This is a genomic window from Oryzifoliimicrobium ureilyticum, from assembly GCF_037199735.1.
In the GTDB taxonomy this organism is placed as follows: Bacteria; Pseudomonadota; Alphaproteobacteria; order Rhizobiales; family Rhizobiaceae; genus Rhizobium; species Rhizobium ureilyticus.
The window spans coordinates 1-112,766 of the sequence record NZ_JBBBVQ010000001.1; the positions used below are offsets into that span (position 1 = coordinate 1).

The 112,766-nt window shown below is 56.1% G+C and carries 114 protein-coding genes, 2 tRNA genes and 1 pseudogene (1 of these 117 running past the window's edge); 83 read left to right on the forward strand and 34 right to left on the reverse strand.

The window, feature by feature from the left end; genetic code table 11:
* Positions 1–1,942, reverse strand: a pseudogene (locus VQ830_RS00005) (hemagglutinin); the annotation flags it as partial.
* Between the two features lie 460 nt (positions 1,943–2,402).
* Here VQ830_RS00005 and VQ830_RS00010 point away from each other — a divergent pair.
* The 3 genes from VQ830_RS00010 (at position 2,403) to VQ830_RS00020 (ending at position 7,739) form a co-directional block, all read left to right on the forward strand.
* Positions 2,403–4,199, forward strand: coding sequence for an acyl-CoA dehydrogenase C-terminal domain-containing protein (locus VQ830_RS00010; RefSeq protein WP_337266008.1), 1,797 nt, complete (start codon positions 2,403–2,405; stop codon positions 4,197–4,199).
* Positions 4,200–4,300: 101 nt separating this feature from the next.
* A complete protein-coding gene (locus tag VQ830_RS00015; RefSeq protein WP_337266009.1) occupies positions 4,301–5,509 on the forward strand; it encodes an acetyl-CoA C-acetyltransferase in 1,209 nt (402 codons plus the stop codon).
* Between the two features lie 16 nt (positions 5,510–5,525).
* A complete protein-coding gene (locus tag VQ830_RS00020) occupies positions 5,526–7,739 on the forward strand; it encodes a 3-hydroxyacyl-CoA dehydrogenase NAD-binding domain-containing protein (protein ID WP_337266010.1) in 2,214 nt (737 codons plus the stop codon).
* A 93-nt stretch (positions 7,740–7,832) separates the two neighbouring features.
* On the opposite strand, the gene VQ830_RS00025 is transcribed toward VQ830_RS00020, so the two are convergent.
* Positions 7,833–11,333 (reverse strand): PAS domain-containing hybrid sensor histidine kinase/response regulator, encoded by a 3,501-nt coding sequence (locus VQ830_RS00025; RefSeq protein ID WP_337266011.1) that lies wholly within the window; start codon positions 11,331–11,333, stop codon positions 7,833–7,835.
* 226 nt (positions 11,334–11,559) lie between these two features.
* Between VQ830_RS00025 and mscL the strand changes: the two genes are divergently transcribed.
* The 4 genes from mscL (at position 11,560) to VQ830_RS00045 (ending at position 15,726) form a co-directional block, all read left to right on the forward strand.
* Positions 11,560–11,997: a large conductance mechanosensitive channel protein MscL gene (mscL, locus tag VQ830_RS00030; RefSeq protein ID WP_337266596.1), complete on the forward strand. Its 438-nt coding sequence runs from the start codon at positions 11,560–11,562 to the stop codon at positions 11,995–11,997.
* Between the two features lie 91 nt (positions 11,998–12,088).
* The gene (locus tag VQ830_RS00035) at positions 12,089–13,255 is read left to right on the forward strand and encodes a pyridoxal phosphate-dependent aminotransferase (RefSeq protein ID WP_337266012.1); all 1,167 of its coding nucleotides are present in this window, start codon (positions 12,089–12,091) and stop codon (positions 13,253–13,255) included.
* 228 nt (positions 13,256–13,483) lie between these two features.
* On the forward strand, positions 13,484–14,515 hold the full coding sequence (gene galE, locus VQ830_RS00040; RefSeq protein ID WP_337266013.1) for a UDP-glucose 4-epimerase GalE: 1,032 nt from the start codon (positions 13,484–13,486) through the stop codon (positions 14,513–14,515).
* Positions 14,516–14,643: 128 nt separating this feature from the next.
* Positions 14,644–15,726, forward strand: coding sequence for an enoyl-CoA hydratase/isomerase family protein (locus tag VQ830_RS00045; RefSeq protein WP_337266014.1), 1,083 nt, complete (start codon positions 14,644–14,646; stop codon positions 15,724–15,726).
* Between the two features lie 15 nt (positions 15,727–15,741).
* On the opposite strand, the gene VQ830_RS00050 is transcribed toward VQ830_RS00045, so the two are convergent.
* Positions 15,742–17,802, reverse strand: coding sequence for an ATP-dependent helicase (locus VQ830_RS00050; protein ID WP_337266015.1), 2,061 nt, complete (start codon positions 17,800–17,802; stop codon positions 15,742–15,744).
* 124 nt (positions 17,803–17,926) lie between these two features.
* Positions 17,927–18,196 carry a hypothetical protein gene (locus VQ830_RS00055; protein ID WP_337266597.1) on the reverse strand — a complete coding sequence of 90 codons (270 nt, stop codon included), beginning with the start codon at positions 18,194–18,196 and terminating at the stop codon, positions 17,927–17,929.
* A gap of 155 nt (positions 18,197–18,351) precedes the next feature.
* On the opposite strand from VQ830_RS00055, the gene VQ830_RS00060 reads away from it, so the two are divergent.
* The gene (locus tag VQ830_RS00060; protein ID WP_337266016.1) at positions 18,352–18,603 is read left to right on the forward strand and encodes a hypothetical protein; all 252 of its coding nucleotides are present in this window, start codon (positions 18,352–18,354) and stop codon (positions 18,601–18,603) included.
* A 63-nt stretch (positions 18,604–18,666) separates the two neighbouring features.
* Here VQ830_RS00060 and msrA read toward each other — a convergent pair whose 3' ends face one another.
* Complete coding sequence (gene msrA / locus VQ830_RS00065; RefSeq protein ID WP_337266017.1) at positions 18,667–19,176, reverse strand: peptide-methionine (S)-S-oxide reductase MsrA; 510 nt, start codon at positions 19,174–19,176, stop codon at positions 18,667–18,669.
* A gap of 446 nt (positions 19,177–19,622) precedes the next feature.
* On the opposite strand from msrA, the gene VQ830_RS00070 reads away from it, so the two are divergent.
* A complete protein-coding gene (locus tag VQ830_RS00070) occupies positions 19,623–19,805 on the forward strand; it encodes a hypothetical protein (protein ID WP_438617145.1) in 183 nt (60 codons plus the stop codon).
* Between the two features lie 217 nt (positions 19,806–20,022).
* Here VQ830_RS00070 and VQ830_RS00075 read toward each other — a convergent pair whose 3' ends face one another.
* The 3 genes from VQ830_RS00075 to VQ830_RS00085 all read right to left on the reverse strand — a co-directional run bounded on the left by VQ830_RS00075 (position 20,023) and on the right by VQ830_RS00085 (position 21,311).
* Complete coding sequence (locus VQ830_RS00075; RefSeq protein WP_337266019.1) at positions 20,023–20,445, reverse strand: hypothetical protein; 423 nt, start codon at positions 20,443–20,445, stop codon at positions 20,023–20,025.
* Between the two features lie 274 nt (positions 20,446–20,719).
* Positions 20,720–21,031 carry a hypothetical protein gene (locus VQ830_RS00080; RefSeq protein ID WP_337266020.1) on the reverse strand — a complete coding sequence of 104 codons (312 nt, stop codon included), beginning with the start codon at positions 21,029–21,031 and terminating at the stop codon, positions 20,720–20,722.
* Between the two features lie 205 nt (positions 21,032–21,236).
* Positions 21,237–21,311, reverse strand: a tRNA-Thr gene (locus VQ830_RS00085).
* Between the two features lie 131 nt (positions 21,312–21,442).
* Between VQ830_RS00085 and VQ830_RS00090 the strand changes: the two genes are divergently transcribed.
* From VQ830_RS00090 to VQ830_RS00135, 10 genes are all read left to right on the forward strand, one after another.
* Positions 21,443–21,646, forward strand: a complete 204-nt coding sequence (locus VQ830_RS00090) for a hypothetical protein (protein ID WP_337266021.1) — start codon at positions 21,443–21,445, stop codon at positions 21,644–21,646.
* Positions 21,647–21,775: 129 nt separating this feature from the next.
* Entirely contained in the window at positions 21,776–23,068 is a 1,293-nt protein-coding gene (gene murA, locus VQ830_RS00095) for a UDP-N-acetylglucosamine 1-carboxyvinyltransferase (RefSeq protein WP_337266022.1), read from the forward strand.
* A gap of 125 nt (positions 23,069–23,193) precedes the next feature.
* The gene (locus VQ830_RS00100) at positions 23,194–23,631 is read left to right on the forward strand and encodes a DUF2948 family protein (protein ID WP_337266023.1); all 438 of its coding nucleotides are present in this window, start codon (positions 23,194–23,196) and stop codon (positions 23,629–23,631) included.
* 29 nt (positions 23,632–23,660) lie between these two features.
* Positions 23,661–24,959: a histidinol dehydrogenase gene (gene hisD / locus VQ830_RS00105; RefSeq protein ID WP_337266024.1), complete on the forward strand. Its 1,299-nt coding sequence runs from the start codon at positions 23,661–23,663 to the stop codon at positions 24,957–24,959.
* On the forward strand, positions 24,919–25,434 hold the full coding sequence (locus VQ830_RS00110) for a UPF0262 family protein (RefSeq protein ID WP_438617146.1): 516 nt from the start codon (positions 24,919–24,921) through the stop codon (positions 25,432–25,434). The genes hisD and VQ830_RS00110 overlap by 41 nt, the downstream gene beginning before the upstream one ends.
* Positions 25,431–25,913: an arsenate-mycothiol transferase ArsC gene (locus VQ830_RS00115; protein WP_438617133.1), complete on the forward strand. Its 483-nt coding sequence runs from the start codon at positions 25,431–25,433 to the stop codon at positions 25,911–25,913. Before VQ830_RS00110 ends, VQ830_RS00115 begins: the two co-directional genes overlap by 4 nt.
* A 162-nt stretch (positions 25,914–26,075) precedes the next feature.
* Positions 26,076–26,294 carry a translation initiation factor IF-1 gene (gene infA, locus VQ830_RS00120; protein ID WP_337266027.1) on the forward strand — a complete coding sequence of 73 codons (219 nt, stop codon included), beginning with the start codon at positions 26,076–26,078 and terminating at the stop codon, positions 26,292–26,294.
* 48 nt (positions 26,295–26,342) lie between these two features.
* Entirely contained in the window at positions 26,343–26,963 is a 621-nt protein-coding gene (locus tag VQ830_RS00125; RefSeq protein WP_337266028.1) for a Maf-like protein, read from the forward strand.
* A gap of 101 nt (positions 26,964–27,064) precedes the next feature.
* Entirely contained in the window at positions 27,065–27,274 is a 210-nt protein-coding gene (gene yacG, locus VQ830_RS00130) for a DNA gyrase inhibitor YacG (RefSeq protein WP_337266029.1), read from the forward strand.
* 191 nt (positions 27,275–27,465) lie between these two features.
* Positions 27,466–27,541, forward strand: a tRNA-Phe gene (locus tag VQ830_RS00135).
* Between the two features lie 2 nt (positions 27,542–27,543).
* Here VQ830_RS00135 and VQ830_RS00140 read toward each other — a convergent pair.
* On the reverse strand, positions 27,544–27,912 hold the full coding sequence (locus tag VQ830_RS00140; protein ID WP_337266030.1) for a hypothetical protein: 369 nt from the start codon (positions 27,910–27,912) through the stop codon (positions 27,544–27,546).
* A gap of 154 nt (positions 27,913–28,066) precedes the next feature.
* On the opposite strand from VQ830_RS00140, the gene VQ830_RS00145 reads away from it, so the two are divergent.
* The 6 genes from VQ830_RS00145 to VQ830_RS00170 all read left to right on the forward strand — a co-directional run bounded on the left by VQ830_RS00145 (position 28,067) and on the right by VQ830_RS00170 (position 34,571).
* The gene (locus VQ830_RS00145; RefSeq protein ID WP_337266031.1) at positions 28,067–28,978 is read left to right on the forward strand and encodes a LysR substrate-binding domain-containing protein; all 912 of its coding nucleotides are present in this window, start codon (positions 28,067–28,069) and stop codon (positions 28,976–28,978) included.
* 114 nt (positions 28,979–29,092) lie between these two features.
* The gene (locus VQ830_RS00150; RefSeq protein WP_337266032.1) at positions 29,093–30,250 is read left to right on the forward strand and encodes an ABC transporter substrate-binding protein; all 1,158 of its coding nucleotides are present in this window, start codon (positions 29,093–29,095) and stop codon (positions 30,248–30,250) included.
* A gap of 130 nt (positions 30,251–30,380) precedes the next feature.
* The gene (locus VQ830_RS00155) at positions 30,381–31,379 is read left to right on the forward strand and encodes an ABC transporter ATP-binding protein (protein ID WP_337266033.1); all 999 of its coding nucleotides are present in this window, start codon (positions 30,381–30,383) and stop codon (positions 31,377–31,379) included.
* On the forward strand, positions 31,376–32,308 hold the full coding sequence (locus VQ830_RS00160) for an ABC transporter permease (protein ID WP_337266034.1): 933 nt from the start codon (positions 31,376–31,378) through the stop codon (positions 32,306–32,308). Before VQ830_RS00155 ends, VQ830_RS00160 begins: the two co-directional genes overlap by 4 nt.
* Positions 32,298–33,113, forward strand: a complete 816-nt coding sequence (locus tag VQ830_RS00165; RefSeq protein ID WP_337266035.1) for an ABC transporter permease — start codon at positions 32,298–32,300, stop codon at positions 33,111–33,113. Before VQ830_RS00160 ends, VQ830_RS00165 begins: the two co-directional genes overlap by 11 nt.
* A 30-nt stretch (positions 33,114–33,143) precedes the next feature.
* Complete coding sequence (locus VQ830_RS00170) at positions 33,144–34,571, forward strand: gamma-aminobutyraldehyde dehydrogenase (RefSeq protein WP_337266036.1); 1,428 nt, start codon at positions 33,144–33,146, stop codon at positions 34,569–34,571.
* A 53-nt stretch (positions 34,572–34,624) separates the two neighbouring features.
* Here the strand turns inward: VQ830_RS00170 and VQ830_RS00175 are convergent, their stop codons facing one another.
* Both VQ830_RS00175 and VQ830_RS00180 read right to left on the reverse strand, forming a co-directional pair.
* A complete protein-coding gene (locus VQ830_RS00175) occupies positions 34,625–35,980 on the reverse strand; it encodes a sensor histidine kinase (protein ID WP_337266037.1) in 1,356 nt (451 codons plus the stop codon).
* Positions 35,977–36,645, reverse strand: a complete 669-nt coding sequence (locus VQ830_RS00180; RefSeq protein WP_337266038.1) for a response regulator transcription factor — start codon at positions 36,643–36,645, stop codon at positions 35,977–35,979. The genes VQ830_RS00175 and VQ830_RS00180 overlap by 4 nt, the downstream gene beginning before the upstream one ends.
* A gap of 145 nt (positions 36,646–36,790) precedes the next feature.
* Here VQ830_RS00180 and VQ830_RS00185 point away from each other — a divergent pair, with 145 nt between their 5' ends.
* Positions 36,791–37,306: a hypothetical protein gene (locus VQ830_RS00185; protein WP_337266039.1), complete on the forward strand. Its 516-nt coding sequence runs from the start codon at positions 36,791–36,793 to the stop codon at positions 37,304–37,306.
* A gap of 64 nt (positions 37,307–37,370) precedes the next feature.
* Complete coding sequence (locus VQ830_RS00190) at positions 37,371–37,844, forward strand: hypothetical protein (protein WP_337266040.1); 474 nt, start codon at positions 37,371–37,373, stop codon at positions 37,842–37,844.
* A gap of 128 nt (positions 37,845–37,972) precedes the next feature.
* On the opposite strand, the gene VQ830_RS00195 is transcribed toward VQ830_RS00190, so the two are convergent.
* From VQ830_RS00195 to VQ830_RS00215, 5 genes are read right to left on the reverse strand one after another with little or no spacing between them, the layout of a single operon-like run.
* The gene (locus tag VQ830_RS00195; RefSeq protein WP_337266041.1) at positions 37,973–38,698 is read right to left on the reverse strand and encodes a ribonuclease activity regulator RraA; all 726 of its coding nucleotides are present in this window, start codon (positions 38,696–38,698) and stop codon (positions 37,973–37,975) included.
* Between the two features lie 8 nt (positions 38,699–38,706).
* Positions 38,707–40,443 carry an L-arabinonate dehydratase gene (gene araD, locus VQ830_RS00200; RefSeq protein ID WP_337266042.1) on the reverse strand — a complete coding sequence of 579 codons (1,737 nt, stop codon included), beginning with the start codon at positions 40,441–40,443 and terminating at the stop codon, positions 38,707–38,709.
* 36 nt (positions 40,444–40,479) lie between these two features.
* Positions 40,480–41,349: an ABC transporter permease gene (locus tag VQ830_RS00205; RefSeq protein WP_337266043.1), complete on the reverse strand. Its 870-nt coding sequence runs from the start codon at positions 41,347–41,349 to the stop codon at positions 40,480–40,482.
* A gap of 4 nt (positions 41,350–41,353) precedes the next feature.
* Positions 41,354–42,172: an ABC transporter ATP-binding protein gene (locus tag VQ830_RS00210; protein ID WP_337266044.1), complete on the reverse strand. Its 819-nt coding sequence runs from the start codon at positions 42,170–42,172 to the stop codon at positions 41,354–41,356.
* Between the two features lie 60 nt (positions 42,173–42,232).
* Entirely contained in the window at positions 42,233–43,237 is a 1,005-nt protein-coding gene (locus tag VQ830_RS00215; protein ID WP_337266045.1) for an ABC transporter substrate-binding protein, read from the reverse strand.
* 153 nt (positions 43,238–43,390) lie between these two features.
* Between VQ830_RS00215 and VQ830_RS00220 the strand changes: the two genes are divergently transcribed.
* Positions 43,391–44,083, forward strand: coding sequence for a GntR family transcriptional regulator (locus tag VQ830_RS00220; RefSeq protein WP_337266046.1), 693 nt, complete (start codon positions 43,391–43,393; stop codon positions 44,081–44,083).
* 86 nt (positions 44,084–44,169) lie between these two features.
* Here the strand turns inward: VQ830_RS00220 and VQ830_RS00225 are convergent, their stop codons facing one another.
* The 3 genes from VQ830_RS00225 to VQ830_RS00235 all read right to left on the reverse strand — a co-directional run bounded on the left by VQ830_RS00225 (position 44,170) and on the right by VQ830_RS00235 (position 45,889).
* Positions 44,170–44,865 (reverse strand): ChrR family anti-sigma-E factor, encoded by a 696-nt coding sequence (locus tag VQ830_RS00225; protein ID WP_337266047.1) that lies wholly within the window; start codon positions 44,863–44,865, stop codon positions 44,170–44,172.
* Positions 44,847–45,380 (reverse strand): RNA polymerase sigma factor, encoded by a 534-nt coding sequence (locus VQ830_RS00230; protein WP_337266048.1) that lies wholly within the window; start codon positions 45,378–45,380, stop codon positions 44,847–44,849. Before VQ830_RS00230 ends, VQ830_RS00225 begins: the two co-directional genes overlap by 19 nt.
* A gap of 329 nt (positions 45,381–45,709) precedes the next feature.
* Entirely contained in the window at positions 45,710–45,889 is a 180-nt protein-coding gene (locus VQ830_RS00235) for a CsbD family protein (protein ID WP_337266049.1), read from the reverse strand.
* Positions 45,890–46,099: 210 nt separating this feature from the next.
* Here VQ830_RS00235 and VQ830_RS00240 point away from each other — a divergent pair, with 210 nt between their 5' ends.
* From VQ830_RS00240 to VQ830_RS00270, 7 genes are all read left to right on the forward strand, one after another.
* A complete protein-coding gene (locus VQ830_RS00240; protein WP_337266050.1) occupies positions 46,100–46,651 on the forward strand; it encodes a lipocalin family protein in 552 nt (183 codons plus the stop codon).
* A gap of 96 nt (positions 46,652–46,747) precedes the next feature.
* Complete coding sequence (gene folE, locus VQ830_RS00245) at positions 46,748–47,353, forward strand: GTP cyclohydrolase I FolE (protein WP_337266051.1); 606 nt, start codon at positions 46,748–46,750, stop codon at positions 47,351–47,353.
* 210 nt (positions 47,354–47,563) lie between these two features.
* Entirely contained in the window at positions 47,564–48,979 is a 1,416-nt protein-coding gene (locus VQ830_RS00250) for a cytochrome ubiquinol oxidase subunit I (RefSeq protein WP_337266052.1), read from the forward strand.
* On the forward strand, positions 48,969–49,973 hold the full coding sequence (gene cydB / locus VQ830_RS00255; RefSeq protein WP_337266053.1) for a cytochrome d ubiquinol oxidase subunit II: 1,005 nt from the start codon (positions 48,969–48,971) through the stop codon (positions 49,971–49,973). Before VQ830_RS00250 ends, cydB begins: the two co-directional genes overlap by 11 nt.
* A gap of 173 nt (positions 49,974–50,146) precedes the next feature.
* On the forward strand, positions 50,147–50,287 hold the full coding sequence (locus tag VQ830_RS00260) for a DUF2256 domain-containing protein (RefSeq protein WP_337266054.1): 141 nt from the start codon (positions 50,147–50,149) through the stop codon (positions 50,285–50,287).
* Positions 50,288–50,290: 3 nt separating this feature from the next.
* On the forward strand, positions 50,291–51,292 hold the full coding sequence (locus VQ830_RS00265; protein ID WP_337266055.1) for an NAD(P)/FAD-dependent oxidoreductase: 1,002 nt from the start codon (positions 50,291–50,293) through the stop codon (positions 51,290–51,292).
* Positions 51,289–51,732: a DUF3429 domain-containing protein gene (locus tag VQ830_RS00270; protein ID WP_337266056.1), complete on the forward strand. Its 444-nt coding sequence runs from the start codon at positions 51,289–51,291 to the stop codon at positions 51,730–51,732. The genes VQ830_RS00265 and VQ830_RS00270 overlap by 4 nt, the downstream gene beginning before the upstream one ends.
* Positions 51,733–51,747: 15 nt before the next feature.
* Here the strand turns inward: VQ830_RS00270 and VQ830_RS00275 are convergent, their stop codons facing one another.
* Together VQ830_RS00275 and VQ830_RS00280 are read right to left on the reverse strand one after the other, a co-directional pair.
* Entirely contained in the window at positions 51,748–52,038 is a 291-nt protein-coding gene (locus VQ830_RS00275; protein ID WP_337266057.1) for a hypothetical protein, read from the reverse strand.
* 107 nt (positions 52,039–52,145) lie between these two features.
* Positions 52,146–52,418 (reverse strand): usg protein, encoded by a 273-nt coding sequence (locus VQ830_RS00280; RefSeq protein ID WP_337266058.1) that lies wholly within the window; start codon positions 52,416–52,418, stop codon positions 52,146–52,148.
* Between the two features lie 276 nt (positions 52,419–52,694).
* Between VQ830_RS00280 and groES the strand changes: the two genes are divergently transcribed.
* From groES to VQ830_RS00300, 4 genes are all read left to right on the forward strand, one after another.
* Positions 52,695–53,009 carry a co-chaperone GroES gene (groES, locus tag VQ830_RS00285; RefSeq protein WP_337266059.1) on the forward strand — a complete coding sequence of 105 codons (315 nt, stop codon included), beginning with the start codon at positions 52,695–52,697 and terminating at the stop codon, positions 53,007–53,009.
* Between the two features lie 45 nt (positions 53,010–53,054).
* Positions 53,055–54,683: a chaperonin GroEL gene (gene groL / locus VQ830_RS00290; RefSeq protein WP_337266060.1), complete on the forward strand. Its 1,629-nt coding sequence runs from the start codon at positions 53,055–53,057 to the stop codon at positions 54,681–54,683.
* An 82-nt stretch (positions 54,684–54,765) separates the two neighbouring features.
* Positions 54,766–54,996, forward strand: coding sequence for a hypothetical protein (locus VQ830_RS00295; RefSeq protein ID WP_438617134.1), 231 nt, complete (start codon positions 54,766–54,768; stop codon positions 54,994–54,996).
* A 335-nt stretch (positions 54,997–55,331) separates the two neighbouring features.
* Entirely contained in the window at positions 55,332–55,541 is a 210-nt protein-coding gene (locus VQ830_RS00300; protein WP_337266062.1) for a KTSC domain-containing protein, read from the forward strand.
* A gap of 164 nt (positions 55,542–55,705) precedes the next feature.
* On the opposite strand, the gene VQ830_RS00305 is transcribed toward VQ830_RS00300, so the two are convergent.
* From VQ830_RS00305 to VQ830_RS00330, 6 genes are all read right to left on the reverse strand, one after another.
* The gene (locus tag VQ830_RS00305) at positions 55,706–56,728 is read right to left on the reverse strand and encodes a polysaccharide pyruvyl transferase family protein (protein ID WP_337266063.1); all 1,023 of its coding nucleotides are present in this window, start codon (positions 56,726–56,728) and stop codon (positions 55,706–55,708) included.
* 133 nt (positions 56,729–56,861) lie between these two features.
* A complete protein-coding gene (locus VQ830_RS00310; RefSeq protein WP_337266064.1) occupies positions 56,862–58,352 on the reverse strand; it encodes a lipopolysaccharide biosynthesis protein in 1,491 nt (496 codons plus the stop codon).
* Positions 58,353–58,418: 66 nt separating this feature from the next.
* Positions 58,419–59,348 carry a glycosyltransferase family 2 protein gene (locus VQ830_RS00315; RefSeq protein ID WP_337266065.1) on the reverse strand — a complete coding sequence of 310 codons (930 nt, stop codon included), beginning with the start codon at positions 59,346–59,348 and terminating at the stop codon, positions 58,419–58,421.
* A 572-nt stretch (positions 59,349–59,920) separates the two neighbouring features.
* Positions 59,921–61,483: a VOC family protein gene (locus VQ830_RS00320; protein WP_337266598.1), complete on the reverse strand. Its 1,563-nt coding sequence runs from the start codon at positions 61,481–61,483 to the stop codon at positions 59,921–59,923.
* 391 nt (positions 61,484–61,874) lie between these two features.
* Complete coding sequence (secD, locus tag VQ830_RS00325) at positions 61,875–64,433, reverse strand: protein translocase subunit SecD (protein WP_337266066.1); 2,559 nt, start codon at positions 64,431–64,433, stop codon at positions 61,875–61,877.
* 83 nt (positions 64,434–64,516) lie between these two features.
* A complete protein-coding gene (locus VQ830_RS00330; protein WP_337266067.1) occupies positions 64,517–64,927 on the reverse strand; it encodes a hypothetical protein in 411 nt (136 codons plus the stop codon).
* An 829-nt stretch (positions 64,928–65,756) separates the two neighbouring features.
* Here VQ830_RS00330 and VQ830_RS00335 point away from each other — a divergent pair.
* From VQ830_RS00335 to visR, 13 genes are all read left to right on the forward strand, one after another.
* On the forward strand, positions 65,757–67,370 hold the full coding sequence (locus tag VQ830_RS00335; RefSeq protein WP_438617147.1) for a globin-coupled sensor protein: 1,614 nt from the start codon (positions 65,757–65,759) through the stop codon (positions 67,368–67,370).
* A gap of 63 nt (positions 67,371–67,433) precedes the next feature.
* Positions 67,434–67,730 carry an STAS domain-containing protein gene (locus tag VQ830_RS00340; protein ID WP_337266069.1) on the forward strand — a complete coding sequence of 99 codons (297 nt, stop codon included), beginning with the start codon at positions 67,434–67,436 and terminating at the stop codon, positions 67,728–67,730.
* Entirely contained in the window at positions 67,727–68,092 is a 366-nt protein-coding gene (gene cheY1, locus VQ830_RS00345; RefSeq protein WP_337266070.1) for a chemotaxis response regulator CheY1, read from the forward strand. Before VQ830_RS00340 ends, cheY1 begins: the two co-directional genes overlap by 4 nt.
* A 19-nt stretch (positions 68,093–68,111) precedes the next feature.
* Positions 68,112–70,397, forward strand: a complete 2,286-nt coding sequence (locus VQ830_RS00350; protein WP_337266071.1) for a chemotaxis protein CheA — start codon at positions 68,112–68,114, stop codon at positions 70,395–70,397.
* A 4-nt stretch (positions 70,398–70,401) separates the two neighbouring features.
* Complete coding sequence (locus VQ830_RS00355; protein ID WP_337266072.1) at positions 70,402–70,869, forward strand: chemotaxis protein CheW; 468 nt, start codon at positions 70,402–70,404, stop codon at positions 70,867–70,869.
* The gene (cheR, locus tag VQ830_RS00360; protein WP_337266073.1) at positions 70,866–71,777 is read left to right on the forward strand and encodes a protein-glutamate O-methyltransferase CheR; all 912 of its coding nucleotides are present in this window, start codon (positions 70,866–70,868) and stop codon (positions 71,775–71,777) included. The genes VQ830_RS00355 and cheR overlap by 4 nt, the downstream gene beginning before the upstream one ends.
* Positions 71,774–72,820: a protein-glutamate O-methylesterase CheB gene (gene cheB / locus VQ830_RS00365; RefSeq protein WP_337266074.1), complete on the forward strand. Its 1,047-nt coding sequence runs from the start codon at positions 71,774–71,776 to the stop codon at positions 72,818–72,820. The genes cheR and cheB overlap by 4 nt, the downstream gene beginning before the upstream one ends.
* Positions 72,820–73,209, forward strand: coding sequence for a response regulator (locus VQ830_RS00370; protein WP_075641526.1), 390 nt, complete (start codon positions 72,820–72,822; stop codon positions 73,207–73,209). Before cheB ends, VQ830_RS00370 begins: the two co-directional genes overlap by 1 nt.
* Entirely contained in the window at positions 73,206–73,763 is a 558-nt protein-coding gene (gene cheD / locus VQ830_RS00375) for a chemoreceptor glutamine deamidase CheD (protein ID WP_337266075.1), read from the forward strand. The genes VQ830_RS00370 and cheD overlap by 4 nt, the downstream gene beginning before the upstream one ends.
* Before the next feature lie 16 nt (positions 73,764–73,779).
* Entirely contained in the window at positions 73,780–74,169 is a 390-nt protein-coding gene (cheT, locus tag VQ830_RS00380; RefSeq protein ID WP_337266076.1) for a chemotaxis protein CheT, read from the forward strand.
* A gap of 404 nt (positions 74,170–74,573) precedes the next feature.
* Positions 74,574–76,262: a flagellar basal-body MS-ring/collar protein FliF gene (gene fliF, locus VQ830_RS00385; protein WP_337266077.1), complete on the forward strand. Its 1,689-nt coding sequence runs from the start codon at positions 74,574–74,576 to the stop codon at positions 76,260–76,262.
* A gap of 511 nt (positions 76,263–76,773) precedes the next feature.
* Entirely contained in the window at positions 76,774–77,520 is a 747-nt protein-coding gene (visN, locus tag VQ830_RS00390) for a transcriptional regulator VisN (protein WP_337266078.1), read from the forward strand.
* Between the two features lie 10 nt (positions 77,521–77,530).
* Positions 77,531–78,277, forward strand: a complete 747-nt coding sequence (gene visR, locus VQ830_RS00395; protein ID WP_438617135.1) for a transcriptional regulator VisR — start codon at positions 77,531–77,533, stop codon at positions 78,275–78,277.
* A 119-nt stretch (positions 78,278–78,396) separates the two neighbouring features.
* On the opposite strand, the gene VQ830_RS00400 is transcribed toward visR, so the two are convergent.
* The 6 genes from VQ830_RS00400 to motA form a co-directional block, all read right to left on the reverse strand.
* Positions 78,397–78,837, reverse strand: a complete 441-nt coding sequence (locus VQ830_RS00400) for a BspJ family T4SS effector nucleomodulin (protein WP_337266079.1) — start codon at positions 78,835–78,837, stop codon at positions 78,397–78,399.
* 10 nt (positions 78,838–78,847) lie between these two features.
* Positions 78,848–79,924, reverse strand: a complete 1,077-nt coding sequence (gene flhB, locus VQ830_RS00405) for a flagellar biosynthesis protein FlhB (RefSeq protein ID WP_337266080.1) — start codon at positions 79,922–79,924, stop codon at positions 78,848–78,850.
* A gap of 123 nt (positions 79,925–80,047) precedes the next feature.
* Positions 80,048–81,088: a flagellar motor switch protein FliG gene (fliG, locus tag VQ830_RS00410; protein WP_337266081.1), complete on the reverse strand. Its 1,041-nt coding sequence runs from the start codon at positions 81,086–81,088 to the stop codon at positions 80,048–80,050.
* Positions 81,089–81,117: 29 nt separating this feature from the next.
* Positions 81,118–81,681 (reverse strand): flagellar motor switch protein FliN, encoded by a 564-nt coding sequence (gene fliN, locus VQ830_RS00415; protein WP_337266082.1) that lies wholly within the window; start codon positions 81,679–81,681, stop codon positions 81,118–81,120.
* A gap of 52 nt (positions 81,682–81,733) precedes the next feature.
* Positions 81,734–82,672 (reverse strand): FliM/FliN family flagellar motor switch protein, encoded by a 939-nt coding sequence (locus VQ830_RS00420; protein WP_337266083.1) that lies wholly within the window; start codon positions 82,670–82,672, stop codon positions 81,734–81,736.
* Between the two features lie 4 nt (positions 82,673–82,676).
* Complete coding sequence (gene motA, locus VQ830_RS00425; RefSeq protein ID WP_337266084.1) at positions 82,677–83,555, reverse strand: flagellar motor stator protein MotA; 879 nt, start codon at positions 83,553–83,555, stop codon at positions 82,677–82,679.
* Positions 83,556–83,784: 229 nt separating this feature from the next.
* Between motA and flgF the strand changes: the two genes are divergently transcribed.
* The 14 genes from flgF to uppP all read left to right on the forward strand — a co-directional run bounded on the left by flgF (position 83,785) and on the right by uppP (position 93,804).
* A complete protein-coding gene (flgF, locus tag VQ830_RS00430; RefSeq protein ID WP_337266085.1) occupies positions 83,785–84,522 on the forward strand; it encodes a flagellar basal-body rod protein FlgF in 738 nt (245 codons plus the stop codon).
* 11 nt (positions 84,523–84,533) lie between these two features.
* Positions 84,534–85,919, forward strand: coding sequence for a flagellar protein export ATPase FliI (fliI, locus tag VQ830_RS00435; RefSeq protein ID WP_337266086.1), 1,386 nt, complete (start codon positions 84,534–84,536; stop codon positions 85,917–85,919).
* Between the two features lie 12 nt (positions 85,920–85,931).
* Positions 85,932–86,483 carry a flagellar protein gene (locus VQ830_RS00440; RefSeq protein ID WP_337266087.1) on the forward strand — a complete coding sequence of 184 codons (552 nt, stop codon included), beginning with the start codon at positions 85,932–85,934 and terminating at the stop codon, positions 86,481–86,483.
* A 199-nt stretch (positions 86,484–86,682) separates the two neighbouring features.
* Entirely contained in the window at positions 86,683–87,075 is a 393-nt protein-coding gene (gene flgB / locus VQ830_RS00445; RefSeq protein WP_337266088.1) for a flagellar basal body rod protein FlgB, read from the forward strand.
* A gap of 11 nt (positions 87,076–87,086) precedes the next feature.
* On the forward strand, positions 87,087–87,500 hold the full coding sequence (gene flgC, locus VQ830_RS00450) for a flagellar basal body rod protein FlgC (protein WP_337266089.1): 414 nt from the start codon (positions 87,087–87,089) through the stop codon (positions 87,498–87,500).
* Between the two features lie 2 nt (positions 87,501–87,502).
* Complete coding sequence (fliE, locus tag VQ830_RS00455; protein WP_337266600.1) at positions 87,503–87,823, forward strand: flagellar hook-basal body complex protein FliE; 321 nt, start codon at positions 87,503–87,505, stop codon at positions 87,821–87,823.
* Positions 87,824–87,841: 18 nt separating this feature from the next.
* Positions 87,842–88,630 (forward strand): flagellar basal-body rod protein FlgG, encoded by a 789-nt coding sequence (flgG, locus tag VQ830_RS00460; protein ID WP_337266090.1) that lies wholly within the window; start codon positions 87,842–87,844, stop codon positions 88,628–88,630.
* Between the two features lie 16 nt (positions 88,631–88,646).
* Positions 88,647–89,135, forward strand: a complete 489-nt coding sequence (flgA, locus tag VQ830_RS00465; RefSeq protein ID WP_337266091.1) for a flagellar basal body P-ring formation chaperone FlgA — start codon at positions 88,647–88,649, stop codon at positions 89,133–89,135.
* Positions 89,132–90,253 (forward strand): flagellar basal body P-ring protein FlgI, encoded by a 1,122-nt coding sequence (locus VQ830_RS00470; RefSeq protein WP_337266092.1) that lies wholly within the window; start codon positions 89,132–89,134, stop codon positions 90,251–90,253. The genes flgA and VQ830_RS00470 overlap by 4 nt, the downstream gene beginning before the upstream one ends.
* 14 nt (positions 90,254–90,267) lie before the next feature.
* Complete coding sequence (locus VQ830_RS00475; protein ID WP_337266093.1) at positions 90,268–90,795, forward strand: MotE family protein; 528 nt, start codon at positions 90,268–90,270, stop codon at positions 90,793–90,795.
* Positions 90,792–91,508, forward strand: coding sequence for a flagellar basal body L-ring protein FlgH (gene flgH, locus VQ830_RS00480; RefSeq protein ID WP_337266094.1), 717 nt, complete (start codon positions 90,792–90,794; stop codon positions 91,506–91,508). Before VQ830_RS00475 ends, flgH begins: the two co-directional genes overlap by 4 nt.
* A gap of 9 nt (positions 91,509–91,517) precedes the next feature.
* Positions 91,518–92,036 (forward strand): flagellar basal body-associated FliL family protein, encoded by a 519-nt coding sequence (locus tag VQ830_RS00485; protein WP_337266095.1) that lies wholly within the window; start codon positions 91,518–91,520, stop codon positions 92,034–92,036.
* Entirely contained in the window at positions 92,033–92,770 is a 738-nt protein-coding gene (gene fliP / locus VQ830_RS00490; protein WP_337266096.1) for a flagellar type III secretion system pore protein FliP, read from the forward strand. The genes VQ830_RS00485 and fliP overlap by 4 nt, the downstream gene beginning before the upstream one ends.
* 161 nt (positions 92,771–92,931) lie before the next feature.
* Positions 92,932–93,804 (forward strand): undecaprenyl-diphosphatase UppP, encoded by an 873-nt coding sequence (gene uppP / locus VQ830_RS00495; RefSeq protein ID WP_337266097.1) that lies wholly within the window; start codon positions 92,932–92,934, stop codon positions 93,802–93,804.
* Positions 93,805–93,889: 85 nt separating this feature from the next.
* Here uppP and VQ830_RS00500 read toward each other — a convergent pair whose 3' ends face one another.
* Positions 93,890–95,806 carry an O-linked N-acetylglucosamine transferase, SPINDLY family protein gene (locus VQ830_RS00500; RefSeq protein ID WP_337266098.1) on the reverse strand — a complete coding sequence of 639 codons (1,917 nt, stop codon included), beginning with the start codon at positions 95,804–95,806 and terminating at the stop codon, positions 93,890–93,892.
* Between the two features lie 333 nt (positions 95,807–96,139).
* Between VQ830_RS00500 and VQ830_RS00505 the strand changes: the two genes are divergently transcribed.
* The 17 genes from VQ830_RS00505 to fliQ form a co-directional block, all read left to right on the forward strand.
* Positions 96,140–97,030, forward strand: coding sequence for a flagellin N-terminal helical domain-containing protein (locus VQ830_RS00505; RefSeq protein WP_337266099.1), 891 nt, complete (start codon positions 96,140–96,142; stop codon positions 97,028–97,030).
* Positions 97,031–97,320: 290 nt separating this feature from the next.
* Positions 97,321–98,211, forward strand: coding sequence for a flagellin N-terminal helical domain-containing protein (locus VQ830_RS00510; protein ID WP_337266100.1), 891 nt, complete (start codon positions 97,321–97,323; stop codon positions 98,209–98,211).
* A 255-nt stretch (positions 98,212–98,466) separates the two neighbouring features.
* Positions 98,467–99,378, forward strand: a complete 912-nt coding sequence (locus tag VQ830_RS00515) for a flagellin N-terminal helical domain-containing protein (RefSeq protein ID WP_337266101.1) — start codon at positions 98,467–98,469, stop codon at positions 99,376–99,378.
* 508 nt (positions 99,379–99,886) lie between these two features.
* The gene (locus tag VQ830_RS00520; RefSeq protein WP_337266102.1) at positions 99,887–100,852 is read left to right on the forward strand and encodes a flagellin N-terminal helical domain-containing protein; all 966 of its coding nucleotides are present in this window, start codon (positions 99,887–99,889) and stop codon (positions 100,850–100,852) included.
* A 246-nt stretch (positions 100,853–101,098) separates the two neighbouring features.
* On the forward strand, positions 101,099–101,725 hold the full coding sequence (locus tag VQ830_RS00525; RefSeq protein ID WP_337266103.1) for a hypothetical protein: 627 nt from the start codon (positions 101,099–101,101) through the stop codon (positions 101,723–101,725).
* A complete protein-coding gene (locus tag VQ830_RS00530; protein WP_337266104.1) occupies positions 101,722–103,020 on the forward strand; it encodes a MotB family protein in 1,299 nt (432 codons plus the stop codon). Before VQ830_RS00525 ends, VQ830_RS00530 begins: the two co-directional genes overlap by 4 nt.
* Before the next feature lie 2 nt (positions 103,021–103,022).
* Complete coding sequence (motC, locus tag VQ830_RS00535) at positions 103,023–104,312, forward strand: chemotaxis protein MotC (protein WP_337266105.1); 1,290 nt, start codon at positions 103,023–103,025, stop codon at positions 104,310–104,312.
* Position 104,313: 1 nt separating this feature from the next.
* On the forward strand, positions 104,314–105,774 hold the full coding sequence (gene fliK / locus VQ830_RS00540; protein WP_337266106.1) for a flagellar hook-length control protein FliK: 1,461 nt from the start codon (positions 104,314–104,316) through the stop codon (positions 105,772–105,774).
* On the forward strand, positions 105,698–106,285 hold the full coding sequence (locus VQ830_RS00545) for a lytic transglycosylase domain-containing protein (RefSeq protein WP_337266107.1): 588 nt from the start codon (positions 105,698–105,700) through the stop codon (positions 106,283–106,285). Before fliK ends, VQ830_RS00545 begins: the two co-directional genes overlap by 77 nt.
* A 282-nt stretch (positions 106,286–106,567) precedes the next feature.
* Positions 106,568–107,239 (forward strand): transcriptional activator Rem, encoded by a 672-nt coding sequence (rem, locus tag VQ830_RS00550; RefSeq protein ID WP_337266108.1) that lies wholly within the window; start codon positions 106,568–106,570, stop codon positions 107,237–107,239.
* Positions 107,240–107,334: 95 nt separating this feature from the next.
* Positions 107,335–108,645 (forward strand): flagellar hook protein FlgE, encoded by a 1,311-nt coding sequence (locus tag VQ830_RS00555; protein ID WP_337266109.1) that lies wholly within the window; start codon positions 107,335–107,337, stop codon positions 108,643–108,645.
* A 19-nt stretch (positions 108,646–108,664) separates the two neighbouring features.
* Complete coding sequence (gene flgK, locus VQ830_RS00560) at positions 108,665–110,170, forward strand: flagellar hook-associated protein FlgK (RefSeq protein WP_337266110.1); 1,506 nt, start codon at positions 108,665–108,667, stop codon at positions 110,168–110,170.
* 3 nt (positions 110,171–110,173) lie between these two features.
* Positions 110,174–111,223: a flagellar hook-associated family protein gene (locus VQ830_RS00565; protein ID WP_337266111.1), complete on the forward strand. Its 1,050-nt coding sequence runs from the start codon at positions 110,174–110,176 to the stop codon at positions 111,221–111,223.
* A gap of 36 nt (positions 111,224–111,259) precedes the next feature.
* Positions 111,260–111,607 carry a flagellar biosynthesis regulator FlaF gene (gene flaF, locus VQ830_RS00570; RefSeq protein WP_337266112.1) on the forward strand — a complete coding sequence of 116 codons (348 nt, stop codon included), beginning with the start codon at positions 111,260–111,262 and terminating at the stop codon, positions 111,605–111,607.
* Positions 111,604–112,053, forward strand: a complete 450-nt coding sequence (gene flbT / locus VQ830_RS00575) for a flagellar biosynthesis repressor FlbT (protein WP_337266113.1) — start codon at positions 111,604–111,606, stop codon at positions 112,051–112,053. Before flaF ends, flbT begins: the two co-directional genes overlap by 4 nt.
* Complete coding sequence (gene flgD / locus VQ830_RS00580) at positions 112,044–112,469, forward strand: flagellar hook assembly protein FlgD (protein ID WP_337266114.1); 426 nt, start codon at positions 112,044–112,046, stop codon at positions 112,467–112,469. Before flbT ends, flgD begins: the two co-directional genes overlap by 10 nt.
* 60 nt (positions 112,470–112,529) lie before the next feature.
* Positions 112,530–112,766 carry the 5' portion of a flagellar biosynthesis protein FliQ gene (fliQ, locus tag VQ830_RS00585; protein WP_337266115.1) on the forward strand. Its footprint extends 30 nt past the window's final position, so 237 of the gene's 267 nt are visible here — the first part of the coding sequence; it begins with the start codon at positions 112,530–112,532; the stop codon falls past the right edge of the window.

Sequence of the window (112,766 nt, forward strand, 5' to 3'; positions counted from 1 at the left end):
GGCTCGGCTGCCGAGCCGTCTCTGCGACAAGCGCTTGCGAAGCTACGTGCAACTCCTCGTCGGTCCTCGGCATCGCGGCCGCGGTCCTCGTCGATCCTTCGATAGTGTCGAGTCGTCTTGCGATCTGTACCAGGGTGTCGTGCAGCGCCTTGAAAGTCTCGTGCGTACGCTCTTCGCTGCCGCGGCTCAGGGCTTCGAGATGGCGAAGATCGTCTGCAAGCGAAGCGAGCGCCGCGGTATCGGCATGACCGGCCGAGCCATTGTGGGCATAGGCTTCGACGACGGCCTCAGCCGCCTGCCTGGCAGCCTCAACGATATATTCGTCGTTGGTCGCGATATAATCCTCGATGGCACCCATGCGCCGATCGAGCTCGCTCGGAATCTCGGCGGCAGGACGCGGCTCTGCCAGAAGCGTCGACAGATGCGTTATCTGGCTTTCAAGGTTGCGCAGGGCCTGCGGGTTGTGGGCTGCAGCGACGTTTTCTTCAAGCCGCATGGCGATATCGCCGAGGCGGCCTTCGATACGCCGGAAAGCGCTGTCATCGATCGACGGAGCCGATCGTTTCGAATCGAGGTCGTCGATACGGCGGGAAAGGGCATCGAGGCGCTCGGCCAGCACTTCCGTCAAAGACGTGCTGTCCAGTCCATCGATCTTGTGAGATATATCGGCAAGCGCCGCCGAAAAGTCTGATCTCGAGATGGTCCGGTTGTTCTGCTCCAGCATGTAAGCCAGCTGTTCCAGACGCTCGTCCAGTCGCGCCGCAGCCTCGGCAGTGCCGAGTTCTTCGGCCCGGCGCGTCAGCATCTCGATACGGGCATTGAGCTCATCGGCCGGATGGTGCCTGCTTGCGCTCTCGCGCCCGATACGGTCGATCTGTTCGGAAAGGCTCGACAAGCGTTGCTCAAGCCGGCTCATTGCATTCTGATCGACGCTTTCCGGTTTGCGGCCTGCTGCGGCGATCGCGCGGGAAATCTCATCCAGTCGGCTGTCGATCGCAGCAAATTGCTCGACCATGGTCTTGTCGTGCGGCTGCATCAGACTGCCGAAGTGCTCCATAGCGCTGGCAATGGAGATCAGCTTGTTTTCCAGCGCGCGAATGTCGGCGCTGTCGCCCATTGCGCCGAGGTTTCGCTTGATGTCATCCAGTCTGTAAACCAGTGAGACCAGTTCTTCCTGAAGGCCGGCTGTGTCGAGGCTTTTGAGACGATCTTCAACGCCCGACCAGCGATCGTCGATGTGGCGAAGCGATTCTTCGCGCGCCAATCCATCGATCAATGAACGGAGTTCGTGAAATTCACCGCGAAGATCGGCAGCCTTTGGGTGATCGGAACGGCCGGCCAGCCGCTCGATACTATCTGCAAGACGTCCCATGTCGCTGCGCAGATCGTCTGTGACCTGACGATCTGCCGCGGTGACGCGAATATCGTGTAATTCGCCGCGCAGCGCGTCCATTTCGCGCGATACGCCTTCCGAAATATCTCGTTTAAGATCCTGGCGGAGATTGGCGAGAGCTTCCGCAATGTCTGTCAACGCATCGTCTGCGCGCGATGTCGGGCGTGCTGCTGCGTCCTTACCGAGTTCGGAAGTCCGCTGCATCTCGCTGCGAAGAGGCGCAGCCGCGCTTGCGCGCTCATGAGAACGCTCAGGCGTCTGCGAAGCGTAGGTTGCTGTTTCGCGGAGCGCGCGATCGCGGCTTGCCGCAAGCATCCGTTGACGTTGACGAATTTCGGCAAGCGGATCTGATGAGGGCGCTGCGGGCGCAATGCTCCGGCTATCGCGCTCCTGCGATGGCGCAGGCTGCCGCTTTGGTTGCCCATGCGCCGGCGCGCTCGAATGGATCAAACCTTCAATACGCGCTTCCAAACCTTCGATCGTCCGGTTCAGAGCATCGAGCGCGGCTCTGTCGGACTGTCGGTGAGGAAGTGATCGCGATCCGTTCATTTTTATGCTCGCTTTTTGGCCTGAGGGCCGAAACTGGCTGTTCCATCAACTGGCGTTTCCACCAAATTGAATCGACACGTCCTGCGCACATATACCCTAAGACTTTCGCCGGACTTTCCGCATGATCAGAGTGCCCGTAGCTTGGAATCAAGGATGTGCGATGCGCCGATGTGCAGTCATCACGTTTCCCGCAACATGGTAAACAACGCGTTAATGCTCTGGTGAAATTGTCCTGTAGCAACCCATTCGTGCGAAAGACTGACCGCGTAAAGGGACAAGGCAAACGCTGTGGTAGCAGCTTTCAAGAGGCCTACGTCTCAGAACGTGCAGGGTTTGGGGATCGCGTCATTGTGACAAAATGCGCTGAGGCTTCTATTGACGTTTACGCAAACGTCAATATTCTGTGCCCACTCTGGAGAGCCGGGGGAGTCCGGCACGCCAAATTGAAGGGAAGAGGAAGATGCCGGTCTATAAGGCTCCTGTGAGCGACACACTTTTCATCATGAAGGATGTTCTGGGCCTGGAGCGATACAACAACCTGCCAGGCTTCGCCGATGCGACCCCAGACATGCTGGAAGCGATTTTGGGCGAAGCTGCCAAGGTTGCTGAAGAGGTGCTGTTTCCGCTGAACCTGTCCGGTGACCAGGAAGGTTGCGTACGGCTGGAAGACGGCACTGTCAAAGTGCCGGCAGGCTTTAAGGAAGCCTATGACCAATATGCCGAGAGCGGCTGGATCGGCCTTGCCGTTCCCGAGGAATATGGCGGCCAGGGCCTGCCCTATCTTCTTCATTCGGCCGTTGGCGAATACATGTCGTCCGCAAACATGTCCTTGATGATGTATCCCGGCCTGACCCAGGGCGCGATCGCGGCAATCCTCGCCCATGGCTCAGTTGAGCAAAAAGGTGCCTATCTGCCGAAAATGGTGCAGGGCGTCTGGTCGGGAACGATGAACCTGACAGAGCCGCATTGCGGTACGGATCTCGGCCTTCTGCGCACCAAGGCCGTTCCGGCCGGTGACGGAACCTATAAGATTTCCGGACAGAAGATCTTCATCTCCGCAGGCGAGCACAGCATGACGGAGAACATCATCCATCTCGTCCTCGCGCGGATCGAAGGTGCGCCGGAAGGCACCAAGGGCATTTCGCTCTTCATCGTACCGAAGTTTATCTTGAACGAGGACGGAACGCCCGGCGAGCGCAACAAGGTGATCTGCGGCGCGATCGAGCACAAAATGGGTATTCACGGCAACGCGACCTGCGTCATGAACTATGACGGCGCGACCGGCTACCTTATCGGGCAGGAGAACAAGGGCCTGTCGGCGATGTTCGTGATGATGAACGAGGCCCGTCTCGGTGTCGGCCTGCAAGGTCTTTCGATTGCCGAAACTGCCTATCAAAATGCGGTGGCCTATGCGCGTGATCGCTTGCAGGGCCGCTCGCTCTCCGGGGCGAAAAACCCGAATGGCAAAGCTGACCCGATCATTGTCCATCCTGACATTCGCAGAAGCTTGATGACGATCCGCGCCTTCAACGAAGCCGGTCGCGCCTTCCTTCTCTGGACGGCTTTGAAGTCCGACATCGCTCATCGTGCGGCAGATGAAGCGGAAAGACAGACTGCCGATGATATTCTGGGCTTGGTGACGCCGATCCTGAAGGGCGTGATGACCGACAAGGGCTTCGATCATGCCGTGATGGCCCAGCAGGTCTTTGGCGGGCACGGCTATATCGAAGAATATGGCATGAGCCAGTATGTGCGCGATGCGCGCATCGCCATGATCTATGAAGGCGCCAATGGCATCCAGGCGCTCGATCTCGTCGGGCGCAAGCTTGCCGCCAACGGCGGACGCGCCGTCATGGCCTTGTTCAAGGAAATCGGCGACTTCTGCGAAGAAAACCGGGGTGACGAGAATCTCAGCTTCTTTACGAAGCATCTGAAAAAGGGCCTGAATGACGTTCAGGGCGCAACCATGTGGTTCATGCAGAACGCCATGGCAAAGCCCGACAATGCAGGAGCTGGCTCCACCGACTACATGCATCTCTTCGGATTGGTCGTTTTTGGCTATATGTGGGCCAAGATGGCAAAGGCGGCGCAAGAGTCGCTTGCGGCCGGCGATGGCGAGCGGGAGGATTTCCTGAAGAACAAGCTTGTCACAGGACGGTTCTTCATGGAGCGTATCATGCCGGAAACAGCGCTGCGCCGGGCGCGGATCGAGACAGGCGCTGAGAGCATGATGGAGCTTGCGGCCGAGGCTTTCTGAGACGCATTGCATAAGAGGTCGACCGAACGCCAGGTACCGAGGCGCTGGCGACCTTTATGGCCAGAAGGATTGCAGCCTTAGGCTGCCTAGGGAGATAGACAATGACCGAAGCCTATATCTATGACCATGTTCGCACGCCGCGCGGGCGTGGCAAAAAAGATGGGTCGCTTCACGAAGTGCCGTCCGTTCGCCTCGCCGCTAAGACGTTGGAGGCGTTGCGCGATCGCAACGGCCTGGATACGTCCAGTGTCGATGACATCATTATGGGCTGCGTCGATCCCGTCATGGATGCTGGCGCCGTTATTCCAAAGGCTGCCGCGTTCGAGGCTGGCTACGATTTCAAGGCGCCAGGCATGCAGATTTCGCGTTTCTGCGCCTCCGGCCTTGATGCCGTCAATCTCGCTGCGGGCAAGATCACAGCGGGCTCCGACGACATCGTCATCGCGGGCGGCGTGGAGTCCATGTCGCGCGTCGGCATGGGCATGTCGGGCGGCTCCTGGTACATGGACCCATCGGTCAACTTTCCAGCCTATTTTATGCCACAGGGCGTTTCGGCTGATCTCATTGCCACAAAATACGGATTTTCCCGCGATGATGTCGACGCCTATGCCGTCGAGAGCCAGAAGCGGGCGGCCCATGCCTGGGAGCAGGGCTACTTCAAGAATTCGGTGATCCCCGTCAAGGATGTCAATGGACTGACCATTTTGGATCGCGACGAGCACATGCGGCCGGGAACCGATATGCAGGCGCTTGCCTCTCTCAATCCGTCTTTCCAGATGCCTGGAGAGATGGGCGGGTTTGAAGCCGTCGGCATTCAGGCGCACCCCGAGGTCGAGCGCATCAATTACGTGCACCATGCCGGCAATTCTTCCGGCATCGTCGATGGTGCCGCGGCCGTTCTGCTGGGATCAAAGGCGGGCGGACAGGCCATGGGCCTTAAGCCACGCGCGCGCATCCGCACCTTCGCCAACATTGGATCGGACCCGGCACTGATGCTGACAGGACCGGTAGATGTAACGGAAAAGCTTCTGAAGCGCAGCGGCATGAGCTTGGCCGACGTCGATCTGTTCGAGCTGAACGAGGCTTTTGCCGCGGTTGTCCTGCGTTACATGCAGGCCTTCGATATTCCAAGCGACAAACTGAACGTTAATGGCGGCGCGATCGCGATGGGCCATCCGCTCGGGGCGACGGGCGCCATAATCCTTGGCACTGTGCTCGACGAATTGGAACGGCGCGATCTCAACACTGCCTTGGTCACGCTGTGCATCGGAGCCGGCATGGGTACGGCAACCGTTATTGAACGCGTCTGATCTGGGAGGAACGACAGTGAGCTACAAGAATTTCAAGATCGAGACGGATCAGGACGGCATTGCGCTCGTGACATGGGACATGCCCGACAAATCCATGAATGTTTTCACCGAGGAAGTACTCGGCGAACTGAACGCCATCGTCGATGCCGTGGTTGCAGATGCCGCCGTAAAAGGCGTTGTCTTCACGTCGGGCAAATCGACCTTTTCCGGCGGCGCTGACCTATCGATGATCAAGTCGATGTTTTCCTTCTACCAGCAGGAAAAGGCTGCGGACCCTGATGGCGCGGCGGCAAAGCTCTTCGATCTCGTTGGCAAGATGAGCGGGCTCTTTCGTAAGGTCGAGACCTGCGGCAAGCCATGGGTGTCTGCCATCAACGGCACCTGCATGGGCGGAGCCTTTGAGCTTTCTCTGGCATGCCATGGTCGCGTTGCTTCCAACGCAAAGACGGTCAAGCTGGCTCTCCCAGAGGTAAAAGTCGGTATCTTTCCAGGCGCCGGCGGCACTCAACGCGTGCCGCGTCTTGCCAATGCCCAAGATGCGCTGCAGATGATGACCACAGGTCAGACGCTGACGCCGGCCCGCGCCAAAGCGATGAACCTCATTCATCAAACTGTCGCTCCGGAAGAACTGATCAATGCTGCCAAGCAAATGATCAAGGACGGCCTCAAGCCTGTAGCGCCGTGGGACGAGAAAGGTTTCAAAGCTCCCGGTGGCGGCATCTGGACACCTGCTGCCGCACAGCTTTGGCCTGCCGCGCCGGCCATCCTTCGCCGCGAAACGGCAGGAAACTATCCGGCCGCGCTCGCCATCCTCAAGTGTGTTTATGAAGGTCTCCAACTGCCCTTCGACACGGCCTTGAAAGTGGAGCAGCGATATTTCACGCAGATCCTGCGTTCCACTGAAGCCTTCTCGATGATCCGTTCTCTGTTCATTTCGATGCAGGAACTTGGCAAGGGCGCACGACGTCCAGCCAATGTCGAGAAGACGGATCTGAAGAAAATCGGCGTCGTTGGTGCAGGCTTCATGGGTGCGTCCATTGCCTATGTCAGCGCGGCTGCCGGCATTGCGGTATCGTTGATTGATCGCGACGAGGAAGCGGCGGCCAAAGGCAAGGCTGTTTCGGAAAAGCTGGTTGCCGATTCTGTGGCGAAGGGTCGCTTTTCGAAGGAAGAGGGCGAAAAGCTGCTCTCGCTGATCACGCCGACAGCCGATTATGGAAGCCTGTCAGACGTATCCCTCGTCATCGAAGCGGTATTCGAGGACCGCGCCGTCAAGAAGGACGTCATCGAAAAGGTCGAAGCTGTCCTGCAGGAGGGCGCGATCTTTGCCTCCAATACGTCGACGCTGCCGATCACCGGCCTTGCGGAAAATTCTAAGCGGCCGACCCAGTTCATTGGTGTCCACTTCTTCTCCCCGGTCGAAAAGATGATGCTCACCGAGGTTATTCTCGGCAAGCAAACCGGCGACAAGGCATTGGCCGTCGCACTCGATTTCGTAAGTAAAATCAAAAAAACGCCGATCGTCGTCAACGATACGCGCGGGTTCTACGTTAACCGCTGCGTCTTCCGGTACATGAACGAAGCCTACGATATGCTGATCGAGGGCGTGCCGCCCGTCATGATCGAAAACGCCGCGAAGATGGCGGGCATGCCGGTTGGGCCACTTGCGCTGAATGATGAGGTTGCCGTCGATCTGTCCCAGAAGATCATGAAGGCATCCATCGCCGATCTCGGGGCCTCCTCGGTCAAGCCTGAGCATATGGCATTGGTCGATAGGCTGGTGAACGAGCTTGATCGGCGCGGACGCAAGAACAGCAAAGGCTTCTACGATTATCCGGCAAAGCCAGCGAAGAAGCAGCTCTGGCCAGGCCTCAAGGAGCTTTATCCGCAAAAGTCGGCGGACAAGGTCGATATGGCGGAGCTAAAAGAGCGCCTTCTGGTCACCATCGCTCTGGAAGCTGCCCGGACAATGGAGGAAGGGATCGTGACGGATCCGCGTGAGGCGGACGTTGGCTCCATCCTCGGCTTCGGCTTTGCGCCTTATACCGGGGGTACGCTTTCATATATCGACGGGATGGGTGTTGCGAACTTTGTGGCGCTGGCTGAAAAGCTGGCGAAGAAGTACGGCGATCACTTCAGACCGACGCCGCTGTTGCAGGACATGGCCGAAAAGGGCGAGACCTTCTACACGCGGTTTGATCCATACAAGGCTGAACGGCAAGCTGCTTAATCTGCGGTTCACGCCGACGAAACCAAGCAAAGCCGGATTTGGGTGAAGTTATCCAAATCCGGCTTTTCATTGAAGGCCTGCAAAAGAGTTGCGTCATTCTGCGGCTGCACGCCGCTGCAAAGACAATTGGGTGATAAAGGCTCGCAGGGCGGCCGGACGCACCGGCTTGTTCTGCACAGCAATCGCATTTTCCTCGGCCTCGGCACGAACTTCCGGCGACCGGTCGGCCGTAACAAGCAGCGCAGGGATGGACATTCCTGCCTCGCGCCGAAGGCGCCTGATCGCATCGATACCTGTGGCGTGGCTGAGATGATAATCTGCAATAATCAGATCGAAGGGTCCTTCAGCCAGAACCTGGCTTTCTGACACAAGCTCCGTCAGCGTCGTAATCCGACATCCCCATCCTGTCAGAAGAAGCCGCATGCCTTCCAGAATCTCGGGCTCGTTGTCGATGCACAGAATATGAAGACCCTTCAACGGCTCGGCAGGGTCCCGCTGATGGAGCTGTTGCGGGATCTTCGGCCTCTGGCTCGTTCTCACCATTGGTAAGGTGATGCGAAAATCCGTGCCTCTGCCGTGGACCGACTTCAGTTCCACGGGATGGCCGAGCACGCGCGCAATGCGATCGACGATGGAAAGTCCGAGCCCAAGGCCGGATGCCGTGCGGGCACCTTCATCCAATCGCGCAAATTCCTTGAACACCGTTCGGACCTTGCTTGTGGGAATACCAATGCCAGAATCCACCACTTGGATTACGGCGGATTTGCCATTGCGTCGTACGCCGACAAGCACCTTTCCCGTAATCGTATATTTGATTGCGTTGGAAACGAGGTTCTGGACAAGACGGCGAAGAAGGTTCGGGTCGGACCGCACGTGGAGCGATGTCGGCATCACAATCAATTTTAGCTGCTTTTCCCTCGCAATCGGCGCAAAATCCGTCGCAATGCGCTCGAGAATTTCAGAAAGCGAGACAGTCGATACTTTGGCACGCATGGCACCGGTGTCGAGACGCGAGATATCGAGGACCGCCCCCAAGATCGCCTCGACGGATTCCAAGGCGGAATCAATATTGCGCGCGATGGGAGCATGGTCCGAGAGAGCCATTCTTTCTGCCAGCGCAGACGAGTAAAGGCGCGCAGCATTCAAAGGCTGCAGGATATCGTGGCCGGCGGCTGCAAAAAAGCGCGTTTTGCCGATATTTGCCTCATCGGCAGCTGCACGCGCATCGGCGAGCTCTGTATTGACGCGGGTCAGCTCCGCTGTGCGCTTTGCTACGCGCTGTTCCAGCGTTTCGTTCGCCTGCTTCAAGGCGCGATCGGCGCTGACGCGTTGGGTGATATCCGTGAAGGTGGCGACAAGACCTTTGCCCGGCATGGCGTTTGAGCGCACTTCCACGATGCGCTCTCCATCAGCCAGGACGAGTTGGAACGGCTTGTCCGGCAAGGTGAAGTTTTCGACGGAGAGAAGTTGTCCGCTGGTCGTTACGGCGCCGCGCGCAGCAAGATCGTTCAGAATCTCGGCAAGTGGAAACCCGACCTGACCGACCTGCTCCGGTAGGTCAAGCAATTGTCGGAAGCGGCGGTTCCAGATCGACAGCCGTTGGGAACTATCGAAAACCGCAATTCCCTGATCCATCTGGGAAAGCGCGGTCTGCAGCATGTCCTGGTTGTATTGAAGCGCTTCGCTTGCCTGGTCCAGCAGCCAGGCGGTATCCGAAGATGCGTCCTCCGTGCGCTGCAGAATCAGGGAAAGCACCAGTCTGGCGGAAGCAGAGCCGATGGCGCTGCCAAGCAGCTGCTCGCTGAAATGGATGAGCGCCATATCGGCGGGCTGATCGTCTTTGAGCTGCTTGCCAATATGTTCTTCATAGGTGGCGATCGAGCGCTGCATGCGCTCTTCGCCGAGATAGCGCGCGATTGCCGCCTTCAGCTCTCCAATGCTGATCCCGGTTTTCCACGCGCGCGTTGCAAACTGCGAGCGACGGCGGCGTTTGACGAAGATGCCTGCCTGGATGCGTTCCAGCGGCCTTGGATGGCGCGTCAAGGAGCCGCCGACGAAACAGATCGTATTGACGAGAAGACTTAATACGGAAGCATTCACCAAAGGATCGGCTTGAGGACCGGAAAAGACCGAAGCGCCAGCGAAGACGAAACCCAGGATCGCGCTTGCGGCGCCCGAGTAGTTTGGACCACCGAGCGAAGGCATCAGCAAAAGGTAGATCCAGATCACGAAACCCGAGGTCAAGCCAAGAACGGCGCCTCGGGCATTGGCTCGACGCCAGATCAAGCCACCCAGAAGCGCCGGGGCGATCTGAGCGATGGCGGCAAAGGATGTCAGCCCAAGGGAAGCAAGACCCGTCTCGCTGTCCACGGCGCGATAATACGCGTAGCCGAGCAGCAAGATGGCGAAAATGGCGCTCCTACGGATGATGAGGAGCGTGTGGGCGAAATCGCTCCGATGCGTTCCAAACCCGGCCAACTTCCGGCGCAGGAAGATCGGCATGATGATATCATTTGAGACCATGATCGAAAGCGCAACGCTATCGACAATCACCATGGCCGTTGCCGCCGAAAAGCCGCCGATAAAGGTGACGAGAGAGACAAGAGGCACATTGCCCGCGATCGGCAGCGCCAGCATGTAAAGGTCGGGATCCCCATTTCCGCCAAAGGTTAGCAGACCCGCCATCGCAATCGGCAAAACGAAGAGATTAATGACGACGAGGTAGGCTGGGAAGAGCACGCCGGCGAGCTTGAGCTGGCGCTCGTCGCGGTTCTCAACGACCATGACGTGGAATTGCCGTGGCAACATGATGATGGCAAAGGCAGACAGAATGGTAAGCGTAATCCAGCGGCTGATCGGCGTCTGGTAACTCAGTGCGCTGGTAACAAGCTCGCTGCTGAGGCCCTTTTGCCAAAGATCTGTCGGGCCACCGAAGAGAAACCAGACAATGCAGATGCCAGCGGTCAAGAATGCGAAGAGCTTCAAGACCGATTCCATGGCAACGGCAAGAATGAGCCCATCTTGATGCTCCGTTGCATCCGTATGGCGCGTTCCGAACATAATGGAAAAGCAGGCAAGAACTACGGTAACAATTAAGGTGAGATCGAAGTAAGGGGAAATGCTCTTTCCAAGTCCGGGCTCCGAAAGAACCAGCATGGCTGATACCGTGCTGGAAATCGCCTTCAGCTGAAGGGCGATGTAGGGAACCGTACCGACCAGCACGATCAATGCGACGGTCGTGGCAACCGTCGAGTTCTTGCCATAACGCGCGGCGATGAAGTCTGCGACAGACGTGAGCTTTTCCGCCTTTGCAAGGGCGATGATGCGCCGAAGCAGAGGCAGGCCCAAAGTGAAGACCAGAATTGGACCAATATAGATGCCCAGGAATTCAAAGCCGCGATGCGCAGCAAGACCCACGCCGCCAAAGTAGGTCCAAGAGGTGCAATAAATTGCGAGGCTAAGGGCATAGATCCACGGCTGAGCACGGCTCGTTCTGCCGATCTCGCTGCTTTTGCGATCGCCATAGCTCGCCACGGCAAACAGCGTCAGCAGATAGCCGAATGCCCCTGCAAATATGATCCACCCTGGCAGCATCTCATCTCCGCCGGCAAAGATCGGCCGGCCTCTAACCGAAGATTAGGGGAAATTGCCGCCATTGAAAATGCGAAGCATTTAAGCCTTAAGTCGAAGAGCGTCGCTCGATATTCTTCCCGCCGTTGCAATTGATTATCCGAAATCGGAATTTATGTAGACTCATGGAAGGTTTGCCGGACTGGGCCGGCAAATGTTCGGAGAGGGACGAAAGGATACACTCATGAGCATGGTCAATGAATTTAAGGCCTTCATCGCGCGAGGCAATGTCATGGATTTGGCTGTCGGTGTCATCATCGGCGGTGCATTCGGCGGGATCGTGAAATCGCTTGTCGACGATATCATCATGCCAATCGTCGGGGCTATTTTCGGTGGCTTCGATTTTTCGAACTACTTCATTCCGTTGTCATCTGCCGTCAACGCTCCGACATTGGCGGCAGCGCGCCAGCAGGGTGCGGTCTTTGCCTACGGCAACTTCCTAACCGTGCTCATCAACTTCCTGATCCTGGCCTGGATCATCTTTCTTATGGTGAAGGGTGTGAACACGCTGCGCAAGCAGGTCGAACGCAAGGCCAAGGAAGATCCGAAGGAAGCACCGCCACCGCCAGCCGATGTTCAACTGCTGACGGAAATCCGCGACCTTCTTGCCAAGCGCCCTGTCGCCTAAGGATCGATCAGCGGAATAGATCGATCATCACGGAATATCATATGATTTCGCTCCAAGTTTGGTCTATGGGAAGCCAAACTTGGAGTGCACCATGACCGTTCTCGAAAGCTTGAGCCCGCGCGCTCGCCTCGCCCCTGAAAGCGGCATCGTGGAGGTGGTAAACTATGCCCGCGGCCGCGATGGTCTCATTCCGCTATGGGTGGGCGAGGGCGATCTTTCGACGCCAGATTTCATCTCGAAAGCCGCGGCTGCCAGTCTGCAAGCGGGCGAGACCTTCTATACCTATCAGCGCGGCATCCCCGAACTTCGTCAGGCATTGAGCGACTATTACAAGCGTCATTTCCAAAGCACGTTACCCGCCGACCACTTCTTCGTAACCGGCTCTGGAATGCAGGCCATTCAAATTGCCGTCCAGGCTTTGACGTCGCCGGGCGACGAACTGATCTATCTGTCTCCCGCGTGGCCGAACATTTCGGCTGCGCTGGAAATCGCGGGTGGGCGTTCCGTTCCGGTGAAGCTGGACTTTTCCGGTGGGCGCTGGCGCCTTGATATCGAGAAGCTCGAACAGGCGATCACCCCGAAAACGCGCGTCCTCTTCATCAATACCCCGTCCAATCCAACGGGATGGACGGCAAGCCGCGATGATCTTCAACAGCTTCTTGAACTTTCGCGGCGTCACGATCTGTGGATCATGGCCGATGAAATCTACGCGCTTTACTACTTCCTGGGTGGACGCGCGCCGTCATTTCTGGATGTGATGAGGCCGGACGATCGCGTTCTTTTCGTCAATTCCTTTTCTAAAAACTGGTCCATGACAGGATGGCGTATCGGCTGGATCGTCGGTCCGCCCGAGATCGGGCAGGTGATCGAAAATCTGATCCAATATTCCACTTCGGGTGTTGCCCAGTTTATTCAACGCGGTGCGGTTGCCGCCTTGGAAGAGGGCGATCAGTTTGTTGCCGCGAACATCGAACGGGCTGCGAAATCGCGCGACGTCCTGTGTGACGCCTTGATCGCAACCAACCGGGTTGAGACGCTAAAGCCTGAAGGCGCGCTTTACGCCTTTCTCAAAATCGATGGGGTCTCCGATAGCCGGAAGGCCGCGATTGATATCGTCGATAAGACAGGCGTCGGGCTTGCACCGGGCACCGCATTCGGTCCTGGCGGAGAACTGTTTCTCAGAGCCTGTTTTCTGCGCGATCCGGCACAGATGGAAGAAGCAGCAAAACGGCTTTTCGATTATATCGGAAGTCTCTAACGGTTGAACTCTCGTGCCGATCAAGGCTGCGCAAGTTCATTACGCCAGTCTTCGGACGCACCGCGTGCTAAATTGATCGCTCGATAAAATTTTAGCGACTGTGCAAGCCGCTCCTTCACCACGCCGCCAAACTTACCCGTGCTCTGGGGCGCCAGCAGGCCCAAATTAAGGACATCGGCAAGGAAATCCCGCTTGGATGCTCTCGTTCTATTTGGATTGGAGGGAGCAATGGCAATTCTGGTCACCGGTGGTGCTGGCTATATCGGCAGCCACATGGTCTGGGCATTGCTGGATGCCGGTGAGGACGTCGTGGTCGTGGATCGGTTATCGACAGGCTTTCGCTGGGCTGTTGCGCCGGACGCGAGATTTTATCTCGGCGATATCGGCGACGAAAAGATCTTGAAAACGATCTTTATCGAAAACGACATCGAGGCAATTATTCATTTCGCCGGCTCCACGATCGTGCCGGCCTCTGTGACCGATCCGCTTTCCTATTACGATAACAACACCGCGCGCACACGCACGCTGGTCGATATGGCCATCAAGGCCGGTGTGCGCCATCTGGTGTTTTCGTCGACGGCAGCTGTCTATGGCCAGCCGCAATCCCAAAAGCCGGTATCAGAAAGTGATCCTCTGAGGCCGGAAAGCCCTTATGGCCAATCGAAACTGATGAGCGAACTGATGCTGCGCGACGTCGCGTCCGCATATGACTTCACCTATGTCGCCCTGCGTTACTTCAACGTAGCAGGCGCCGATCCTCTTGGCAGAACTGGTCAGTCGACGAGTGCGGCAACCCATCTCATCAAGGTTGCCTGCGAAGCGGCATTGGGAAAACGCCAGTCGATGACGATCTATGGCACGGATTACCCGACCCATGACGGCACCGGTGTGCGAGACTATATCCATGTTGCCGATCTCACCGAAGCTCACCTGAATGCGCTCGCATATTTGCGCGAGGGCAGGGGCCCTATAACGCTGAATTGCGGATATGGCGGCGGCTACTCGGTTCTGGACGTCCTCAACATGGTAACGCGTCTGCATGGCCACTCCTTCCCGATTCATATCGCTGCACGCCGGCCCGGCGATGCGGCAAGCGTCGTGGCCGATGCTTCGCTCGCCCGTCGTGTTCTTCATTGGAAACCGGCATATGACACGCTGGAGACCATCGTCCGCAGTGCGCTGAACTGGGAAATCTTCTTGATGGAGCGCAGTCTTGGCGATCTTCAGCGCATGCATCGGGCTCTGGCGTCCGCCATGTAGCGGGACAAGTGTAGAGAAAATCATCTTCCAGCAGAATTTGGGTACACAGGTCATATTGATGCCCTAGGTTAGCGTGGCGGCTGCGTCGGCTGCCGCCTGCAAGATCGAACTGATGACGCGAGGTGAGGATGCACGAAGATGAAAACGCGCAAACTGTTATTGTCGAGCGTCGAGGCACTGCCGGTCTCATCAGACTGAACAGACCCAAGGCATTGAACAGCCTGACATTGCCTATGATCGAGGCAATCGATACGGCACTGGAAGCTTTCGCCAACGATCCTGCGATCGCCTCTGTCACGATCTCCGGTGAAGGCGAGCGCGGACTGTGCGCCGGAGGCGATATTCGCGCTTTATATCAAAGTGGTCGCAACGGTTCCGGACTCGCAGAAGAGTTCTGGCGGCGCGAATTTCTTCTCAACCACCGCATCGCCTTTTTCCCCAAGCCTTATGTCGCCTTCATGGATGGGATCACCATGGGCGGCGGCGTCGGGCTCTCAGCGCATGGCCGATATCGCATCGTGACCGAGCGCACGCGGCTGGCCATGCCCGAAACGGGGATTGGCTATTTTCCAGACGTGGGCGCGACATGGCTACTGGCGCGTGCGCCGGGTGAACTTGGCATATGGATTGGGCTGACGGGGCTTGAACTGAATGCCGCCGACGCCATTCAGGCCGGCCTGTCCGATTTCGAGATGTCGTCGTTTCAGTACGACGAATTGATCGACACACTTGCCGAGCTGCCAAAGGCGGCGAGCGGGCGTGATGTCGAAGCTGTCATCAAGAACTTTGCCCGCGAAACCTCGCACAGCGATCTGCGGTCGAATATCGACCTGATCAATCGCACCATGCGTTTTGGAAAGATCGAGGAGATCATCGGCGCGTTGGCTGCGGAAGAAGGAGATTTTGCCAGTAGGACGCACGAGGCCATCGCCAAGCGATCTCCGACGAGCGTTAAGCTGACCCTTGAGCTTCTTCGTCGTGGCAAGCAGAGCCGAACGTTGATGGAGTGCCTTGAGCGCGAGTTTTCCGCCTGCTTGGCAATTCTTGGAATACAGGATTTCTACGAAGGCATCAGGGCTGCTGTCATCGACAAGGATCGTATGCCGAAATGGCAGCCATCGTCATTCGACAAGGTTGAGCCAGAGGCACTCGCGGCGTTCTTCAAGCCTGCCGATCAGCCGCTCTTTTCCAAGGAGCCCACGCAGGAATGACCCGCTGACCGTTCGTCATTTCCACATGCCGCGCATCCGCGCTGCCATGTCGATGCGAACCTGTCTGGCAGCTTGGCTGCTTTGCACGTCGGATTTGGACTGGGTTGGCGAGCAGACCTCGAAGAACTGAAGCAAGGTGGCCGGAAGAAAACGGCTGCGCGCGGCATAAACATGGCGGTCGCCCTGGGCGTTCTGACCATGCGTGAAAAAGCGCTGTGGCACAATCAGATCAAGTTGGTCGCGGGCGCGCGTCATCGCAACATAGAGAAGTCTGCGTTCTTCCTCTATTTCGGCCGAAGTGCCGACAGCGAGATCGGATGGGATACACCCATCGACCACGTTCAGCATGAAGACCCGCGTCCATTCCTGTCCCTTTGCCGAATGGATCGTGGACAAGATTAGGTAGTCTTCATCCAAAAGCGGAGCGCCGGCGTGATCGCTCGTTGCATCGGGTGGATCAAGGGTCAGTTCGGTGAGAAAACGTTCTCGGGAAGGATAGCTCGCGGCAATCTGTTCAAGCTGTTCAATGTCTGCAAGGCGGGTCGGGGCATCTTCATGCAGCCGTTCCAGATGCGGTTGGTACCACTCGCGCAGGCGGGCAATCTCCGTAGCCCAATCATAGTTACCGCCTTTCAATTCCTGCAGCACCGACACGAATTCAGTCCATTCGCTGCCTGCGCGCGGAGGAGCTTGCATTTCGCTGAGCGTCAGGATGGGATTGCGATCAGCGGCCATCAGATCCAGAGCCCGTCCGGCGCTGGCCGGGCCCACACCCGGAAGCAGCAGCATCAGGCGAAAGCCGGCGACTTTGTCACGCGGGTTCTGCACGAAACGCAGAGCCGCCAACATGTCTTTGACGTGCGCACTATCGAGAAATTTCAAACCGCCGAACTTGACGAAGGGAATATTGCGGCGTGTCAGCTCTACTTCCAGAGCGCCGCTATGGTGGGAGGCGCGAAACAGGACGGCTTGCTGCTTCAGTTTCAGGCCTTCCTCACGATTGTCGAGAACCAGATCGGCAACATAGCGCGCTTGTTCCGACTCATCGCGAACCGTCACCAATCGCGGGCGTCTCGACGACTCGCGGTCCGTCCAAAGGTTTTTCGTAAACCGCTCGCGTGCCAGATCGATGACGGCATTGGCCGCTTTGAGAATGGGCTGGGTCGAGCGATAATTCTGTTCGAGCGTGATGATCTTGGCGGCAGGTTCGAATGAGCCCGGAAAGTCGAGAATGTTACGCACTTCCGCCGCTCTGAATGAGTAGATCGACTGAGCATCGTCGCCGACGACGGTCAATCCTTGCCCGTCAGGCTTCAAGGCCATCAGGATCGAAGCTTGCAGCCGGTTGGTATCCTGATATTCGTCGACCATGATGTGATCGAAGCGGCTGCCGATCTCTTCGGCAATCAACGGCTCGCTGACCATCTGTGCCCAGTAGAGAAGCAGATCGTCGTAATCCAGCACATTCTGCGCCTGCTTGGCCTCCACATAGGCGATAAACAGCTCCCTTAGCTGCGCCTCCCAGCCGACGCACCACGGAAAGGATTCCTTCAAAACAAGTCCAAGCTCTTTCTGTGAGTTGACGGCGCGGGAATAGATCGCGAGGCAAGCACCTTTACCGGGGAAGCGGCTTTCCGTTTTTGAAAAGCCTAGTTCCTGGCGGATCAGGTTCAGCAGGTCGGCGCTATCTTCCCGATCGTGAATGGTAAAAGCGGGGTCAAGTCCGATCTGCTCGGCATAATCGCGCAAGAACCTTGCGCCAATACCGTGAAAGGTGCCGCTCCAGTTCAGACTATCCGCCATCGCAGAAGCATTCGTCCCGAGCACCTCTGCGCAAATCCGCCCGACACGCCGCGTCATTTCCGAGGCGGCCCTGCGCGAGAACGTCATCAGCAGAATGCGGTAGGGATCAGCGCCTTTCACGATGAGATGAGCAACACGATGCGCTAGTGTATTCGTTTTTCCCGACCCAGCTCCGGCAATCACCAGAAGCGGTCCGGCGACATGTCGTCCTTCGCTGGCGGTCCCATGCTCGACCGCAAGTCGCTGCTGTGAATTGAGCTTTTCTAAATACATTCGCCAACATCCAGGGCGACGGCAGGATGCCGAAGCTTCCGTTCGTTCCTTGAATGTTCGCGAATACGATTCCTGTCAACCTTCGGTATCTGAAGACACCAGAGACGGAAGACCAAGAAAGGCGTTACGTTGGGAAATCGGGAATGATTTCGCGCCGCATGAGGCGCAGGCTTCGGTCCGGCTGGATGATGTAGGTCTCATGAACGCGGTAGCCGGTCGAGTCGCGGAAGTCGTTATAGACATATCCTCCGACCGGAGCCTTGGTCAGCCTCGTCTTTGGCTGTCCGCCATAGGTGATGCTGCCAGGGATCGGCTGCGGATCGCTGTCGCGATTTGTCGTGCAGCCGCCAAGAAGAAGGCCTACAGCCGTCAGGCTTATAACGCACGTTTTCATCATGCCCCGATCCTCGTTACGAAAAAAGTAGGTCGAAAACCTATTATGCCAAGTTGCATTTTGTCTCTTGTATCAAGTTCCTGTGCGCGCCGTTCCACTTGGAACCAAAGATCAATTTAGGTGTTGATCTGACGAATCGAAGATTGGAGACGCGAATGAACTGCGTTTTGAAGGGAAGCATGGCAGCTCTCGTTGTTGCGGCTTGTATAACGCCAGCCTATGCGAGTTTAGAGACCAACATTGACTATTCGGTCCTGCCCCAGGATGAAATAGCGCTGAACGAATACACGGGATCTGTTTCCTGTGCCCCGTCCGATCCTCATTACCTTCCCTCTTTCATTCGTGCGCCTGACGGCACCATCATTGGCGTCGGATACATTGAAGTAAACGACACAAAGAGCTGCTAGTAGAACGTCGGCGGTGACTTCCGCCGACGTTGATATTGGAGCACTCTTGAACGCGCTTTTCAGTCAGGCCGCGGACCTGCGTTCCGGCAGCTTCCAATTTGGCCGAGGAAAGTGGCACGTATAGCCATTAGGATAGCGTTCAAGATAATCTTGGTGCTCCGGCTCGGCTTCCCAGAAATCGCCAACGGGTTCAACTTCCGTCACGACTTTGCCTGGCCAAAGACCCGATGCTTCGACATCGGCAATCGTCTCTTCGGCAACCCGCTTTTGGTCTTCGCTGGTATAATAGATTGCCGAACGATAGCTGGTGCCAACATCGTTGCCTTGGCGGTTCTTGGTGGTCGGATCGTGGATCTGGAAGAAAAAGGCGAGCAAATCTCTATAGCTCAGCTTGGCCGGATCGAAGAAAATCTCGATGGCTTCAGCATGCGTGCCGTGATTGCGATAGGTCGCATTTGGCACATCTCCGCCACTATAGCCAACGCGCGTAGACTGCACCCCATCCATGCGCCGAATAAGATCTTGCATGCCCCAGAAGCATCCGCCTGCCAGTACTGCACGTTCGGTTGTCATAAAGGCCTCCATATGGCTGAACTCAGATCCCGCATCGAAGCGTCTGATCAATTCAACACTGTGTATCGGTTTTTGAATGCCAAAATCGACGTATTCGAGAAAACACAGATGCTATCGATCGATGACGACTTGCGTGTTTGCTCAAATGACTCTCAACAATGTCGGTATGCGGCCAAGCAAGATCAAGACCCGTGACGCAAACGGGAGCAACGTAGCTTCAAGCTTTAGCGCGGGATCTTTTATCAAGCGGGCGCATATCTTTGTAAGCCACGGCTATGATCTGATTGGTGAACAAATGCCCTGATGCAAGACGTTGGAACCCTTCGCCAGCTTGCGTGTTCTAAGCGAGTTCTCATGAAGGAAGAAAAATGCTTTTCCGCTCCCTGACGCTTGTCACACTTGTCTTTGGGATCGCAGCATGTACGACGGTGAGCGAACCTCAGCCCATGAAGGGCAGTCTTACCTATGGCAATAAGGTCGTCCGTTCCCGATATGCACCAGGGACCGTCGTTAAGAATACATTCCTCGACCAATTTGGCTACCGCGTTCATGAACGTTACGTTGTGCAGCCTGACGGGACATTAAAGCTCACATGGCGGTACACTGGACCTGATTATCTCATTGACTGATGCGGCATGGAGAGGCTCGGCGGCATCTTTTGCCCGATGACATAGGCAGGAAGTCCTGTCCCGGGATATCGGCCGATATAGCACGCTGCACGGTAGAATAATGCGCTGCCGCATAGAAAAACGGTGTAGGTTGATACGAAATCAACCTACACCGCCTCATATTGTAGTGGTTCACACCACCAAATGCGCTTGCATAAAACCGATCAATCAAATCGGATCAGTTGTTGATAGAAGCGCACTTCTTGTCCATCGGAGTGGCATCGCTCATGCCGCCCTGCGTCTGCAGAGAGCCCTTGCCCTTGCCAGAGCTGTTGGCAGCCATGTTGCCGCCACCGCACTTGCCCATCTTGGCCTTTGCATACTTCTTCGAGTGCTTCTTCGAAGCATGCTTCTTCTTCATTGTCTTATGAGCCTTCGGCTTCTTCGTTTCCGTCGTCGCGTTGGTGCTCGTGTTCGTTGTGTTCGTCGTGCTGGTATTGGCGTTCGTGTTCGTGTTGGCAGGCGCGTTGTTGTTGTTCATATCGGCGCTCGTGCCGCTCTGATCAGTCGTATTCGCTGCCGGAGCAGCGGAGGTTTGCGCCATTGCAGAAGTAGCAAGACCCAAAGAGAGAAGCGAGGCGGCAATAATTTTCGTGAACATAGAATTCCTCCATTGCGTTCGGCCCACTCTCAACGTTTTCAGGGGGATAATGTTCCAACGCCCTGCTGATAACGCCCCGCAAGCAAACTTCGTTCGACTGGATATAGGGCGCTCGCCGATACGAAGGATCAGCGTGTCGCCATGCATGCCACGTGTTCCGCGCAAAGGAAGTACGGACACACCTGCAATCGGAGGCTCGCTCAGGCTTCAACAAAAACGGCCCGACTTCGGGCCGATGCTGTCGCAGTCTTTGCAGAGGATTAATGAGGTTGGTTTACTCTACCGCCTCGTGGTTTGCCTTTGGTAGGCAATCTTCCGTTTCACAGATATTCTGCCGATCATTAGGATGCAGCAGAGCCGTCTTTTTATGTTTCGCCTGCATCAGACGATGCATGACGACAAACAAGGATTGCTCGATACGATCTTGCCGCACCTCCTCCAGCATTTCCGGAAGCGCCAGGAAAGTTCTGTCTACCAAACGCATTTGGTCGCGTTCATCATGGTAATATGCGCGTGCATATTCCATCAGCATGGCGCGCACGGGAGAATGTTCTGCAAGAATTGCGGGATTAGCTAAAGCTTTCACAGCTTCCTCCTGTCATAGCAGGCGGGAGCACATAGACCCTCAGCTGACAGCGCCCGGTTGAAAATATGCTGCTGTCAGTATCGCCATTATGCAACGAAAGCCCGGGGCAGTCATTAAACTAAACGTGTACGCAACTGTACATAATGCGCTGGTCTGGGCGCCATATTGATCTTCATCGCCAAACTATCAAGGATGAGATGAGGAATGGTGCTGCCGAGTGGGATTGAACCACCGACCTCACCCTTACCAAGGGTGTGCTCTACCACTGAGCTACGGCAGCAGGTTGACCGCTTTGATGCGGACGGGGCGCTATTGCCACAGCTTCATGCCAAGCGCAAGCTTCAAATTCCAACTTCTTGAGGATTTGGGGCAGAGGCTTTAGAGTTTCGTAAAATTAAGCGGGAAAACAGGATGGACGAGAAAGAACTCGAAAAAGAAAGAGCCCGCGCCATACGCAAAAGCCAAGTCGAACGGCAGGCAGAGCAACGGCGCGAGAGGGCCGCAGAGAAATTGCGGGAAAACTTGATGCGCCGCAAGGGGCAGTCTCGCGCACGCCGCGCGGGGGACGAGGATGAAACGGCGGGCCTTCCTGCCGCAAAAATGAACGATTCGTAATATTCCTATGGCTTCGAATTGAAGCTTGTCACGAATTCGTCTAAAGACCCCCATCCTTCACATCGGCCGATCGGCGCGGGCGCTAGGCACCGTTCGCTTCGGCTTAGACCCTTAGCAGAGTAATCATCCATGGATCGTATCAGAATTGTCGGCGGCAATGAGTTGAACGGCGTTATTCCGATTTCCGGAGCTAAGAACGCTGCCTTGCCGCTGATGATCGCATCGCTTTTGACGAGCGATACGCTCACGCTGGAAAATGTTCCGCATCTTGCCGACGTCGAGCAGCTCATCCGTATTCTCGGCAATCACGGCGTTGATATTTCCGTCAACGGCCGTCGTGAACGCCAGGAAGAAGGCTATGCGCGCACGATCCACTTTACCTGCCGCACCATTGTCGACACGCTGGCACCCTACGAGCTCGTCTCCAAGATGCGTGCCTCTTTCTGGGTCATCGGCCCGCTTTTGGCGCGGGAAGGCTATTGCCGCGTTTCGCTTCCTGGCGGTTGCGCGATCGGCACGCGCCCGGTCGATCTGTTTCTGGAAGGCTTGACTGCACTCGGCGCAGAAATGGAAATCGATGGCGGCTACGTCAACGCGCGGGCACCCAAAGGCGGCTTGATCGGCGCGCATTATCGCTTCCCGAAGGTCTCGGTCGGCGCGACCCATGTGATGCTGATGGCTGCAACACTTGCGCGCGGGACCACCGTCATTGACAACGCAGCGCGCGAACCGGAAATCGTTGATCTGGCGCGCTGCCTGACGGCAATGGGCGCGAAGATCACGGGTGCCGGAACCTCCACCATCACGATCGAAGGCGTCTCCTCGCTATCCGGCGCTCGCCATCGCGTGTTGCCAGACCGTATCGAAACCGGCACCTACGCCATGGCCGTTGCAATGGCCGGCGGCGACGTCGTTCTGGAAAATACGGATGTTTCGCTGCTCGATAATGCGCTGCTGACACTGCGTCGCGCCGGCGCAGAGATCACCGCCACCGAAACAGGAATGCGGATTGTCAGAAACGGAAACGGGATACAGCCAGTCGACGTGACGACCGAACCTTTTCCAGGGTTTCCGACCGATCTGCAGGCGCAGTTCATGGCCTTGATGACCCGCTCGACCGGCGTCTCTCACGTGACCGAGACCATCTTCGAAAACCGCTTCATGCACGTGCAGGAACTCGCGCGGCTTGGCGCGAAGATTTCCCTCTCCGGCCAGACTGCGAAGATCGAGGGCGTGCCGCGGCTAAAGGGTGCACCGGTCATGGCGACTGATTTGCGCGCCTCCGTGTCACTGGTGATCGCGGGCCTTGCTGCAGAAGGCGAGACCATGGTTTCGCGCGTCTATCATCTTGATCGCGGTTTCGAGCGGCTCGAAGCAAAGCTGACCGGTTGCGGCGCGGTCGTCGAGCGTGTCAGCGACTAAGCGCACGCGGGGCTGTCGATCGCGAATTACCATCGAACGTCATCGGTTGCGCATTTGCCATGCGCGTCCTATGTCCTGTCTCAGTACGGCCGCGTCCTGCGGCCGTAAGAAGGACCGTTAACTCGATGACTGATTTGAAGCTCGTCGCGCTCGATACGGAGGATCTCTCCATCATATCCGCGCATATGCAGGATAGCGTTTTCAAGCTGCAGGACGTGTCATGGTCGCAGCGCGACATGCAGTTCGCGGTGGCTGCAAATCGCTTCGTCTGGGAAGAAAACCTGCGCAAACGCAAGAGCTTTGAGCGTCGTCGTGCGGCGCTTATTTTCAAGCGCGTGCTGGCAGTCCGTTCAATCGGGTTCGACCGCAACAATAAAACCGCAGTTCTGTCGCTTCTGTCGGTCACATTTCAGCAAAAAGATCAGGGGCCGGAGGGCGAAGTCATCCTGACCCTTGCCGGAGGCGGCGAAATCGTGCTTGAGGTTGAATGCATCGAAGTGCAGCTTGCCGATGTCGGCGGTGCATGGGAAACGGCCTCGCGTCCCCGTCATCCGGGTGTTTGACGAGGCGGCGCAGGAAGAGGACAAGACACGTGGCATTGTGGCTGGATCAGACAACGGATGGTTTTGAAGCGCAATTTGCAGCGTTCCTGACCACCAAGAGAGAAGTTTCCGAAGACGTCAATGCCGTTGTCCGCGATATCATTGCTGACGTGCGCGCGCGCGGCGACGCTGCGCTGGCAGACTATTCGAAGCGGTTTGACGGAGTCGACTTCGCGCTAACCCCCATGAGGGTCAGCGATGCAGAAATTGACGCGGCCATCGATGCCGTGCCTGCCGAAGTACTAGGCGCATTGAAGGTCGCCGCCATGCGCATCGAATCTCACCATCGCCGTCAGCTGCCCAAGGACGATCTTTATGAAGATGAGATGGGCGTCGGTTTGGGGTCGCGTTGGACTGCCATTGAAGCCGTTGGGCTCTATGTGCCAGGCGGTACGGCCAGCTATCCAAGCTCTGTTCTGATGAATGCCGTACCGGCCAAGGTCGCGGGTGTCGAGCGGATCGTCATCGCGGTGCCGGCAACGGGAGGCGAGGTCAACCCCGCCGTGCTTGCTGCTGCCAGACTTGCTGGCGTCAGTGAAATTTATCGCATCGGCGGCGCGCAGGCCATTGCCGCCCTGGCCTATGGAACGCAGACGATCGCGCCCGTCGCCAAGATTACCGGTCCCGGCAATGCCTATGTCGCCGCAGCCAAGCGCCAGGTCTTCGGCATCGTCGGCATTGACATGATTGCCGGTCCTTCGGAAGTGCTTGTCATTGCGGATCGGGAAAACAATCCGGACTGGATCGCAGCGGACCTTTTGGCCCAGGCCGAGCACGACACGGCTGCACAGTCTATCTTGATTACCGACGATGCCGATTTTGCGCGCGCCGTAGAAAGTGCGGTAGAGCGACAATTGACCATGCTGAACCGGGCCGAAACCGCTGCGGCAAGCTGGCGCGATTTTGGCGCTATCATTCTTGTTAAGGCCTTGGAGGATGCATTGCCTCTGTCCAACCGCCTTGCGCCCGAACATCTCGAATTGGCGGTCGCAGATCCGGATGCGCTGCTACCAGGGATCCGCAATGCCGGTGCGGTTTTCATCGGTGCGCATACGCCTGAAGTGATCGGCGATTACGTCGGCGGCTCCAATCACGTCCTGCCGACGGCGCGTTCGGCACGGTTTTCGTCAGGACTTTCGGTCCTGGATTTCGTCAAGCGCACGTCGATTCTGCGTCTCGGGGCCGAGCAGCTGCGCACCTTGGGACCTGCTGCCATAGCGCTTGCCGTCTCAGAAGGGCTTGATGCGCATGCCAAGTCGGTCGCCATCCGCCTTAATCTGGAAGGTTGATGTGAGCGACGACAGTTTTCGGCTTTGCGAGGTGGTTCTAGACGACAGTATCGGTCGTTCCACACCGGATGTCGAACACGAGCGGGCGGTTGCGATCTTCGATCTGATCGAGGAAAATAGTTTTCGCCCTCTCGGCCATGCCGGTGGGCCTTACAGGCTGAACATATCGCTGATGGACTCAAAGCTGGTCTTTTCCATCAAGCATGAAGATGGCAGCGAGGTGGGAGCCCATATCCTTTCGCTCACGCCCTTTCGCCGTATCGTGAAAGACTACTTCATGATCTGCGAGAGCTATTATGAGGCCATCCGGTCGGCGAGCCCCAGCCGCATCGAGGCGATCGATATGGGTCGGCGCGGCATTCATAATGAAGGTTCGCAAGCGCTGAAGGAAAGGCTGGCTGGAAAAATTGACGTCGATTTCGACACGGCCCGCCGCCTTTTCACCCTGGTTTGCGTGCTTTATTGGCGCGGATGACGGCGATGGAGCCAAAGCCGGCGGCGGCCGGCGGCGCTCCCGGCGCCATCCTCTTTATCTGCGGACAAAATGCGATCCGCTCGCCGATGGCCGAAGCCATCGCCCGCAACCTTCTTCCGGCGAATGTCTATGTCCGTTCAGCGGGCGTGCGCGCGGGTGAGCCGGATCCGTTCGTCGAGGCGGCGCTTGCCGAAATCGGCCTTACCCTTGGCCGCCATCAGCCCCACACGCTGGAGGATCTCGAAGATGATTACTTCGATCTCGTCATCAGCCTTTCGCCGCAAGCCCATCACGCCGCATTGGAACTGACGCGCTCGAGCGCCGTAGAGGTCATCTACTGGCCGATGATGGATCCAACCGTCACACAGGGAACGCGCGAGCAAATCCTTGATGGCTACAGAGATTTGCGGGACAGGCTGATCGACCTTATCGAGACGCACTTCGTTCGACGCGAAGGCACCGTCACCAAACCCTTGTAGAGCTTCCCCGACAGGCCTATAGGATGCCGCAGAACAGCTCTTTTGCTTTCTTGCGCGAAAGACAATCAATTTGGTTCACAAACTGGCCTTGATTGTGTAGGTTCCGCGCAAAATTTAAGGGCGCCTTTGCGCTCGTCACCCAGACAGGAAGAAAAACCATATATGCCCAAAGAAGAAGTCCTCGAGTTTCCGGGTATCGTCGTCGAATTGCTGCCGAACGCAACGTTCCGTGTAAAGCTTGAAAACGAGCATGAGATCATTGCCCACACGGCCGGCCGCATGCGCAAAAACCGCATTCGCGTCCTTGCTGGGGACAAGGTATTGGTCGAGATGACGCCTTACGACCTGACCAAGGGCCGCATTACCTACCGCTTCAAGTAATCCTGCATTTGCAGGCACGACGTTCAGCCGTCCGTCGAGGGAAGGGTTATGGCGCTCACCTATAAGCTCATTTTGGCTTCCGGTTCTCCCCGGCGCGTCGACCTTTTGAATCAGGCCGGCATCGAGCCAGCGCGCCTGATGCCGATGGATATCGACGAGACCCCGAAGAAATCCGAACATCCCCGCTCGCTCGCTCGGCGCCTATCGACGGAAAAGGCGCAGGCCGCACTCTCAGCCGTCAAAGGCGATGCAGCATGGAAAGGCAGCTATATTCTCGCTGCTGATACGGTGGTCGCTGTCGGACGCAGGATCCTGGGCAAGGCCGAGTTCGCCGATGAGGCCTCGGCAACGCTCAATCTTTTGTCTGGCCGCAGCCATTGGGTCTATACCGGCATTTGCCTCGTCACGCCCGACCGGAAGTTTCGTCAGAAGATCGTCGAGACCAAAGTGCGCTTCAAGCGTCTTTCAAGTTTGGAAATCGATACCTATCTTGCATCCGGGCAATGGCGCGGCAAGGCTGGGGCTTACGGCATTCAGGGCCTTGCCGGTGCGTTCGTGCAAAAGCTTTCGGGATCCTACACAAATGTAGTGGGCCTGCCGCTGTACGAAACGACGCTATTGCTGTCCGGCGAGGGCTTTGACGTCTATAGCCGCTGGCCGGAAGGTTAAGCGGCAGCTTGATCGTCGTTTCAACGTGCACGCGCCGGCCCATCGCCTATCGCTTTTGAAGAGCGAGGCGCCTACAAACTCGAAACAACTGGAGAAACACTTTGTCTGAAGAGATGAAGACATCTGCCAAGGTCGAGCCTTTGCGCAAAAAGCGGCCTTGCCCGGAATGCGGAAAGCCATCGAGCCGCGATCATTATCCTTTCTGCTCAAACCGCTGCCGCGACCTCGACTTATCCCGCTGGCTGACGGGCTCTTATGCGATTGCCGCAACAGAAGACCAGAGCAGGGCGGGGCACCAGGACGACGAATAGGCGGGATCGCAACGACCGGGGCGAACGAAGCCCTTCTATTTGCTCACAAATTCGGTAAATCTTCGTCCCTGTCAAAAAACTATCATTTGGCGCTTGCCATGTCCGAACAAGATGCTATAACCCCGCTCGCTTCCGGGGAAAACCAATGACCCGGCCGTTTCGAAAGCCGAAATGCGAAGCAAGCATGGTTAGCCCAGGTAGCTCAGTTGGTAGAGCAGCGGATTGAAAATCCGCGTGTCACTGGTTCGATTCCGGTCCTGGGCACCACTTTAAACATCATCCTGCACGTTCTTACTATTAGCAACTTGCGCGCCCGTCTCTTGTTGCCAGAGGGCAAGCTGAGTCTCATTGGCCGTTCCAGTTATGAAGTCAAAAGATCGGTGGAAGGCCAGCAAGGGTTTGTTTTCGATACAGAGTGAACCACTTTCAACCCTGGGTGTTTGACCTTTATTATCATGGCGCTCGGCCATGCCACTGCTGCAGGAATGTGTATGATGCAACACAAAGCTTTTGTTCTCTCCCTCATGGCAACCTGTCTTATCCTTGCAAGCTGCGTCAGCCAGCCGGGGGCTCGCTCCTACTATGAGGAGCATGATCAGATCCTCAACCATACGCATCGGCAGGATTACGATCGTCATAGAGGTGATCGCTTGATCATCCGCAGCCGCTAGTCGAAAGGGTGAGAAAAAAGCCGGCAAGACCTGCCATAGTCTTTTGCTTCGGCTTGCAGATGTGCGTGTGATCTGATCTGCATGGCGCTTTAAAAATGGGCGGCAAAGGTGGGGGCGCAGATTGGCATTCACACTAAGGCAGTTGCAGTATTTCGTTGCGGTTGCCGAGCAAGGCACCGTGTCGGGCGCCGCCCACGCCATGTCGATTTCCCAATCTTCGATCACAGAAGCCATCAAGGATCTGGAACAGGACCTCGGGGTGGGGCTCTTCGAACGCCATCCGCGCGGGCTGGCGATTACCCAGCAAGGTCACCAGTTCCTGCGCCACGCCACAAAAATTCTCGCGGGCGTTTCTGAGGCAAGACGTGTTTTCGATTATCCGGCCGACCAGTCGGCTGGCGGCAATTTGCAACTGGGCGTCACCTCGCTCGTTGCAGGCTACGTCCTGTCGGATTTGCTGGCGCGCTATCGCCGCGCCTTTCCTGCCGTCGAGGTTGGAACGATCGAAGATGACGGCAATTATCTTGAGCATTTGCTGATCGGCGGCGAACTTGACGTTGCCGTCATGCTTCTCAATAACTTACGAGACAGGCAGGCACTGCAATCCGAAACGCTTGAGATTTCCCCTTTTAGTCTTTGGCTGCCGGCCGGTCATGACCTCTCATCGCGCGATTCGATTGCCATGGAAGATATTGTCGGGTTGCCGCTCATCATGTTGACAACGGACGAGATCGAGGAGGCGACACGCCGTCTGCTGGATGCCTTTGGCGCACGTCCACGCGTCGCCTTTCGAACCCGCTCCGTGGAGGCTGTTCGCAGCTTGGTTGCGACCGGGGCAGGCGTGGCAATCCTGCCAGACATGATCTACCGCCCTTGGTCGCTTGAAGGCGACCGCATCGAGGCACGGGATGTCTCAGCTTCGCTCCCTGCAATCCAAGTAGGTCTCGTCTGGCGGCGTGGCTTGAAGCTGTCGGAGCCGCTGCGCAATTTTCTTGCACTGGCCCAGACGCAGAGGACCCCGAGGCTCAGGTAATGAATTCGGTATCGGAAATACCGATACCGGAATTCTGACAAAAGAAATTGCGAAACCGAAGATCCTGCATATCCTCCCCTTTAATAAAAAGCGACGTTGTTAAAGGGGAACATCATGAAGAAAGCGATCAGTATAACCACGGCAGTGGCACTCGTTTGCGGCACGCTTACGTCAGCGTTTTCGGCGGATATGAAGAGCTCGATCGGCAAGGGGGAGGGGGAGGTCGATATCGTCGCCTGGGCCGGCTACATCGAGCGCGGTGAAAGCGACAAGAACTACGACTGGGTTTCCGGGTTCGAGAAGGAGACGGGTTGCAAGGTCAAGGTCAAGACCGCTGCGACATCCGATGAAATGGTCACGCTGATGAATCAGGGTGGTTTCGATCTTGTCACGGCCTCGGGCGACGCTTCCCTTCGCCTTGTCGCAGGCAAAAAAGTTCAGCCGATCAATGTGGGGCTCATCGAGAATTGGTCAGGTATCGACAAGCGATTGCAGGATGCCCCATGGCATACCGTCAATAAGGTGCATTACGGCACGCCCTATCAATGGGGTCCGAATGTCCTGATGTACAACACCAAAGTGTTTGGTGAGAAAGCGCCCGACAGCTGGGATTTCGTTTTCAAGGAGATGACGCTGCCGGACGGCAAGTCGAACAAGGGCCGGGTCCAGGCCTATGACGGTCCCATCTATATTGCCGACGCTGCGCTCTATCTGAAAAGCGCCAAGCCGGAGCTTGGTATCAAAGATCCCTATGCCTTGAATGAAGAACAATACGCAGCGGCGATTGACCTTCTTAAAGGGCAGCGCAAGCTGGTTGGCCGTTACTGGCATGATGCCACGGTGCAGACCGACGACTTCAAAAACGAAGGCGTGGTGGCCTCGAGCTCATGGCCTTATCAGGTCAATCTGCTCCAGGCAGACAAGCAGCCGGTTGCATCCGTCATTCCAAAGGAAGGCGCGACAGGCTGGGCCGATACGACCATGATGCATGCCGAGGCCGCGCATCCAAACTGCGCCTACATGTGGCTCAATCATTCGCTCGACCCTAAAACCCAGGGTGATGTGGCTGCCTGGTTCGGTTCCGTTCCCGCCGTGCCGGCAGCCTGCAAAGACAATGCCCTGCTTGGTGAGAGCGGCTGCACGACGAACGGCTTCGACAAATTCGAAAAGATCTCCTTCTGGAGAACACCTGTTGCCAAGTGCGAGGGCGGGACCTGTGTTCCCTACAACCGTTGGGTCAGCGATTATATCGCCGTGATGGGCGGCCAATAGTTCGCCAGCATAGGCCCGGGCCGGCGCTCGGCCGGCCCCCCTTCAATCCGCTCAGTTTCGCTGATTGCCGCCGCGGTAGTCCTGCATTGGCCACATGTATCCTCCATGCTCTCACCGGAGATTTGCCGCAATGACCTCTGCTGTCGCTTTTCGTTCTGTCTCGCGTCACTTCGGCGCGGTCAAAGCGGTTGATAGCGTCGACCTCGACATCGGGGAGGGCGAGTTCTTCGCCATGCTCGGGCCTTCGGGATCGGGCAAGACGACATGCCTGCGGCTCGTCGCGGGCTTTGAGCAACCAACGTCGGGCGACATTGCAATCTTTGGTGAGAGCACGACAGGTCTTCCGCCCTGGCGGCGAGCGGTGAATACCGTGTTTCAGGATTATGCGCTCTTTCCGCATATGAACATTCTCGAGAACGTGGCCTATGGCCTGATGGTCAAAGGCATAGACAGGGCAACCCGCCACAAGGCCGCTGAGGAAGCTTTGGACCTCGTCAAGCTCGGTGGCTACGGCACACGAAAAACCGCTCAGCTATCGGGCGGACAAAGACAGCGTGTCGCATTGGCGCGTGCTTTGGTCAACAAACCCAAGGTTCTGCTCTTGGACGAGCCGCTTGGCGCACTCGACCTCAAGCTCCGCGAAGCCATGCAGGAAGAATTGAAAAGTCTGCAAAAGGCGCTCGGCATCACATTCATCTTCGTCACCCACGATCAGAGCGAAGCGCTGTCAATGGCCGATAGGGTCGCTGTGTTCAATAATGGTCATATCGTCCAAGCAGGCGCTCCGGAGGAGATTTATCAGCAGCCGAAGACCCGCTTCGTTGCGAACTTCGTCGGCTCCTCCAATGTCCTTGCGCCGACGCTCACCGAAAGACTGACAGGGGAGCGGCGCTGGACCAGCGTCAGGCCGGAACAGATCTCGCTGGCGGCAGGACAAGATCGTCTCGAACTTACCGGCACGCTCACCAATGCAAGCTTCCTGGGGGCGGTTCGTCGCATCGCCGTTCGTGTCGACGATCAAGTCATCCATGCCGATTTGCCAGCTTTTGTCGAGTTGCCGGGCGAGAAAGGTCCAATCACGCTCTCTTTCGAGCGCCGCTCACTCAACTTTCTGGATGATGCGGCATGACCTCGGCTCTGGCGCCTCAGTCCTTTTCCTCCCGCCTGTCTGCCTTGCTTTGGCGCGGGCCGTTGCTGTTCACGCTGGTCTTGCTTGCGCCGCCCTTGCTGTGGCTTGCGGTGGTCTATGTCGGATCGCTGTTTGCACTTCTCCTGCAAAGCTTTTTCTCGATCGACGACTTCAGTGGTCTCGTCAATTATGAGCTGACCTTAGCGACCTATCAGGAACTGCTTCGGCCATCCAACATCGATATCATTGTGCGAACTGTCGTGATGGCAGCGCTCGTCACTGTTGCCTCGGCAATCATTGCGTTTCCCATTGCCTATTTCGCGGCCCGCTACGCGAAAGGACGTTGGAAAGCGCTTTTCTACCTGGGCGTGATGATGCCGCTCTGGTCCAGTTATCTCGTCAAGATCTATGCCTGGAAGATGATCCTCTCCAAGGAAGGCATCATTAGCTGGACCGCGGCAAAATTATCGCTGACCCCCCTCTTAGACTTTTGGCTGGCGCTTCCTGTCGTGGGCGGCAATTCTCTTTCTGTCAGCGCCACGGGTACTTTTATCGTTTTCGTCTATATCTGGCTGCCCTACATGATCTTGCCGATCCAGGCCGCCCTGGAGCGGGTTCCCTCAAGTCTTGTCGAGGCCTCCTACGATTTGGGTGCGGCTCCCTCGCAAACCTTTCGGAAAATTCTATTGCCGCTGGCAATGCCGGGTGTGGCGGCTGGCTCGATCTTCACTTTTTCGCTGACACTGGGCGATTACATTATTCCAGGCATCATCGGCACCTCGCGTCTCTTTATCGGTCAAGCCGTCTATACCCAGCAGGGCACTGCCGGCAACGTGCCACTGGCGGCGGCCTTTTCGGTCGTCCCCATCATCATCATGGGCGTCTATCTGTGGCTTGCAAAGAAGAGAGGGGCATTCGATGCGCTCTGATGGCAGCCCAAAAGCCCCGCTTGCGCTCAAGTTTGCCGCTGTCGGCGGACTTTTGTTTCTGCAATTGCCGATCCTCCTCATTTTCGTTTATGCCTTCACGACGGAAGACAGAAGCTTTCAATGGCCGCCACCCGGCCTGACGACGCGCTGGCTGTTTGAGACATGGGATCGGCAAGATGTTTGGGCAGCGCTTGGGCTTTCGCTAAGGGTTGCGACGATCGCCACTTTACTGGCCATGATCCTCGGCACCTGTTGCGCGGCGGCGCTTTCCCGGGCGAAATTCTTCGGTCGCGACGGCATCACGCTGCTCGTCGTGCTACCGATTGCGCTTCCGGGCATCGTGACCGGCATTGCCCTTCGCTCGGCCTTCGGCCTCTTGGAAATTCCATTCTCGTTCTGGACGATCGTCTTAGGTCACGCGACATTTTGCATCGTCGTTGTCTATAACAACGCCGTGGCGCGCTTTCGCAGAATGTCGCCCTCTCTGGTCGAAGCCTCCTATGATCTAGGCGCAGATGGTTTCCAGACCTTTCGCCATGTTGTCCTGCCAAATTTGGCAACGGCTCTCTTGGCAGGTGGCATGTTGGCCTTCGCGCTTTCATTTGATGAGGTGATCGTCACGACCTTCACGGCCGGACAACAACAGACCTTGCCCATCTGGATGCTGGAAGAACTCATTCGCCCGCGCGAACGGCCTGTCACCAATGTCGTGGCCATGGCTGTCGTGCTGGTCACGTTTCTGCCGATCCTTGCTGCCTATTACTGGACGGCAAGAGGGGAAGATATCGCAGGCACAGGGAAATAATCGACGGTACTCGAAGGAAAGGCTGCATCCATGCAAACAGATATGCTTATCGGCACCTCGCTCGTGAAAGGCGAGGATCAGGAAGAGCGCATCCTCAATCCCCGCACAGGTGAAACGATTTTAAACCTGCCGGAGGCTTCCTCCGCTCAGATCGACGCGGCAGTCTTTGCGGCGCGGCGGGCTTTCGCGGGATGGTCGCAGACAACGCCGGGCGAGCGCGCCGGCTATCTTCTGAAGATTGCCGATGCAATCGAGGCCGATGCTGATGGCTTTGCAACGCTCGAGGCGCTGAATTGCGGCAAGCCCATCAATGCCGTACGGAACGATGAAATACCGGCAATCATCGATTGCTACCGTTTCTTTGCAGGCGCCGTTCGCAACCAGCACGGAACGTTGGCAGGCGAATATCTTCCAGGCTTCACCTCGATGATCCGCCGCGATGCGATTGGCGTTGTCGGATCGATCGCACCCTGGAATTATCCGCTGATGATGATGGCCTGGAAGCTCGCCCCGGCGATTGCGGCTGGCAATACCGTCGTGTTCAAGCCCTCCGAGCAAACGCCTTTGACCGCGCTGAAGCTGGCAAAGCTTCTTGCGGAGATCCTGCCGGAAGGTGTCGTGAATGTGATCCTTGGCCGTGGCGAAAGCGTCGGCAACAGCCTGATCAATCATCCCGGTATCGACATGATCTCTATCACCGGCGATATCGCCACCGGCAAGAAGGTCATCCAGGCCGCCTCGAAAAGCGTCAAGCGCACGCATCTCGAACTTGGCGGCAAGGCTCCGGTCATTGTCTATGACGATGCGGAACTGGAGGCAGCTGTGTCGGGCATCCGCGCCTTCGGCTTTTACAATGCCGGCCAGGATTGCACGGCGGCATGTCGGATTTACGCCCATAAGGGCATCTACGACAAGTTCGTGGCCGATCTTTCGCACGCCGTTTCGAGCATTCGCTTCGGACAGACCGACGACACGCAAAACGAGATCGGCCCGCTGATTTCGCAGCGTCAGCGTGATCGCGTCGCAAGCTTCGTCCAGCGCGCTGCAGAGGCTTCTCACATCGAGCTTGCAACGGGCGGCGTCATCCCCGATGGCAGCGGCTTCTACTATCAGCCAACCGTGGTCGCCGGCGCGCTGCAAACTGACGAGATTGTCCGCCGCGAGGTCTTCGGTCCCGTCGTCTCGGTCACGCCCTTTGGTTCGGATGATGACGTGATCGGATGGGCGAACGAGTCTGATTATGGCCTTGCCTCATCTGTATGGACGAAGGACGTGTCGAAAGCGATGAAAGCAGCCGCCACCCTTCGTTACGGCTGCACCTGGGTCAACACTCACTTCATGCTTGTCAACGAAATGCCGCATGGCGGGTTGAAGCAGTCGGGCTACGGAAAGGATCTGTCGACCTACGCGCTCGAGGATTATTCGGTGGTTCGGCACGTCATGATCGCGCACAGCTGAGAAACGATCACCCATCACCGCATTCTGGACGGCTAAATTAGGCGCCACTTGCATTACATGCTCGACGGGAGTGTAAGTGTCGCCGCCAATCCAGAAGGCATCCGGTTTTCAAGCCGCAGCGATCCGCCGTAAAGTTCGGCAAGCTCGCTGACGATGGTCAGACCGAAACCGTCGCCCGGAACCCTTTCATCTTCCCGTACGCCCGGCAGAAGAACTGCCTTCAGCCGGTCGTCGGGAATCCCTGGCCCATCATCTTCCACGACGATCAACACGGATCGGCCGCTCGTCTGCGCGGTGACCGATACCTGGCGCCGCGCCCATTTGATGGCGTTTTCCATGAGGTTACCCAGCATTTCCTCCAGGTCCTTCTCATCGCAGGCGGTAGCCGGTGCGCCGAGACCTTCCGTTTTGATCTCGATATGACGCTCTTCGTAGATCTTCGCCATAATCTGCTGCAACTCGTTGACAACAGGACCGATCGGTGTGCGAACGCCATTTGACGCACCGCCCATCACGCGCCGCGCAGAGCTGAGGTGATGCTTGATGCGGCGATCGATGCGGTGGGCGAGATCGCGAATGTCTCCGTCAGGATCGTTCTTGTCGTTGAGTGCGAGAAAGAGACTGGCCGTCGGCGTCTTCAGGCCATGCGCCAGATTGGCAAATTGCAGCCGCGTCGCGCTTAACCGCTCCTCGTTGAGCTGCAGGAGATCGTTCGTTTTGTCGGCAAGCGGCGCGAGTTCCACGATGGATTGAGCCGGCAAGCGATTGCGCTCGCCCTTGTTGATTGCTTCGATCTGCGAGGCCATCAAAGATAACGGTTTCAGTCCGTAATAGATCTGCAGGAACGTGCCGCCGACCAGAACAGCGCCAAGCGCCGCCATGCAAGGCAGCAGCCAAAACAGGGCATGCAGGGCCGGGTCAACGAGGGCCCGTCCCGGGGCGGAAGCCGTAATAATGATCGGCAAGCCTTTCCAGTTGCGGATGGCTTGCCTCGTGTAAAGGCCGCGGCCTTCGTCATCGAGTGCCTCTCCGGGGTAAGGTGCGCCGGTTATGAAGCGTCGAAAGTCCGGTCCGCGCGGCGGCGCATCGATCGTCGCTTGTCCAAGAGATCGTGACGTCAAACGCTGCCCTGCGCCTTCTACCTGCCAGTACCAGCCCGATCCAAACCGGTCAAAGGGCGGGCCATCGAGATTGCTGTGAAGAGTCAGCTGGCCATTTTCGTAACTCACTGCACCCGTCAAAGCGGAAATCTGCGTATCAAGGCGCTGATCGATTTGTTCTCGAACGACCGTCCTGATTGCGAACCATAGGATGACGGAGGCAATGATGAGGGCGGCGCTCACAAAGACGACCGAGAAGACCAGCAGTCGTCTGGCAATCGACGGACGTTGTCTATTGAAGCCGATCACGACGACACCTGGGATGTCAGCATATAGCCTCGACCACGAACGGTTTCGATGAATTGCGCGCCGATCTTTTTGCGCAAGCGCGCGACGATCACCTCGATTGAATTGGAATCGACCTCGGCGTTCCGATCATAGACCCTTTCTATAAGTTCTGCGCGGTCGACGACGTTTTCCGCTCTGAGCATGAGGCAGGACAACACACGCCACTCCAAGGCAGTGAGCTTCAGCGGCAGGCCGTCCAATTCAAAACTTCCGAGCTGTACGTCGAATTGCAGACCGCCGCAGACGATGTGAGAGGAGGCGTGCCCAGCCGAGCGCCGCACGAGGGCTCTCAGTCGCAGAACGAGTTCTTCGATCCTGAAGGGTTTGGTAACAAAGTCATCGGCGCCAGCCTTGAAGCTCGCGACCTTGTCGGGCCAACCTTCGCGTGCGGTTAGAACCAGCACCGGTAGGCTCCGACCTTTCTCGCGCCATCCCTTCAAAACGGCAACGCCATCGATCTTTGGCAGGCCAAGATCGAGAACGGCTGCGTCGAAGAGTTCTTCCACCCCCGCGTGAAGTGCGTCTTCCCCATTTTTTGCGATATCGACGACGAAATTTTCCGCGCGAAGCGCGGCTGCGATCCGTGTGCTGAGATCGTCATCGTCTTCGACCAGAAGAACGCGCATGAAAATAACCTTCTGTTTGTGGGGGGGATCGCCTGTCTCCCAGATAACAATCACCAGCTTAACTCAAACTGAACCGCGAGGTTCAGCGAGGCGACGGCGCCTTGGGTTTATCTTCGTCTCATCAAATCAGGCGAAGGAGCCAATGATGTCAGATCGAGTAGACGAAACCACAACGCCAGCTGCCGAGAGCAGCAGCGCAGCACAGGCAGCGCCGCCTTCGGGAAGGCGTCGCCGGCATTATGCCGCAACCCTGGTTGCAGGACTTGCAGTCCTGGCGATCGGTGCAGCAGGCGGAGCCGGAGCAATGAGGCTGATGCGCCCTGCGCCTGAAATGGCTCCTATCAATCCGGTCGCCATTTCCTCCATGCCGCAATGGAGCCTCGTCACCATCAGGGGCAAGGTGGCCGAAATCTACGGCAACAAGTTCATCGTCCAAGACGATACCGGCAGAGCTCTCGTTGAGACGGGACCTGCCGGCGAAGATGGCGATCTCGTCAAGAAAGACGAGGCCGTCACGATCCAGGGCCGCTTCAATGATGGCACCGTGCATGCAAGTTATCTGGTTCACCAGAACGGTGCGACGGTCGCTCTTGGCCCTGCGGGAGGCCCGCCTCCGCCGCCCCATCGAGGGCTGGCGGGCCTGTTCCACAAAATTGATTGAGGCGATGAACCAAACGCCTCAATCTTCCGTTCCCTGCACGCAAGTTCATCAGGAAGGACTTTTTATGCAAAAGCTTTTTATTTCAGGACTGCTTGCCACCGTGCTGGCGTCAAGCACCGCATTTGCTCAACAGCCTCCAGCTCCTCCGCCAGCTGCGCCAGCGGTTCAAGATATGCAGGCGGGCTCGCCTCCGCCACCACCGCCACCGCCGGGTGGCCCGCAGGCAATGGGCGGACCGGCTGGACCAGATGCGCCGCCACCACCTCCACCACCGCCCCGCGGTCCTGCCGATTGGGCAATGGGCCCCGGACCTCGCGGCCCGGAAGGCCCGGGACCAGCTGGACACCGTCCGCCGCCACCACCGCCGCCTTCTAAAGCGGCTCATTTTCGGATCGAAACCGGCGGCGCCGTCATCGACATCAAATGCGCCGATGATGAACCGATGAAGGTCTGCGCTGACCTGCTGACCCAAGTCATGGACAAGGTCAATCTACAGGCAGGTCCGCAGCAGCCTGGAAAGCCCTTGCCGCCACGCTGAGCCAAGGCGGCGCTATCTCTGAGGAGAGGCGCTGCAAAACCTCAGATCGTTACGCCCGCCGCCTTTGTGAGGCGGCTGGTTTTTTAAGGGACATTGATGAATCGAGCGCTGATCACACTCGCGTACCGTCAGCGGCCGTTCTTCTTCCGCCAAGCCTCATATTTTTGCTGATACTCGTCCTTGGTACAAGGATAGAGCCCGATGATGGCGTTGCCGGATTTTACCTGCTCGAGAACAAAATCCTCATAGCTCTCCATGCCCGTGCATTCATCCGCAAGTTCGTCGGCAAGATGGGCCGGGATGACCATAACCCCATCCCGATCACCGACAAGGACATCGCCCGGGAAGACAGCAACGTTTCCACATGCGATCGGAACGTTGATATCAAGGGCCTCATGCAGTGTGAGATTGGTAGGGGCTGACGGTTTGGCATAATAAGCCGGCATGTCGAGCGCACCGATACCTTCCGCATCCCGAAATCCTCCATCCGAAACAACGCCGGCTGCGCCACGAAGCGCCAGTCTGGTGATGAGAATAGATCCGGCGGTCGCGGCCCGCGCATCGCCGCGTGCATCCATGACAAGGACATGGCCGGCAGGACATGTCTCGATTGCCACGCGTTGGGGATGGTCGGCATTACGAAATACCGTAATCGGGTTCCGATCTTCCCGTGCCGGTATATATCTTAAGGTGAAGGCCTGGCCCACCATTGTCTCGGATTTTGGTGCAACGGGCACAACCCCTTGAATGAACTGGTTGCGCAGGCCGCGTTTGTAAAGGGCCGTTGCAATGGAAGCCGTCGAAATCTTCTTGTACTTGGCGCGTGTTTCGTCCGAAAGAACATACTCAGTCATGGAGGGCCTCAAAAAATATCTGGCTCGCCCGGGGAGCGGCCGAAATCGGTTTGAAGGAAATCAAAGTCGCAGCCTTGATCGGCTTGTGTGACATGGCGGGAGAACATCCAGCCATAACCGCGTTGGAATCGCGGTTCGGGAGCAACCCAAGCCGCGCGCCGCTGTTCAAGCTCTTCGTCGCTCACAAGCATGTCGAGCCTGCGGTTCGGCAAGTCCAGGCGCACGATGTCGCCGGTTCGCAGTAACGAAAGCGGACCCCCGACATAACTTTCCGGCGATACGTGCAGAACACAGGCGCCATAGGACGTGCCCGACATGCGCGCATCCGAGATGCGTAGCATATCGCGATACCCTTGCTTGATGAGTGCCTTGGGGATTGGCAGCATTCCCCATTCGGGAAAGCCCGGACCACCCAGGGGGCCGGCATTGCGTAAAACCAGAACGTGGTCAGGCGTGACATCGAGATCTTCGTCATCGATGGCCTTCTTCATGTCCGGATAGGTGTCGAAGACGAGGGCCGGACCTTGATGGACGTGATATTTCGGATCACAGGCCGCCGGCTTGATCACCGCCCCGTCCGGGCAAAGATTGCCGCGTAGAACGGCCAGCGACCCCTCATGATAAACCGGGTTTGATAGAGGGCGGATGACATCGTCATTATAGACCTTTGCGCCTTCAAGGTTCTCGCCGAGACTTTTTCCGGTGACCGTCAGCGCATTGAGATCGAGCCGATCCTCAAGCTGTTTCATCAGCGCGCGCAAGCCCCCTGCATAGAAGAAATCCTCCATCAGGTAGTCTTTGCCGGAGGGGCGAACATTGGCGATCAACGGTGTCGTGCGTCCCAGATGGTCGAGATCGTCCAAAGTAAGATCGACGCCGGCGCGCCGCGCCATAGCGATCAGATGAACGACGGCATTGGTCGAACAGCCTGTCGCCATGGCGACGATTGCGGCATTACGGCAGGCGGCTTCGGTGATGATCTTGCCGGGCGTCAGATCTTCCCAAACCATCTCGACGATACGCCGGCCACAGGAGGCCGACATCCTCTGATGGTTTGCATCGACTGCCGGAATCGAGGAGGCGCCGGGAAGCGTCAGGCCCATGGCATCTGCAATGGCCGTCATCGTGCTGGCCGTGCCCATGGTCATGCAAACGCCAGCCGAGCGGGCAATGCCGCCCTGAATGCCGAGCCATTCCTCATCGGAAATATTGCCGGCTCGGCGCTCGTCCCAGTATTTCCAGGCATCGGAACCGGAGCCGAGAATCTTGCCGGCGTAGTTTCCGCGCAGCATCGGCCCGGCGGGGAGATAGATCATCGGAATGCCGGCGGAAATCGCTCCCATCACGAGCCCCGGCGTGGTCTTGTCGCATCCGCCCATCAGCACGACACCATCCAAAGGATGGGATCGGATCATTTCCTCCGTCTCCATCGCCAGCATGTTGCGATAAAGCATGGATGTCGGCTTCGTGAAGCTTTCGTCGACCGACAGCGACGGCAGTTCGACCGGAAAGCCACCGCCCTGCGACACGCCGCGTTTTACATCCTGGGCTCGCTCACGAAAATGGGCGTGGCAGGTATTGAGTTCCGACCATGTGTTGAGGATGCCGATGACCGGCTTGTCGCGAAAATCTTCTTCGCCGTAGCCGAGCTGCATCAGGCGTGATCGGTGGCCGAAACTCCGCAGATCATCGGGAGAGAACCATCGTGCGGACCGAAGATCCTGTGGTGCTTTTCTATTTGTCATGAGACTGCCTTCTTGGAAGCTGAAGGAACGCAGGCGCTATTCCTTCATACCCCATTTTTGAATGGTGTGGCGTTCGATCGTCTGAAAGACGAGGTTTTCGACGATCAGGCCGATGATGATGACAGTGAGCAAGCCGGCAAAGACGGCGGGAATGTCGAGCAAGTTACGGTTCTCAAAAATAAACCAACCGAGACCGCCCTGTCCCGAAGATACGCCGAAGACAAGTTCGGCGGCGATCAAGGTGCGCCAGGCAAAAGCCCAGCCGATTTTCAATCCTGTCAAGATCGACGGAAAGGCCGCGGGCACCAAGATGCGTAGAACGTAGGAAATGCCCGACAGCCCATAATTTGCGCCGACCATACGGAGTGTGCGCGATACGCCGAGAAAGCCCGAATGGGTGTTAAGCGCTACCGCCCAAAGGACAGAATGAACCAACACGAAGACGAGACTGGATGCACCGAGGCCGAACCAGATCAGCGCCAGCGGCAGCAACGAGATGGCCGGAAGCGGGTTGAACATGGCCGTCATCGTTTCCAGAAAGTCCGTTCCTATGCGGGTATTGATGGCAAGAACCGTTAGCAAAGCGGCCAGCACGGTTCCAGCCGCATAGCCCATGAAGAGGATCTTTAGCGTCGTCCAAATCCGTGCCGGCAGCGTGCCGTCAACAAATCTGTCGGCCAAGGTCGTGAGCGTATCGCTCAACGTCGGGAAGAGCAGCGGGTTGTCGAGATAGGAAGCGTAAACCTGCCAAATGACCGCGAGTATGAGAATGAGGAGCGCTTTTCGCAAAGCGCTAATCCCCCAGAGAGTTTCAAACGCACTTAGTTTCTGTTCGACCGGCTTGATATTGCTGTGAGGCGCAGTGCTCTTTGCAGTGGAGGCGAGAATGATGTTCGGGGACAGCATATCACTATTCCTTGTGTCCAGGCTCGTTGGAAAAAAGCAGATTGTGAATGTCGCGCTCAAGCGCCGCAGCGCTCCCGTCCTCGTGGTTGACCTTATCCACATCCACTACTTCCGCCTTCACACGGCCAGGATGCGGTGACAGCAGTAAGATGCGGTTCGAAATCTTGATTGCTTCAGCAATGGAGTGCGTCACGAAAATTACGGTGAACTTCGTGTCTTCCCAAAGCTGAAGAAGTTCGTCCTGCATCTGGCGACGCGTCAGGGCATCGAGAGCGGCGAAAGGCTCATCCATCAATAAAACATCGGGCTGCATCGCCATGCCTCGGGCAATCGCCACGCGCTGCTTCATGCCGCCGGACAGCGTGTGCGGATAGCTGTCGACAGCGCGCGTCAGTTTCACCTTGTCGATATATTGCCGTGCAATGCCCTCGGCCTCTGCAGCGGGCAGTTTGCGCGCCACGAGAAGAGGGAACATCACGTTTTCCAATACCGTCTTCCATGGCATCAATTGGTCGAACTCTTGGAAGACCATCATACGGTCGGGTCCAGGACGCGTTACCTGCCGTCCATTGATGTGAATGGAGCCGCCGGAGGGTGTCATGTAGCCGCCGATCGCTTTTAATAGCGTAGATTTGCCGCAGCCAGATGGGCCAAGCAGCACAAAACGATCAGATTCTCGCACATGAAAGCTCACGTCTTCGGTGGCTGTAATCAGGAGATTGGGCGTTTTATACCGTAGCGTCACCCGGTCTACCGAAAGAAGTGGCGTGTTCTGCGTCACCTGCGTGAGCGGTTTGTCGGCGACAGTATTTGCCTGCATCATAGGTTCACTCCTTGAAGGAGGCAGCGAGCTCAAGCGCCGCTGCCGTTGTCGCAGGGCCAATCAATTTCCGTTGAGGTAGGCGCTGTCGGGCAGGTAGTAATCGGTCCAAGCCTTCGGCATCGACTTAAGCGTGCCGATCTTATGCAGGTGTTCGGCAAATTTCATGGTGCCTTGGGGATCGGTGCGCCATTCATCCATGCCCGGTTCCTTCATCATCGTAAGAAGGTCGTCGAGGCTCGTCTTGTCACCAGAGACCGTTTTATAGGCCTCGAGCGCAGCCTTCGGGTCGTTCTTGATGAAGGCGACAGCTTCCTCGGTTGCCGTGCGCAACGCCTTAATGAGCTTAGGATTTTTCTCCGCAAAAGCCGTGGTGGTGAAGAAGGTCGCCTGGGTTAGAGCACCCCCCAGGATTTCGCGGGAATCGGTAACCTTATGAACACCGGGCTGCTTCAGCTCGACATATTGGAAGGGCGGAGCTGAAAAGTGGTTCTTCACTTCATGATTGGGGTTGGCAATTGCCGCTACTGCATCTGGATGGCCCAGTTGCACAGTATTAGGGTCGAACTTCTTCACCTGATCGTCGCCATACATCTTCGCCGCAGCCATTTGCAGCAGGATGGCTTGCGTGGAAACGCCGACAGTTGGCACGGCGATTTTGTCAGATGGCTGGATGTCCTTCAGAGACTTTACGCGAGGGTCATTGGAGACCATGATGACCGGCTGAGCCGAACTGGTGATGATGCCTTTGACCTTCCCGCGGGTGCGGTCCCATAAAAGCAGCAGATTGCCGGTTCCGGTATTGACCACATCAACATTGCCTGCCAGCAGGGCATCGGTCTGAGCACCGCCGCCGGAAAATGTGCGCCATTCCACCTTGACGCCGTCGAGGCCTTCTTTGGCAGCCTCCTTCTCGATAAGTTTCTGGGTCTCCATGACGTGGCTGGCGAGATACAGAATGCCGGGCTGGCGTGTGATCGAGATGGTGGTTTTTTCTTGCGCCTGGCTCGGGCACCCAAGACACAGCGAAACGGCGATTGCGGTCAGGCCACTGAGAAGCAGTTTCATAGATTCCTCCCGTTGAAACAAGATACGCCAGTCTCGCTGGCTGGCCGCTCAACTCCCAAAGCGACTTTAGTTGAGTGAAGCACTAAAACATCAGTGCATCAACCCTGATTGTGTGTTTTTATGGTTGGCATAGATTTGAGAGAGCGGAAGTACATGAGCGGAATGACAAGAAGCGGTCAGTTGGACCGGTCCCGACAGGTGGCTTTACAGGTGCATGAAATCCTGCGCGACAGGATACTGAAATTGCAGCTCACCCCCGGCACCGTCTTGTCTCGCGGTTCGCTTCAGCTGGAGTTCGGCGTCAGTCAGACGCCAGTTCGCGACGCGCTAATGCGCCTCCAGGAGGAGGGCATGGTCGATGTTTATCCGCAATATGCGACCGTCGTGTCCAAAATCGATATTAAGCACGCGCGACAGGCTCAATTTCTGAGGATGTCAATTGAGCTCGAAGCGATCCGTCAGCTCACCGCACAGGAGCCAAAAGAGGCCGCTGCAGAGTTGCAGGCTGTACTCTCCCAACAGAAGTTGGCGGCTTCGCAGACAACCTATGATCAGTTTGACCGGCTCGACCAGGATTTTCACAAAAAGCTATATGAAAAGGCAGGCGTTCTGGAATTGTGGACCACGGTAAGACGACAAAGTCTCCATATCGACCGGTTGCGCCGGCTTAATCTACCCATGCCCGGAAAGATCCAGGACGTTCTGTCGAACCACGAGGCAATTGTTGCTGCCATCGCCTCGGGAGATGAAGAACGCGCCGCCGCTGTATTGCGCACCCATCTATCAGGTACGCTCTCGATTATCGATGCGATCAGCGCGAAGTTCCCGGATTATATTAGCCGCTAACCAAAAAACGATCAGGGTCGGGCCGACGTCTTTCTGTCATCCCGTTGCACGTCGGTCAATGAGGGGAAGTCCCTCTTCGCTGGTCCTTAAATCTTCAGGAACCGTTGCAGGAACTTCATAAAACGACTGCTGAACTTCAAAGGAGCGTCTGTCACGGCAAGACAGATGCAGTCCCGCCCAGGGTCAGCTTTGGGGGTATGCATCAGATTGCCGTCAGCTATTTCGATATCGCCGCGTCTGAAGGCCGACACTTCGTCGCTGAAACTTCCGTCGAGCACGAGTGTCAGCTCGGTACCCGTATGCGTATGCTCAGGCACGGGCCGCCCTGCGGGAATTTTCAACAACCGAACCGTCGTTGTCGGATCATCCGTCGGCACGATCATCTGCGCCGCACCGAAGCCGAAATTGCGCCATTTCAGGCCGCCAGCGCGCTCGACGTAGCTGTAAAGCGGCTCCGGCAGCAACGGATCGCGACTCGGCTGCCGTCGAAACGCAACAACATCGTCCACTTCGCCCGCTTCGATACGCTGCATGAGTTCCGCCCAATGAGCGTCTGATCGTACCTCCGGCGTCTTCTGCTCTTCTTCAAGCAGAACGCCGCCAAGCGACTCGAACGTTTCCAATCTCGAACGACAGGCCGGACATAATGATAGATGCGTTGCAACTGCTATACTCCAGCCCTCCTCAAGCGTGCCAGCGGCGTAAGAAAGGAGTATATCGTCATCGAGATGATGCAATATGGTTTCGGAGCTCTCTCTGCCCTTCAAAGAAGCTTTTTGCATGCCACCCTAACCCTTGATCTAACTGTCTCCAGTGACATGTTCAATGTCGCGGCGATGTTGGAGATCGACATATCCTCACAGTAAGACATCCGCAGAATTTCTGCCTCGTCTTCACGGTAGGATTTCACAGCTTTGCGATGATCCGCTGCGCTGCGATCACATTGAACGATCTCGAAATTGCTGCCTGCACGAACGACTTCATCGCCAGAGGCATAATGCGGCCGCTTTCTTCGGCCGGTTGCTTCCAATCTCACATCTCTCGCTATCGTAAAGATCCAAGCCAAACCATCTTTGCCAGACCTGCGGAAGACTGATGCTTCCTTCCAAATCCGCGTCATGGCTTCAGTTGACGCCTCTTTCGCGGACACCTGGTCGTCAAGCGTCCTAAGCATGTACGCCATGAGTTTCGGCATGAAATGATGATGGATCTTTTTCAATGCGCCGAGATCTCGTTCCTGCGCAATGCGCAGGATGAGTTCATCAACCTCTTCGGGAGCCATTTCTTCGGATGCCATAGCAACGTCGCTTGATAGTTGCGCCGACGTCGAAAGCACCCGAGAGACCGCTTTCGCCTCTCTCGGGAGAGGTGAAGTCAGCCGCGGGACCGCCTGGGCCAAAAGAGAAAGAATCACACTCATGCCCTTGATACGCCGGAAATAAGCGCTGGATCACTCCCTTTGAGAGATCGACTCGGATTATCTTTCAACGTCAAGCTTCAAACGAAAACAACTCCACGCAACCCGCGGCTGCGTGGCCACAATTCGTGTCGTTATTCCAGGCGCGCTTTTTCGAAGCGTAAGGCGCAATTGGCGCGCCTGGATAGTCAGTCACCGCGACTTTAGGGTTAGCTCAGCTTATCGCGCACGGTGTCCTTGGCCTTTCCGACATTGCCTTGGACGCGGCCTTCCATTTTCTCGGCCTTGCCTTCCATTTCCACATCGACCTTACCAAGAACTTTGCCGACGGCTTCTTTGATGGAGCCCTTGATTTCCTTTGCGGCGCCTTCGATACGATCTTTATCCATCGTCGTACTCCTTTTTGAAGCGGACCATTCCGCGTGATTGCGAAGAAAGAAATGGAGCGGTCACGACGGAAATTTCAGATAAAAAAATACCAATTCACCTGGTATCTGGTGACCTTTTTTCGCATCGCGAAACGTTACCCATCAAACAAATCGTCTCTCATGATCTTCTGCGCGATCTCGTGCGTAGAGAGCGGCAAAGGAGAGATCGCGATGAGTTTATCCCCTAAATCCTGCTATACCTTGGCCGCTTTATCCGCAGCCATATTGACGGCCGTACCTGCTGCCGCCCAGCAAAAAATCGCGAATGTTGGCCTCGACCATTACAGCGGGACATGGCTCGAGATTGCCCGTCGTCCGATGTGGCTCACCGATGGCTGTGTTGCCGGATATACGACATACAAGATGACGAAATCGGAAGGTCCTGGCGCGGTCTCCGTGGAAGACGGATGCCGGACAGGAACACCTCAGGGATCCTTAAAAACCGTTCACGGAGATGGGAGGATCATTGATTTCGGCGGGTCGAACGCCAGATTGCACGTCAAATACCCGCTCTTCATCACTTTCGATTATAATGTTCTTTATAAATCGCCCGACAAGCAATGGTTTATCAGTGCCGATCCCAAGATGGAAAATCTTTGGATCTATTCCCGCTACGCACCGTCAAAGCGAAAGCTGGACATGATGGTTCGCAAAGCTGCTGCTCTCGGTTACGACGTCAAGAAGCTGGAGTTTCCTGCTCCTGCGACCATGCCCCAGAAATGAATATTGAAAGCCGCGCTGCTTTAGACGAGCGCGCAGGCACATTGATCCAACCTTTAAACTGCCTCGTAACGGGGCGAAAAAATTTGGAGTACGACATTGGATCAGACTGTCAAACCAAGGAAATTGTTAAACCGGAAGCCTTCCAAGGAAGAGGCTGAGGCGGCTGTCAGAACTCTTCTCAAATGGGCCGGAGACGACCCGGATCGCGAAGGGCTTCTCGATACACCCGCGCGCGTCACACGCGCTTTTAAGGAGTTGTTTGCCGGTTATGATGTTGAGCCGGAAGATATTCTGGCGAGACAATTCGAGGAAGTCGCGGGATATGACGATCTGGTTCTTGTCTCCGATATTCCTTTTTTCTCGCATTGCGAGCACCACATGGTTCCTTTCGTGGGAAAGGCGCACATTGCCTATCTTCCCAACAAGGCGGTCGTTGGTCTTTCGAAACTCGCGCGCCTGGTTGATCTCTATGCGCGGCGCCTGCAAACGCAGGAGACGATGACGGCCCAGATCGCTTCAGCGCTGCACAGTTGTCTGCGCCCAAGGGGCGTGGCCGTCATGGTCGAAGCCGAGCATATGTGCATGGCCATGCGTGGCATTCAAAAGCAGGGCGCTGTTACTTCGACGTTCCGTTTTCTCGGCGATTTGGAGAGCTGTCCCGATCTACAGGCTCGCTTCATGATGATGGTAAAATCAAAATAATTTGTCTCTTGAGGCGAACGAAAGCGCCTCAAGTTCTTCTCTGCGACAAAACGCCTGCCAAGTGCGGCGTTTAGCGCACTCAGCCGATACACCGTGGTGGTTATAACCTCCAGCCATGGTGGCGAGGCAGATCCCCGCCGATATCGACCTTTAGACGCGGCCTCAAGCGACGAGCTTGTGCGCTGGCCCTATGCGCGAAAGGATATTGCAATGTTTAGCGGACTTGATGCCGCGGTGCTGGCACGCGCCCAGTTTGGCTTCACGGTTGCCTTTCACATCATCTTCCCAGCCTTTTCCATCGGCCTGGCAAGCTATCTGGCTGTGCTCAATGCTTTGTGGTTGTGGAAGAAAGACAAGGTCTATCTCGAACTCTTTGATTTTTGGAAAACGATCTTTGCGGTCGCTTTCGGAATGGGTGTCGTTTCGGGCATCGTCATGTCCTATCAGTTCGGAACGAATTGGGCTGTATTCGCAGATAAGGCAGGTCCTGTTGTGGGACCGCTGATGGGATACGAGGTTCTAACGGCGTTTTTCCTTGAGGCAGGCTTTATCGGCGTCATGCTATTCGGACGGGCCAAGGTGGGGCCGCGCTTGCACTTGTTTGCAACCTTTATGGTTGCGATCGGAACCTTGATTTCAGCGACCTGGATCCTTGCCGTGAATTCCTGGATGCAGACACCGGCCGGATTTTCGATCAATGCGGAGGGCCAGTTCGTTCCCGAAGACTGGATGGCGATCATCTTCAACCCGTCATTTCCCTATCGCTTTACGCATATGGTGCTGGCTGCCTATCTCACGACGGCTCTTGTCGTCGGCGGTGTTGGCGCTTGGCATCATTTGAAGAAGACCGCACCACGACGCTCGAGAAAAATGTTCTCGATGGCGATGTGGATGATTTCCGTGGTTGCGCCCCTGCAGATCCTGGCCGGGGATGCCCACGGCCTCAATACACTGGAACATCAACCGGCCAAGGTCATGGCTATGGAGGGGCATTACGACAGCCATCCAAACGGCGCACCGCTGATTCTGTTCGGGATTCCCAATCCCACGGCAAAGAGGATCGATTACGCCATCGAGGTCCCGAAGATGTCGAGCCTCATACTCAAGCATGATCCCAATGCGCCGCTCGCAGGACTGGATACGATCGCGCAGGATAAGCAGCCGCCGGTGATCGTGCTCTTCTGGTCGTTCCGTGTCATGGTTGGGCTCGGTTTTGCGATGTTGAGTCTAGCTCTCTGGTCTCTTTACGCCCGTTTCCGTGGAACGCTTCACTCCAATCCATGGCTGCATCGGGTCGCTGTGGCAATGGGACCGGCAGGTTTCATCGCTGTGCTCGCCGGGTGGATTACCACGGAGGTGGGGCGCCAACCCTACACGGTCTATGGCCATTTGTTGACCGCCCAATCCATGTCGCCAATCAGCGCTTCCGCCGTTGCGACCTCGCTGGCTGCCTTCGCGGTGGTATATTTCCTCGTCTTCGGTGCAGGCACCTTCTATCTGCTGCGGTTGATGGCACGCTTGCCTCGTGACCCGCAACCGGATCTCGAAGGTGGGCCACTGCGCACAGTCGGTATTACGCCAGGTCCCGCACTCGATGTCGCGCATGGAGGCCATCATGCACATTGATCTTGCGCTCGTATGGGCCGGCATCATCGCCTTTGCCGTTCTTGCCTATGTGATCATGGATGGCTTTGATCTTGGCGTCGGACTTCTCTTCCCGTTCCTTGGGTCGAAGGAAGACAGGGATCTGGCGATGAATTCCGTTGCTCCTGTCTGGGACGGGAACGAAACATGGCTGGTTCTGGGCGGCGGAGGCCTCTTTGCCGTCTTTCCTCTCGCTTATTCGACCATCATGCCTGCGCTCTATGCACCCATCATCTTGATGCTGTTGGGCCTGATCTTTCGCGGTGTGGCCTTCGAATATCGCTGGAGAACCCGTCGCGCTCAACACATCTGGGACTTGGGTTTCTTCATCGGCTCTCTTACCGCAGCTTTTTGTCAGGGAATTTGCCTTGGCACGCTGGTTCAGGGAATCTCGGTTTCGAACCGCGCTTACTCTGGACAGCCTTTCGATTGGCTCACACCCTTTTCAATTGCAACGGGACTAGCGCTCGTTGGCGGATATGCGCTGTTGGGATCGACCTGGTTGATCGCCAAAACGCACAGTGACATGTCGAACCGGCTTCGCCCCGTCGCAATCATCTTGGCGACCGTGACTGTTATTCTAATGGGCGTCTTCAGCCTGTGGACGCCCTTTATCAAAGACCTTTATCTGGAGCGGTGGTTTGGCTATCCGACCGTCGTATTTTCCGTGATCGTTCCGGTCGTCGTCGCTGTTCTCTTCTACAGCATAGTAAGGGGACTGCGCAGTTCGGCGGAGTGGACGCCGTTCCTATGTGCACTCGGCCTGTTCATGACGGGTTACGCGGGCATCGGCATCAGCTTCTACCCATACATCGTTCCGCAAGCACTGACGATCTGGCAGGCCGCCGCGCCACCATCCAGCCTGAAGTTTTTGCTTGTGGGAGCCGCGGTCCTGGTCCCGATAATCTTGACCTATACCGCTTACGCCTATTGGGTTTTCCGTGGGAAGGTCGACCCTCATGGAGGATATCATTGATGAGGCAGACACTTTTCAAACTCAGCTGGTTCTTTGGTCTTTGGGCTGCCGGCGTCATGAGCGTCGGTTTGGTTGCACTTGCGATAAAGGCAGCCCTTGGCACTTGAGAAAGCCTCAAGATGTGATCTGCGCAACGTCGCTTGCGTACATCAACCTGAAAGCTGCTGAGACACATGCCGAAAAAGATCGAAAAGAGCCAGTTGCCGACAAAGGTATGCGTCCGTTGCGGACGACCATTTGCATGGCGGCGAAAATGGCGGAAAGATTGGGATGACGTCAAATACTGTTCTCAGCGCTGCCGGCAAACGAAGTGATCCATGAGCAAGAAGTTTTCCGTCGCTGTCATTGGGGCTGGTATAGCCGGGTTGAGCTTTGCCAAAGCGCTTCATCCAAATGCGAAAATCACCATATTTGAAAAAAGCCGCGGCGTCGCAGGTCGTATGGCCACACGAACACGCGGCGGCTTCGTATTTGATCATGGCGCACAGTATTTCACGGTTCGGGAGGAGCGTTTTCGCCACGCGCTAGCTTCTGCCATCGAACACGGTCCGGTCGAGCCATGGACCGTCGCGATCGCCTCCATCGGGATCGAAGGCGAGACGACGTTCCGCGAAAACGCCCAACTCCGGTTCGTGGGCACGCCTTCAATGACGGCCCTAGGCAAGTATTGGGCAAAGGACTTTGATGTTCGCCTGAACCACAAGGCAACAAGCCTGCGCCGCGATGGCGGACTGTGGTATCTTGATTTTGAAGCCGCGGCGTCAGAGGGCCCCTTCGATTGGGTTGTTTCGAGTGCCCCGGCGCCTCAGACCGAAGCTCTCCTTCCCTTGCCGCCGGTGCATCGTCAGAAATTGCAGGCTGTATGCATGCAGGCATGCTTTACGCTTATGGTCGCTTTGGCCGATCACAGCGAACTTCCGAGCGCCGGATGCCAGATCGACCATCCTGTATTAGGTTGGATCGCGCGAAACGACGCTAAACCTCGCCGAGACGGACCAGCCTGTCTTGTTGTTCACGCCAATAATGAGTGGTCGTCCCGCAATATTGAAATGCCGTTGGTGCAGGTGCAGGCCGCAATGGTGGGCGCTTTACGGGAGGTCCTTGCTTTAGAGTCGATCAACCCGGACCTTTTTGCGGAGTTGCATCGCTGGCGCTATGCCAATGTCGCAAAAGCACTTGGGGAACCATACCTCCTCGATGAGCAACAGCGCATTGCTGCCTGCGGAGATTGGTGTCTCGGCAACCGTGTGGAAGCCGCGTTTATGAGCGGGGCAATATTGGCAGACAAGATGAACGAAATGGCGCGGCAAAACATATGACACACCCAGCCACGAAAAGCGTTTCCGCGATTTTGACTATCGCCGGTGCTGCTCCTTTCATCCTGTTGCTTTCACCCCATCTGCCTCTCGCGGATGCCGTTTTGCCCGATCATGAAACAGCGTTTCTCACCTACGGCGCGATCATAGCGGCATTCATGGCGGGCGCGCTCTGGGGTCTCAGCCAAACTGCCAGCAATGTTCCGATCGCACAGCTTGTTGTCAGCAATATCCTTGCGCTCGTTGCTTGGGCATCGCTTCTTCTGCCGCGCTCGTATCTTCACGCATCGCTTGCGATTCAGCTGGCAAGTTTCTTGGGTCTCCTTGCGGCGGATCTCAACCTGCGAAAGGCAGGTTTGGAAGCCTCATGGTATATAAAGCTTCGCTTGAGCGTAACGGCGATCGTGGCAGCAGCCTATTGCGCCGCCTTCCTCTACCTTTGAAGCCGTTGGGCATGATCAATGCACTGCCATGCTGACCGGCTTATGGGGTCTGGCTATACGGAACTGATGGAGCAAATATCGGGCGTGCTGGACAATCTTGTCCGCAGCGTCGATGTCGAAGCGTGCCAGCTCATCGGCATTTGCCTTGATGGCTGTCGCCATATTCCGCGAAAGGGTGGCAAAGCCTTTCTGGCCTTCAATAAACGCCTCGTAAGCGCTGCCTTCCAGCGTGTCTGCAAGATGCGCTAAGGCCTCCTCACGCTCGTCAACGCTCATATCACGAATTGATTTTTGGTATCCTTCCATCGTCATGCTCTCGGTACAAATCGGTTGATCTTGTTCCGGTGCCGAGCTGCGTCACGAGCCTCGGCGCAGAGGAAATAGGAAGGATATTTTTTGCGTTCAAGATGCTGTCAATGCAGCCTGATCTCGCCCGTCACTTTTTTCCATTCACTGGGACCAACCAACTGACGATGCGTGTAACGAACTGAGTGAAGGGGTCCCTCCAACTTCGTTTCCCAAAAATTCAGAAACTTACGCATTTCGGGAAAATCGGGCGCCAGATCGTAATCCTGCCAGACGTAGCTTTGCAGAACGGACCCGAAATCGGGCATGCGATATAGAATATGCGCTGTCGTCAGACCGTAGCCGGCCATTTGCATTTCCAATTCAGAAGTAAAACGCATTCTTTGCCTCCGTTTCATGACACGATGATGGTGCCGCCGGACGGCGTCATTCGCAACTGGAAAATCCACTTCTTAAAAATTTTATGTCAATCTAATCAGGGCGTTAGTAGCAAAATGAGGCGAGTGCTAATTTTTTTCCCCTACGGCCTCTTGAAAATAAAAATCGGCGAAACGATCTCATCCCGCGCGATCGCCAGAATGGGATTGCAATCCGTCCGGACTGGTCATCCGGTCCGAGGGGAATCTTGATCATCATCGTTTGTCCAGGAGGAAAACATGACGTTCCGACCGCTTCACGACCGAATTCTCGTCCGCCGCATCGAATCGGAAGAAAAGACAAAAGGCGGCATTATCATTCCCGACACAGCCAAAGAAAAACCGCAGGAAGGCGAAGTCATTGCCGTTGGACCTGGCGCTCGCAACGAAGCCGGCCAGCTCCAGGCGCTCGATGTGACAGTCGGCGACCGTATCCTGTTCGGCAAATGGTCCGGCACCGAGATCAAGATCAATGGCGAAGACCTTCTCATCATGAAGGAGAGCGACGTCATGGGTGTGATCGACGCAAAGCTCGCCGAGAAGAAAGCTGCCTGAGAGCTTCTTCATCTGTGACATCAAAGCTTTGAAAGGATTGAAAGAATGGCTGCTAAAGAAGTCAAGTTTCATAGCGAGGCCCGCGAGAAGATGCTGCGCGGCGTCGACACGCTGGCAAATGCCGTCAAAGTGACCCTCGGTCCGAAGGGCCGTAACGTGGTGATCGATAAGTCGTTCGGCGCTCCTCGCATTACCAAGGACGGTGTGTCCGTTGCCAAGGAAATCGAGCTGGAAGACAAGTTCGAAAACATGGGCGCGCAGATGCTGCGCGAAGTGGCCTCCAAGACCAACGACCTCGCTGGTGACGGCACCACCACCGCAACGGTTCTGGCCCAAGCGATCGTTAAGGAAGGCGCGAAAGCCGTTGCGTCGGGCATGAACCCGATGGACCTGAAGCGCGGTATTGACCTTGCCGTGGATGCCGTTGTTGGAGAGCTGAAGCGCAATGCACGCAAGATCTCCAACAATTCAGAAATTGCTCAGGTCGGCACGATCTCCGCCAATGGCGACGCGGAAATCGGCCGTTATCTTGCCGAAGCGATGGAAAAGGTCGGCAACGAAGGCGTCATCACCGTCGAAGAAGCCAAAACCGCTGAAACCGAACTTGAAGTTGTTGAAGGCATGCAGTTCGACCGCGGTTACCTCTCGCCATACTTCGTCACCAATCAGGACAAGATGCGCGTGGAGCTGGAAGAGCCTTACATCCTCATTTATGAGAAGAAGCTCTCCAACTTGCAAGCAATGTTGCCGGTTCTTGAAGCAGTCGTTCAGTCCGGTAAGCCGCTTCTCGTTATCGCTGAAGATGTTGAAGGCGAAGCGCTGGCGACCCTCGTGGTCAACAAGCTGCGCGGCGGCCTGAAGATTGCTGCCGTCAAGGCTCCCGGCTTCGGCGATCGCCGTAAGGCCATGCTGGAAGACATCGCCATCCTGACGGGCGGTACCGTGATCTCCGAGGACCTCGGCATTAAGCTCGAAAATGTCACGCTCGACATGCTGGGCAGGGCGAAAAAGGTCGTAATCGATAAGGAAAATACCACGGTCGTTGACGGCGCAGGCGCAAAGTCCGACATCGAAGGCCGCACGGCACAGATTCGCGCCCAGATCGAAGAAACCACCTCTGACTATGACCGCGAAAAGCTGCAGGAGCGTCTCGCAAAGCTCGCTGGCGGCGTTGCCGTGATCCGCGTTGGCGGCTCGACGGAAGTCGAAGTCAAGGAAAAGAAGGATCGGGTGGACGATGCGCTGCACGCAACCCGCGCCGCAGTGGAGGAAGGTATTCTGCCTGGTGGCGGCATTGCCTTGCTGCGCGCGATCAAGGCGCTCGATGCCGTGAAGTTCGCCAATGACGATCAACGCGTCGGTGTCGATATTGTCCGCCGTGCCATTGAAGCGCCAGTTCGCCAGATCGCTGAAAATGCCGGTGCAGAAGGTTCGGTCATCGTCGGCAAGCTGCGCGAAAAGAGCGATTTCTCCTATGGCTGGAATGCTCAGACCGGCGAGTTCGGCGATCTCTACAGCCAGGGAGTTATCGATCCTGCGAAAGTCGTGCGTACCGCGCTGCAAGATGCAGCCTCTGTCGCCGGCCTTCTCGTGACGACAGAAGCAATGATTGCAGAAAAGCCGAAGAAGGAAGCCGCTGCTCCAGTGCCGGCGGGCGCAGGCATGGACTTCTAAGATGATGTTTGGCCCGCCTCGATAAGGCGGGCCTTTTCGTACGATCATGGTTCAGGCCGTTTTAAGACGTTTGGAAACAGGCATGGATGCGCGGGACCTCATGATTTGTCAGCGCGTTTTCGATGCCTTCCGCCTCCAGGTGGGGTTCGACAAAGCATCTCCAGAAGCGCAGCGGATTGCTGCAATCACCGTGCAGCTTTATCGCCAAGGCGTTCGCAAGCCAGACCAACTGCGAGCTATGGTTGAAGCAGCATATGAACCTTCCCCGCCAGAGCGCGAAATACCACCGTCTCGCCAGGCTGTATTGACCTGAGGCAAGCTCGCCAACAAATCGGATGACAGAGCGGCAGGGAACTGGCGCTCTGCTTCTTGTCAGCATTCAAGACTTAACGTCGCACGCGGGATTGACCTCAATTTTCGGCATAACCGCGACTGCAAACGCCTCCAAGCGATGGGCTATCCCATAATGATACGAGTTGCGGTGTAATCGCACTCAATACAGCCGCCATGTAACCTTCGATCAACCAAGTCGGTTGACCTAATTTTTGCTCCTTTTTGCTAGCCTCGCCTTCATGAAACAAGACAGGGGGACAAACCATGTCCGTCATGTTGAAGAAGAAGTTTTGCAAAACAGAGGACCCGCGGCACATGAAGGAAGTTTCTGTCAATTCCCGGATCATTAAGTCGATCTATTTTCGGCCGGAAGACGGACGGCTTTATATCCAGTTCAAGAATGGTGAAGAGCGTCTCTTTGAGGGCGTCACGGAAGAGGCCATTCACGCCATGGTCGCCGCGCCTTCGCCCGGGCAGCATTACATCGACCACATCCGCACACGCTTCAAGCGGCTTGCCGCTTAAATCAATCCTTTTTTCTTGATGCGCAGGCTAGAAGCTGATTGCGTTCGCATCCTGAATATGTCGGAACTTAAGGCATAAGCCTTGTTGCGGTCGCATAAATTTCAGACCGCAACAAACGAATTGCACGACCCCAGCATAGGGTCGTGCAGGCATTTCGACCGGCCTTACGCAGCCTGACTCTGACGCACGCGTCTTGCGTCCAGGATTTCAAGCGCCTGGTCCACCGTGGAAACAATAGCAGCTTTTTCACCATTACAGGTCTGCCAGGCTTCAATGAAGCTGCTCGTCTTGCCATAGCTGTTGTCAAGAACGCAGTGATCGGCGCCAATCAGCACGCACATGATATGGCCATGCATACGGTCCGTGATCACTTGCTTAGCAGAGCCGAGAAGTGCAACGCCACGGTCGAACCGCTGTTGAGCACGTTCGCGGTAAGCAAGTTCGGTCATCTTTGCGCGTCCGCCGATCCTGCCGGACATCAGGCCCTTGAGGATTGCCGTGTGTTTTGTTGTACGCTGGAAATCAGCCGGCTCATCCGGCCAGTCGGACTTCACAGTGCCCGGGCGGCTGGTCGCTGCTGTCAGATCTTGTGGCGCGCCAACTTCCTGATCTTCGCGCAGGTTCAAGAGAAGCTCATGCTGCGGTTTTGGCTTTTCGACAGGACCGATGCAGAAAGCCATATCCGGGCAAAGGCGCGTTTCGCACTGAAACCACTTTTGCGCAAATTCGAGGCTGCGCTGGTCGCGCACGAGAAGCGTAAAATTGCCGTGGCGTTCGATAGCGCGTGCCGTACTGTCGATCCCCGACTGCTCGCGGAAATGAATGGTCTGTGGCATTTGCACGATCGGCCGGCCTTTGAAGCGGTCGAGCATATGCTCGCGGAACTGCCTATACCCAGCCCAAATATCCCCGAAATTACCCCCACCGTGCAGGAAGATGCGGCCGTCACCGATCGCTCCGAGCATGCGTGCTTCGTCATATGTGGGGATTTCGGTCACATAAGATGGCCGTGTCTTACGTCCATCGAAGTAGGCAAGTTCGCCCAGCCAAATAGCGCTGTCACCGATGTTGTAGTGGTTGGGGAAGTCTAAAAGCGCAAAGCGCTCATTGGGATCGAAGAGATCGGCAAGCCGATCGGTGATCAGCCGCTGAAGTCTCTGGATCGTTGCAACATTGGTTTCCAGCATTAAAAACTCCTTTTGAGCGTGGGGAGAACGCAAGCACGGATCGATCTATTCCAAGCGATAGATTTTGATCTGCCTATCCTCTCCATGACCTGTCTTGGGAACTGCAGTCTTTCGATAATGGGCTTAGCATCGATCATGCCTGAGCCCGCTTTCTGATCGGCAGCACGGAAGCCACCAATGCGATGTAGGGCCGCATGGCTGATCGTCCAATAACCGGTAGCAGGCCGAGATAAACGATCCCGCCGATGGCGATTGTCGTGAAAAGCGAAAGCCAACGGTTCTCGATGTGACTGCCGATGATTGGATGGCAGAACCACACGACGAGCCCCATGACGGCGGCTGCAATAAAGGGCAGTCCAACGGCCTTCAACGTTCCGTAGGCGTCGATATGGGCAAAGCGGCTCAGAACATACTGCTGATAAGGCATGGTCAGCCAGGCGCGCAATACATAGCCGGCTGCGACAGCAACGACACCGTAGGGAACCAGGATCCAGGTCAAGATCAGCGTGGCCACCAGCTGAAGAGCTGCAACCGACAGAACCGACTCGGCGCGGTTGACCGCCGACAGTGCCGATGAGGCAAAGAAGTTCGTAACGAAAGGTACCGCCATGAGGACCAGGACCGTGGCAATATCGCCCGCGTTGCCCCATTTGTCGCCGAACAGCATTGCAATCATGTCTGTCGACAAGGCGCCGAAGCCGAGCAGCAGAGGGATCGTTCCGAGTGCCGCGATCCCGATAATCTTGTTATAAGCGTTGCGGAACGCTTCAGGATCATTCTGCAGGCGCGACAAGGTCACCAGCGAAACGCTGCTGATGGGCGATAGAACGGCTTGTCCGATCAATTCGATCAGACGCCAAGCGATACGGTAACGGCCGACCTCAACAGGGCCGTACCACCGCGAAATGAAAATGTCCTGCACGCGGGCCAGCAACATCCACATCAGCTGCGTCACGACGAGGCTGACGCTGAAGAGGAAGATCGAGCGGAAAATGGGAATGCTGAAGCGCAGCCTCGGCATCCAGCGATAGGAGTACCAGCCGAGGAGAACGGTGACGACTGCATTAACTGCCGTCTGAGCGACAAGCGACCAGACGCCCCAACCCAGCATGGCGCAGACAACCGCAGTAATGCCCGCCAAAAGGCTTGCAACGATGCTTTGGGCGGCCAGGCTCTTGTGTCCAAACTCGCGTGCAAGTCGCGCATTGTGAATGACCGCCAGCGAGGAAATCGGCAGCAGCGGCGCAAGCCAGCGCAACAGGGGAGACACGCCGGGGTCTCGCACCAGCTCCCCGTAAGCGGGCGCGAAACTGAAAACGAGGACAGCAACCAGGCTGCTGAAGGCAAGCGTTGCCCAAAAGGCGGTATCGGCGAGCTCTTCGTCGAGTTCCAGCTGACGCGTGACCGCATCGCCAAGTCCCGCATAAGCAATGACGCGGCCGATTTCTACGAATAGGCTGGCAAGCGCAAATGTGCCAAAGTCGCTTGGTCCGAGGATACGGGCGAGCACGACAAAGATGATAAAGGTTGCGATCGTCATCCAGGCAACACGGACGACCGACCATAAGACCGAAAGCGCGGTCTTCTTCTTCAGGTCGCCATGCGCAAGTGCGGCGTCAGCCATTCGAACTCCACTCAAAAATGATCACTCGCCGCTGGAAGCGGCGCGAGATGGAAAAGTAATCTGATCTCAAGAGCCAGTGGCCTGATCTTCTTGCAGCTTTCCTGACCGCCAATAAGCAATCATTCCAGCAACGCTGTCCTTCAGCGTGCTGCTGTGCGTGAAGCCGAGATCTGCATTGGGGCGTTTACGTGTGATGAGCTCGCGGACCGCCTGTCGAATATCCCAGCGCAACATGCCACGCATGTTGGAGCGGCGGTCGAAGAGGTATTTGGCATAAAGTGCGCCATTGCCAAAGGCATAGCCACGCTGCAGCTTTTGCACCTCTTCCGTCAGGCGCCGTCCATGAAAGTGTTTGACAGCAAAGTCGGGAAGATATTCGACGCGAATGCCGGCATTGAACGCCCGGTGCGTGAAGTCGGTATCTTCTCCAGAGCGGAATGCGGTGCCGGCGCCGAAGCGCGTATCGAAAAGGCCGATCTTGTCGATCAAGGCGCGTGAGAAGGCCATATTGGCGCCATGGATAAAGCCGCCAGCATGCAAATCGGCTGTCAGCACAGCTGGCTCAAGTTCGGGCTTGATGGTTACTGGAAGGTCGCGACTGTCGCCAAGCTCGATACGCCCGCCACGCAGGACCGGCTCGTGATCCCCCTCAAATGCCTTTTGGATTTGCAGGAAATAGTCCGGAAAAACTTCGCAATCATCGTCAGTGAAAGCGAGGATTTTCCCAGATGCTGCTCGAATGCCAGTATTACGGGCGACGGCGAGGCCGGGCCGCTTCTCGTAGATCAGCGTTGTCGCAATGGGCGCCGTCTGCGACCAGTTTCGAACAATCTCAGATGTGTTATCGGTTGATCCGTTATCGACAAAGACGAATTCGAGCTGTAGATTTTTAGCTTGCAATGCGGCGGTGGCAACTGCCTCAAGACACGTTGCCAGTCCTTGCGCGCGGTTGCGCGATGACATGAGCAGGCTGATGTCCACAGGACGAGAAACCATTCTATTTTCCCTTCTGCGATCAATCTTCTGACAAAGGATAAAGCGGCGAAAGCACAACCGCAAGAAAGTTTTGCAGTGCAGCAAAACCGCTAGACGTGCTGAATCAATGCATTAATGAGGTAATTTAAGGGCGATTGAATAAAAGCAACCCGAGGAAATCCTTTTGCAGAACAGCAATGTAATAAAATTTGATTAATAGTATAAAAATTGATTTTTGCTAGCGATGATGACGCTGGAACGCTGCTCGAGCAAAGAAACGAATTGGAAACAGTATCTCGAATTAGGATTTTGTCTATCGTCGAGCAAGAAGAAGCCGTGTTGCTGTTCGGTGCGCATTGTATATCCAAAGCAGTCTTCCGCTGTTGATAAACACGCGATGCTCCTCGTGATCAGGAGATTCGTCATGCACTATGAGCATCTTCTCGCGAAACTGAACCTGCCGCTCGGTGCGACGCCTGACGAAGCTGGTGCTGCCAAAGGCTGCACGACATCATGAGTGCGCAAATCTCGTGTTCAGATTGTCCTGTCCACGAGGTTGGTTGCGCCCAATTCGTGCTTTGGGCACAAACGTGTCAATGCTGCTCCTGCTGAAGCCATTGCTTGATCAAGGGAACGTCGGCATCGCCGAGTTCGTGACCGCCGGAAATAACGTCGGAATCGACAGTTGCTCCCGAGGACTTGAGGCGGCTTTCGAGGTCTCCGGCATATTTTCCGTAAGCATCCGTTTTGCCACTGATCACGAGGAGATCCGTGCCCTTCAGGTTGGTTTGCGGGTACTCCTTCAGAACCGGCATGGATCGAAGCAAGACGGCACGATGGACCAGATTCGGATGAAGATACAGCAAGGAGTTCAAGAGGTTTGCACCGTTCGAGTAGCCGACAAAGACGATCTTGTCGGGGTCGAGGCCGTAGGACTTGACCGCATCCTCGATGAACGAAGCAAAAGCCTGGGCCTCGCTTTTGATATCGGTTTGATCGAACGAAAAAGGCGTTATTCGCTTGTACCAGCGTGGAAAGCCTTCCTCGGTAGCACGACCGCGGACACCAAGCAGGGTCGCTCTTGGCGCAACCTTATGAAGCAGCGGCATCAACGTCGTTTCATTCCCACCCGAGCCATGCAACAGCACGAACACCGATCCATCAGGGTTCGGCGGCGTGTAGAATCGATGCACGAAGGGAAGATCTCTATAGTTCACACGCGGTTGGCCGGGCATTGAAAACTGCGGCAGCGTGACCTTCAGCTGGTCGAGATCCGTAATCGTGTTTGCCGGTAGCAAAAGCTTAGTTCCAAGTGTCTTCCGGGGCTCATCGACCGTCATGCCCGGCTTATCGGTTGCCAGTTCGAACAAGGTCCCGCCCGGCTCGCGGACATAGAGCGACTTGAAATATTTCCGGTCATGGATGGTCGTTGCAGATGTAGACGAAGGGTCTTTTACGATATTCTCGTGAACCGCATTCAGTTCGTGTTCGTCGGCAGCGCGAAACGCGACATGATCCACGACACCCGTTCCCTGCGCCCCGGACCAGAACCCGCCGGCATCTCTCACATCGACGACATCTCCACTGTCCGAAGTCATCCGCTGGATCGCACCGCGGCTCGACTGGAAGCGGTAACCGAAGTGCCGTTCCAGAAACTCGCGGCTTTCAGCTGGCTTTTCCGTCAGCATGGTTGCGCCGCGCACGCGCTGTACGGCGTGCTCAATGGGAACGTCGCTCCCGTCCCAGACGGCAGGAGAGGTCAGCGTTGCATTGCCAACAAGCTTCACGATGACTTTATCGGGATCCTTCAATCTCAGAACCGGCTCGCCGAATTCTTCGGTGGGACCCTCGCTGCGCATCTGGAAGTTGATGCAGCGCGTCACCCAGTAGCCGATGCTGGCGGGATTGATGGCCAGCGACAGCTCATTGAACTGACCGTAGCCGGCGCGGCCTGGCGCACCATCTTCCCACACCAGGAAGGATACCAGCGATCCTGGTGTTCCCTCTGCGTCACCATAAAAAAGATGAAGCTGATTTTCGTCTTCAAAGCCGGCTGTCTGCTTCACCAAACGCAGACCCAGGAAGCCCGCGTAAAAATCCACATTTGCCTGAACTTTTCGGGTGATCAGCGTGACGTGGTGAATCCCGGAAACCATAGAGCCTGCCTGTGTCGATGGGAATAGAAGCGACAAGATAAGAACGGAAAGTAACGCCATGCTGCCCCAAAAGTAAGCGCTTCGAGTTTCTACAGCGCGGCGCGTTCTACCGAAAGCGCTAATGTCGCTGTCAGTGTGCGATCCGATGCATAGTCTTTGCGTTCAAATCAATGCATTTGAGCGTCGCCTGCATCAGAAAAAGCCGGGTGTCGTTCATTCCGACAATCCAGATGGTGGAAGCGGCTCAAGTCCGCAAGTTACGTCCAAACATCTGGAGAGCCTACGACATTATCGCGCCGGCGCCATCTCCGTAAAGGCCGTTCATGTCATATTAAAGACAAGGGCGCCGGAAGAATATCGGCGCCCTCTACTTCGAAAAATGGTCTGGAAATCAGCCGGCGTTTTTCCGTGGCCCAGCCGTTATTTCGACTGCAGAACTGCTCTTGGCATCGGTATTTGCGTGCGCGGACCGATGGCGACGACGCCAGTCGCCAAGGAACAGCAGGATCGGTGCTGCGATAAAGACGGACGAAGCAGCCGCGACGAGGATACCGAAGACCATCGGTACAGCAAAGCTTTCCACCGCGCTACCGCCGGCAATCGCCATCGGAAGCAGGGCCAGGAAGGCGGTCGCGCCCGTATAGAGGCTTCTTGCCAGCGTTTCATTGATCGACTTGTCGATAATCTCGCGAAGCGGCATGGATTTATAGAGCCGCATATTTTCGCGCATGCGGTCGTAGACCACGACCTTGTCGTTCACCGAGTAGCCGACCAGTGTCAGGATGGCCGCGATTGCCGTCAGGTTGAAATCAAGGCCAGTCAGCGCAAAGAAGCCGACGACCTTCGTCACGTCGAGGACAAGGGTCGCGATTGCGCCGACCGCAAACGGCCATTCAAACCGGAACCAGATGTAGAAGAGCATCGCAAGGCTGGCGAGGATGACGGACAGTACGCCCGCCCAAGCAAGTTCGCCACTGACCTTCGGACCGATAACATCTGTGCCCGTGACCGTTGCCGAGGGATCGATCTTGACGACGGCTTCCTTCAGCTTGGCAACGGCGGCGGTCTGCGCCTCTTCGCCGCCATCCTGACGCTGTGCGCGCACCAGAATGCTGTTGTTGTCGCCAAAGGACTGCAGCGCGATTTCACCAAGACCGAGATTGTTCAGGCCCTCACGGAACGCACCAAGATTTGCAGCATCCTGTGTGCGAACCGACATCTGGATACCGCCCTTGAAGTCGACACCATAGTTGAGGCCGGGTGTAATGAAGAGCACGATCGAGGCGATCGACAGGAGCGCTGAAACGCCAATCCCGACAAAGCGCGCCTTCATGAACTTGATGTTGGTGCCATCAGGGATGAGATGGATCGGCAGGAGAGGCTTGATGTGAATAACCTTCATCTTGCGGCGGCGCGCAATGGCAACCATGATGACACGGACAACGGCGACTGCGGTAAACATCGAAATCATGATGCCGAGCGCCATGGTCACGGCAAAGCCACGAACCGGACCGGTACCGACGAAGAACAGGATAGCGGCCGCAATCAACGCGGTCATATTGCCGTCGACGATGGTTGAATAAGCCCTGTTGAAGCCCGCATCGATCGCGGCAAAGGCGCTCTTGCCTTTCCGCGTTTCCTCACGGATGCGTTCATTGATGAGGACGTTTGCGTCAACGGCCAAACCGATACCGAGGACCACACCTGCGATCCCGGGCAGTGTCAGTGTCGCACCGACAAGGGTCAGGCCGGCGAACGTCAGAATGACGTTCAATGCCAGTGCGGCATTGGCGAGCAGACCCCACGTGCCGTAGAGGAACAGAATGAAGAGGGCGACGAGAGCGTAGCCACCGATACCGGCATAAATACCCATTTTGATGGCGTCAGCGCCAAGATCAGCGCCAACTGTGCGTTCCTCGATGACGGTCAGCTTTGCAGGCAGAGCGCCGGCGCGCAGCATGGCGGCCAACGTTGTTGCAGTCTGGGTGTTGAAGCGGCCGGAAATTTCGCCGGCTCCGCCGAGGATCGGGGTGCGGATGACTGGAGCGCTCAACACCTTGTTATCAAGCACGATCGCAAAGGGTTTGCCGACATTCTGACGGGTGATGTCAGCAAATCGGGTCGCACCGACACTGTCGAATGCGAATTGCACCACAGGTTCACGCGTATTCTGGTCAAACCCGACCGACGCTTTCTTCAGATGGTCGCCGGAAAGCTCAACGCGATCAAGGACAGGATAGCTGTTGCCTTCATCGTCCTTCATCACCGTCACGCCCGGGCCAGGCTGGCCGTTATCGGACAGCATATGGAACGACATCTTTGCCGTCGAGCCAAGGAGCTGGCGCAGCTGCGTCGGGTCCTGCGTGCCTGGCAGCTGAACGAGGATACGATTGCCGCCGATACGCTGGATTGTTGGCTCCGCAACACCGACCTGGTCTACGCGCCGGCGCACGACTTCCAAGCTCTGCTGGATCGCGGCGTCGACCGCAGCGCTGACGCCTGCAGAGGAGTAACCTACGGTCACCGTGTCACCGGACGAGCTGACGTCAAGATCGCTCTTGCCTGCACTCAACCCAGTGCTCACCGGGGTGGCGAGTGTGTTGAGCTCAGTGACGGCGGCACTGCTTTGCGCCGCGTCGGCAATGGTGACGATAATCTGGTTATTGTTGTTGCGGACGATTGACTTGGTCTGGATGCCTTTGGCCGTGAGGACGCGGCGAGCGTCCTGCAACAGCGTCTGCATACGCTCCTTCATCAGGTCGGCTTGCTCGACTTCCAGGACGAGGTGTGAGCCCCCACGGAGGTCGAGACCGAGCGAGACCTGCTTATGGGGAAGCCAAGAAGGCAGGGACTGCAAAACAGACTGCGGCAGAACGTTCGGCAAAGCAATTAAGATGCCGATGATGATGATCGCCATATAGGTGAACACCAGCGAGCGAGATGTGCGCATGAAGATAAGGCCTTGTTATACGCGTCGGGCAAATGCCGCTTCGCGCTGAATGCTAAATCTGGAGAAAAGCTGGCAAAAGCAGCTCAAGCGATCGGCGCTGGCGGCCCGCGTGGCTGAAAATAGTCAAGATGAGGAGGCTTTTCATGCCCGAGGCGTGGCAGCAGATAGTGTATATCCGCAGAAGACAGCGATATAGTGCCTGATGCCAGGAGAATTGGGGCGGCCCCGTCGTCGAGGCCAACTGTCTTTGCAACCGCTTTGCGATCGGCGGTAACGACTGCGCGCAAGCCATCACGTGTCGTTACCTGCGTCGGCTGTCCGTCTTTCGTCGGCGAAGAAACGCCATTCTGATTTCGGGGCCCAATTGTCGGAACGCCCGCAAAAACAAGCCCGATCAGCGTAAACAGCGCAATGACCAACGAGATCGCCAAACGATGCGCAAGCCGGGCCGGCGGCGCGCTATCGTCAGCAATCTCGTTTACATCGCGTGTCAAGGCTTTTGCAGTCTCGGGTGCTTGCTACAGTAAAATGATGCCGGGCTTATATCAGGCTAAGTCTCGGCTTCCTAGGGTACTCGTCGTTAATCTGCAATTGCGAGTAGGACAACCGCGCGGCCCGCAATGGCGGGGGCGTCGGAAAGAGGGTCGAACGGGTTCGAGAAAGCTTTTCGAAAGGCGCGCGCTTCGCTCGAGCCATCGCTCTATCAAGTCAGTTCAGCCAACGGAAAAACGCAAGTTTGTCTTGCGATGCATCCACCGTAGACAGGTCCGACCAAGAGCAAAAGTTGGAAGATTAGAGCACTTTGGCGACGATGGCGCCGCGCTGCGTCTCTATTTTTTCAAGCAGCGTAATCGCGGCAAGCGTTATAACAGCAATTAGGGAGGAGCCTAATCCGAATGCAATCATTTCTCATTCCCCCTGACATCATGTCACGACCCTACAAGTACTTTTATATACCGAAACTTGTCTGGAGCTTGTAGCTTTGCGGCAACTGTTAAGAAATTTAGCAGTATCGCAGAGACATGGTGCGAATTCTTCGTGGCCGTGAAGAAGGCATTAACCTTCAGGCAAGGAATTAACCATAAACATGCCTATTACGTCGGACTGGGATTCTTTCTTCGTTCCCAAATTGGCATGACGCCGCACCGTCGTACCGGAAGAACCGGTATCTCCTCTTCATACATTGCCGAAGAGAAATAGCAGCCTGATCGCTGACGTGCACCGTCGAGGCCCACGTTGAGATCGGTCGCTTGCTCTGCTGCGGTAGAAAATAGCCACCGAAGTTTGCTGGCGTGGGATGGGATAAGAAACTTGACGCAGGACATGCACGCAGATCAGGCTCGAAGCGCGCAGGCAGGCAGCCTCCGCGAGCGGCTGAGGTTTGCTGGCCTTGACTCCGATCAGTGTGATCTTGTTCGTCGTCATCGCAATGACTTGCAAGACAGCCTGAAGGATGGGCTGCGGGATCTTTTCCAGAGGCTGCAAACGTCGCCAGAGGCGGCCAGAAGTTTTGAAAGCGAACGTCAGATCGAGCGCCTTCACGATTTGCAGTCCTCGCATTGGGACGTGTTGACGGACGCGCGCTTCGACAGTCTCTACGCTGAACGGGTGAAGGTGCTCGCCGATTGCGAAGAGCGCATGAACCTCGACCCCCGCTGGCATATTGCGGGCCATGCGGTCATTCTCGAGCATATCGTTTCTTCTTTGGCTGGAGAGCTTGTAGAGCGCTCGCTGATGCCGGGCTCCAAGCGTCGCGGTCGAGAAATTGTCGATCTCATTGCCGCCGTCGTTCGCCTCGTCATGGTCGACGTGGAGATTTCGGTCTCACTTCGATTCAATTCATTGCGTGTTGCGTCCCGGCGCAATTCCCAAGAAGAACGGGACAAGGCGCGGGCCGATATATTTTCGACCTTCAACGACGTCATGGAAGCGCTTTCGGAAAAAGATCTTTCGGTTCGCGCACCGGTCGAGGATGGTAGCCTATGTGCACCGACCGCCAGCGCATTTAACAACGTCCTCAATCAATTGGATGCCGACCTGCGCGGCATGGCGCAGGTGACGACAATCGCGCAATCTTCCGCTGAAAGTTTGTCTGACGCCGCGAAAAGCTTCGCAAATGATGTCGTTGGGAATGCCGGACAAATCAGCGCGTCTACGGAGGCACTGAGAGCGGTTGCCACGGGAATGCGAGAAGGCGCAATTGCCGGAAGTCAGGCTCAGCAAGACGCCGCTGCGACCGAGACAGCAGTCCAGCAAAGCGGGCAAGTGGCTGGCGAAGCCATCAATGCGATGTCGGACATCGAACGATCCGCCGAAAAAATCGGCCAGATCATCGGCGTAATCGACGAGATCGCGTTTCAAACCAATCTGCTGGCGTTGAATGCCGGCATCGAGGCCGCTCGCGCAGGCGATGCTGGCCGCGGCTTTGCCGTCGTGGCGCAAGAGGTGCGTGCGCTCGCGCAACGGTCGGCAGATGCGGCGCGTGAGATCAAGACACTGGTTTCCACGACAAAGACACAGGTTGGCGCGGGCGTCGAAATAGTCGGACGCACGCAGCAATCAATCAACGACATTGCGGACCGTGTTTCCACGATCAACCTTGCTGTTGCAGGTATCGCCGGGCGCACCGGGCAGGATCTTGCCCGGCTGCAGGATGTCGTAAATGACCTTTCCGAAGTCGGCGCCCACGCCGCCGCACATGATCGCAAGGCAACGGCCATGGCTGACGAGGCCGACAAGCTTCGTACGGTCATCGTTGAGCTTGGCCGTAAGGTTCAACAGTTTCATCTAACTCGCGAAGATGGCTTGGTACGAAGAAAAGCGAATGTAGCTTCTGCCATTCCGCAATCGCCGTTGGAGAAAATCCAAAATCTAAATCAAGAAAATTCTTCATTTCACCTTCCGTTAGCAGCCGGTGGTGGAGGGAATATTTACTAAACGGGCGCATTATAGCTCTACCCGGCGCTGGCCGGCACCAAAAATGAGGACAAGGATAAGCTGATGGCGGTGAAAAAAAGCGTGGCTACGCTCAGCCTAGCGCCAGTACTTGACCTGAATGAAGCCGCGGCTCTCAGGGACAAGCTTCTTTCCATGCGGGGCGAGGATGTCTCGATTGATGCGTCCGCCGTGCAGCGTCTCGGCGGGCTCTGCGCCCAGGTTTTGGCGGCTGCCGAGAAGACCTGGGATCAGGATAGCCGAAGCCTCAGATTCTCTGCGGTATCTGATGCTTTTGAAAAGACCATGCAGTTGATCGGCGTCGATATCGCTCACCTGCTCGCTAAGGAGATTGCGCAATGAAGAAAAAAGTACTCACCGTGGATGATTCACGGACCATTCGAAACATGCTTCTTGTTACTCTGAACAATGCAGGTTTCGAGACCATCCAAGCTGAGGACGGTGTTGAAGGACTTGAAGTCCTTGAAGAAACTAATCCTGACGTCATCGTCACGGATATCAATATGCCTCGCCTCGATGGCTTCGGCTTCATCGAAGGTGTCCGTCGCAACGAGAAATATCGCGCGATTCCAATCCTCGTTCTGACGACGGAAAGCGATGCAGAAAAGAAGAACAGAGCACGTCAGGCCGGCGCGACCGGTTGGATCGTAAAGCCGTTCGACCCTGCAAAGTTGATCGACGCTATTGAACGCGTAACCGCCTAACCCTTCGGGATTGCCTCCTATGGATATGAACGAAATCAAAGAGATCTTTTTCCAAGAATGCGAGGAGCAGCTCGCTGAACTGGAATCCGGTCTCCTCAAGATGAATGACGGCGATCGTGACCCGGAAACAGTGAACGCGGTTTTCCGCGCTGTTCACTCGATCAAGGGCGGCGCCGGTGCTTTTGGTCTCGATGACCTGGTCGCCTTCGCACACGTGTTCGAAACGACCCTTGATTGCGTTCGATCCAACAAGCTTGAGCCGACACAAGACGTGCTGAAGGTGATGTTGAAGTCGGCCGACGTGCTCGCCGACCTCACCAATGCGGCGCGTGACGGTGGCGGCGTCGATGAAAATCGCAGCCGCGGCCTTGTGAAGGAATTGGAAGCGCTCGCCCATGGCGAGCCGCTGCCCACGGCCGCGCCGGCGCCTGCAAAGCCAGCCGCTGCCGCGGCCAAGCCGGCCGCTGCTCCTACGCCCGCCCCGAAACCGACCGACGATAGCGGTTTCCAGCCTATTCCGTTCACCTTTGACGGCTTCGACGACGACGGCCCTCAGGAAGATGCGCAACCGAGCGGAACAGCTTACGAAATCGTTTTCAAGCCAAGCTATCAGCTTTACGCCAAGGGCAACGATGCCACTTTGCTGTTGCGTGATCTGTCCCGTCTCGGACAGATGAGCGTCTATTGCAATATGGATGCCCTGACCGATCTCGAGCGCCTGGATCCGGAAGCTGCTTACTTCTTCTGGCATGTCACGCTTCATACGGACAAAGGCGAAGACGCGATCCGCACCGTCTTCGAATTTGCCGAGTGGGATTGCGAGCTGACGGTCAAAGCCGCTGAATCCGCGAAGCCCCAGGAAGAGCTACCGATGACGCCGGTGCCTTTCGACCTATCCATGCTGGATGAAGCTGCCTCTGAAGCCGAAGCTGTCGAAGAGCCTGCCAAGGCCGATATCGCAGCTGCCGTAAGCGCCGCTGAAACAGCAACGAATGTTTCGCAAATGGCTGCAGCAGCCTCTCGTGTCGAAAAGAAAGAATCCGCTGCAGCAGCAGCGGCTGCCGCTCAGAATGCAGCCGGCGCCGCAAACGCTGCCGCTGGTCAGACGATCCGTGTCGATCTCGACCGCGTGGACCGCCTCATCAACCTCGTTGGCGAGCTTGTCATCAATCAGGCAATGTTGTCGCAGAGCGTTATCGAAAACGACTCGACCGGGACTTCGTCCATCAATATGGGCCTGGAAGAGCTGCAGCAGCTGACCCGCGAGATCCAGGACTCGGTCATGGCGATCCGCGCGCAGCCGGTCAAGCCAGTCTTCCAGCGTATGTCGCGTATCGTTCGCGAAATCGCCGACATGACCGGCAAATCGATCAGGTTGATCACCGAAGGTGAAAATACCGAAGTCGACAAGACGGTTATCGACAAATTGGCCGAACCTTTGACACACATGATCCGCAACGCGGTGGACCATGGTATCGAAACGCCCGAAAGGCGTGAGGCGGCAGGCAAGAACGCTGAAGGTACGGTTCGCCTTACTGCAAAGCATCGCTCCGGCCGAATTCTGATTGAACTTGCTGACGACGGTGCAGGGATCAACCGTGAGAAGGTTCGTCAAAAGGCGATTGCCAACGAACTGATTTCAGCCGACGCCAATCTATCGGATGAAGAAGTCGACAACCTCATCTTCTTGCCCGGCTTCTCCACTGCCGACAAGATCTCCGATATTTCGGGCCGTGGTGTCGGTATGGACGTGGTCAAACGTTCGATCCAGGCGCTTGGCGGGCGTATCAACATCACTTCGAAGCCTGGCCAAGGCTCCGTTTTCACGATGAGTTTGCCGCTCACGCTGGCCGTCCTTGACGGCATGGTCGTGACGGTGGCGGGACAAACGCTGGTCGTTCCTTTGACCGCGATCGTGGAAACACTTCAGCCGGAAGCCTCTGCAATCCATTCCTTTGGGGCAAACCATCGCCTGATCTCGATCCGCAACAGCTTCTGCCCGCTGGTCGATGTGGGGCGTATCCTGAACTACCGAAACACACCGGCCAATCCCGTCGAGGGCGTTGCGCTTCTGGTGGAGTCCGAAGGAGGCGGCCAGCGTGCTCTGATCGTCGATGCGATCCAGGGACAGCGTCAGGTTGTCATTAAGAGCCTTGAAGCGAACTACACCCACGTTCCGGGCATCGCTGCGGCAACGATCTTGGGCGATGGACGCGTGGCGCTCATCCTGGATGTAGACGCCGTGGTGGGCGCTTCCAGAGGTCAGGCGTTGAAGCCGGAAATGGCATTGGCTGCAGCAGGTTAAGGACATGTCGGGTATCGTGAGGAATCAAAACCAGGCAGACAAGGAGCTGATCGCATTTCGGATCGGAGACCAGGAATTCTGCGTCGACATCATGTCGGTGCGTGAAATCCGCGGCTGGACCCCAGCCACTCCGATGCCGCATGCGCCAGCCGATGTTGTGGGTGTCATCAATCTACGCGGCGCGGTTTTGCCGATCATGGATTTATCGGCACGTCTTGGCATGGGTTTCTCGCAGCCTACGCCGCGCCATGTCATCATTGTCGCCCAGACCAGACGCAAGGTTGTCGGCCTGCTGGTTGAGGCTGTCTCGGACATCCTGACGATAACGCAAGACAACATACAGCCGACTCCGGATGTCGCCTCCGATTTCGTCAGGCAGCTTGCCAAGGGCATTTTGTCGATTGAGAACAGGATGATCTGTCTTCTTGAGTTGGATACGCTTTTCGGCGGACAGGAGAATGAAGCCGCATGATCGTTCCAAGCCAAAAAGACTGGCGAAGCGGAAATTCAGACGAGGTTCTGGCGAGCGGCGAATACCCGCTCACACGCCGCGACCTGTCGGAAATTGCCGCGATGATCTACTCCGACGCCGGAATTTCTCTGAACGAGAGCAAGGCTTCCCTTGTTTATTCGCGTCTGTCCAAACATATCCGTAATCTGGGGCTTTCGGGCTTCAGGGAATATTGTGAATTGGTGGCATCGCAAGCGGGCGCGGCCGAGCGCCGCGAAATGCTTTCCCACCTGACGACCAATTTCACGCGCTTCTTTCGCGAAAACCATCATTTCGATCATCTGAGGGAAAGCGTTTTACCAGGCTTGATCGAGCGGGCTCGTTCCGGTGGACGGGTGCGTCTATGGTCTGCTGCCTGCTCCGACGGGCAGGAACCCTACTCAATGGCATTGACGGTTCTGTCGATGATGCCGAATGCTGCAGATTACGATTTTCGGATCTTAGCGACGGATATCGATCCCAAGATCCTCGATCGCGCCCGTACGGGTGTCTACGATGACAACTCGCTCGAAACAGTATCGCCAGCGATGCGCAAGCAATGGTTCAGCGAAGTCGATGTCCAGGGGCGGCGTCGATACAAGATCGACGATCGGGTCAAGCGGCTGATCACCTACAACGAGCTGAACCTTCTTGGCCAGTGGCCGTTTAAGGGCAAGTTCGACGCCATCTTCTGCCGCAATGTCGTGATCTATTTTGACGAGCCGACCCAGACGCGGATCTGGTCGCGGTTTGCCGAGATGCTCGTCGACGGAGGGCACCTTTACATCGGACATTCCGAACGGGTTGCTGGCGACGCCAAGCATGTCTTCGACAATATCGGCATCACCACCTATCGCTACATGGCTTCCAATAGGGGGAAAAAGGCATGAGCGCACCGGCCCGGGTTCTTGTCGTCGATGATTCTCCAACCATGCGCGGATTGATCACCGCCGTGTTGAATTCCGACCCTGAAGTCAACGTCGTCGGCCAGGCTGGCGATGCGCTCGAAGCGCGCGCGGCTATCAAGACGCTGGATCCAGATGTGGTCACACTGGACATCGAAATGCCGAACATGAACGGCCTCGATTTCCTCGAAAAGATCATGACGCTTCGGCCGATGCCCGTCATTATGGTTTCGACGATGACCCATCGCGGCACCGAAGCGACCTTGACTGCCCTGGAGATTGGCGCGTTCGACTGCGTTGCAAAGCCCCAGCCCGGCGACTTCCGGCCCTTTGCCGATCTCGCCGACAAAGTGAAGGCTGCAGCACGATCGGGCAATCGCTTCGCCAAGCGTAGCCAGCCAGCGCCGCAGCCAGCGCCATCGACGTCCGACTTTCGTGTCGGTCGGAAAATCATTGCCATAGGCTCGTCAACCGGCGGTGTGGAAGCCCTGATCACAGTGCTCCAGAAGTTTCCCGCAAATTGTCCGCCAACCGTCATCACACAGCATATGCCTTCTACTTTCACCAAGAGCTTTGCAGAGCGCTTGAACAGGCTTTGTGCGCCGGTTGTGGAGGAGGCAACGGACGGAGCGAGGCTTGAGATCGGCAAGATCTACCTTGCGCCGGGCGGTGAGCGTCATCTGCAAGTCACCAACGCATCTGCACCGTGCTGCCGCTTGGTGGACCGGCCGCCGGTGAACGGTCACCGACCGTCCGTCGATGTTCTATTTGACTCGGTGGCTGAGCTCGCTGGTCGCAATGCTGTTGGCGTGATCCTCACCGGAATGGGCCGGGATGGCGCTGCCGGTCTTTTGAAAATGCGTCATGCCGGAGCCCGAACGGTGGGTCAGAACGAAAAAACCTGCGTCGTCTATGGCATGCCTCGAGTGGCATACGAACTCGGGGCTGTCGAGCAGCAGCTTCCGCTGCAGGCAATAGGCGAAGAGCTTTTAAAATTAACCGCTGCCCGAAAGGAAGGAACGGAATAATGTCCATCGCTGAAAAGATAAAAGTGTTGATCGTTGACGACCAGGTAACAAGTCGTCTCCTGCTCAGCGACGCGTTGACCCAGCTTGGCTTCAAACAAATCACTGCAGCCGGTGATGGCGAGCAGGGAATGAAAATCATGGCCCAGCAGCCCCACCATCTCGTCATCTCCGACTTCAACATGCCGAAGATGGACGGTCTGGGATTGCTGCAGGCGGTCCGCAGCAATCCGACGACGAAGAAGGCTGCGTTTATCATTCTGACAGCACAGGGCGATCGTGCGCTTGTTCAGAAAGCCGCCCAGCTCGGTGCGAACAACGTTCTCGCCAAGCCGTTTACGATTGAAAAAATGAAAGCGGCTATCGAAGCCGTGTTTGGAGCCTTGAAATGACAGATGCGCCCGTCGCTCGCCGCATTCATATTATCCAGGGTGAGTGGAAGATCGCCAATGATCCAAATGCTGTATTGACGACCATTCTGGGCTCGTGCGTAGCAGCATGTTTGCGTGATCCTGTGGCGGGCATCGGTGGCATGAATCATTTCCTTCTGCCTGGCAACAGCAGCATGCCGATGACAGGCGGTGATGCAACGCGTTATGGCGTTCACCTCATGGAATTGTTGATCAACGGCCTCCTTAAGCAGGGCGCGCGCCGCGACCGCCTGGAGGCCAAGATCTTCGGAGGAGCGAAAACGATCTCGACATTTTCGAATGTCGGGGAGCAAAACGCTGCTTTCGCTACACAGTTTCTGAGAGACGAAGGTATTCCGATCGTTGGGTCAAGCACCGGTGGCGATCACGGTAGAAAATTAGAGTTCTGGCCGGTCTCAGGCCGGGCCAGACAGTATCCTCTCACAGGTGCGGAAACCCAAAAGACCGTGGCTATGGAACAGCAGCGCCCAGCGCCGGTATCCAAGCCCGTCGAATCCAGCATCGAGTTCTTTTAAGTTACAGGAGTTTTATATGCCAACGCATCCGATGCCTGATCTTACCTCTCCTTTCGAGGCGCTGCCGGATGTGTTGATGCGCATCGTTTCGGAACTGCACGATGTTGCCTACCTGATCGAACGCATCGAGCCCCAGCTTCTGGAGCTCGAAGGTCCGGAAGTCCTTAATGCTCCTAATGCCATGAAAGTTTTGCAGGGGATCGATCTCGCCGTGCAAAAGGCGAGGGGAATTGCCGAGTTCATCGATACGATCACTGCAGATATGCCGTCGAGCTGGACAGTCGATATTGCAACGGCGCTCAATTTGGTAAAGCTCGCCGAGATGCAAAAAGCTCTTGGCGGCGTGCTCCGCCATGGCCACTCGCAGCCGCTCAACAAAGCCGCCGGCGATTGCGACCTCTTTTAAGGGGCTTCATGTTCGGTAACAGCCTCGATCGACGAGGAAAATCGCAAACTCCGATATCATAGCTGCACCAACTGCCCGGAAATCAGGGAAGACTCTGGGCAATCGATGCTCTGATCAAGAAACCTAGCGTGTCCTATGCGTATCTCCTGATACGCAAGACGCGCTAACGCTAAATGGTGCAATCGCGCGATTGCCGGTCAAGATGCCATTTCTGCCGGGCTAAGACGCCACTTCAGCGAAGGCCTCCTGCATCCTGAAGGCGTATAACGCCTTCACCAGCGCACGCGCCGGTTTGGTCTGGCGCCTCCGTTCTTGCCACTAGGACATCCTCACGCAAGTTTCGCTGTCTATCGTCGCGACAGGCAATAGGCCTACCTTGTTGTAGACGGTCACGCGAGAACAGAATGAATCTGTTAAATCAACTAGTTCAGGTTGGCAAAAATCTGGGATCCCTTGGGCGAACGCGACTGTTGGCGCTTGCAGGTGTTGGTGTTCTATCAATTGCCATCATTCTTGCAGCCGCCTTTTTCGTCAACAAGCCTGCGCAAGAGACGCTTTATGTCGGGCTTGATACGCAGGACCTCAACCAAATCAGCATGGTGCTTGCCGAAGCCAACATTGGCTTCGAAGTCGGGTCGGATGGAAAGAGCGTTACGGTGCCGGCAGGAATGACGGGCAAGGCGCGTCTTCTTCTGGCTGAGAAGGGACTTCCGAACAGCAACAACGCTGGCTACGAGCTGTTTGACAATGTCGGTTCGCTCGGCCTGACCTCCTTTATGCAAGAAGTTACGCGAGTGCGGGCCCTCGAAGGCGAAATCGCACGGACCATTCAAACAATTTCGGGCATCAACGCTGCACGCGTTCATATCGTTATGCCGGAAGCAGGCAATTTTCGCCGCGCACAACAGAAGCCGACTGCGTCTGTCATGATTCGCGCGAGCGCATCGGCAGGCCGCAACGCGGCCGCTTCGATCCGCCATCTCGTCGCTTCAGCCGTACCTGGCCTTGATGTTGGCGACGTGACCATTCTCGATTCATCGGGACAGCTTCTCGCCAGCGGCGATGAGGCCTCCAACAACGCATTGAACCGCTCCCTGGGCATCGTTCAGAACGTCCAGGGCGAAATCGGTGACAACATCGACAAGGCCCTTGCTCCGTTCCTCGGCATGGACAACTTCCGTTCGAGCGTGACGGCACAGCTGAACACGGATGCACAGCAGATTCAGGAAACCACTTACGATCCGGAATCGAAGGTGGAGCGTTCCGTACGCACCACAAAGGAAGCTTCGCAGTCTCAGCAGAAGCAGTCCGACAACGCCTCCACCGTCGAACAAAACATTCCGCAGGCTGCTCCCGATACCGGTGGGGCAGGCCCGCAGTCCTCGGACAAGTCTGACAAAAAAGAAGAGCAAACCAACTACGAAATCAACAGCAAGACGACGGCGACGACGCGGAACAGCTATCGCATCGAAAAACTGTCGATTGCAGTCGTTGTCAACAAGGGCCGTATTGCCCAGATGGTCGGAGAACCGGCCGATCAAGCCAAGGTCGATGCGTACCTTGCCGAAATGCAGAAAATCGTTACGGCGGCTGCAGGGATCGATACCAATCGTGGCGACATTGTCACCGTGACCGCGATGGACTTCATGGAAAGCCAGCTTCTCGAAGAGGCGGGCGGCGGGTCCAAGGTCATGGATATGTTGAGCCGCAACCTTGCCGGCATCATCAACTCGCTTGCCTTCGTCCTCGTCGCCTTCGTGGTTATCTGGATGGGCGTCCGGCCGATCGTTCGCAGCATCAATGGCAACCAGTTGGCGGGTGATACGTCCGCTGAGGGCGTCGGTCTAGAGCTTCCTGACTTTGCACCGGGAGCAACCGGCATGGAAGGCGCTGGCGGTGCTTTGATGGACGGCTTTGGCTCTGACTTTGGCTTCGATAGCACTGAAGATCTGCTTGGCGCTGGCGACGATAGCGGTAACTTCAACCGCCGCGTTAAAGAAGGACCGGAGCGCAAGCTGGCTCGCATGGTCGAGATCAACGAAGAGCGGGCCGCCAAAATTCTCAGAAAATGGGCCGTCGATAATGCCGCCTGATGAAGGCAAATTGATAAAGCCCACGGTACTGTGGAAAAGAACGTGAGAGACAGCGAGAGGCAGCACAGGCTGCCTCTTTTTTTGGGCGCTTTAACAGGCGAAATGAAATTCGATTGCAAATTGCTTCGCGAGCCGGCCGCTTGCTCGAAAGCTGACCGTTTGGCACATCTTTGGTAAGCTGCCGAATTTTATAACCTTTTTGTTAGGTTACGAGAGAAGCGCTTTCTGCATCCTCACAATACTATCGCAAAAACCTGTCACTCTTCCCCTGGAAGACGTGATTCTTGCGTAAAATGTTCGAATCACCTTATTTTTTAGAAAGTTTTAAAGTTCTAGCGTTCGAGGGCAGGACACAGCTCAGTAAATACCGAGTTAATCCCCAGAACTGGGAGATGTGAATTTCTTAGTGCGTCGAGTACAGTCTGGTTGATTCGCAAAGCCCGTGGATGTTTTCGATTAACTGGCTTGAACACTGCCCTTTAAGCTAATGACTGATTGCGGGACGTTGCCGATGGATATGAATGTATTACAGGCGATGAGGGGCGATCGAAAGCCACCCAATTTTGTGGGCGTAGCCACGACGGGATTGCCTTCGCGGGACGAACTTCTTGATGCTCTGCGGATGGTGGCTGGGCAAGCAAGGATCCAGAGGGGCTTCCAGCTTTTGACGGAATATGTGGGAGCGTCCCACTATCTCCTTGGTCGCGCCGATCTCGTGCAAGAAGCAGACCTTGACTTCGTCGTTTCTTCAGATTGGCCTTTCGATCTCGTCAAGGAAATGGCGCCGATCTTCGCGGCAGGCCTGTCTCGCCTGACTGAAATGGAAAAGTGTCTGCAGCTTTTCCAACCGAGTTTTGCTCTTCTACCCGATGATGTTTCTGTTCCGGATGGCGCAAGCCGTCAATATTGCTCCTTGCTTTTCAATATTGGCCGCTCCCGCCTGTCGCTCGTCTTTCTCTTTGACGACGGATTTATCCTTTCCTCCGAGCGCCTACGCGATGTCGGACTGCTTGCGGGCTATTTTGCGAGCTTCCTGAATTATGGGATCATCAGATCCGAGCGGGATTTCGACCTGACAGATCGCGAACTCGAATGTCTATTTTGGATTGCCGAAGGCAAGACCAGCGATGAAATCGCGATGATTTTGGGAATTTCCCGTAATACCATCAATAACTACATCACAAGCGTAATGCGCAAGACTGCCACGAAAACCAGATCGGAAGCAATTGCCTTCGCCGTCAGAAACAATCTCGTATAGGAGACCCGGTTTGAAGCATGCGGTGAACGCATCGGCCGAACATGGAGGTGGAGGACCTCGTTCTTCGCGCCCCGGCAAAGTCAACAGCCGATCTGATCTTTTTCCTCGTCTAGTCGCGATGCAAAAGCTGGCAAACGCTGACAATTTCGCTGTCTTCAGGACCGCCGGTTCAGGCGCGCTCGCAAAGCAGCGTCTGGTATCGGAGATCGATAACTGGTCGTCGGTCGACCCGAAGTTGACTCACACCTTTGTCGAGTTGTGTGCCGACCTTCTTCTACAGCATCTCGACCGTTCGGTTTTGCCTTTGGTCTGGCTCAGCGAGCCGGAGCGAAGTGCTGGTCTAATTGCGCTAAAGCCCTTTATTGCTCTCGTAGAGGAAATAGAATTGCCTGGAATGGGGATTGTCTTTCCCGTTCGTCTCGGCGCCATCGGCAATGGCTTTGTCGTCTTCAGTGGTGAGATGATCAGCCTGAAAGGCGATAGCCTGGTCGAATTGCACACGCGGTCCTGTCAGGTGATGAGAGATCTTCTGTCTCTCGATGAGCGACGAGCTACGGCCACGGAAGCATTGAGCGAGCGTGAGATAGCGTGTCTGCAATTGGCGGGAGACGGGCGGATCAGCGAAGAAATTGCTGAAAAGCTTGGCCTGTCGGTTCATACCGTGAACGCGTATCTTGGTTCTGCCACGGTCAAGCTCAATTCCGTCAATAGAATACAAGCGATCGCCAAGGCTATCCGCCTTGGATATATCGATTGATAAAAGCCTTCCTGCCTTATTAAGGCAAACGGCGAGTGAGGGCTTGACGTTTTCTGGAAACAATCTTTTCGAGCGAAAAGAGGTCCGCGACTATCATGTCGCGGGATCTCGATTGCTGTTCAGCAGGCGAGCGCCTGGAGCGGGCGCGGCTGAAAACGTGCAGCGCGCAAGCTATTTTCCAGGAAGGCTGTGTTGACGTCATGATTGGAAGATGGATTTTCGAAAGAGATATGGCTGATTTCGATACCTGCGAGGTTTTCAGCCAGCACTAGCTGCGCATAGACCGTGACGCCGGGCGGCTTGATTTCGAGATCAAGAATTACTTCCGGTTTCCCGCTCCATTCCAGCGTATAACTGCCGCCGAGGCCGAAATTCACAATACCAGGATGAAAAAATAATTCCGCCGCAGAAGCGACGAGATCCGAAAGATTGCCATAACGCTCGTAACGAAGAAGGGAAATAAGATCGGCAGCGTCCAGCAGCCGCAATTCTGTTGCGACCGGGCTGATGGCTTCGGCGAGAATTCTTTCTCGCAGCTCAGAGTAGGGGCACTTCTTCATATTGCTTAACTTACCGTTTATTTCTTGCTTGGGTGGCATAGACCCGGTGTATGAGTTCTGCCACAGCTTTGTAGAAAATGGACGGTATGACACTATCGACCGAGACTTGCGCAAACATGGAGCGTGCAAGAGGTGGATCTTCGAAAACCGGGATCCCGTTCGCCTCGGCGATCTCTCTAATTTTCAGCGCGATCAGATCCTGGCCTTTGGCAACAACGACCGGTGCGTCGTCTTCTTCACGAACATAGCGTAGTGCCACGGCAAAGTGAGTCGGGTTTGCAACCACCAAAGTGGCGCGCGGGACATTGGCGATCATTCTGCGCCGTGCCCTGTCGCGCATGACGGAACGCTGACGACCTTTGACCGCGGGATCGCCTTGAGACTGCTTGTTTTCCTCTTTGATTTCATGCCGGGTCATCTTCAAGCCCGTGAACCAATGATGGCGCGTCCAAAAGAAGTCGGCAATCGCCACGACGGCCGTTGCCAGAAGAATGATGACGGTGATTTTCTGCATCGCCGACATCATTCGGGGGAAAATAGTTTGAGGATCTGAAAAGATACCGTCGATCGATCCGAAGTAATCGCTTTTCAGCGAAACGAAGACGATCACGCCGACGATCACCACCTTGAACAGGGACTTTCCAAATTCGATCAACCCCGCAACGCTAAACATACGGCCGATGCCAGCTTTGGGAGACAACCGTGAGAATTGCGGCCGAATGCGCTCCAGAACCGGATGCGGGAGGTTCTGCGCGATCGATGCGGCAAGACCGAAAACCATGAAAAGGATCAGAGCGGGCGCCAATATCGAGGCGCTGACCCAGCCTAGGTGAGCAAACAGCGACAATGCGTCAGTGGAATTGTTAAGACGCCATTGGTCCGGCTGCTCGAAAATGTCCTTCAGAGAATCAGCGGTCTTGGCCATGCCTTCAGGCAGGAAGAAGATCGTATAGACAAAGATCGCGAGCACCGCGGCAAACAAAGGAACTTCACGCGAAAATGGCACATTGCCTTTCTCTGCCGCGTCGCTGCGTTTTTTCGCTGTCGGGTCTTCTGTTTTACTGTCTTTATCTTCGCCGTCGGCCATAGGCTCTCCCTGAGCGAAAATGGCCGCGCGATGCGCGGCCTTTTCTCGGGAAAGCTAACGTGCCGCGATGTGCGGATCAACACCTGACTACCGAAGCAAGAAAATGACTTCAAAGACAGCAGGTTAGGCGGCTGTCGGTTCAGCCTCTTTTTCCTTGAGCTCGATCTGGCCGCCATTTGCCAGGCGAATCGCTTCCTGCGCGATGGCGCGCCGGGCGATGGCGATCTCGCGCGGATTGATGCCCGCCGTACCGGATTGAAGGTCGGATTCGATCATGCGGCGCTGGCGAGGGCTGATGGCCGAGAGGACCATTTCGCGCAATTCCATGGGCGAGCCGCGAAGCGCCATCGTGAGCACATCTGCGGAAATATCGTTCAACAGCATGACGCGGCTGCGTTGCGGCATGAACATGATATCGTCGAACAGGAAAAGCTTTGGGCGAACTTTTTCGACCGAGTCGCGGCTGATCGATTCCAGCGAGGTCAAGAGTGTATCGACCTGCGGCTTTTCCATCTCGTTCATTAGTTCGGCGGCCTTTGTCGTGCCAACCGCGTTCTTTTCCGCTTCGACTTCCGCAAGAAGCGTTATGACCTGGCGTTCGATAATCTGTGCGGCCTTTGGGCTGACCGACTTCAGGCTCACGGTGCGGTTCATGATATCGGCGCGCCGTTCCTCCGGCAGCTGCATCAAGACCTTGGCGCCAAAGGAAGAGGGGACCATTGAAAGAATGTAGGCAATCGTTTGCGGATGCTCGGTGACCAGGAACTTTGCAACAAACGCAGGTTCGCCTTCTGCAAGCCGGTCCCAGATGGATGTTTCGAACGCCTGGAATGCAGCGCGCCGACCAAGCAGGCCATCGACTTCCTCTGGCGTCAAACCTTCCTCAAGAATGCTTTCGATGGCTTTTGCGTTGTCCATCAGGCCGGCACCCTCTGTGAAGAGGTCTTCAAATTCAGACACCAAGCCGAGCAGTTCATCCGGCGGGATAGCGCGCAGAGACTGAGCCGAAGCGATGATTGTCTGCAATTCCGCCTGGGTAAAATATTTCAGCAAGCGGCCGGCAACGCCTTTGCCCATGGCAAGGAGTACCGCAGCCGCTTTTTCAGCCTGGGTTAACGGTTTCGCGGAGACGGCGCCGCCGCTGAAATCGTCAAAGTCCATCATGGTCTAACCTCTCCGTCCCTTAACCGGGATCAGGCTTTTTTCGTACTCAGAACTTCAATAAGCTTAACGCCAAAACGCGTATCGTCATTCTCAAGGACGGTGATCTCGCCACGTGCGATGCGACGACCATTCACCATTATATCTACGGGTTCGCCTATCTTCTTGTCGAGCGCAATTGTTGCGCCTTCGTTTAATTCCATCAGGCTGGAGACCTGCATGCGGCTGCTTCCCAGCATGATCTGCACATCGATCGGGATGTCCATGATCAGCTCGAGGTTCGCCTGCATGGCGCTGCCGAGCGGGGCAGCTTCCGCTGTTGCTCCGCCGAAGCCGGCGTCAAAGTCGCCGCCGCCAAAGGAAGCGGTGTCGCCGAAGTCGCTGCTGCTGGTGTCGTCTGAACCGAAATCGCCGAACGACGATAGGTCGGTGCCCGTGGACGGGCTACCGAAGTCGTCGCCGAAATCGCCAAGCCCGCCATCGGAATCTTGCTTCAGCACACCGCGCAGATCATCGATTGCCTGTTCCAGTTCGGCTTCGTTGCCTGGTACAGGTTCAGATACTACGCTTTCGCTCTTTGGTTTTCTCGTCGCCATGACATCATTATTCCAATTGAAACTTGCCTCAACCTGCCGTCTGAGCAGATCGCTAACTCATTAGGTGTCGGATCAGATCATCGTCCGAGTTCACGGTGTCCTTGACTCTTACTGTGTAGCTTTCGCCGGAGCGGCCTAATTCGCAGACGTAAAGTTCCTTGCCGTTTGCACCGACGTTGACCTGAACATCCTCCGCATCGAAGAACGGAATGACATCGCCTGCCTGAAGCCGGGATATCGTTCTCAGCGTGAGGTCCTGCAGTCTGACCTTCGCATCAAGCGTGACGGTGGAGCGGCGAACCTGTTCGCTCAGCTGTTCTGTCCAGCCCGCAGAACGACTGCTTTGATTCTTCGCCTTCGGCGCGGAAACCTTGCTTTTGAGCAAGGGCGCTTGCGGTACGATCAACGCGAATTCTGCCTTGATACCGGACAGGGCAATGGCCAATCGGATTTCGGCTGCGAACTCGTCCGGCGCGTCGGTCCTTGGTTTGGGCCTGTTGTCCAGCCGATGCGGGGCCGATAGGGTTGGTTCAAACCCGCCAGGGGCGTTGACGGCTGAGCGCAGAACGCTGGCAAACTTTTCAAAAACCGTGATCGCGAGATCGATTTCAATCGCCGACAGCGGTCTTGCGACGGGGATTTCAACAGTTGCCGGATCTGCCCCGAGCAAATGCTCCATCAATGTGATGACGAATGCATTGCCGCATGAAAACGTAATATTTGGCGACCAGTTGCGAAGCTCCGCGTCCACAAGCGTGACATTGGGATCGAGCCGCGCAATGAGGTCGTTCTTATAGCCGGTTCTACACCCGACATATTCCACTTCAACGTCGAAGTCTGTTTCGCTCTTGATGATGTCAGGCAGAAACTCTCGGTAAATCTCGCCGAAAATCGCCGAAATCTTCTCGATTGTCGTCCCGTCGCCCAGCCGGCCTGTCAGACGGGCCAGCAGTTTTTCATCCATAAGCTGGATTGGAGAGACTGCATTCATCGGATCATGCTGCCTTCGTTTCGCCGCCGCCGCCCGGATTCATCATTTCCTGCTCGACAGCATCGATGGACGGACGCTCATAAGAGGAGATGGTTTTACGGCCGTATTCCAGGGCAACCTGTGGCACCGAACCGTTCATGTAAGCCAGCAGACTTTGCTTCACGACGATGTAGAGCCGGTGCTGCTTGGAGCGAACAATCTTGATCTGCGCGCAAAGAGGGTTGCACAAGCAGTAAGACAAGAGAATGCCGAGCATGGTTCCCACCAGCGCCGCACCGATCATTCCCCCAAGAACGGCAGGCGGCTCGTTGATGTAGCCCATGGCGTGAATGACGCCCAAAACGGCGGCGACGATACCGATGGCCGGGAATGAATCGCCGATGGCCGTGATAGAGTGATAGGGCTTCAGCTTGTCGTAAAGGATCGTGCTGATTTCTTCGTCCATCAACGCTTCGATTTCGTGCGAGCGCGCATTGCCGATAATGATGAGGCGCACGTAGTCGCAGATAAATGCGGTGAGGTCTTCGTTCTTCAGGACAGTGGGCGCAACCTGGAAGATCGAGGATTCCTTCGGATTGTCGATATGCGCTTCGATCTCGTTGCGTGACTTGGTCCTAAGGTCTCGCATGAGAGAATAAAGAACGCCCAGCACGTCAAGATAATGACGCTCCTTCGGCACCTTTCCAGAGAAGGCCTCGCCGATCGCTTTGCCGGAATCCTTAACGACTTTCATAGGGTTCGCCATGACGAACGTACCCAGGCCGGCGCCGGCAATAACCAGCAATTCGTAAGGCTGAAACAGCGTTTCGACATGCCCGCCCTGCGCCATAAAGCCGCCGATCACGCAGCCAATGACAATCACTAAGCCGATAATAATATTCATCGTCCGCCACATCCGGTCGTTATTTCGTGACCCTGGGATAAAAACTCTGGCTTGCGTGAGGCTGATGGATACCACCGTAAGCGCAATAAACGCCGCCAGCCTCGCGTAAGGCTTTTCAGGCAAAACCACGGGCGACGAGCGGGCTTGCCCGCATCTGAGATGCCGCCTCAGCGACGCCGGTCAAGAAAGCCGGTCCTCGTTCCGTTCATTGTAATGCCAGGAGTTGCAGATGCAGACCGGTCTTTATGTTTCCCTATCGTCCCAGCTTGCGCTCGAAAAACGTCTCAACACCATTGCGGACAATATGGCCAACGTGAACACGACAGGTTTTCGGGCAACCGAAGTCAAGTTCGATGAATTGCTCGGCAATAGTCCTGGAACAAAATTGAACAATAAAGTCGCCTTCGTCTCCCAGGGCAACGACTATTTGTCTGGCGACAACGGGGAGCTGGAGCATACCGGCAACATGCTCGACTTCGCGATCAAGGGAGATGGCTGGTTCGCGCTTGACACGCCTGCAGGACGGGTTCTGACCAAAGATGGCCGCTTCACTATCAAGGACACCGGAGAACTCGTTTCGGTCCGTGGCTATCCTGTTCTGGATGCCGGCGGCGCTCCAATCACATTGAACAGTGCCGCTGGGGAGCCCAAAGTGGGTGCTGACGGTTTGATCTTCCAGAACGGAAAACAGGTTGGCTCCCTCGGGCTCTACCAGGCCGATATCAGCAAGGGTTACCTGCGCTACGAAAATAGCGGCATCATGACCACAGCGCAGCCGACCGCTGTCGTCGATCGGTTCAATGTCGGCGTCGTGCAGGGTTATCTCGAAAATTCCAACGTCAATGCGATGCGCGAGATCACGCAGCTGATCGAAGTCAATAGAGCCTTCGAGAGCATAAGTTCGTTGACCAAGGACAGTGAGGATTCCTTCGGTGAAGCGATCAGAACTCTCGGCGGCAGCCGGTAAGGCGCTGACACATGACGCAGCTTGAACTTTCCGCCGATCATTTATCTCCCAAGCTCAACCACCTTGCGAGCCTGATGCAGCACTACCTGCAGCCTGAGCATTCCGTGGCGCACGGAGGACATGTTCGTTCGATCGCAGCCGGGTATTACACGGTAGCCGGTATGTCGCGTCATGTTCGCCTCGGCGAGTTCGTCGCGCATAAGTCTGCCACAGGGATTCATCTCGGCGAGGTTGTGCGCGTTGAGCCTGAGCTTGTCTACGTCTGTCCGATCGAGCCCGGTGAGCCGATCGGGATCGGTGACACGGTCATCCGGAAAGGCGCTTTTCGCGTTGCGCCCGATGAGAGCTGGTGCGGGCGTACACTCAACTCCCTATGTGATCCGATCGACGGAAAAGGCACTCTGACAAAGGGTTTCGAGCGCCGGTCCATTTCAAACACTGCACCCCCCTCGATGAAGCGCAAGCGGATCGAAACAGGCTTCCAGACTGGCGTGCGCGCCATCGACATCTTTTCACCGCTCTGCCTCGGTCAGCGTCTAGGAGTGTTCGCCGGATCGGGCGTCGGTAAATCGACGCTTCTTTCGATGCTCGCGCAAGCCGATGCCTTCGACAAGGTCATCATTGCGCTGGTCGGAGAACGTGGCCGCGAAGTACGGGAATTCATCGAAGATACGCTCGGCGAAAACATGCGTAAGTCGATCGCGATCGTTGCCACGAGCGATGAAAGCCCGATGTTGCGCAAAATGGCGCCGTTAACGGCAGTCACGATCGCAGAGCACTTTCGAGACAAAGGCGACAACGTCCTTTTGATTATCGATAGTGTCACGCGCTTTGCCCATGCGATCCGCGAGGTCGCAACGGCATCCGGTGAACCTCCTATCGCCCGCGGATATCCTGCGTCCGTTTTTACCGAGTTGCCGCGACTGCTCGAACGCGCCGGTCCTGGCGAAGAGGGAGCCGGCACCGTGACCGCCATTATTTCAATCCTCGTCGATGGCGACAATCATAACGATCCGATTGCCGACTCCACGCGCGGCATCTTGGATGGTCACGTTGTTCTGAAACGCAGCCTTGCCGAAGAGGGGCGATATCCGCCAATTGATCCTTTGGCCTCGATCTCGCGTCTTGCGAGGAAGGCATGGACGCCGGACCAGGAGAAGCTTGTTTCCAGGCTCAAGGCACTTGTCCATCGCTTTGAAGAGACCCGGGATCTGAGGCTCATCGGCGGTTATCGACCGGGTGCTGATCCAGACCTGGATATGGCGGTGAAGCAGGTACCGATCATCTACGATGTTCTCAAACAATCGCCCGGCGAAACAGTCGGCGTTGACGCCTTTGCCGACCTTGCCGCTGCCCTCAGGGCGGCCGCCAACGGTCAGCCGGTCAATCGCAAGTAGAAGGTGCGCATCTTGGCCCATTTCGAAACCGAAGAACAACCCATTCCTCCGTTGATGCCGCGGGCAAGACGGAAACTGTTTTCGAGCGACAGATTGCTGACGACATTCGGCTTGCTGCTCGCCAGTGCCGCGGCTTTCTTTCCCTGGTACATTTTTCTCAATCCGGAAAAGTTCAAGTTGCCTGCCATACGTCAGGAAAATCTGACACGAGCTCTGCCCGATTGGCCGGGGCGAAGCGTCGTAACGGTTTCGCCTTCAGCCATTCCCAACAGCAAGGAACGCCAGGAGGATCTTTCGACCTTCGACACTTTGACCACTGCGACAACAGCAAGCGTCAATCATGGCGAAGATACTGCAAAACCGCTCGAGCAGCCGTTTCCCGGTAAATCCAGTTTTCGCTTGCTGCACGTCGCAAATGGACGCGCGGTCATCGAGGATGCCAATGGCCTCTACATGGTCCAGGTCGGTTCCGTTCTGCCGGATGAAAGCCGCTTGGCAGCAATTGAGCAGCATGATGGAAAATGGGTGATCGTCACGTCCAAGGGTGTCGTTTCGCAAAATTGATGCTGATGAACGCACGCATGTGTTAGCCACGCGATTACGACTTAGAAATCAGCGATTTTCCGGTCAAACCAAAGGCTCCTTCCGTTTCCGGCAGGGGCCTTTTTCTTGACCGTACGCCTGGTGCGGCGGCGGCGCTCTCTCCGTAAGTCTGACGCAAGATTACGTCCCTAGGGTCGCAATCAATAAAACGGAGAATGTCATGCAACCGATTCAACTTTTCGACTTGGCATCACGGCAGGCGGAATGGTTGACAATCCGTCAGCAGGTGGTGTCCGGAAACATCGCAAACGCGAATACTCCGAAGTATCACGCTAAGGACGTCACCCCGTTTGACGCCGTTCTTGACCATTCCGATTTCTCTATGGCGCGCACCAACCCGGCTCACCTGAGCGGTAACGACATCAGCCAGAAGAGCGACATTAATATACGCGACTCGGCCTTGGACCAGGAAATCGGCGTCCAGCAATCCGGCAATACCGTTTCGCTTGCCGACGAGCTTTCGAAGTCCGGCGAGATCAAGCGCCAATACGACCTCAATACATCGTTGGTTGGTTCGTTCAACCGAATGATTTTGATGGCTGTGAAGAGCTGAGGAGTAACTAAATGGATCCCTTGTCAGCTGCTATGAAAATTGCCGGTTCCGGTTTGGAGGCTCAGTCCACCAGACTGCGGATCGTTTCGGAAAACATCGCCAACGCCCGTTCGACAGGCGATACCCCCGGCGCCGATCCCTATCGTCGCAAGACGGTAACCTTTGGTGAGGAAGTCGATCGCGCCAGCGGCACGGCAATCGTCAATGTTCGCAAGATCGATACCGATCAGTCGAAGTTCACCACCGAATATGATCCGAGCAATCCAGCTGCGGACGCCAAGGGCGTCGTAAAAATGCCGAACGTGAACATGCTGGTCGAAATGGCCGATATGCGTGAGGCCAACCGTTCTTATGAAGCAAATCTTCAATCCATCAAGCAGTCGCGTGATCTGATTTCATCGACCATAGACCTGCTGAAAGGCTAATGATGATCGATACCGTTCAAAGTGTAAGCTCGCTTTCCATGACCCGCGGATTGGGCAGCGTCGAAAGCAAGCCCGCAGCATCCTCCGCCGACAGCGCCATCCAGGATGGCAGCTTCAGCGCCATGCTCGCCAATACGGCATCGGGCGCAGTCAACACGCTGAAAAGTGCCGAAAGCATGTCGATCGCCGGCATCCAGGGTAAAGCGACCACACGCGAGGTTGTCGACGCGGTGATGCAGGCGCAGCAGACACTTCAAACTGCCGTAGCCCTTCGAGACAAGGTGGTTTCCGCCTTCCTCGAAATCACAAAGATGCAGATGTAAGGTCAAAAGGACGCCATCATGAGAGCGCTAGCGATTGCAGCTACGGGTATGGATGCCCAGCAGACCAATCTTGAAGTCATCGCCAACAACATCGCCAACATCAATACGACTGGCTACAAGCGCGCTCGCGCCGAATTCAGCGATCTGATGTACCAGACAGAGCGGGCACAAGGCGTTTCAAATAGGGCGAACCAGGCGATCGTGCCTGAGGGCGCCAACATCGGCCTTGGCGTTCAAACGAAGGCCGTACGTAACCTCCATTTGCAAGGCGAACTGTCGCAGACGGGCAATGAGCTGGATGTGGCCATCGTTGGGCGCGGCTTCTTGCAGGTCCAGATGCCGGACAATACGACGCTCTACACACGCGCTGGTGCGCTCAACAAGAGCGAAACAGGTCAGCTGGTAACCGCTGACGGATATCCGGTAGTGCCGAGCATCATCGTGCCCGCCCAAGCCACCCAGTTTACCATCAGTCGTTCCGGCCAGGTCACGGCCATGCTGCCGGGTCAGACGACACCGACGACCCTTGGTCAGATCACGACGGCCGACTTTGTGAACGAAGCTGGTCTGAAACCCCTGGGCGACAATCTCTTCGCAGAGACTCCGGCTTCGGGCGCACCGGTTGTCGGCACCCCCGACGATCAGGGCTTCGGATATTTGAAGCAAAGCTATCTCGAAAGCTCCAACGTCGATCCGGTCAAGGAAATTACCGAGCTGATATCGGCTCAGCGTGCCTACGAAATGAATTCCAAAGTCATCACCACGGCTGACGAAATGGCCTCCATCGTCAGTAAGAACCTGAAGTAGTCGGAAAGGGCCGAACATGACGTTTTGCCAGGAAAAGATAACGGGTTTACGGCGTATCGCCGCTGCCACCCTGATCGCGACGAGCATGCTTGCGCCGTGGTCCTCAAGGGCCGGGGATATGGGCTACGCTGTGATCCCGACGGTTATCATCTATCCTGGCGATACGATTTCTCCGGCCGATCTCCAGGAAGTCGAAGTGACCAATCCCAATCTTGCGGGCGATTACGCAAAATCGATCGATCAAGTCAGAGGATTGATTTCCAAGAAGACGCTGCTTCCTGGCCGTACAATTTCCATGTCGGCATTGCGCGAGCCCTTCACGGTCACGCGCGGCGCCAATATCCGGCTGGTCTTCTCGATTGGCGCAATGACCATTTCCGCAGCGGGCACGCCTTTGGAGGATGGGTTCATCGGACAATTGATCCGCGTGCGCAACATGGATTCCGGCGTAATCGTCAGCGGCACGGTCTTGGCCGACGGCACCGTACATGTGGCGGCAAAATGACCATGCTTTCTCGTTTTCTGGCAATCGTCCTATCGCTGGTGCTTTCGCTGGCCAACGCGCTTCCGGCATTTGCCGTCAATTCACGCATCAAGGATATCGCCTCCTTGCAGGCCGGCCGCGACAACCAGCTGATCGGTTACGGCTTGATCGTCGGCTTGCAGGGCACAGGCGATGGTTTCCGCTCATCGCCATTCACCGAGCAGTCGATGCGCGCGATGTTGCAAAACCTCGGCATTTCGACGCAGGGCGGCCAGTCTTCGGCCAAGAATACAGCTGCCGTGATGGTCACGGCGAATCTGCCGCCGTTCGCGAGCCCGGGTAGCCGGATCGACGTCACTGTCAGCTCTCTCGGCGATGCCACATCACTACGCGGCGGAACGCTTGTGATGACATCACTGACAGGAGCCGATGGGCAGATCTATGCCGTTGCGCAGGGCTCTATCGTCGTTTCCGGTTTCACCGCTCAGGGGCAGGCCGCCACGGTGACGGAAGGCGTAACGACCGCCGGCCGGGTCCCGAACGGCGCCATCATCGAACGCGAACTTCCATCGCGCTTCAAAGATTCGGTCAATCTTGTCCTTCAGCTCCGCAACCCGGACTTCTCGACGGCCGTTCGCATCGCCGACGTTGTCAACGCTTACGGGTCAAGCCGCTTCGGTGCGCCGATTGCCGAAGCGAAGGATTCCCAGGAAGTCATCGTTTCCAAGCCGAAGACCGTCGATTTGACACGGCTGATGGCTGATGTCGAAAACCTGCTCGTCGATACGGACACGCCAGCGAAAGTCGTTGTCAACGAACGCACGGGCACAATCGTTATCGGCGCTGACGTAAAAATTTCTCCAGTCGCCGTTAGCTACGGCACCTTGACCGTCCAGGTCACCGAATCGCCTCAGGTCATTCAGCCCGAGCCCTTCTCTCGCGGGGTAACCGCGGTCCAGCCTCAGACGGACATCCAAGCCGCAAAAACCGGTGGCAAGGTCGCGATGTTGAGCGGCCCGGATCTTCGAACTCTCGTATCCGGCCTTAACAATATCGGCGTCAAGCCCGACGGCATCATTGCGATCCTGCAAGGCATCAAGTCAGCCGGCGCACTGCAAGCGGAGCTCGTGCTACAATGACAGGAAGCTCAAGCATGATGCGGTTGTCTTTCCAAACGCTGGTCCGGAAAGCTCTTTTGTCCGCAGGCGCTCTTGCGCTTGTGACCATTCCTGCAGCTTTTGCACAGGAGGCGCAGGTTGGACAGCCCGTCTCTCCTCAAGATGAAGTCAAGCAATTCTGCACAAACATTGCCGATCCAGCCCGTGATCAGCGCTATCTCTTGCAAAAGCAGGATCTGGAAAAGCTTCGTACCGATGTCGACAGCCGTATCGCAGAACTCGACAAGCGAAAGGCCGAATATCAGGACTGGCTTCAGCGCCGCAATGACTTCCTGAAAAAGGCGCAAGCCGACCTGACCGACATCTACAAGAAGATGAAGCCGGACATCGCCGCTCAGCAGCTTGCAGAAGTCAGGCCAGATGTTGCGGCTGCGGTCATCATGCAGCTCAACCCATCGCAGTCGAGCCTCATTCTCAATGAAATGGACGTGAAGAAAGCAGCAATGATCGCCAACATCATTGCCAGCGCATCCGATCCGAACACTTCGAAGGACCCTTCATGAAAAAGCCGATTATGGCTGTGATCGCAGCTCTTTCGATGCTGGCGGGTTGCCAATCGCCGCAGGCTGTCCGGGAAATTGGGCGCGCTCCGGCGATGAGCCCGATCGGAAGCGGCCTGGCATATGGACAGACGCCGCAGATGTCGCTCTATCCGAAAAAGCCGCATCAGGTTGCGCAAGGTTATTCCCTGTGGAGCGATTCTCAGGCAGCTCTCTTCAAGGACGCGCGTGCTTTGAACGTGGGTGATATCCTCACCGTCAACATCTCGATCAATGACAAGGCGTCTTTCGACAACGAGACCAACCGTAGCCGGAAGAACTCGAGCGGAATGAACTGGGATGTCGACGCGAATATTTTGGGTTGGAACCCGAAATCCAAGACCGATCTCACCTATGGTTCGGATACCTCGACGGACGGCAAGGGCAAAATCGAGCGCTCTGAAAAGCTGACCCTTCTTGTGGCTGCCGTCGTGACTGGCATTCTCGAAAACGGCAACCTCGTCATCAGCGGGTCGCAGGAAGTTCGCGTCAACCAGGAAATTCGCATCCTGAATGTTGCGGGTATCGTCCGGCCGCAGGATGTCAATGCCGACAACCAGATCTCTTATGAGAAGATTGCAGAAGCGCGTATTTCCTACGGTGGCCGCGGCCGTCTGATGGAAGTGCAGCAACCGCCGCGCGGCCAGCAGGCCGTCGACCTCTTCTCGCCGCTCTGAGGCGCTCAAATGGCAGAAGAAGAGGAAAAGAAGCCCAAGAAGTCCGGGATGGTCATGACCATCGTCGGTGTGGCCATTCTGACCGTGATAGGTGCCGGAGCTGGTTGGTTTCTTGGTGGGATGATGGCCCCGAAGGTCAAAACCGCTGAAGAAGCCGTCGCCAAAGCCGAGGAAAAGTCCTCAGAAGGCAAGAAAGAAGAGGGAAAAGGTGATCAGTCCGGTATCCCGCATATTTCGACGCAAGAAAGCAATGTGGTCCAACTCGAGCCCATTACTGCAAACCTTTCCTACCCTTCCGAAAACTGGGTTCGCCTTGAAGTCGCTCTCCTTTTTACAAGTCCGCCCGATGTTAAGCTGGCCGAAGACATCCACCAGGATATCATGGCTTACATCCGTACGGTCACACTTCAGCAAATTCAGGGCCCCCGCGGCTTTCAATATCTTAAGGATGACATCCAGGAACGTGTTGACCTGCGTGCGCAAGGACGCGTATCGAAAGTCATGTTCAGGACCTTTGTCGTCGAATGATTCGATTTCTAGTCGTCTTCATCGCCTTGATGGTGATGCCGGAGCTGGCGGTTGCCCAGCAATTGCCTCCCAATCTTTTGAATATTCCTGCGGACGGTTCGGTATCGGCCTGGATCATCAGGACCTTCGGGCTGCTGACGGTGCTCTCGGTGGCGCCGGGGATTTTGGTGATGGTCACCAGCTTTCCGCGCTTCATCATCGCGTTTTCGATCTTGCGGACGGGCATGGGATTGTCGTCCACGCCGTCGAACATGATTTTGCTGTCGCTCGCGCTTTTCATGACGTTCTACGTCATGTCGCCCACATTCGATCAGGCTTGGCAGAACGGGGTCCAGCCTTTGCTGGCCAACCAGATCAATGAGCAGGAAGCGGTTCAGCGCATTGGCGAGCCCTTCCGAACATTCATGACGGCAAATACGAGAGACAAGGATCTTGCTCTTTTCGTCGATCTAGCAAGGGAGAGGGGTCAGTCCACGCAGACCGGTGACCGGATCGATTATCGAGTTCTTATCCCCGCCTTCATGATTTCGGAAATCCGGCGCGGCTTCGAGATAGGCTTCCTCGTCGTGCTGCCGTTTCTCGTCATCGATATGATCGTGGCAACGATCACCATGGCAATGGGTATGATGATGTTGCCGCCGACCTCCATCTCCTTGCCGTTCAAAATTCTCTTTTTCGTGCTGATCGACGGATGGAACCTGTTGGTCGGAAGCCTGGTGCGTTCTTTCAACTAGTAGGCCGCTTTCTAGCATTCGTTGAGTTAAGACGCCCGCGCAACGGTCCCATTTAATTTTGTGACATTTCAGGTCACTGCCTCGCTTCACTGCCGCTGATTTGCTAGGCCTTTGCTGCACCGCCAACGCCGGGGGGCTCGGGGGTGACGAGGAGCCTATATATGGTTGAAGCTTGCACGCAGGGTATCGATACGGGTTTTGTAAGCCTCGGCTATGCCAAGGTCGCCTTTTTGGGAATTATTCAGGGCATAACCGAACTTCTGCCGATCTCATCCACGGCCCATATGCGTATTGTTCCGGCTCTGCTCGGCTGGACCGATCCCGGATCGGCCTTTTCCGCCGCCATGCAGATGGCAGCTCTGGCGGCCGTCGTCAGTTATTTTCGCCATGATGTGGTGGAACTGTCGGTCGGGACGACACGCGCCTTACTGCGCAGAAACTTTCGCTCTCATTATATGCACCTGACGCTTGGGATAATCCTCGGGACCATTCCGATCGTTGTCATGGGTGTACTACTGTCGAAATATCTTAATAGCTGCGGATCGCCGTTGCGCGGTCTTTGGGTGATTGGTGCGAGTTGTATCGTCATGGCGCTTCTCTTGGCGCTTGCGGAGATGACTGCGAGGCATAAACGCGACATTACGCAGGTGAAGATTTCCGATGCATTGATCGTCGGTCTGGCGCAGGTTGGCGCTCTCATTCCTGGTGTATCGAGATCCGGCTCGACACTGACGGCTGCGCTGTGGCTCGGCTTCCAGCGCGACGAAGCCGCGCGTTACTCCTTTCTTCTCGGGATACCAGCGATCATTGGCGCTGGCGGAAAAGAGATATGGGAGCTCCACAAAGCGCATATCGGCGCAGAAGCCTGGGGGGTCCTTGGCGTCGGTCTCGTTACAGCGTCTCTATCAGCCTTCGTTGCTATCTGGTCGCTGATGCGCATCATGGAGCGCTTTTCGGCATGGCCCTTCGTCATCTATCGCGCAGCGATGGGCATATTCCTCCTCTACGCGGCCTACACCAATCTTTTGACGTAAGGCGGTTTGACCGCCAAAAGCTGCAATGCCCGCGGCTTAAGAGCTGCGGGCATTGCGGACATTGAAGCTTATCACTGAAAACCGATCAGTCCGCTTGGTAAAATGGTTGCGTCCGTGCGGGCAGGGCCGGAACGTCGATGTGATCGGGTTCCAAGCCTTGCTTGGCTCGCTCCACCATCATCTCGTAAGCCTTTTCCAAATGCTCGCGGAAGCGATCGGCATCGAAAAGCGGCATAATGCCTGCATTTTGCTTCAGCCGTTCCTTATACTCCACCACGCGTTCGCGGTTATTGGCAAGCTCGACCGCCATGTCTTCATAGGCTTTGAGATCTGAAGCCACGAGTTCGGGAAGGCCGATGGCATTGAGCAAGCTTTCGCTGACGCGTGAGGCGAAATTTGTGCCTCGCACCGTCAGGACCGGCAATCCACCCCAGAGTTGCTCAGATGTTGTGGTGTGGCCGTTGACCGGGAAGGTATCGATGCCGAGATCGGCAGCCTGCTGTCGGTCGATATGTTTTTCATAGTCGACGCGCGTACACAGGATGATGCGGTTTCTCCCAATACCACGCCGCGTGAACTGGTTGATCAAGTTTTGCTCGACGCGCGGGTTGGACAACATGAGCCAAAGAACGCTGTTTGGCGCCCGTCTCAAGATATTTGCCCAAAGGTCGACGACCTCAGGGGTAATCTTGCGGTTACCGTTGAACGAAGCGAAGATGAAGGCCTCTTCCGGTAACCCAAGTTCCGCCCGCGTTACGGGTTTCGGTTTGGGCCGGTGCATCGGATCGTTCGGCTGATAGGAATCCGGCAGGCGCACAAACTTTTCGTGGAAGTGCGGCTTGGACGCATCCGGCAGCACGACATGATCGCCGATGATATAGTCAAGATCGATATTGACTGTCATGCCGGGGAAGCCAAGCCAGGATATCTGGATTGGGGCGACGCCTTGATTGAGAATATAGGCGCGCCCTCCTGCGGTATGGCCCTTCAGGTCGACGATGATATCGATGTTGCGGCTGCGGATCGCTTCCGCTGCTTCCTCATCGCTCATATCTCTGATGGTGCAGATTTCGCCCCAGCTCGACCGGTCGCTATCGCTTTCGGTCAGGCTGTCGATCTTTGTATGGCAGAAAAGGGTGATCTCGAACCGATCGCGATCATGGAGCTCGAGAATGCGCTGCAGGAGTTTCATGGTGGCATGGTTGGGCCAGAAGTCCGACGATACATAACCGACGCGGATTTTGCTTCCCCAATTGTGCGGCTTGCTAAGCCGTGCGGCGCCCATTGCCTTGAGGGGAAGGTTGTTGTTGCCCGCCAGCCGGTTCAGCCTTTCGTCCGCGCACCAATGCAGATGATAGAATGGATTGTCCTTCTCAAGGAAGGCGACATCACCATTGCGCAACATCGTTTCGACCGGCCGGAAGCTCTTTGCTGCCGCATCAAAATCGCAGATTTCGCGCATGAACACCAAATGGAGAAGCCGAAGCGCGATGATGTCGGGGAAGCGCTTGTGCAGATTTGCGATCAACATCTCGTTGGTCTGATCGAACACCTCGTCGCTGAGGATTTTGAGCGCCATCAGCGCGTGTTCGGCGTTGCTGCTCTCGGAGATGACTTTCCTGAACGGGCTGAGAAGATCGCGACGTCCGCGTTTCAGGTAAATTGAGGAAAGCACGAAAGCGAGATCCGCGTCCTTCATCGCCAAAGACATGACACGCAGGGCATGGACCAGGGCTTCGTCTTCATTGCCGGCCTGGAAGTACAAGATCGCGGCTTCCCGCGTGTAGGGCGAGTTTTCGTGGCTGTCCAACTGTCCTGCCAGCGAATAGGCTGTTGCCGCTTCGTTCTTGAAGCCCAGCTTCAAAAGATTCTTGGCCAAAAGAAGGTACGTCTTCACGTCCTTTTGGAGGTCAACGAGAGTGTTCAGCGACTCCAGCGATTTGAGGTACTGGCCTCGTTGATAATCCTTGGATGCGTTGGCGAATAGTTGAGTTGCGTTCAAGACTTGGCTCCGTTGCCGGATGATGAAAGCCCAAAAACCGGCGTTTTTGTTCCGGAATGAGGGCACGTCCCCCATAGGAGCACACAAACCTTGCTTGAAACCGGTGTTTTTGAAGATGCGTTGAACAGGTGTTAACCACATCCCGTGTATTGGGTTGGAATGCAGGCATCCGTTTAAGGACTTCGCAAGGATTGGCTGAGAAATTGACCCCACATGACGGGGTTGGTGGTAACAACCTAACGACACCGAATAGCATGAAGCTGATCCGTCATCGCCGGTATTAAGTCCGGTAATGTCCTCCTTTTTTGTATCTTGTTTTCAGGGGACAGATCCATGACGAGCATTAACACGAACAACGCAGCTATGGCTGCTCTGCAGACACTGCGTTCGGTAAACAACAATTTGAAGAGCACCCAGGAAGCTGTGTCTTCCGGTCTTCGTGTTGGCAAGGCTTCCGACAACGCTGCCTACTGGTCGATCGCAACGACCATGAAGTCCGACAACAAGGCTCTTTCTGCTGTCTCCGACGCCCTCGGCGTTGGCGCTGCCAAGCTCGACACGGCTTATACCGCTGTTGACAGCTCGATCGACATCGTCGGCGAAATCAAGTCCAAGCTGGTTGCCGCTTCTGAAAAGGGCGTCGACAAGGGTAAGCTTCAGGACGAAATTTCCCAGCTTCAGCAGCAGCTTTACAGCGTTGCCCAGTCGGCTTCGTTCAACGGCGAAAACTGGGTCAACAACGGTGGCGGCACCGTAAGCGTCGTATCGTCCTTCGTTCGCGGAACCAATGGCACGGTCAGCATCAAGACGACCGATTACAAACTGTCTGCAACGAACACCCTCTTCAACGGCACGACCTCCGGCGGCATCCTTGGTGCGACCGGTTCGAAGTCGAGCCAGTCGATCTTTGCCTTCACGATCAGCTCGACCACGACGCAGGGTCAGATCGACAACCTGATGAGCGACGTTGAAACGGCTCTGTCGAGCATGACGACTTTGGGCTCGCAGCTCGGCTCGCTCCAGAAGCGCGTCGATATCCAGACGAACTTCGTTTCGTCGCTGAGCGACTCCATCGACTCCGGTATCGGCCGTCTCGTCGACGCCAACATGGAAGAAGAATCCAGCAAGCTCACCGCTCTGCAGACGCAGCAGCAGCTGGCTATCCAGTCTCTCTCGATTGCCAACTCTTCGTCGCAGTCGATCCTGTCGCTCTTCCGCGGCTGATTGCTTCAAAATATCCAGATCTGGAGCCAAAAATTTGTGGCCGGGCATCGCCCGGCCACAAATGTTTTAAATTAGGTTAATTGCAGCTGTTAAATACTAGATATTTTTAAGCTTTTTTATTTACCAGTTCAACTTTCTTTAACCATCTTGCTGTTTCCTAGGGACCATAGAAGCGGTGAGTTGGTCCCTACCTGAAAGAACGGGATCGGCAGGCATGAAGCTGACCATCGTTCCCGGCTTTGACCCGGAATGTCCCTTCGTATCTTTTCTGCCAAAAGGGGCAAATATCCATGACGAGCATTCTGACGAACAACGCAGCTATGGCTGCTCTGCAGACACTGCGTTCGGTGAACAGCAATTTGAAGAGCACCCAGGAAGCTGTGTCTTCCGGTCTTCGTGTTGGCAAGGCTGCCGACAACGCTGCTTACTGGTCTATCGCAACGACCATGAAGTCCGACAACAAGGCTCTTTCTGCCGTCTCCGACGCTCTCGGCGTTGGCGCTGCCAAGCTCGACACCGCTTACACAGCCGTTGACAGCGCAATCGACGTCGTCGGCGAAATCAAGGCTAAGCTGGTTGCCGCTTCTGAAAAGGGCGTCGACAAGGGTAAGCTTCAGGACGAAATTTCCCAGCTTCAGCAGCAGCTTTACAGCGTTGCACAGTCGGCTTCGTTCAACGGCGAAAACTGGGTCAACAACGGTGGCGGCACCGTCAGCGTCGTATCGTCCTTCGTTCGCTCGACCGATGGTTCGGTCAGCATCAAGACGACCGACTACAACCTGACCTCGTCCAACACTCTCTTCAACGGCACGACCTCCGGCGGCATCCTTGGTGCGACCGGTGCACAGTCTGGCAAGTCGATCTTCGCCTTCACCATCGGTTCGACCACGACGCAGGGCGACATCGACAATCTGATGAGCGACGTCGAAACTGCAATCAAGAACATGACGACCCTCGGTTCGCAGCTCGGCTCGCTGCAGAAGCGCGTCGACATTCAGACGAGCTTCGTTTCCAAGTTGAGCGACTCGATCGACTCCGGCGTTGGCCGTCTGATCGACGCCAACATGGAAGAAGAATCCAGCAAGCTCACCGCTCTGCAGACGCAGCAGCAGCTCGCTGTTCAGTCTCTGTCGATTGCCAACTCTTCGTCGCAGTCGATCCTGTCGCTCTTCCGCGGCTGATCGCAGGCGTTACGAGAAAAACACCGAAAAATGGGCCGCTTCTCGGCGGCCCCTCAAAAGCCGCACCTTTACCGGGGTGCGGCTTTTTTTATGTCTATTAACACTTCATTAACCAAACTGCTGTTTTCTGCCGGCGACGAAACGGTGCGTTAACCTTCCTTGATTTGCGGTTAACAGGCATGACGCTGCTCGCCGTTGCCGGTTACTTCCGGAATGTCCCTGCAAAATTCGTTTGCCAAGAGGGGCGACCAAACAATGACAAGCATCCTGACAAATGTTGCTGCAATGGCAGCGCTGCAGACCCTGCGTGGGATCAATTCCAGCTTACAGCAAACTCAGGCTAGCGTATCGTCCGGTTATCGTGTTGGCGCGGCAAAAGATAACGCTGCCTATTGGTCGATCGCCACCACAATGCGCTCGGACAACAAGGCGCTTTCGGCCGTATCGGACGCACTTGGGCTTGGTGCAGCCAAGATCGATACTGCCTATGCCGCCATGGACAGTGCAATTGACGTTGTTAGTGAAATCAAGGCCAAGATCGTCGCGGCGACGGAAAAAGGCGTTGATAAGAATAAAATCCAGGACGAACTGACGCAGCTTCAGTCTCAGCTTCTCAGCGTCGCGCAATCGGCGTCCTTCTCAGGCGAGAATTGGGTCGCCGGCAACACAACCAAAAGCGTCGTCTCGTCCTTCGTGCGTGACGCAAACGGGCAGGTATCGGTTAAGACGACGGAATATGTCCTCGACGATAGCTCGACTGGCAACGTCCTGTTCGGCACCACCTCATCCGGCGCGATCGATCTCACGAAGGGTGTCATCGGCAGTTCTTATGGCACGATCGGTTCGATCTTCAGCATGAACATCACCTCCTTCAATACCGATGCTATCAACACGGCTCTGTCGTCTGTTGAAGCTGGTCTGAAGGCCTTGACGAAGGCCGCCTCCCAGCTCGGCTCGATTTCGACGCGTATCGATCTGCAGGAGAAGTTTGTTTCCTCATTGAGCGACTCGATCGACTCGGGTGTAGGCCGCTTGGTGGACGCCAATATGGAAGAAGAATCAAGCAAGTTGACAGCTCTGCAAACCCAGCAGCAGCTCGCGACACAGTCGCTGTCGATCGCCAATAGCAGCGCTCAGAACGTCCTTACGCTGTTTAGAGGCGGTTAAGCGTTTGGTCTGGAGCTCGCTCGGACAGCTTTCTCCGAGCACATTCTGTAAATGGTATAAACCACGATGCAGTTTGGAAACGCCAGGCGCGCTCGTTGAAAGATTACGGTGGATGCTCGGCGCGCTGACGATGCGGCTTTGGCAGTGCCGAGGCAATATGCGCCGGCCGATTGTGGAAAGACCTTCGATGTTCCGACAGCCTTGAAGGCGGGTATTCCCGTCGTGGACACTTATCCTAGCGAGTTGATCTTGCTGCTGAAATCTGGGTTGCGCGAGGCTTGTGTCGCTGGAGTTGGGACCCTTGCGCATCCTTTTGAATCTGCGATAGCCTTTCATGCGTGATTTGCGTTCGCCGAGTCTTGAAGCCACCCATCCAAGTCTCCGGGTGACTACTCCTTTGAAATACCGATGAAGCGAAGCGTCGGCCGGTATCGTTCGCAGAACGAGGCAAAGCGGCAAAACTCGACCGTCTCGACAGCTTGCTAACCCTATGAAGTGAGGCATGAAGATGAGCTATCGTATCACGAATTCTGGTTTGGTTAGCGCCCTTGCCCTGGCCACCAGCATCAACAAGGATTATGCGAAAGTTCAGCAGCAGTTTTCGTCCGGCCTCACCATTGCCACAGCTGCCGACAACGCATCGCAATGGTCTTTTGCCACCGTGATGCGCAATGATAGTGCCTCGCTGAAGTCCATCCATGACGCCCTTGGTGTCGGCACGTCTAAAACCGACACCGCTTACACCGCGATGCAGGGCATGATCGACGTGCTTGGAAATATACGCGCAACGCTCACCTCCGCTAAAGAGGCGGGTGTCGACAAGGATCAGCTCAACACCACTTTGTCAGGCCTCAAATCTCAATTGCAGACATCGGTCAACAGCGCCAATTTTGCAGGCGAGAACTGGTTGTTCAACGACCAGACGACGTTGCCGGCCAACAGAACGATGATCGGCGGTTTTACACGTGATGCCGCAGGCAATTACACGCCGCAAACCATCGATTATCCCGCCGGCGATACGGTTATGATTGATACCAGCGATCCACAGCGCGGACTTTTTACAAAGTCCGTCGACGTTGCGGCCGCTTCTGGCGATACCTCAGGGGTTGCGCGCAACTATTACCTCCTGAACGGCGGTGGTACGCCGGATGCTACCGCGCAGGAGATCAAGCTTGATAAGACCACGACCAGCGGTCAGGTCGACGACATGATTAGTGCAGTCTCCGCGTTGCTGTCGCAACTGACGACATCGGCTGCAGGGCTAGGCAACCTTAGCAAAAGGCTGGACGATCGCTCCGATCTCCTCAGCAATCTCGGCACGACGCTCGACACGACTGTCGGTAATCTCGTCGATACCAATATGGAAGAAGCGGCGGCCCGGCAAAAGGCGATGGATACGCAGCAGGCGATGGCGAGCGAAGCCCTATCAATCTTGAACACAGTTTCGAGTAAGGTTTTGCTGCTGCTGCAGTAATTGGATTTGAAGCAAGCCTCAAACACCCTCGCACAAGTTTCGCCTCATAGTGTCTCAACCGGGTGCTTCACGGCATCAAATACGAAGTTTTGACGAAGGCGGAATGCGTATGTTGCGGATGTCTGAGATGCGGCAGTCAGAGGCTGGGAAGGTGCGGTTTCACTTTCACCGGGTGCTTGTTAAAGCTCGCGGCAGCCTGAAACGCGACAGCTCATTCACTGGCACTGAACGGATGGAGTGGGTCCGATGAGCGGCCTTTTTTCCAGGCTCAAGGATTTCTCGACCCCAGAGCTTCCGCCGGCTCCGGCACTTCCTGTCTTCGAAGACGACTTTCCCGTGTTTTCCGATCCGCCTCCGCCCTCCATCGACCTCGAAGCCGAACGCGAGGAGGCCTATCAACGTGGCCGCGCCGACGCGATAGCCGAAGTCACCCAGCGGTTCGAGGACGAGATCCAGACCAGATCAATCTTGCATGAGCGCGAGGTTGATGAGCTGCGTCGGCGCTACGAGGAAGAGTTTGCCGCCTCGATCAAGGAAAGCCTGCAGAAACTAGCTCCGCAGATCGCCCAGCTCGTCAGCGAGAAAACTGCCGAGGCCATTGTGCCGCTCTTCAATGAGATCGTGGTGGAGAAAGCCATAAAGGCACTTGCCGCGTTGCTGCAGGAAACGATCGGAGAAGGCGGCGCCGCAGCCGTCGTTGTGCAAGGTCCTGCCAGCCTGTTCGCGCTTTTGAAAGCGCAGTTGGGCGAGGGAGCTCAAATCTTGCGTCATCATGAAACTGACGACATGGATCTTACCGTTGAAATCGACGATGGCCTGCTTGTCACACGTCTGTCCGCCTGGGCGGCTGGACTTGGAAAGGTTATGGAATGAGCGAAAGCGAAAACCACCACCACGGCAAGAACGAGGTCATCATCGTCAAGAAACATGGCGGTGGCGACCATGATGGCGCGCATGGAGGTGCGTGGAAGATTGCCTATGCCGACTTCATGACGGCCATGATGGCGTTCTTTCTGGTTATGTGGCTCGTCAACGCTGCCAACGAAGAGACCAAAGCCTCGGTCGCAAGCTATTTCAATCCGATCAAACTTGCTGATGAAAAGCCGACACAGAAGGGCTTGAAGAAGCCGGTTGAGCAAGCAGACGGTGAGCAGAAAGAAGCCAAATCGAAAAACAAGGAAGAAAATCCGAACGACGGTTCTTCTGCAGCCAGCGGCGACGATCAGACCTCAACCTCCGGCGATCAGACACGATACTCAGAGGCCGACTTCTTCGAAAATCCCTATTCCGTTCTTGCCGAGATTGCGCAGGAAGTCGGCACACAGGCAAACGTCAGCTCGAAGGGCGAGGGCGGTGCCTCGACCTCAGGCCCGGCGACCGGAGCCGACGGCGGACAAGCCTATCGCGATCCCTTCGATCCTGATTTCTGGACAAAGCAGGTGGAGGTTACGCAGGCCAATAAGAATACCGCAAGCTCCGATCAAAAGAGCCAGCAGAATGCCGCTAATGGTTTGGCCGAAGTAGCCGCCGTGCAGCCGGCAGATGCCAAAAAGCAATTCGCAGCTGCTGCCGACGAGACCGATCAACCTTCGGACGTAAAGTCACCGACGGACAAGCAGTCCGGCAAAGCGAGTTCCAGCAAGCTTACGGACAAGTCGGTTGATGCGAAAGATAAGCCGGATACATCGGACAAAAGCGCTGATGCTCAAAAGCAGGCCGATGACTTGCGCAAGGAGATCGAAGCGCAGCTCAGTGGTGTGGGTGGAAAGCTTGTTGAAGGACTGACCGTTACGCCCACTGAAGGTGGTCTTCTCGTCAGCATCAGTGACCAGACGAATGACGCCATGTTCGATGTCGGATCGGCCGTGCCCCGTCAGGAAATGGTGTTGGCGATGCAAAAGATCGGTGCGGTCCTGAAAGAGAAGACAGGCGCGATATTTGTGCGCGGCCACACCGATGGACGCCAATACAAGGGTGCCAACGAGAACTGGCGCCTTTCCATGAATCGTGCCCAGGCCGCTTACTATATGCTGGTGCGCGGCGGGCTGGACGAAAAGCGGGTCATGCAGGTTTCCGGTTATGCCGACCGCATGCTGAAGGACACGAAGGATCCGCTCGATCCGGAAAATCGACGCATTGAGATCCTTCTGCAAAACGAGCAAGGCTAGAGATGGTAACGCGCTCTGGAAAGTATGCGCTGCTGCCGGCTGTCTTTGCCCTTGTCTCTTTCTTGAGCCATGGCGCCAAGGCCGACGATCACGAAGACCTGCCGCCTTACAAGATGCTGCGGTCTCTTCAGTTCGTGCAGGACCAGGTCGTTGCCGGCGACCAATCGGCAGCCGATATTCAACGCTTTATGCTCGGCAATATCGATGCGCGGTTGCGCAGTGCAGATCCATCGGTTTTCGAAAACGAGGCCAATGTGGATGCCGCACTTGTCTACGCCATGAGCGGCGGCAACCCCGCTACGCTGGATTATCTCGTTGCGCGTGACGTCAACGGCAACTTCGATAACCGTGTCACCGACATTTTGCGGAAATACTTTTCGGGAAAGGGCTTGCTGGTGGTTCGCTCGCTCTCGGATACGGCAACGGAGTACCAGAACAAGACAATCGGCCCTTACCTCTCGCTGGTCGCGGGCAATGTCTTGATCGCAAAAGATTCGGTCGAGGCGTTGAAGCGATTCGACCAGGCAAGACTTGCGGCGCCCGGCACCATTATTGAGGAGGCCGCCTTACGTCGCTCGCTTGCTGTGGCGGTCGATAAAGGCATGGTCGATCGCGGCATGGGCTTTGCGGAGAAATACACGCGACGCTTCCTGCATTCTCCTTATGCCAGCCAATTTGCCGATCTCTTCGTCAAGCTTGTGGTCGATCATAACAAGGACGTACAGCAGCAGGCGATCGTCGATATCTTGTCCTTTATGGATGAGCCGCGTCGCCGCGAAATCTATCTACGTATTGCGCGCGCTGCTGCCATTGCCGGCAAGAGCGATTTGGCTCTCATGGCGGCCGAACGCGCTCGTCAGCTCTCAGGCAGCGACAGCGACCCGTTTGGCGCCCTGGCGGAATTCTATGGAGGCATGGCGGCCTTGCCGACGGATCGTGTGAGCGATGCAGCACGCGGAATCGACGCAACGGCTGGGTCGTCGCTTTCTAAACGAGACCAGGCTTTGAGACTTGCTGCCCAGAGCGTCGCCGAACAAATTATGGCGCCACCTGATCCAGCAAGTTTGAAGCAAGTCTCTTCGCCTAATTCCATAAGCGCAGACGTTCACGCCGCTGCACCCGCAGGCGACAATCCCACCCCCCAGCCTGTCAGCGCGACCGCCAGCCGGCCAGCCGCTACAACGACCAAGAATGAATTACAGGACGTCGATCCGGCCACGCAGTCACTTTTGTCGACGGGCAGATCCAAGCTCGACGAAATCGACGGATTGTTAAAGAAAGAGGGAAATTGAAATGGCGGACGTAAGCGTTTCGAGCTCCATTCCGGATGGGTCTGCGGCAGTCGCCGCCGCACCGCGCGGGCCTACAGAAAAGGGGGCTGGCGAAGCCGGCTTTTCAAAACTTCTCAACCAGACGGGCGATCAACCGCAGCAATCTCATAAGCAATCGGATCAGACGTCCGGCGCTGATGACAAAGGCGAGGTGGATCCCTCCGCGCATCTGGCGCGAAAAGTTGCCAAGATACAGGTTCTCTCGCTGAGACAAGCTCTCGCGGATAAAGAGACAACGCAAGCCGAGACGAAGGCCAAAGATGGCAGCGAGCAAAAGCCTGCACTTGATGCGTCGAAGCAACAAGAAGAAATCCTTGATGTCCTGAAAATGCGCCAAGCCAGCGCTGCAAAACCAGATGCAAAAGACAAGGGCGAGGCAACGGAAAAATCTGAAAAAGGCGATAAGAAAAAGAAGCTTGCGCCGACATCCGCCGACCCATCTCAGGATCAAAGCCAAACTTCGGATGACGCAGCCGACGCTCCAGCCCAGACGCCGGTCTCCGATGTCTTGAACCTGCTCGCCGGACCGCCCGCGCATGCGCTCGCAGACACCGGCCATCAGCAGCTTCAGAGCGGGAAGACGGCTGAAGAAAAGGACATGCGTAAGGTGGGTGGCGCTCTTGAAGGTGTCAAGCAACACGACGCACTAGGCATGGCGGCGTCCGGTCAATCTTCCGAAACTTCGGTTGCCATGCCGACCGACGAGGCGGCTGACGCCAAAACCTTTCGTTTGACACGAGCGGACGGGCGCGGCGGCCAGTTGGATCTGACAAGTCCTGCTGCCTCGGAGGGGGCACAATCTGAGGCAGCGGCAGATCGAAAGATTGAAAATGTCACGGTCCTCGATTCCCGTCGCTATCTTGGCCTGGCCGGCAACACGAACTCGGCGACCGTTACGGCTGCATTGGCGGGTGATAGCGAGTGGGCGCATGCGATGCGTCCTGAATCGACGCTGTCAAACGCGGCCCAGCTCAGCAGCACGGGCAAGGTCGTGAACACGCTGAAGATTCAAATGAATCCGATCGATCTCGGCCTGGTGACCGCAACGATGCGTCTTTCCGGCGAGACTCTCAATATCGATTTGAAGGTCGAGACGCACGAAGCCTTGAGGCAGTTGAAGGCTGACCACGACAAAATCATCGACGCCCTGCGCGGGCAAGGTTACGCGATCGACAACTTGACCGTCAGCATGACCCCAACCCCTGATCGCGTCGACAGCAGCCAGGCTGGCCAGCAGTCTCAATCGCAGTCCCAGTCCGGCCAGCAGCAGATGTTGCAACAGGGGCAGCAGAACCAGAATAAAGATCGCCAGCGGACCATGTTCCAGCAGCCTGCAGGAGGGGTTGATGACCAGTCGAGAGCCGATAGCGAGGTTTCTGGCGTCAACGGTTCTGAGCGGGCTTCTGGCAGCGTTTACCTCTAATTTCGCACTGGCCGCGGACGCAGGCGCCTGTGAGCGAGAAATACAGGCCGCTGCCGCTAAATATGGTATCCCGGAAGGAATCCTCTATTCGGTCGGTCTGACGGAAACCGGTCGTAAGGGCTCCCTCTATCCCTATGCTATGAATGTGGAAGGAAAGGCCGTTTTCCCGGCATCCGAACAAGAGGCGTTGAACCAATTTTACGGCGCTCTCCGAACCGGTGCCAAACTCATCGATGTCGGCTGCATGCAGATTAACCAATACTACCATGGCGAGCATTTCGGATCGCCTCAAGCTATGTTCGACCCACATGCCAATGTCGAATATGCAGCCAGCTTCCTGCGAAATCTGCATGATCGACATGAAACATGGACGATGGCGGTGGCTCGATATCACGCCGGACCCAATAACGATCCGGCGCAAAAACAATATGTCTGTCGCGTCATCGCCAATCTCGTGGCGACTGGTTATGGAAAATGGACGCCAAACGCGCGGAATTTTTGCGGCAATTAGCTCAACTAAAAATTGGCCTTAAGGGAACAAAGCACGTCTTTGATGCGTTTCATGCAATCTCTGTGTAAATTAGGCACAATTAAGAAATTAACAAAAATTAACTTTTCCCACTGGTTTTTTGTGTCGCTACCATCCTTCACATACCATATCTAGCGCAAATCGGACCGACATGGTTAATCAACTATGAATTCCTGTCTGTGAGTTTCAGCGACTTGTTCCAAATCAGCACGATTCGTACCCATTGGCACATCGAAGGTACTAGGCTGATTCGGAGGCGGACAGATGATCGTAGTGGTTGATGAGCGCGAGCTTGTAAAAGAAGGTTACACATCTTTGTTCGGGCGTGAGGGCATACCCTCCACGGGCTTCGATCCAAAGGAGTTTGGCGAGTGGGTGCAAACGGCAGCGGATGGTGACATCGCTGCAGTTGAAGCATTCCTGATCGGCCAGGGACAGCGACTTCTCGAACTTCCCCGTGCAATCCGCGATCGTTCTCAGGCGCCCGTTATCGCCGTCAGCGATCAGCCTTCTCTCGAAACCACTCTTGCACTTTTTGATTGCGGCGTTGATGACGTTGTTCGCAAGCCAGTTCATCCAAGAGAGATCCTCGCCCGAGCCGCCGCTATCCGCCGCCGTCTCAAGGCCATCGTGACGCATACCGATGTTGGCCAGATCCGCGTTTTCTCCGATGGCCGCGATCCTGAGATCAACGGCGAAGTCTTCGCACTGCCGCGCCGGGAGCGCCGCATCTTGGAATATCTAATTTCCAACCGCGGTCGCCGTGTAACCAAGACTCAGATCTTCAACGCGATCTACGGCATCTTCGATGAGGAAGTCGAAGAAAACGTTGTCGAGAGCCATATCTCGAAGCTGCGCAAGAAGCTGCGTAAGAAGCTCGGCTTTGATCCGGTCGATTCCAAGCGCTTCCTCGGCTACTGCATCGACTGGGAATAAAGCGCGCAGAAGCTGCCACCAAACTGGCGCCGGGACAGGTTCACGCAAGGCCCGCCGTCTAACCTCAAGCTCACTAAGTTAAACGAGGCTTTCAGATGAGCATTTTCGGCAGCATGAAAACGTCGGTCTCGGGCATGAACGCTCAGGCAAACCGCCTTAGCACCGTGTCCGACAACATTGCGAACGTAAACACCACCGGCTACAAAGCTGTATCGACTGCATTTTCGACATTTGTGCTCCCTTCAACGCCCGGCAACTACAACTCGGGCGGCGTTGAAACCTCCGTACGCCAGTCCGTTTCAGAACAGGGTGGCCTTCAGTCGACGACGTCGAGCACCAACCTTGCTATCAGCGGCGATGGCTTCTTCATCGTCCAGGGCGCTGACGGCGTACCGGTTTTGACCCGCGCTGGTGATTTCCAGCAGGACAAGGATGGTAACCTGACCAATAGTGCAGGCTTTACCTTGATGGGATATCCCTACGGTTCTGGCTCGCCGTCGGTTGTGGTCAACGGGTTCACCGGCCTTGTGCCCGTCAATGTTCAGGCATCGACCTTACAGGCTGCAATTTCGACTTCAGGCGAATGGACTGGCAACCTAGACGCCAAGGCGACGGTCGTCGACCCGACAGCTTCACCCAGTCAATTGCCGGGCGATAATCCTGCGGCAGCAACGGTAACAGCAGACACGAAAAAGTTGTCGATGGTCGGATACGACGCCATCGGCACGCCGACGATGTACGACTTTTATTTTACAAAAACGGCCGATACGCCAAACGCGTCAGGCGGCTCGGATACATCTTGGCAGGTGGCCGTCTTCCGCCATAGCGACGCTTCCACTGGCACCTCGGCATTTCCATATGGTTCTGCTGCCGTGAGTACAGGGACTTTGACATTTGATCCGTCTGGAAAGCTCAGCTCTGCGACGCCAGCGACCGACACCAATATCGTCGATCCCGTCACTGGCGCTACCATAACGATGAATTATTCAAAGCTGACTCAGCTTTCATCTGACTTCTCCCTTGGTGGCAAAATGGATGGACAGGCGGCGAATGCTGTTAAGGACGTCAAGATCGGCGCTGACGGCGTTGTGACAGCGAGCTACACGGACGGCTCCACACGATCACTCTTCCAAATTCCGCTGGCAACCGTGCCGAGCCCTGACAACCTGACGCTCGAAAGCGGCAACGTCTACAGCACAAACGGAAATTCAGGCATTACGCTGACCGCTTTCCCCAACACCAGCGGGCTCGGTAAACTGGTTGCGGGCTCTATCGAGAGCTCGAACGTGGATCTTGCCGGCGAACTGACGGAGATGATTGAAGCCCAACGTAGTTACACCGCCAATTCCAAGGTGTTCCAGACTGGTGCCGATATCATGGACGTTCTTGTCAACCTGAAACGATAAACGGATCGGCGTGTAGACAATGTCGCTTACCTCCGCACTTAACACGGCGCAAAATATCTTTAACAATACCGGCACGCAAAGCAGCGTGGTTTCGAACAATATCTCGAACAACGGTAATAAGGATTACGTTCGGCGCGATGCCGCTATAACGACGTCGGCGAATGGCGCGCAGGTTGTGCAGATCACGCGCGCTCAAGACGATGCCCTGCTGAAGCAATATCTTTCGAGTTCCTCGCAGGATAGTGCCCAGCAGGCCTTGTTGAAGAAGCTGACGGACCTCAAGTCCATCTTCGGCGGCAACGACAACGAAAGCTCTCCGTCGACCTATCTCTCGGCCTTTCAGTCCAAGCTTCAGGCTTTCCGCACCTCTCCAAGCAGCACCATCGCCGCCCAAAGCGTCGTCAATGCTGCGCAGGACCTGACAAACTCGCTCAACAACGCCTCGAGCGCGATCCAGTCGATTCGCGCTCAGTCGGATGGCGAGATCAGCACGCAAGTTAATACGCTTAACACGCTTCTGAGCCAGTTCCAGACGGCAAACGATGCGGTAAAGTCCGCCACCGCGACCAATACCGACCCGAATGACGCGCTCGATCAACGTGAGAAGGTCCTCAAGCAGATCTCCTCGATCATTGGCGTCAATGTCGTCGATCGCAAAAATGGCGATATGGCGCTCTATACAAGCGACGGAACGACGCTGTTCGAGACTCTGCCGAGAACCGTCAGTTTTTCTCCCAAGGACACCTACGTCGCTGCTAGCCCAGACGGAACACCCTTTCAGGGCAATGCTGTCTACATCGATGGCGTGCCTTTGGCCAAAGGCCAGGGTGCAACAACGACGGGCCAGGGTAGCCTGCAGGCTTTGTTGCAGGTCCGTGACGAGATTGCACCGACCTTGCAGTCGCAGCTCGACGAGACAGCCAAAGGCATGGTCTCTCTGTTCTCGGAAAATGGTGCCTCTGGCAAGGTGCCTGGCCTTTTCACCTGGGCCCAGATGGATGGCACCGCGGGTGATACGCCAACGACCAGTGACGTTCTAAACGGAATTTCTGGAACAATCACCGTCAACCCGGCAGTAATTACTTCCGCCGGTGGCGACCCCATGAAGCTAAGGGATGGCTCGATCAGCGGATTGAGTCAGAACAGCACAAATAGCAGTGGATTCAGCGATCTGCTCGACAGTTATCTGACCGCTCTCAATCAACCGATGAACTTCGACCCGTCGTCATCGACAGCCGTCGGCTTCAACTCGTCAACCGGCATTTCCAGCAATGTGAGCATCATGAGCTATGCTTCAAATTCTCTGGGATGGCTTGAACAATATCGCAGCGATGCGACGACGGCATCGGAATCGACCTCAGCTTCTTTGTCGCGGTCGGACGACGCTTATTCAAACACCACAGGCGTCAATCTCGACGAGGAATTGACCCTGCTTCTTGACATCGAGCAGTCCTACAAGGCTGCCACCAAAATTCTGAATACCGTGGACGAAATGATGAAGTCCCTGCTGGATATAGCGAGTTAAGCCATGAAGAGCTCTTTCGTCTCAAGCGCTGCAATTCAAAATGCCATGCGGCTGACCATGCGTCAGACGCAGAACCAGATTGTAAAAACTTCGCTCGAAGCGACCACGGGAACCTATGCCGATATCGGCGAATCCCTGGGCAATGGGGTGTCCAAGGTCGTCGACTTCAACCGCGAACTCGATCGCATCAAGGCAATTACCGACAGCAACTCGGTCGCCGGCGGCCGTCTTTCCACGATCCAGGATGGTTTGAGCGATCTGCAGAAAACGGGAACGGACTTCGCATCGAACTTGACGGCGTTGCAAGGCAGTCAGAACTCGACCAGCATCAAGGTCGCCATTCAGTCGGCGAACAATACTCTGAACACGCTGCTGACGACCGGCAACGGCATGTACAATGGTGAATATATCTTCGGCGGCATCAACAGCGATACCCAGCCTTTGACTGACCAATCGTCCACGGTCGCCTCCAACATTTCGACGGCATTAACGACCTATGCGGGATCGCTTGGCGTAGCCGTACAAGACATGACCGGCGACCAGATGACCGACTTCATCACGACGCAGGTGGAGCCGATGTTCAGCGAAGCCAACTGGACGGACCCGACGAATGGCTGGTCCAAGGCTTCGGATCAGCCCATGACAAGCCGGATCAGCAATTCCGAAGTGGTGGCAACGTCCACGAGCGCCAATTCGGATGGCATGCGTTATGTCGCGCTTTCGGCAGTCATGACGTCGGCCTTGCTGTCGACAGGCAATCTGAGCGCTGACGCGATGAATGCGGTCTCGAAGAAAGCGATCGCTTATGCCGCGCAGGGCACGAGCGGACTGGTCTCCCAGTCGAGCCAACTCGGCCTCTCGCAGGAGCGGGTCGAAAAAGCAAATGATTCCCTGAATGCGCAGTCCACGCTCATTCAAACCAAGCTGACGGATCTGACCGGCGTCGATCAGACCCAGGCTTCTACAATGCTTAAGTCGCTGCAGACACAGTTGGAAACGAGCTACACAATCGTCTCGAAAATCCAGCAGCTCAGCCTCGTGAATTACCTTTGATGATCAAAGGTGCGCAAGACAACGAAGGATGCATGAATGTATCAGTTCTCCTATGCCGAGGTCTTGGACGACTCGGTTACCGATGCGAAAGAGCGCGAACGTCAGGTTCTCGATCGATCCATCGCACTGCTTTCGATTGCGCGAGATAAAGAAAAATACAGCCGGGAGGCCATTGATGCGCTGTTTTACACGCGGCGGGTCTGGGTCAGCTTCATTGAGGATTTGAAGCATCCCGATAACCAGCTGGATGTCGAAATCAGGGCCAATCTCATCTCTATCGCTATCTGGATCTTGAAGGAATGCGATCGGATTAGACGCCGTCAATCGACAAACTATCAAGGCATTATTGACGTTACCACCATCATCAGGGATGGACTTAAATGAAAAGTACGCTTCGCATTTCACTCAAGGCCGGCGAGAAGATCTTTATCAATGGCGCGGTTCTGCGCGTCGATAGAAAGGTTGCGCTGGAATTCCTGAATGATGTGACTTTCTTGCTCGAAAATCATGTGCTTCAGCCTGAGGACGCCACCACGCCTCTGCGCCAGTTGTACTTTATCGCGCAGATGATCCTCATCAATCCTGAAGGCAAGGAACAGTCCACGACCATGTTCCGCCGCTCGATCACGATGCTGCTGTCCTGCTTCCGCAACGACGAAGTCCTGGCAGAGCTAAAGCGGATCGATGGTCTCGTCTCCACCGGCCGTGCCTTCGACGCCTTGAAGGCGATCCGCGCGCTTTACCCGATTGAGGACAATATCCTCAACAGCCACGAAATTGCCCCGGCAATGGTCGAGCAAATTCGCAAGGAGATTGCGCCATGGCGGTAGATGCGACAAACGGCGTTACGAATAATGGAGCTTCTAACACTGCGGCTGCCGAGAAAAAGGCAACGCTCAACTACGACAACTTTCTGCAGTTGCTCGTGGCGCAGTTGAAGAACCAGGATCCGACGCAGCCGATGGACGCAAGCGCGCAGATGGCTCAGCTTGCAAGCTTTTCGCAGGTCGAACAAACCATCCAGACCAACAGCAAGCTGGACAGCCTGCTGACCAACGCGAACCTGACGCAGGCGAGCTCTTATATCGGCAAGACCATGACCAGCGCCGACGGCACGACCAGCGGCACTGTCGCATCGGTCAAAGTCTATTCCGACGGAATGATCGCGACGACGACCGACGGAAAGAGTATCCTCGTGCAAACCGGCATTACGCTGTCCGATTCGTCCAAGTCGTCCGGCAGCTGATCTGCCGGATTATATTCTCATCCGCATGATGCGGGTGAAAAGCATCATGAGGTTGCGCAGATGAATGAAGCGGATGCACTTGATATTTTCCAGGCTGCCATCTGGACAGTGCTCGTTTCCGCTGGCCCGGCTGTCGCCGTTGCGATGGTGGTCGGCCTTGTCATTGCTTTGTTCCAGGCGCTTACGCAGGTGCAGGAAGCAACATTGACCTTCGCGCCGAAAATTGTTGCGGTTCTGATCGCAATCGGGGTCTCCGCGCCTTTTGTCGGTTCACAGATTTCCATCTTCACGAATATG

What these genes read in the sequence shown, in the direction of transcription:
- VQ830_RS00010 (WP_337266008.1), top strand. Translation starts at nt 2,403, where the DNA reads ATGCCGGTCTATAAGGCTCCTGTGAGCGACACACTTTTCATCATGAAG.
- VQ830_RS00015 (WP_337266009.1), top strand. Translation starts at nt 4,301, where the DNA reads ATGACCGAAGCCTATATCTATGACCATGTTCGCACGCCGCGCGGGCGT.
- VQ830_RS00025 (WP_337266011.1), bottom strand. Translation starts at nt 11,333, where the DNA reads ATGCTGCCAGGGTGGATCATATTTGCAGGGGCATTCGGCTATCTGCTG.
- mscL (WP_337266596.1), top strand. Translation starts at nt 11,560, where the DNA reads ATGGTCAATGAATTTAAGGCCTTCATCGCGCGAGGCAATGTCATGGAT.
- VQ830_RS00035 (WP_337266012.1), top strand. Translation starts at nt 12,089, where the DNA reads ATGACCGTTCTCGAAAGCTTGAGCCCGCGCGCTCGCCTCGCCCCTGAA.
- galE (WP_337266013.1), top strand. Translation starts at nt 13,484, where the DNA reads ATGGCAATTCTGGTCACCGGTGGTGCTGGCTATATCGGCAGCCACATG.
- VQ830_RS00045 (WP_337266014.1), top strand. Translation starts at nt 14,644, where the DNA reads ATGCACGAAGATGAAAACGCGCAAACTGTTATTGTCGAGCGTCGAGGC.
- VQ830_RS00050 (WP_337266015.1), bottom strand. Translation starts at nt 17,802, where the DNA reads ATGTATTTAGAAAAGCTCAATTCACAGCAGCGACTTGCGGTCGAGCAT.
- VQ830_RS00055 (WP_337266597.1), bottom strand. Translation starts at nt 18,196, where the DNA reads ATGAAAACGTGCGTTATAAGCCTGACGGCTGTAGGCCTTCTTCTTGGC.
- VQ830_RS00060 (WP_337266016.1), top strand. Translation starts at nt 18,352, where the DNA reads ATGAACTGCGTTTTGAAGGGAAGCATGGCAGCTCTCGTTGTTGCGGCT.
- msrA (WP_337266017.1), bottom strand. Translation starts at nt 19,176, where the DNA reads ATGACAACCGAACGTGCAGTACTGGCAGGCGGATGCTTCTGGGGCATG.
- VQ830_RS00070 (WP_438617145.1), top strand. Translation starts at nt 19,623, where the DNA reads ATGAAGGGCAGTCTTACCTATGGCAATAAGGTCGTCCGTTCCCGATAT.
- VQ830_RS00075 (WP_337266019.1), bottom strand. Translation starts at nt 20,445, where the DNA reads ATGTTCACGAAAATTATTGCCGCCTCGCTTCTCTCTTTGGGTCTTGCT.
- VQ830_RS00090 (WP_337266021.1), top strand. Translation starts at nt 21,443, where the DNA reads ATGGACGAGAAAGAACTCGAAAAAGAAAGAGCCCGCGCCATACGCAAA.
- murA (WP_337266022.1), top strand. Translation starts at nt 21,776, where the DNA reads ATGGATCGTATCAGAATTGTCGGCGGCAATGAGTTGAACGGCGTTATT.
- VQ830_RS00100 (WP_337266023.1), top strand. Translation starts at nt 23,194, where the DNA reads ATGACTGATTTGAAGCTCGTCGCGCTCGATACGGAGGATCTCTCCATC.
- VQ830_RS00110 (WP_438617146.1), top strand. Translation starts at nt 24,919, where the DNA reads ATGCCAAGTCGGTCGCCATCCGCCTTAATCTGGAAGGTTGATGTGAGC.
- VQ830_RS00115 (WP_438617133.1), top strand. Translation starts at nt 25,431, where the DNA reads ATGACGGCGATGGAGCCAAAGCCGGCGGCGGCCGGCGGCGCTCCCGGC.
- infA (WP_337266027.1), top strand. Translation starts at nt 26,076, where the DNA reads ATGCCCAAAGAAGAAGTCCTCGAGTTTCCGGGTATCGTCGTCGAATTG.
- VQ830_RS00125 (WP_337266028.1), top strand. Translation starts at nt 26,343, where the DNA reads ATGGCGCTCACCTATAAGCTCATTTTGGCTTCCGGTTCTCCCCGGCGC.
- VQ830_RS00140 (WP_337266030.1), bottom strand. Translation starts at nt 27,912, where the DNA reads ATGACGATCGTAATCCTGCCGATGCGTATGGTTGAGGATCTGATCATG.
- VQ830_RS00150 (WP_337266032.1), top strand. Translation starts at nt 29,093, where the DNA reads ATGAAGAAAGCGATCAGTATAACCACGGCAGTGGCACTCGTTTGCGGC.
- VQ830_RS00155 (WP_337266033.1), top strand. Translation starts at nt 30,381, where the DNA reads ATGACCTCTGCTGTCGCTTTTCGTTCTGTCTCGCGTCACTTCGGCGCG.
- VQ830_RS00160 (WP_337266034.1), top strand. Translation starts at nt 31,376, where the DNA reads ATGACCTCGGCTCTGGCGCCTCAGTCCTTTTCCTCCCGCCTGTCTGCC.
- VQ830_RS00165 (WP_337266035.1), top strand. Translation starts at nt 32,298, where the DNA reads ATGCGCTCTGATGGCAGCCCAAAAGCCCCGCTTGCGCTCAAGTTTGCC.
- VQ830_RS00170 (WP_337266036.1), top strand. Translation starts at nt 33,144, where the DNA reads ATGCAAACAGATATGCTTATCGGCACCTCGCTCGTGAAAGGCGAGGAT.
- VQ830_RS00180 (WP_337266038.1), bottom strand. Translation starts at nt 36,645, where the DNA reads ATGCGCGTTCTTCTGGTCGAAGACGATGACGATCTCAGCACACGGATC.
- VQ830_RS00185 (WP_337266039.1), top strand. Translation starts at nt 36,791, where the DNA reads ATGTCAGATCGAGTAGACGAAACCACAACGCCAGCTGCCGAGAGCAGC.
- VQ830_RS00190 (WP_337266040.1), top strand. Translation starts at nt 37,371, where the DNA reads ATGCAAAAGCTTTTTATTTCAGGACTGCTTGCCACCGTGCTGGCGTCA.
- VQ830_RS00195 (WP_337266041.1), bottom strand. Translation starts at nt 38,698, where the DNA reads ATGACTGAGTATGTTCTTTCGGACGAAACACGCGCCAAGTACAAGAAG.
- araD (WP_337266042.1), bottom strand. Translation starts at nt 40,443, where the DNA reads ATGACAAATAGAAAAGCACCACAGGATCTTCGGTCCGCACGATGGTTC.
- VQ830_RS00205 (WP_337266043.1), bottom strand. Translation starts at nt 41,349, where the DNA reads ATGCTGTCCCCGAACATCATTCTCGCCTCCACTGCAAAGAGCACTGCG.
- VQ830_RS00210 (WP_337266044.1), bottom strand. Translation starts at nt 42,172, where the DNA reads ATGATGCAGGCAAATACTGTCGCCGACAAACCGCTCACGCAGGTGACG.
- VQ830_RS00215 (WP_337266045.1), bottom strand. Translation starts at nt 43,237, where the DNA reads ATGAAACTGCTTCTCAGTGGCCTGACCGCAATCGCCGTTTCGCTGTGT.
- VQ830_RS00220 (WP_337266046.1), top strand. Translation starts at nt 43,391, where the DNA reads ATGAGCGGAATGACAAGAAGCGGTCAGTTGGACCGGTCCCGACAGGTG.
- VQ830_RS00225 (WP_337266047.1), bottom strand. Translation starts at nt 44,865, where the DNA reads ATGCAAAAAGCTTCTTTGAAGGGCAGAGAGAGCTCCGAAACCATATTG.
- VQ830_RS00230 (WP_337266048.1), bottom strand. Translation starts at nt 45,380, where the DNA reads ATGGCATCCGAAGAAATGGCTCCCGAAGAGGTTGATGAACTCATCCTG.
- VQ830_RS00235 (WP_337266049.1), bottom strand. Translation starts at nt 45,889, where the DNA reads ATGGATAAAGATCGTATCGAAGGCGCCGCAAAGGAAATCAAGGGCTCC.
- VQ830_RS00240 (WP_337266050.1), top strand. Translation starts at nt 46,100, where the DNA reads ATGAGTTTATCCCCTAAATCCTGCTATACCTTGGCCGCTTTATCCGCA.
- VQ830_RS00250 (WP_337266052.1), top strand. Translation starts at nt 47,564, where the DNA reads ATGTTTAGCGGACTTGATGCCGCGGTGCTGGCACGCGCCCAGTTTGGC.
- cydB (WP_337266053.1), top strand. Translation starts at nt 48,969, where the DNA reads ATGCACATTGATCTTGCGCTCGTATGGGCCGGCATCATCGCCTTTGCC.
- VQ830_RS00260 (WP_337266054.1), top strand. Translation starts at nt 50,147, where the DNA reads ATGCCGAAAAAGATCGAAAAGAGCCAGTTGCCGACAAAGGTATGCGTC.
- VQ830_RS00265 (WP_337266055.1), top strand. Translation starts at nt 50,291, where the DNA reads ATGAGCAAGAAGTTTTCCGTCGCTGTCATTGGGGCTGGTATAGCCGGG.
- VQ830_RS00270 (WP_337266056.1), top strand. Translation starts at nt 51,289, where the DNA reads ATGACACACCCAGCCACGAAAAGCGTTTCCGCGATTTTGACTATCGCC.
- VQ830_RS00275 (WP_337266057.1), bottom strand. Translation starts at nt 52,038, where the DNA reads ATGGAAGGATACCAAAAATCAATTCGTGATATGAGCGTTGACGAGCGT.
- VQ830_RS00280 (WP_337266058.1), bottom strand. Translation starts at nt 52,418, where the DNA reads ATGCGTTTTACTTCTGAATTGGAAATGCAAATGGCCGGCTACGGTCTG.
- groES (WP_337266059.1), top strand. Translation starts at nt 52,695, where the DNA reads ATGACGTTCCGACCGCTTCACGACCGAATTCTCGTCCGCCGCATCGAA.
- groL (WP_337266060.1), top strand. Translation starts at nt 53,055, where the DNA reads ATGGCTGCTAAAGAAGTCAAGTTTCATAGCGAGGCCCGCGAGAAGATG.
- VQ830_RS00295 (WP_438617134.1), top strand. Translation starts at nt 54,766, where the DNA reads ATGGATGCGCGGGACCTCATGATTTGTCAGCGCGTTTTCGATGCCTTC.
- VQ830_RS00300 (WP_337266062.1), top strand. Translation starts at nt 55,332, where the DNA reads ATGAAGGAAGTTTCTGTCAATTCCCGGATCATTAAGTCGATCTATTTT.
- VQ830_RS00305 (WP_337266063.1), bottom strand. Translation starts at nt 56,728, where the DNA reads ATGCTGGAAACCAATGTTGCAACGATCCAGAGACTTCAGCGGCTGATC.
- VQ830_RS00310 (WP_337266064.1), bottom strand. Translation starts at nt 58,352, where the DNA reads ATGGCTGACGCCGCACTTGCGCATGGCGACCTGAAGAAGAAGACCGCG.
- VQ830_RS00315 (WP_337266065.1), bottom strand. Translation starts at nt 59,348, where the DNA reads ATGGTTTCTCGTCCTGTGGACATCAGCCTGCTCATGTCATCGCGCAAC.
- VQ830_RS00320 (WP_337266598.1), bottom strand. Translation starts at nt 61,483, where the DNA reads ATGGTTTCCGGGATTCACCACGTCACGCTGATCACCCGAAAAGTTCAG.
- secD (WP_337266066.1), bottom strand. Translation starts at nt 64,433, where the DNA reads ATGCGCACATCTCGCTCGCTGGTGTTCACCTATATGGCGATCATCATC.
- VQ830_RS00335 (WP_438617147.1), top strand. Translation starts at nt 65,757, where the DNA reads ATGCACGCAGATCAGGCTCGAAGCGCGCAGGCAGGCAGCCTCCGCGAG.
- VQ830_RS00340 (WP_337266069.1), top strand. Translation starts at nt 67,434, where the DNA reads ATGGCGGTGAAAAAAAGCGTGGCTACGCTCAGCCTAGCGCCAGTACTT.
- cheY1 (WP_337266070.1), top strand. Translation starts at nt 67,727, where the DNA reads ATGAAGAAAAAAGTACTCACCGTGGATGATTCACGGACCATTCGAAAC.
- VQ830_RS00350 (WP_337266071.1), top strand. Translation starts at nt 68,112, where the DNA reads ATGGATATGAACGAAATCAAAGAGATCTTTTTCCAAGAATGCGAGGAG.
- VQ830_RS00355 (WP_337266072.1), top strand. Translation starts at nt 70,402, where the DNA reads ATGTCGGGTATCGTGAGGAATCAAAACCAGGCAGACAAGGAGCTGATC.
- cheR (WP_337266073.1), top strand. Translation starts at nt 70,866, where the DNA reads ATGATCGTTCCAAGCCAAAAAGACTGGCGAAGCGGAAATTCAGACGAG.
- cheB (WP_337266074.1), top strand. Translation starts at nt 71,774, where the DNA reads ATGAGCGCACCGGCCCGGGTTCTTGTCGTCGATGATTCTCCAACCATG.
- VQ830_RS00370 (WP_075641526.1), top strand. Translation starts at nt 72,820, where the DNA reads ATGTCCATCGCTGAAAAGATAAAAGTGTTGATCGTTGACGACCAGGTA.
- cheD (WP_337266075.1), top strand. Translation starts at nt 73,206, where the DNA reads ATGACAGATGCGCCCGTCGCTCGCCGCATTCATATTATCCAGGGTGAG.
- cheT (WP_337266076.1), top strand. Translation starts at nt 73,780, where the DNA reads ATGCCAACGCATCCGATGCCTGATCTTACCTCTCCTTTCGAGGCGCTG.
- fliF (WP_337266077.1), top strand. Translation starts at nt 74,574, where the DNA reads ATGAATCTGTTAAATCAACTAGTTCAGGTTGGCAAAAATCTGGGATCC.
- visN (WP_337266078.1), top strand. Translation starts at nt 76,774, where the DNA reads ATGGATATGAATGTATTACAGGCGATGAGGGGCGATCGAAAGCCACCC.
- VQ830_RS00400 (WP_337266079.1), bottom strand. Translation starts at nt 78,837, where the DNA reads ATGAAGAAGTGCCCCTACTCTGAGCTGCGAGAAAGAATTCTCGCCGAA.
- flhB (WP_337266080.1), bottom strand. Translation starts at nt 79,924, where the DNA reads ATGGCCGACGGCGAAGATAAAGACAGTAAAACAGAAGACCCGACAGCG.
- fliG (WP_337266081.1), bottom strand. Translation starts at nt 81,088, where the DNA reads ATGATGGACTTTGACGATTTCAGCGGCGGCGCCGTCTCCGCGAAACCG.
- fliN (WP_337266082.1), bottom strand. Translation starts at nt 81,681, where the DNA reads ATGGCGACGAGAAAACCAAAGAGCGAAAGCGTAGTATCTGAACCTGTA.
- VQ830_RS00420 (WP_337266083.1), bottom strand. Translation starts at nt 82,672, where the DNA reads ATGAATGCAGTCTCTCCAATCCAGCTTATGGATGAAAAACTGCTGGCC.
- motA (WP_337266084.1), bottom strand. Translation starts at nt 83,555, where the DNA reads ATGAATATTATTATCGGCTTAGTGATTGTCATTGGCTGCGTGATCGGC.
- flgF (WP_337266085.1), top strand. Translation starts at nt 83,785, where the DNA reads ATGCAGACCGGTCTTTATGTTTCCCTATCGTCCCAGCTTGCGCTCGAA.
- fliI (WP_337266086.1), top strand. Translation starts at nt 84,534, where the DNA reads ATGACGCAGCTTGAACTTTCCGCCGATCATTTATCTCCCAAGCTCAAC.
- flgB (WP_337266088.1), top strand. Translation starts at nt 86,683, where the DNA reads ATGCAACCGATTCAACTTTTCGACTTGGCATCACGGCAGGCGGAATGG.
- flgC (WP_337266089.1), top strand. Translation starts at nt 87,087, where the DNA reads ATGGATCCCTTGTCAGCTGCTATGAAAATTGCCGGTTCCGGTTTGGAG.
- fliE (WP_337266600.1), top strand. Translation starts at nt 87,503, where the DNA reads ATGATCGATACCGTTCAAAGTGTAAGCTCGCTTTCCATGACCCGCGGA.
- flgG (WP_337266090.1), top strand. Translation starts at nt 87,842, where the DNA reads ATGAGAGCGCTAGCGATTGCAGCTACGGGTATGGATGCCCAGCAGACC.
- flgA (WP_337266091.1), top strand. Translation starts at nt 88,647, where the DNA reads ATGACGTTTTGCCAGGAAAAGATAACGGGTTTACGGCGTATCGCCGCT.
- VQ830_RS00470 (WP_337266092.1), top strand. Translation starts at nt 89,132, where the DNA reads ATGACCATGCTTTCTCGTTTTCTGGCAATCGTCCTATCGCTGGTGCTT.
- VQ830_RS00475 (WP_337266093.1), top strand. Translation starts at nt 90,268, where the DNA reads ATGATGCGGTTGTCTTTCCAAACGCTGGTCCGGAAAGCTCTTTTGTCC.
- flgH (WP_337266094.1), top strand. Translation starts at nt 90,792, where the DNA reads ATGAAAAAGCCGATTATGGCTGTGATCGCAGCTCTTTCGATGCTGGCG.
- VQ830_RS00485 (WP_337266095.1), top strand. Translation starts at nt 91,518, where the DNA reads ATGGCAGAAGAAGAGGAAAAGAAGCCCAAGAAGTCCGGGATGGTCATG.
- fliP (WP_337266096.1), top strand. Translation starts at nt 92,033, where the DNA reads ATGATTCGATTTCTAGTCGTCTTCATCGCCTTGATGGTGATGCCGGAG.
- uppP (WP_337266097.1), top strand. Translation starts at nt 92,932, where the DNA reads ATGGTTGAAGCTTGCACGCAGGGTATCGATACGGGTTTTGTAAGCCTC.
- VQ830_RS00505 (WP_337266099.1), top strand. Translation starts at nt 96,140, where the DNA reads ATGACGAGCATTAACACGAACAACGCAGCTATGGCTGCTCTGCAGACA.
- VQ830_RS00510 (WP_337266100.1), top strand. Translation starts at nt 97,321, where the DNA reads ATGACGAGCATTCTGACGAACAACGCAGCTATGGCTGCTCTGCAGACA.
- VQ830_RS00515 (WP_337266101.1), top strand. Translation starts at nt 98,467, where the DNA reads ATGACAAGCATCCTGACAAATGTTGCTGCAATGGCAGCGCTGCAGACC.
- VQ830_RS00520 (WP_337266102.1), top strand. Translation starts at nt 99,887, where the DNA reads ATGAGCTATCGTATCACGAATTCTGGTTTGGTTAGCGCCCTTGCCCTG.
- VQ830_RS00525 (WP_337266103.1), top strand. Translation starts at nt 101,099, where the DNA reads ATGAGCGGCCTTTTTTCCAGGCTCAAGGATTTCTCGACCCCAGAGCTT.
- VQ830_RS00530 (WP_337266104.1), top strand. Translation starts at nt 101,722, where the DNA reads ATGAGCGAAAGCGAAAACCACCACCACGGCAAGAACGAGGTCATCATC.
- motC (WP_337266105.1), top strand. Translation starts at nt 103,023, where the DNA reads ATGGTAACGCGCTCTGGAAAGTATGCGCTGCTGCCGGCTGTCTTTGCC.
- fliK (WP_337266106.1), top strand. Translation starts at nt 104,314, where the DNA reads ATGGCGGACGTAAGCGTTTCGAGCTCCATTCCGGATGGGTCTGCGGCA.
- VQ830_RS00545 (WP_337266107.1), top strand. Translation starts at nt 105,698, where the DNA reads ATGACCAGTCGAGAGCCGATAGCGAGGTTTCTGGCGTCAACGGTTCTG.
- rem (WP_337266108.1), top strand. Translation starts at nt 106,568, where the DNA reads ATGATCGTAGTGGTTGATGAGCGCGAGCTTGTAAAAGAAGGTTACACA.
- VQ830_RS00555 (WP_337266109.1), top strand. Translation starts at nt 107,335, where the DNA reads ATGAGCATTTTCGGCAGCATGAAAACGTCGGTCTCGGGCATGAACGCT.
- flgK (WP_337266110.1), top strand. Translation starts at nt 108,665, where the DNA reads ATGTCGCTTACCTCCGCACTTAACACGGCGCAAAATATCTTTAACAAT.
- VQ830_RS00565 (WP_337266111.1), top strand. Translation starts at nt 110,174, where the DNA reads ATGAAGAGCTCTTTCGTCTCAAGCGCTGCAATTCAAAATGCCATGCGG.
- flaF (WP_337266112.1), top strand. Translation starts at nt 111,260, where the DNA reads ATGTATCAGTTCTCCTATGCCGAGGTCTTGGACGACTCGGTTACCGAT.
- flbT (WP_337266113.1), top strand. Translation starts at nt 111,604, where the DNA reads ATGAAAAGTACGCTTCGCATTTCACTCAAGGCCGGCGAGAAGATCTTT.
- flgD (WP_337266114.1), top strand. Translation starts at nt 112,044, where the DNA reads ATGGCGGTAGATGCGACAAACGGCGTTACGAATAATGGAGCTTCTAAC.